The organism is Amantichitinum ursilacus (assembly GCF_001294205.1).
Classification (GTDB): Bacteria; Pseudomonadota; Gammaproteobacteria; order Burkholderiales; family Chitinibacteraceae; genus Amantichitinum; species Amantichitinum ursilacus.
On the sequence record NZ_LAQT01000038.1, the window covers coordinates 1 to 115,343 of the forward strand.

Genomic DNA, 115,343 nt, shown 5'->3' on the forward strand with positions numbered 1-115,343 from the left:
TTGAAAATATTTTTAGAAAATTTTCAAAGCAATTGAGTAGCGCCCAATATAACGGCACGCCACCCACAGCGGAAATCCTGATTATTCGCGCTTCCAGGCCTGCGGATTGACCATGAATTCGGGTAAACGCCCTTCCAACGCATCAATCAGGTTGCTCACCGCCGATGCGGCCATGTCATATCGGGTCTGATGCGTTGCCGATCCCACATGCGGTAACGCCACCACCTGCGGCAGCTTTAATAACGGCGACGCCACATCCAGCGGTTCATTCTCGAATACATCCAGCCCCGCCCCCGCAATCTGCCCGTTCTGCAGCGCCGCAATCAGCGCCGCTTCATCCACCACCCTTCCCCGTCCGGCATTAATAAAGAAAGCGTGCTTTTGCATCAGCGCAAATTCGCGCATGCTGAAGCGCTTTTCGGTCTCGGCACTTAACGGCAACAACACGCAAACAAAATCGCATTCGCGAAGCAGATCATCCAGCGGCAGCCATTTAGCCTGCAGCGCTTCTTCCGCTGCCGGATGCTGGCTGCGATTGTGATAGCGCACATTCATGCCAAAGCCGTGTTTCGCCCGGCGGCCAACAGCCAAACCAATTCGCCCCATCCCGACGATGCCCAGGGTTTTGCCATGCACATCGCTGCTATAACAATCCGGCCCCACCGAGCCCTGCCACTGGCCCGCCTTGACATACTCCGCCAGCTCAGCGCCGCGCCGTGCTGTCATCAGCATCAACATCAATACCGTATCGGCTACCGTCTCGGTCAGTGCCGCGGGCGTATTACTCAACAGGATGCCGCGACGCGTCAGATCGGCCACATCAAACTGATCGAAACCTGCCGACACCGTTGCCACCGTGCGCAGCTTGCTGGCGCGGTCCAACACTGCGGAAGGCAAGCTCAAGCCGCCGCCGATTACGCCATCGGCCTGCGCCATTGCCGCTGCAAACGGACCGTCACTATCCACCGAATCGACTTCGGTGATCTCAAAGCGCGCCTTCAACTGCGCCAGCAAGTCTTCGGGCAAATTCTTGTAAACCACTACACGCTGGGTCACGGCGACGTTCCTGTCGATAAACAATAAGAGATATGAGCTTAGCGCGCCGGTGCGGGTTTCCGCCAAGCAGAAATAAACCCGGCCTTGCTGAATATCGCAAACACCGTCGGCAGAAACCACACATCCCGTTTTATATAACGCGCGCACGCGCGAGAAATCGACTGTTTGATCAGCAGCGATGACATCAGCATTAGCCTTCTCTAGAATGCTTGATCCCGCCCGTGCCTCGACTCAATGCTCAGTCCCGCTACCCTGCTCATCATTACCGCCCTGCTCTGCACCATGATGTTGCTGGTCATGCTTTCGCTGCGCCGTAGCCGGCTGCCCGGGATTCGGGAATGGACGTGGGCAATCATTCTCGAAATCGTCGCGCTCGGTTGCTATCTGTGCCAAAACGCCGCGCCAATGGTCATCGGCTATGTGCTGGCCAATTCGCTGATCGCCCTGGCCATCTGCCTGTTCTATGCAGGCTGCCGCCGCTTCTTCCGGCTTGAGGTGCCGTGGACTGGCATGATTGCCACGGTCGCGCTGGTTGCAGTGGTCATTCCGGTATTGCGCTACCCCGTTGATTACATGAATTTGCGGGTGGCTTTTATGTCGGTGGTGCATGGCATCATCAGCACAATGATCGCGTATACGATTATCAAATATCGTCCCGCCTACCGCGCCACCCATGGCCATATGCTGACCGCGGTACTGGCTCTGGTATTTGCCATCGGCTATGCCATCCGCGGCGTGGTTTACCTGCACCGTCCTGACAATACGCCGCTGCTGGTCGATGGCTCCATCATCAATCTGATCTTCCTGTCGCTGGGCGCGCTCATCATGCCGGGCCTGACGATGGGCGCGGTGGTGATGACGCATGACACCTTGTTAAGCCAGGCCGAAGCCATCGCCAACCGTGATTTTCTGACTGGCGTGTTATCGCGCAAGGCCTTTATCGAGCAAGCCCAGCGCGAGATGGCGCGCGCCAGTCGCTATGGCCGCGCATTGGCGCTGGTAATGGTGGACATCGATCATTTCAAAGCCATCAACGATCGTTACGGCCACCCCACCGGCGACGCCATCCTGCGCGACTTTGCTTTATTGGCCGAGGCCAGCGTGCGTGACGGCGACTATATCGGGCGTCTCGGTGGCGAGGAATTCGGCATTCTGCTGCCCGATAGCGCGGGCCCCGCCGCTGCAGTGATGGCGGAGCGCTTGCGCGAACAAGTGGCAGCACGCCGCTATCGCGCGGGTGAGCAGATTGTGCGCTACACGCTCAGCGCCGGCATGGCCGTGTGGCAACCGGGCGAGACGATCGAAGACTTTGTCGCGCGCTCCGATTACTGGTTGTACCAGGCCAAACAAAGTGGTCGCAATCGCGTGCAAGGCGACCCCGCCACTTAGCGTACGGCGCAAAAAAGCCGGCCCTGATTACAAGGCCGGCTGTTCGATCACTGCGCACTGATCTCAAGACTTGAAGCTGCCATCCGCGCGCGTAGCACTGCCCGAGCTGCACGTGGTGTATTCACGATTGCCGCTGCTGGTGGATTGGCTGCTTTCCCACGTGGCAGTGGTGCCGTCCCATTTCACATATTTATATTGCACCGCCGTGCTGGCAGGCAGGCTCACACTACCCGACCAGGTGGCGTTGGCGCCGCTGCCCTGGATGGTTAGCGCATAGCCGCTCGCGGGCGTCCAGTTGCCCAATACCGTCTGGTTGCCGACCACATAAAGGTTCTGACCGAACGTGGTATTGGCGTTGGCGATGCTGAACGTCACCGTGCAAGTACCGCTACCGGTAGAGCCGCTGCTGCCCAGCTTCTGCCCCGTGTAGATGGCCACCGCGGGCACGGTGCTACCGCCATTGGCCGGCAAGGTGATGGTGGCATTGCCGCTGCTATCCACCGTAACGCTATCGCTGGCGCAACTGCTGCCCGACACCACGCCGTGCACCACGTTGCAATAGGTACCTGCGGGCAAACCGGTCTGGAAGGTTTTGGTCCATGCGCTGGTGTCGTTGTTGATGGCCACAAAGCCCACCGCGCCGCGGCTAAAGGCAATCTGATTGCCCGTACCCGTGGTCCAGTTGCTGACGCCCTGGCCGCTGGTCGCAGTGCGGAACGCCACCATATTGGCGATATCGCCCCAACGATGGATGAAGTCCCAGTTGACGTTGATCAATGCATTGCCGCTGCTGTCATACGGGCTGGTGGTCGGCGCATCCTGGTCGGACGTGCTAAAGCGATAGCCCGAATGCACCATGGCCTCGCCATATGGCCATGCCAGCATGAACACGTTGGCCAGATCGTAACGCTTGGTGCCCGAAGCATCGTTGGTGGCGCCGGTATAGTTGCTGGCGTTCAACGAATCGGTGCCACTGCGTTCGGTATCCCAGTTATTAACAAACACGGTGGCGTATTGCGGCTGCACAAAATTCCACGTGCCGCCCCAGTTGCCGGGCGTGCCCATCACGGTGGGGATCGACGCCAGATTCAGGCCATTGTTATTGCGGAAGGCATCGCGCAGCGCATACGTGTACTGGAATTCGTTCAGCGTGCCGTTCTGGAAATAATCCGAGCGCACCACATTGCCATCCGGAATCACCTCTTGCGTCACCCAGATGCTCTCGCCCGCCAGCGTGGTCGGGTAAGCCGCCTTCACGGTGTTGAGGATGGTGTTCAGCGAGCCCGGCTGTTGATGTTTGGCCGCGTCGATGCGGAAACCATCAATGCCCAGCGACAGCAGTTTTTTCATGTAGGTCGAAATCACGCCCTGCACATAGCTGCTTTCGGTGGCCAGATCGGGCATGCCGTTCAAGCGACACAACATCACATTATTGCGATTACCCGGACTGCCGTAATCGCTGGACTGGATATCGCACGCGCTATGGAAATCATTGCTGCTGAATTGCGGATAAGTCAGCGTGTCCTTGTTCCAGGTCGAGCCATCGGTCGAGCTATAGGTGTTGCTGGAATCCAGGCCCATCTGGTTGACCACCAGATCGGCGTACACACGCACGTGGGCCGCGTGGCAGCTGGCGATCATGGCGCTTAGTTGCGCCTCGTTGCCCATGCGGCTGGTCAGCGAACCAAAGTTGACCGGCTGATAGATGTCCCACCATGCCCCGGCAATCTTGGTGGCTTGCGGCGGCGAAATCTGCACCGCGCCATAGCCTTTAGGGCCGATAAAGTCGGTACATTCCTTGCCGATATCGGCCCAGCGCCAATGAAACAACTGAACCGAGGTGCCGGTGGCGTTAAACGACGACGAGGTCGATGCCGCCTGGCTGGTGGCGATGCTGGTCACGCCCCCATCGCCGCCACCGCATGCGGCCAAAGCCAGAGACAGAATCGAACTGAAGACTGTGAGTCTGAATCGCATTTTTGCTCATTCCTTTTTGTTGCTGGCGTGTTCGCCCTTGCTGTTTGCTGGAATCAAGGCCTCTCCATAAAGCCCCGCAAAAATCCACCGCGTGGTCTGTCGCCAAACCGGTTTGGATTCGCAGCGAAGCCTACGCCATGAAACAACGCGTATTCAACTACACAAATCGGTTGAAAATCCCTACATCCCGCCACCCTCCAGGGCATGGCAGCCCGCGCCGTCATTGGCTCGCAACGCCCAAAAAACGCCATTAATGTGGCTTTCAACGATCTGACTTCAACACGTGTACAGCCGATAGGCGGCTGCACTATTCGTAATCGCAGAAATAAAACTACGCACACGTTCCTCAAACCGGTTTACCTGGCCCGGATCACCATTCACCACGTCGGACAAAAAATCGCCCCGCCAGCAATGCCGGCAGGGCGATTTAGATGGTGCGTGGCGATAGCGGCGCAAACGGCTGTCGCGCCATCGCAACCCGAATGCCGCAATCAGATAATCGATTCCACCACGCCGCCATCCACGCGCAACGCCGCGCCGGTAGTGGCCGAAGCTTGCTGCGAGCATGCATACACCACCATATTGGCCACCTCCTCCGTCGTGGCCGCGCGCTGGATAATCGAGCTGGGCCGTTGCGACTTCACAAAGTCTTTGGCCACGTCTTCCACGCTGCGACCGCTGCGCGACACTTCATCCTGCAGCATGGTGGTCACGCCTTCGGACAAGGTCGGGCCTGGCAGCACCGCGTTGACCGTCACACCGCTACCGCGTGCCAGTTTGGCCAAGCCGCGCGAGACGCCCAGCACCGCGGTTTTGGTAAAGCCGTAATGCAACATGTCGTCCGGGATATTGACGCCCGATTCTGACGACAAAAAGATCACGCGGCCCCAGCCTTGTTGCAGCATTGCCTGCATGTAATGGCGCGACAAGCGCACGCCCGACATCACGTTGACGTCAAAAAAGCGCTGCCATTCCGCGTCCTCAATTTCAAAAAACGGCTTCAGCCCGAAGATGCCCACGTTGTTCACCAGGATGTCCACTTTGGGCACCGCAGCGATCAGGGTCTGGCAGCCTTCCGCCGTGCCCAGATCGGCCGCCACACCCGAAATCGACGCGCCCGCTGGCGCCAGCTCGCGTAGCTTCTGCCCGCTGGCCACCACCCGGCTTTCATCGCGCCCGGTGATGATGACCGCCGCGCCCGCTTGCGCCAGCCCCGCTGCAATCGCATAGCCTATGCCTGTGGTCGAACCCGTCACCAACGCGGTCTTGCCTGTCAGATCAATCTGCATCGTGTACTCCTGAAAAAAAGCGACATCGGAAGAGAAACGCAAACCCTGTGGGCCAGCCGCTGACAGCGCAAACCGGCCATCCTACTTGTGCTCGCGCGGCAGACTTATACGCAATGCCGGCCGCGCCTCGCACAATCAGCTTCAACTCATTATTGATAACTGGAATCGGCCATGATGACCACCCGCTATGTGTTGTTCGATGCCAGCGTCGAACAGATTGATCCGGACGAAGAACAAACGTTCCAGGCCATCGCCGCCAGCATGCATCACATCAGCGCCATCATGTTCGAGCGTTATCAGCACGCCGTACGCAGCGTGCACGCCAAAACGCATGGGGTCGTTAAAGGGGAAATGATCGTCCGTAACGATCTGCCGCGGCATCTGGCACAAGGCGTATTTGCTACGCCGGGTGTGTATTCGGTGCTGGGCCGCTACTCGACCACGCCGGGCGATATTCTGGCCGACAGCATTTCCACACCGCGCGGTTTTGCCATCAAGATTCTCGGCGTGTCCGGGGCCAAGCTTGACGGCCACGAGGGCGCGCTGACGCAGGATTTTGTGATGGTGAACGGCCTGGCGTTCTCGGTGGCGACGGCCGCCGATTTTCTCAAGCAGATGCAGTTACTGGAAAAGCACGCCAACGACCCCGAAACCCTCAAGCAAGCCATCTCGACCACCGCGCGCGGCACCAACGCCTTGCTGCACGCCATTGGCCAGGACAGCAGCACGCTGGCGTCGCTCGGCCACCCCGAAACGCATATTCTGGGCGAAAGTTTTTCCACCATGGCCGCCATCCGCTACGGCGAATACGTGGCCAAATTGCGCCTGACGCCTGCCACGCCCGAGATGCAAGCGCTGCACGGCCAGGCGCTCAATATGCACGATCATCCTTCCGCACTGCGCGAAGCCGTCGCCGCATTCTGTAACGATCACGAACTGGTGTATGACGTGCAGATCCAGCTTTGCAGCGATCTGGCGGTAATGCCGGTGGAAGATGCGTCCGTGGTCTGGCCCGAGGATCAAAGCCCGTGGCACAGCGTGGCCGAATTGCGCTTTGCCCGGCAGAACAGCTTTAACCCGGCGCGCGTGGCGTGGACGCAAGACGTGATCAGCTTTAGTCCGTGGCATGGCCTGCAGGCGCATCGGCCGCTTGGCCAGATCATGCGTGCGCGCAAACGCGCTTATCAGATGTCGGCGCAATACCGCCGCGAAATGAACGGCCGCGCGCCCACCGAACCACGCAGCATCGACGAAATCCCCGACCACTGATCCGACTGCCTGATTTCGCTCGCCCGCAGCAATACGCGACGGCAAAGAAATGCGTCAGCCCCATACGTGCGTCGGCCAATTTTGATAATAGAACGATCGTTCACTATCATGGTTTTCCTTTTGCACACGCTGCAGGCAGCAACATGGATTTCCAGATCAAATTGCAGGTACTGGCGGACGCCGCCAAATACGATGCGTCCTGTTCGTCCAGTGGCAGCGACAAGCGCGATTCCAAAGACGGCCGCGGCGTGGGCTCCACGGAAGGCATGGGTATCTGCCATAGCTATGCGCCCGATGGCCGCTGCATTTCGCTACTCAAAATCCTGCTGACCAATTACTGCATGTACGACTGCTTGTATTGCGTTAATCGCGTCTCCAGCAATGTGCAGCGCGCGCGTTTTAGCGTGGAAGAAGTCGTCAAGCTCACGCTCGATTTCTATAAGCGTAATTACATCGAAGGCTTGTTTCTGAGCTCGGGCATTATCCGCAGCGCCGATTACACGATGGAGCAAGTGGTGCGCGTAGCCAAAGTGCTGCGCGAAGAACATGATTTCCGCGGCTATATCCACCTTAAGACTATCCCCGACGCCAGCGAAGAATTGCTGGCCGAAGCGGGCCGCTATGCCGACCGGCTCAGCATCAATATCGAGCTGCCTACGGAACAAGGCCTGACCGATCTGGCGCCGGAAAAAGACGCGCGCGCCATCCGCCGGTCGATGGGCCGTTTGCGCTGGCGTATCGATGAAAGCCGCGAAAGCCGGGCCAACCCCACTACGCGCAAGCCGTTGCGCTTTGCGCCGGGCGGCCAGAGTACGCAAATGATCGTTGGCGCCGACGCCACCAACGACCAGGCCATCCTGGCCACCAGCGCCAATCTGTACGGCAATTATCGTTTGCGTCGCGTGTATTACTCGGCGTTCAGCCCGATCCCCGACGCCAGCAAAGCGCTACCGCTCAAGCCGCCGCCGTTGGTGCGCGAACATCGCTTGTATCAGGCCGACTGGTTGATGCGGTTTTATGGTTTTAGCGCCGATGAAATCGTCGATCCGAAAGGCGGCATGCTGGATCTGGACATGGACCCCAAGCTGGCGTGGGCATTGCGCCATCGCGAGCGCTTTCCGGTGGATTTGAACAAAGCGCCGCGCGAGATGTTGTTGCGCGTGCCGGGCCTGGGCAGCAAGGCGGTCGATCGCATACTCAGCACGCGCCGTGTCCGCGCGTTACGCAGCGATGATCTGGCGCGGCTGCATGTGCCGCTTAAAAAAATCCTGCCGTTTATTACGCTACCGGGCCATAGCCCGGGCGCGACGCTGGATGCCGCCAGCCTGGCCGCGCAATTGCGCACGCCGCCCGTTCAACCTGATCTGTTTGGATAGGCGCCATGCGTATCGTCACCCTTGCGCATGAAACCGACTTTGCCGGCTGGCGCGCTGCGGCCCGGCAGATGGCCATCGATGGCGTCGCCCCCGAACATGTGGCGTGGTGCATCGGCAGCAATGGCGGCCTGTTTGCCGATGACCCGATGCAGCACGAAATCATCGATCCGCCGCAGTTTTCGGTATCGAAACGGTTTATGCAGCTGTGCCAACGCGCGGCCTTGCATACTGATCCGGATCGTTTTGCCTTTTTGTATCGCCTGTTATGGCGCTTGCGCCAGCAACCGCAGCTGCTGGATATCGCGGTCGACCCCGACGTGGTGCGCGCCACCGGCATGGCCAAAGCCGTGCAACGCGATATGCACAAGATGACGGCGTTTGTCCGTTTTCGCGAAATTGATATCGAAGGCGGCGAGCGCTTTATGGCGTGGTTCGAACCCACCCACCATATCGTAATGGCCACCGCGCCGTTTTTTACGCGCCGCTTTGCCAATATGGTGTGGAGCATTCTCACGCCCGAAACCAGCGTGCATTGGGATGGCCAGAAACTGCATGAACTCCCTGGCGCGCAAAAAAGCGATGTGCCCGCCGAAGACGCCAATGAAGACTTATGGCGCACCTATTACGCCAGCATATTTAATCCGGCGCGTTTGAAAGTAGCGATGATGCAATCCGAGATGCCGCGCAAATACTGGCGCAATCTGCCCGAAGCCACGCTGATCCAGCCGCTGATCAACAGCGCCGCCGCAAGGACGCAAAACATGGTCGACACCGCCGCCACCGACCCACGCAAACATCGCAAAATGGCGCCGGCCGCAGGCCCCGCCGCCGCGCCCGCGGGTTCGCTGCGTCAGTTGCAACAGGCGGCAGCGCAGTGCAAAGAATGTCCGCTGTGGCAACCGGCCACGCAGACGGTATTTGGCGAAGGCAATGCCAAAGCGCGTCTGATGCTGGTGGGCGAACAACCGGGCGATCAGGAAGATCTGGCGGGCCATCCGTTTGTGGGGCCGGCCGGGCAATTGCTCGATCGCGCGCTGGAAGAAGCCGGGCTGGACCGCGCCAGCTTGTATGTGACCAATGCGGTTAAACATTTCAAATTTGAATTGCGCGGCAAACGTCGCATCCATAGCAAACCGGGATTACGCGAAATGGCCGCCTGCCAGCACTGGCTGGATAGCGAGATTGCGGCGGTCAAGCCTGATCTGATTGTGGCGCTGGGCGCGACGGCGGCGCAGTCCTTGCTGGGGCATGGCGCAACGCTCAAGCACTATCGCGGGCAATGGACCGCGCTGGAAGACGGCCGCAAGGTGTGGGTGACGGTGCATCCGTCGTATTTATTGCGTCTGCCCGACCCGGCCGCCAAGGCCGCGGAATACGCGCAGTTTGTGGAAGACCTACGCCAGGCGGCGGCCGCGCTCAAATCCATCAGTTGAGTAACGCGCGGGCCGCCCGTGGCAAGGTCAGACAAGGCCTTGCGCTCACAGCTTGCCCGGCCCCACCCGCTCATGAAACTCGGCAATCGATTCGGTGGAATAGCGCAAAAATTTCTGATCACGCGGCATAAAATCCACCTCCACCCAGTCCGGCTTGAACTCCAGCATCATATGCACATGCTCGGGCGGCTTGGGCAAAGGCGTGTCGATAGCGGAAGCAAACGGGTGCACCAGGTCGGGCCATTCGGCGTCGTACACCCACAGCGCGGTGCCGCACTCGCCGCAAAAATGGCGTTCGCCGCTGCTGATATGCGCTTGCTGGTCCTCGGGGTTCTGCACGCGCGCGTGGTACATCTTGATATGCGCCTTGCCTTCAATCTCCAGTGTTTTATACAGCGCGCCCAGATTGATGGCATAGCCGCCACCGCCCTGGGTTTTGCGACAGATGCTGCAATAGCAACGCTGATACGGGTACGGATGCGGTGATTCCACCTTGAAAGACACGGCGCCACATTGGCAGGAACCTTCCAGCAGCATATAAGCACTCCTTCGGTTGATGGGCAGAATGGGGGCGGTTGGCGACGGCAACCGCAAGCTTCAGTACGAAACGCCCGGCCGCCAAAGGTTTCCGTCCTTCGGCGTACTGGCTATTGCCACTAGTGGTTGTGGCCTGCCTGGCTTAAAATCACACCGTTTCGCCCGGTACAATCAAATAAGCAATCATTAATCTTGATGCGCTTTGCAATTGCCACCGGCGGTTTCTCTTTCTGTTTTATAGCTAGAACCGTCGCACCCGGTGCGCGGTACGGGGTCCGCAATGGGTTCATGGTTGATCAAGGCACTGATACTGGCGCCGGTTTTGATGTCTGTGCTGTATGTGCATTTTCGTGGCCGCGAGCGTCACAAGTTCTTCAAGCAATTGTTTGATCACTCGGCCTTTGTCGCACCGATCAATGTGCTGATGTATCTGTTCTCGCGCGTGCCCACCACGCCCTATATTCCGGTCAGCTACTTTAAGGACCTTGAGATCATCCAGGCCAACTGGGAGATGATCCGCGCCGAGGCCGAAGCGCTGCATAACGCGCAGCAAATCCGCGCCGCGCAACATAACGATGACGCCGGTTTCAATTCGTTTTTCAAATTCGGCTGGAAACGTTTTTATCTGAAATGGTATGGCGACAGCCATCCCAGCGCCGAACAGCTTTGCCCTAAAACCGTGGCATTGGTGCGCGATCTGCCTTCGATCAAAGCGGCCATGTTTGCCTATTTGCCGGTGGATGGAAAATTGAATGCGCACCGTGATCCGTTTGCCGGTTCTTTGCGCTATCACCTGGGCTTGATTACGCCTAATGACGACCGTTGTTTTATCTCGGTGGATGGAGAGCGATATAGCTGGCGCGATGGCGAAGGCGTGGTGTTTGATGAAACCTATATTCATTGGGTGGAAAACAAGAGCGGTAAAGACCGTCTGATTTTCTTTGCGGATCTTGAGCGCCCAATGAATAACCGCATCATGCAGGCGTTTAATGGCTGGATTGGGCGCAATCTGGTTGCGCAAGCGGCTTCGCCCAATCAGGACGGCGACAAGGTCGGTGCAATCAGCAAATTATTCCGCTATGCCGATTTGATGGGGCAACAACGTCGGCGTTTTAAACGCTGGAATCCGCGCGTATATAAATTCACGCGTATTGCGCTGATTGTAGCGGTGATCGCTTTGATTTACTGGCTTTAATCGGCGCGCACAAATATTCATTAGTCATAAAGCGTAGGTTGCGGCCTACGCTTTTTTTATGTCTGGTCTTGCCCCGCATTAGTGCAGAGGACGACTTAGTTAACCGGATGGCCTACGTATAGTTCATCTCACGGACTGGCCAATGCCAGCCACTCTTTTCAATAAAAAAGAAGGTGAACAATATGCGTAAATACGCCATCCAATCGCTGATTGCTGCCGCACTGATCGCTGCTCCGGCTGTGAGCTTTGCCAAGCTGACTCACGAAGAGTACAAGACGCGCAAAGATTCGATCGACCAACGTTATGACGCCGCCAAAGACCAGTGCAAGTCGCTGTCCGGCAACGGCAAAGACGTGTGCCAGGAACAAGCCAAGGCTGATCGCGATATCGCCGTTGCTGACCTCGACGCACAAGACAAGAACACCGACAAGGCGCGCAGCGATGCCGCCAAGCAACGCGCTAAATCGACCTACGCCGTAGCCGACGAAAAGTGTGGCGGCCTGGCGGGCAACAACAAGGACGTCTGCAAGCAAACCGCCAAGGCTGATCGCGATAAGTCGCTGGCCGATATCGATGCCAACAAGGATCGCTACAAGGCAACCGCCAAGGCTGATCAGGAAAAGAACGACGCTGACTACAAAGTGGCCAAGGAAAAATGCGATGCATTTGCTGGCGACAAGAAAGACAGCTGCGTAAAAGAAGCCAAGGCTCAATACAACCAGTAATGGGGTGCGGGCTGCCATAGCGCGGCCATCCACCTGACCCTACAACAGCCCCGAAATGGCAGTGGTTAAAACCCGCTGTTTTTCGGGGCTGTTTTGTTTGCCAGGCTCCGCTGCCATAGGGTGGGACTCGGCGTCCCCGTCTGGACCCACCATTCAAAGCCACGTCCCACGTCGTTGTTCCTGGCATACCACTTTGCGTGGTGGCTCTTGACCCACTATTCAAAGACACGTCCCACGTTGCTGCTCCTGGCGTACCACTTTGCGGGGTGGGTCCAGACGGGGACGCCGAGTCCCACCCTATGCGGTTCATCTGCTGGCCAGGCGGGCGCGGTGATGGCCCAACAGGCGGCTGATGCGGGCGGCCAGGTCTTGCGGCTGGAACGGCTTCTGGATGATCTGGTCGGCGCTGAAGTCGGCCAGCAGCACCTGGTCGGCGTAGCCGGTCACAAACAGCACCGGCAGATCGGGTTGCAGAATGCGCGCCCGGCGCGCCAGTTCGGCGCCGTTCATCACCGGCATGGCAAAGTCGGCCACCAGCACGTCGATATCGTCATTGGTGGCAATCAGCTCCAGCGCCACCGTGCAATCGCCGGTCTGCACCACCGTGTAACCCTGATCCTGCAACACCGCCACGGTGGATTCGCGCACGTCTTCATCATCGTCCACCACCAGCACGCGCTGTTGTCCGGTCAGATTAGCGCCGCTGCCTGGCAAGACATTAATGGCGCGGTCGCCGCTTTCTGCCTGCAGCGTGGCTGGCAAAAACACCGAAACCGTGGTGCCGCGCCCCGGAGAGGTATCGATGGTGACAGTGCCACCCGATTGCCGCGCAAAGCCATACACCTGCGCCAGCCCAAGGCCCGAGCCCTTGCCCACTTCCTTGGTGGTAAAGAACGGCTCGAAGGCGCGCGCCACTACTTCAGGCGGCATGCCGGTGCCGGTATCGCTGACGGCCAGCCGCACATATTCGCCCACCGCCAGCGCCATTTGCGCGCTGAAATCGGTATTGATCGAAACATTGTTGGTGCTGATGCGCAGCGCGCCGCCATTGGGCATGGCATCACGCGCGTTGATGGCCAGGTTCAGCACCACCAGCTCCAGCTGGGTGATATCCACCAAGGCCGGGGCCAGATCGTCGCTAAAGGCCAGCTCCAGCTGGTTCATGCCGCCCAACGTGCTTTGCAGCAAATCGGCCATGCCCGCCAGCGTTTCATTCAGATTGACCACATGCGGTTCCAGCTTTTGCCGGCGCGCAAACGCCAGCAATTGCGCCACCAGCCGGGCGCCGCGTTCGGCGGCGGTGCGGATCATTTCCACCCGGCGTTTGCCTGGATCTTCAGTAATCACGCGGTCCAGCAGCCGCGCATTGGCCAGCACCACGGTCAGCAAATTGTTGAAGTCGTGCGCAAAGCCCGCCGTCAGTTGGCCCACCGCTTCCAGCCGCTGCATCTGGCGCAGCGTGGTTTCGACGCGTTCGCGTTCCTGGATTTGCGTCAACAGCGACCGATACGACGCCGCCAGTTCTTCGGTACGCGCCTGCACGCGCACCTCCAGCGTTTCGTTCAGGCGGCGTTGTGCTTCTTCCGACATGCGCGTGCGCGTCACATCCACGCACGAGCCAATAAAGCCCACAAAGCGATCATCGCCGGTGATATGCGGCACGCCATGATCTTCGATCACGCGATATTCACCGTCCGCGCGCTTCAGGCGGTAATCCATGCGAAACGGCTCGCGCTGTTTGATAGCGCGTGCATACACGGCCAGGCAGCGCGAGACATCGTCCGGATGCACGCCCTCGGCCCAACCGTGGCCCACTTCCTGGATCAGCGTGCGGCCGGTAAACGCCAGCCACGGCCGGTTGCACCATGTACGCAGACCGGCCTCGTCCGACACCCAGATCATCACCGGCGCGGCATCGGCCACTTCGCGAAAGCGCTGTTCGCTCTGGCGCAGCGCTTCGGCCGCGCCATGGCGTGCGTACGCCTGCAGCAGCTTGCCGCGCACCCGGATCAGCAGTTGCTGCGCGCTGAAGGGCTTGACCAGATAATCGTCCGCCCCCTTCAGCAAACCATCGGCGCGCGCTTCTTCGCCGGCCTGTGCCGACAACAACAAAAACGGGGCCAGCGCCAACGCGGGCTCGGCGCGCATGGCGGCCATCAGCGCAAAGCCATCCATATCCGGCATCATCACGTCGCTGAGCACCAGCCGTGGCGGCGTGGCGCGCGCAATGCGCAGGGCTTCCGCGCCATTGCTGGCGGCCATCACGGTATAGCCCGAGCTGGCCAGCAAACGCACCAGCCAGCGACGGAAATCCAGATTGTCGTCCACCACCAGGATCAGATCGGCCCCGGCCGCACCGGTCAGCGTCGGCTCGGGTTCGGCCTCCAGCATGCCCTGGTCCAGCCATTGCGCGGCTTCATCCACATAGGCGCGGCGCGCCTGCACATTGGCCACCTCGGTGCGCGGCGGCGGCGCTTCGCTGGCGGCGCCCCACGGCATATGCACGTTAAAGGTGGTACCCACGCCAGGCTGGCTGACAACGTCGATCTGGCCCTCCAGCAATTGCACCAGTTCGTGCACCATCGACAAACCGATGCCACTGCCTTCAAAACTGCGGCCACCGCGGCCTTCCAGACGCTGGAAACGCTGGAACAACAAGGTCTGCTGGTCTAGCGCAATGCCTACGCCGGTGTCGGCCACCTGCAATTTGATGCCTGCGCCATCAACGTGCAGCCGCACGCTCACCGTGCCCGCCAAGGTAAATTTGAAGGCGTTCGAAAGCAGATTCAGCACGATGGTTTCCCACAGCCCGCGGTCTATCCACACGGGCTGGTCCAACGGCGGGCAATCCACCAGCAGGATCAAACCGCCCTGCTCCATCAGGCTGCGAAAACTCTCGGCCAGTTCGGCAGTAAAGCGGGCCAGATCGACCGCTTCGCGCTGCACATTCAGATGGCCGCCTTCGATGCGCGAAAAATCGAGCAGGTTGTTCACCAGCTTCAGCAACCGCTGCTGATTGCGCACCAGCATGTCCAGCGGCTCGGTCGCCTGTTCGGCTTGCGGCAGCGCGGCCAGCTCGTTCACGGCGGCCTGGATCAGCGTGAGCGGCGTGCGGAATTCGTGGCTGATATTCGAGAAAAACACGGTCTTGGCATGATCCAGCTCGGCCAGGCGGTCAGCGCGTTGTTGCGCTTGTTCGTGGCTTAGCGCGTGGTTCAGCGCGTTGCCAAACTGGCCCGCGATCAGATCAAACCAGGTGCGGTAATCGGCATCCAGCGCGCGACGCGGGCTGACACCGCACACCAGCACGCCCTGCCAGCCTTCCAGCCGCAGCGGCAACACCATCGTTTGTTCAATCGGTGCAAACCAGGGCGCGAGCGCATGTTCACCAAAACGCGCAATCACCTGCTTGAAAGCCAGGCCCGTCACCAGCTGCAGCGCTTCGGCCGCAGGCCACGGCGCGTTGGCGTCCAGCCGAAAGCGCGGCGGCGCCAGCGGGCTATCGGAGTCCAGCCCCGCCAGGCCGACGCGGGTGGCCACCTGATGCTCATCGATCTGGTAGCACGCGGCAAACGGCACATCCAGCGGATGCGCCGCCAGCACTTTCATCGCGACGTCGATTACCGAGGCCGAATCGCGGATATCGGGCAGCGCGCCCAGGTCGCGCAGCGCGCGAAGGCGGCGTTCGGCCAGCACCTTGAAGGTGGTTTCGATGACGGGCACGATAATGCCGGCGATCGCACCGCTGTCATCGCGCACCGGGCTATAAGAAAACGAGAAAAACGTTTCTTCGGCGTAACCAAAGCGCGTCATCACCAATTGCAGATCGCGCCCCTGCACCGCATCGCCGCCCGCCAGCACGTGTTGCGCCATCGGGCCCGTCACCGGCCAGACATCCGACCACACCTGCTCCACAGGGCTACCCAGTGCCCAGGGATGCTTGTCACCCAGAATCTGGGTGAATTCGTCGTTGTACAACATCGTGAGCTGCGGGCCCCACCACAACTGCATGGGAAAACCACACGGCACCAGTATGCCGACCGCCGTCTTCAGACTTTGCGGCCATTGCGCGGCAGGGCCCAATGGCGTGGCCGACCAGTCCAGCGCCCGCATTTGCGCCCCCACCGCCCCGCCCCCTTGCATGAATGCCAGCGGGTGGATGGGAGGCAGGGCGGCGAGATCGCCAGCGCTCAGAGTCGTCATTTGATTACCAGTTACTGATACAACTTTCGGAGTGACTACACGTTCAGGCAAGTGTCGGTTCGATCACGGCGGGACGATAGCGTTGGGCGGCGTCGGCAAATACGTCGAATACCTGCAAAGCGGCAGTACGCAAATCAGGCACGCTGTCCGGCGGCAACTGGTCCAGCTTGTCCACAAAGCGCGGCCACAGCGGCAGCTCGGCGTGGTGGGTTAGATATTGGGTGGCGGCATGCAGGCTGCGGTCTTCGGCGGCCAGCACGTGGCGCGCCAGAAACTTTGCGCCCAGGCGCGAGCCTTCCAGCACATAGGCAGCGCCTGCCAGGCCTTTGATGTCGATGGCAGGTACGGCCAACGGCGCCGGGCGGCTCAAGCCCAGTTGCGCCAGATCAGCGGCCAGCGCGTCGCGGCGGCGGCGCTCGGGCCAGTCGGTCAGCCAGTTGGCGATGCCCAAGGCTTCGAGGCGCTCTTCCAACGGAAACAATGCTGCAGCGTGCGCCAGCAAAAATGCTTCGTAACCGCTGCGGGTGGCCAGCGCAAAGCCAGAGAACGCGCGGTCCACCGCCTCGTGCCGGTCTTCCGTCGCCAGTTTCAGATCCATTCTGATTGACATGATTCTCCTTAAGGGCATTATCTGTTACGAGAAAAATGCGCTAGCCTGAAAGCTAACCGTCATCTGGTTCTACACATCCTTTATTAAACCACCTACCTGTTTACACCACCATGAGCACCGAATTAAGTATTTTGTACGTTGAAGACAACGCCATGTTGCGCGCAACGCTACTCGAGTACCTGGAAGAGACAGGTCATCAGGTTGTTGCCGTCGCCACCGCCGAAGACGCGCTGGTCGAACTGGACCGGCAGCGCTTTCATATTTTGCTGACCGATGTCAGCTTGCCGGGCAAGTCGGGCATCGAACTGGGCCGCGAAACCTACGCCCGTTTTCCCGAAACCCGCATCATTCTGGCCACCGGTTTTGACTTGGCCAATGACCAGAGCAAGATCAATATTCCGGGGGCCACCTTGTTGCCCAAGCCATTTGATCTGGACCGCGTCGATGACGCCTTGGCCGAGATCGCGGCGTCGTTGTCGTAATTACGGACTAGCATTCTGATCGCATCGTGCGGCCGCTGGATAGCGGCCGCGTCGATATGCGGCGTGCGCCGTAGCGGTCAGGCCGCGCCGCGCAACGCCAGCCGTACTTTTTCCGCCAGCAATTCCTGGCCATACGGCTTCTGGATAATGGCCGCGTCGATCGAACCCAGCGCCGCCAGATCGGCATAACCCGTCACAAACACAATGGGCAATTGCGGCCGCCGCTGACGCACGATCTTGGCCAGCTCGGCGCCATTCATGCCCGGCATGGCGAAATCGGCCACCAGCAAGGCAATGTCGGCGTTCTGGTCCAGTTGTTCCAGCGCCGCGCCACCACTGGCCGCTTCGATCACGCGATAGCCCAGGTCTTCCAGCATCAGCGTGGTCACTTCGCGCACGGCCGGATCATCATCCACCACCAGCAAGGTCCGCGCCGTCACCAGCGGCGGCAGATCGCCCGCGACGGCGGGGCTATCCACCACTTCGCTCGGACTGGGCGCGGCGTGCGGCAAATACACCTTCACCGTGGTGCCGGTGCCCGGCGCAGTCTGGATGGCCACGCCACCGCCGGATTGTTTGGCAAAGCCATACACCTGCGCCAGGCCCAAGCCCGAGCCTTTGCCGACTTCCTTGGTGGTAAAAAACGGCTCGAACGCGCGTGCCAGTACTTCTTCGTCCATGCCCGAGCCGTTGTCGGTGACCGACAACACCACATAATCGCCGGGCTCAGGGCCTTCGGGGCGCGGCAGGCGTGCCAGCACCGATTCGTTATGCGTGGACACCGCCAGGCTGCCGCCCACTTCCATCGCATCGCGCGCATTGATGGCCAGGTTAAGGATGATCAGCTCGATTTGCGTGGGGTCGACCAGCGCCGACCACAAGTCGGGCTGCAGGCGATATTCAATGCCGACGCTGCCGCCCATGGTGGATTGCAGCAAATCCTGCATGCCCGCCACGGTTTCGTTCAGATTGGTGGGCTTGGCTTCCAGCCGTTGCCGCCGCGAAAACGCCAGCAACTGGACGGTCAGCCGCGCGCCGCGTTCACCCGCTTCGCGGATATTGGCAATGCGTTTCAGCACGCGCTCAGGCGGCGATTCGCGCACAATGTCGCGCGCCAGAAAACTGGCGTTGGACAACACCACCGTCAGCAGATTGTTAAAGTCGTGCGCCACGCCCGCGGTGAGCTGGCCCACGGCTTCCAGTCGCTGCATTTGCTGCAGCGTGGCTTCCACCTGTTCGCGCTCATGAATCTGTCGCAGCAACTGGCGGTTGGCGGCGGCCAGTTCATCCACCGCCATGCGTTCTTGCGTAATGTCGCGCGCCACGGCGTACATCAGGCCGTCATCGGGCACGGCGGTCCAGGACAGCCAGCGATACGAGCCGTCGGCATGGCGGATGCGGTTTACAAAACGATTGGTGATGCGGCCCGCGCTGATGGCGGCCGCTTCAATTTCGGTGGCGGCGCGGTCGTCCGGGTGCGTCAGATCCCAGATGCGCGTGCCGATCAGGCTGCCTTCGCTCCAGCCCAGCACTTCATGCCATGCCGGGTTGAGCGCGATGGCGGTGGTGTCGTAGCGCGCCACGGTAAACAGGTCGCGGGACAATTTCCACGTGCGGTCACGTTCGCGTGTGCGCGCTTCCACCCGTTCTTCCAGCACGCTGTTCAGGCGCTGCATGGCGTCTTCAGCGCGCTTTTGCTCGGTGACGTCGCTCAGCACGCCGGTAAAGCGGGTACAGACGCCATGTTCAAAAAACGCCGTGCCGCGTGTGGCCACCCAGCGCACCTGGCCATCGGGGGCGACGGTGCGGTATTCGGCGGCGTAATCGCGTGAGCTTTGCGCGCTGATGGCTTCGCGCACCATCTCGTTCATGCGTTCGCGATCCGCCGGATGCACGCCTTTATCAAAGGTCTCCAGCGTGACTTCGGCGTCGGGCCCCAGGCCGAACATCTCGCGGCAGCGCTCATCCCACGTCAGGCGCCCGGTTAAGGGCTCGAAGTTCCAGGTGCCCATGCGCGCGGCTTTCAGCGCCAGCCGCATATGGGTATTGGTTTCGTGCAGCGCGGTTTCAGCGCGTTGGCGCTCGCGCCGTTCGCGCACTTCGGCCAGCGCCCGATGCAATGCCTTGGGCAGCAAACTGAGATTGTGTTTAAGGATGTAGTCGGTGGCGCCCTGGCGCATCACGTTAACCGCATGCGTTTCGCCCAACACGCCCGACACAAAGATAAACGGCATTTGCGGCAGTTTTTCGCGCACCATGCGCAGCGCGTCTTCGCCGGTAAACAAGGGCAGCAGAAAATCAGCCAGCACCACATCAAACTCAGGCGGGCGGCTTAATACGTCCTGCAAAATCTGCGGCGTGTCGACCACGTTCAGTTGGGCGTCAAATCCGGTGCGCTCCAGTTCAAACGACAACAACTCGACGTCGCGAGCGTTATCTTCGATCAGCAGAATGCGTACCTGGGTCAGTACCGACATGGAAACCTTATAAGGTGAACAAAACGCGCCGTCGGGCAGAACCCGGGACGGCGCGGACAACAAATGACACGCAGACGCTCAAGACCGGGGCGAGCGCTGATGATGCAGGCGATAACGCGCCGAGCCCGGTGGCGGCTCGTTCAGCACGGCCCAGAACACACCCAGGTCGGCGATCGCAGCCACAAAATCACGGAACTCCACCGGCTTGACCACATAGGCGTTCACGCCCAGTTCATAGGCGCGCGCCAGATCGGGCTCTTCGCGCGACGAGGTCAGCATCACCACTGGCACGGCGCGCAAATCGGGCGTCTCGCGCACAATCTTCAGCACTTCCAGCCCGTCCACACGCGGCAGTTTCAGGTCCAGCAAAATCACCGCCGGATTACCTTCGGCGCGGTCTGCGTGTTCGCTTCTTCTAAACAGGTAGTCCAGCGCTTCCGCGCCATCACGGACCACCACTACGTCGTTGGCGAGCTGACTGCGCTCAAGGGCAACCAACGTCAGTTCAAGATCTTTAGGGTTGTCTTCAACCAATAAGATCGGTTTTAGCATGGGCATCTCTACGTTTTACGGTTTGGGGGCCAGACCGGGGCAAGGAGAACCAGAAGGTAGCGCCTTTATCCAGCTCACCTTCGGCCCAGGTCCGACCATCGTGGCGCTCGATAATGCGTCGCACATTGGCCAGACCGATCCCGGTTCCTTCAAATTCTTCCATGCGGTGCAGGCGCTGGAACACACCAAACAGCTTGTTGGCGTAATCCATGTGGAAACCCACACCGTTGTCCTTGATGTAAATCACGTGGTCAGGGCCACGTATTTCGGCGCCGATCTCGATCACGGCGGGGTCGCGGCCACGCGTGTATTTCACCGCGTTGCTCAGCAGATTGCGTAGTGCAAGGTGCAAGAATGCGGCGTCGGCAATCACGCGCGGCATCGGGTGCACCTTCCATTCAATATTGCGGTCTTGCAGATCGGGCGTCATTTCCAGCCGCACGGATTCAATCAGCGCGTAGACGTCGACTTCAGTCGGGCGCAAAGCGGAGCGGCCCATCTGCGAAAAGGTCAGCAGGTTATCGACCAGCGTGCCAGCAAAACGTGCCGAATCGCCGATATGGTCCAGAAAACGCGTGCCGCGATCCGACAAACGCGTGCCTTCAAAGTCGCCCAGCAGCTCGGCATACCCCACGATATGGCGCAGCGGCGCGCGCAAGTCGTGCGACACGCTGTACGAGAAGGCTTCCAGCTCTTTGTTGGATTTGCGCAGTTCTTCGGCCAGCGCTGCCATTTCTTCTGCTTTGCGCAGCACGATGCCCAGCGTGGCATTGCGTAGTTCCACCGCGCCTTCGGTTTCGGCGCGATCCCACGGCAACGCCATATCGCGCACGGTTTGTTCCCACGCGGCAAAGCTGGCGCGCGGATTGAGCTTGCCGTTGACTTCGGCCTTGCCCGGTTTGCCCGCCCACGTGACGGTCTGCACGGTTTCGGGACGGAACCACACCAGGTAATGCGAATGCAGCTCGGAAATCGAAACGGCCATGATGCCGGCGCAATACTCAGCCAGCTCGGGCACCGCCGGAATATCGCGGCGCACGCTGTCGCTGGCGTAAACCTCGCGCTCGCTGCCCTCGCCCAGCCAACCCACCAGATTGTGTATCACGTTATTGGGCGGGGTCTGGCCAAAGGTGATGCAACGGTCACCCGCCACCACGGCAGCGCCCGCGGCTGCGCCAAAACTCATAAACACATCCGGCACCGCTTGCAGCCCTTCGGCCACGCCATCGCGGTCGGCCATCAGCGCCAGCATCTGCACGATCATGTGGCGCAATTGCAGGCGGCGATCGGCTTGCGCATGCGCTTCGCGGGCTTCCAGCTGTAACGACAGAATACGGCCCAGCAATTCGCAGGCGCTGCGGGTCTGGAACGACACCGGCAACGGGGCGGTGTTATGGCACGAAATCAAACCCCACAAGCGGCCATCCACCACCAGCGAGATCGACATGCTGGCCAACGTGCCCATATTGCGCATGTATTGCAGATGCACCGGCGACACGCTGCGCAGCAAGGCCAGGCTCATATCCAGCGGCTGCTGCGTGGTCGGGTTCAGCGGCGGCACCAGCGCGGACGGCTGGTAATTGGCATCCGAAATAACGCGCAAACGGTTAAGCCGATACAGCTCGCGCGCTTGCGCCGGGATATCAGAGGCGGGGAAATGCAGATCCAGATAACTGTCGTAGCCGGGGTCAAGCGCTTCGGCCAGCACCTGGCCGTGATAATCGGCATCAAAGCGGTACACCATGACGCGGCCAAAGCCGGTCAGCTTTCTGGCTTGTTGCGCCGCCAGTTCGCACAGCGCGGGCACCGATCCGGCCTCTTGCAACTGGCCGACAAAATGGCGCACCAGCGGGTATAGCGTGGTAAACGAATCGTGTGCGCTGGCCTGCGGTTCGAATTCGGCGATCAGCACGCCATCGTGCCGATGCACCATCATCTCGAACCGGGCTTGCGCGTTGCAGACAAACCCCACCTCGCCAAAGTGCGACGGGTTACTGTCTTGTTCCAGCAGCGCATCGATGCGGCCGGTCAGATCGGTCTGGTCGCGCAGCAAACTGGCCAGCGGCTGGCCCAGCAACTGCTCGGGCGGCGCGCCCAGCAACTGGGCGCAATTGGCGCTGGCCTGCAACACCGTCAACGAGCCCTCGGCCAGCACCAGCATAAAGCCGTGTGGCTGAATACTGCCGGGAATATGAATCGGCTCTGACGCGCAATCGTCCAGGCTTTGATCCGGCAAATTATTGCTCAATTGCTGCTCCTTGCAGGACGTTCATCCTGCTTGTGGCGCCCAGCGGCGGCACCCGAATTGCCAGGCCCGATCATGGCCCGGTTGGATAAGATGGTTCAGTGGCCGATTCCGTCGCAATACCTGCGGATTTAGCAAAACCGCGCAATCGTTGCATGATCCGGAAGTCCTACAGCCATTACCGCGCAACACCGATCAGGAACCGTCGGCGATTTTGCCATACTTGGTTCAAGTCTGGGCAATGCGCAATTGCGCGACGACCCCAACATATTAATTGAGGAGAAGACAATGGCTACTTCCACACCCAACAACAATACCGATTTTTCTCTGGACCGCGATACTCAGCGCGATCTGTCCACCCGCAATAGCGGCTTGGGCGATTGGGCTTCCGAAGAAAACGGCGATACCGCCGAAATCACCGAACGCACTTCGCTGGATGATGCACTCAACCAGCTGGATGTTGAGGCGCTGCCTGACGAAGACGACACCTTGCAGGTAGACGACGCGCCGTTGGGCGACGATCCGGTCAGCCCCGCCATTCGCCGCATGGAAGAAAACAGCGGCGCGGATGAATCGGAAGAAGCCCGCAGCGAGCGCGAAGAATACGAAGTCGAATTTGCCACCGGCGTGCAAAACCCGGATGACGCGACCGATACCAAACTGGCCTGAGCGCCAATTCCGATTTCAATTGCGCGCGTTTGCCGCTTTGCGTACTACCCAGACCGGCTGCAATAGCCGGTTTGGTAGTCTCGCAGCATAAAGAGATGTCGCATTTCTAAAAATCATGCCAGCACTTACATTGATGTAGGATAAATGCCTACATCGATCTGGATTGCTGCATGACAGAATCCCCAGCGATTTACCGTAATGGAATTACCGATTAACTGGAATAGCATTTGCGAATTGCAAATATTGCAAGACTCGCAATCGCAATCACCAGCCAACGCGTAATTCTGAGGCACCGCGGACAGGCGTATTACCCCAACTCCGAAGTGTCGCTTTGCGGTATCAAAAAACACCAAACACTTATAAAGGCCGCCTGTATGCGGCCGCTTTGCCATGCCCGTACGGGCCGGGTGCAGCGGCGCAATACCGGTGGCGATAACCCTTGGTTGCCGCCTGTTGGCGTGGCCTGCCTGATCGCCCTCGCGTTATTTGCGCGCGGGCGATCAGTGCATCTGGCCGCAGGTTGCCACCCGATGAAGAAGCCATGAACCGAAGCGCTCCCGCCGCCATCCCGGAACAAACATTCCGTGCCATCCTGGTACGCAACGTCAGCCTGCCGCTGCTGGTGGCGGGCGTCATGTCGGCCATTTTCATTTCGTTGGTGTTCTATTTGATGAACGTGAACCGCTGGGTGGACCATGCGGATCAGGTCATCGGCAAAACCAACCAGGCCGTCAAACAGTTGATCGATGCCGAGACTGGCCTGCGCGGCTATCTGCTCACCGGACGCGAAGTCTTCCTCGACCCGTATAACAGCGCCGCCACCAACCTGCCCACCAGCATCAGCGAACTGCGTGATTTGCTGGCCGAGTACCCCAACCAGGTGGCATGGCTGGGTCGCGGTGAAACCGGCTACAAAGACTGGCGCAATTACGCCGCACGCATGATTACGCTCAAAGGCTCCGCCGACCCAGAGGCACAAAAGCAGGTGCTGGGCGCGGATGCCGAAGAAGGCAAACGCCGCATGGACGATATGCGCGGCTTCTTTACCCAGATTATTCAGGCGCAAGAAGCGCTGCGCGCGCAACGTAACCGCGAAGCCAGCGACACCATTACCTGGCTGGTGATTGCCACCATCCTGGTGGGTGTCGTGGCAGGCGCGTTGATGGCGTTTAACGGCCGCCGCCAGCTCAAGACCCTGAGCGCGGTGTATGCCACCACGCTGGGTCAGCAGCAACTGCACACCGAACAACTGGAACGCCAGGCCTGGCTGAAAACCGGCCAGGGCGAGCTGGGTCAGCGCATGCTGGGCGAACAGGCGCTGGGCACGCTGTCGGACAATATTCTTAATTTTCTGGTTAATTTTCTCGGCGCCTCGGTGGGTGCAATTTATGTCACCCGCGACAACCGGCATTTTCAGCGTATGGCGCACTACGCCTGGTCGGAAGACGCCGCCCATGCGCGCAACCAGTTTGAGCTGGCGCAGGGCTTGTCCGGCCAGGCCGCGGCTGAAAACCGCATCATGCTGCTGACCGATCTGCCGGAAACCTATATCCGCGTGGCCTCCGCGCTGGGCCAGACCGCGCCGCGCGCCGTGCTGATCATGCCGGCGCAGGGCGAGCGCAAGGTCAACACCGTCATCGAACTGGGCTTTGCCAGCGAAGTGCCGCCGATGCTGGAAGAGTTTGCGCGCCTGGCGTCGTACAACATCGGCACCGCCATCGAATCGGCGATGTACCGCGAGCGGCTGCAAGATGTGCTGGCCGAAACTCAACAGCTGAACGAAGAACTGCAAGCGCAGCAAGAAGAACTGAAAGTCGCCAACGAAGAGCTGGAAGAACAGTCGCGCACGCTCAAAGAATCGCAAGTCCGCCTGGAAAGCCAGCAAGCCGAGCTGGAACAGAACAACGAACAACTGGGCGAACAGACCGAAGCGCTGTTGCAGCAGAAAGCCATGGTGGAAGAGCGCAACAAGGCGCTGCGTGAAGCGCATCTGCAGCTGGAAGCGCGCGCCGAAGAGCTGGGTCGCACCAGCCGCTACAAGAGCGAATTCCTGGCCAATATGTCGCACGAGCTGCGCACGCCGCTTAACAGCGCGCTGATCCTGGCCAAGCTGCTGTCAGACAACCCCAACGGCAATCTGGACGCTGAACAGGTCAAGTTTGCCCAGTCGATCTACTCGGCGGGCAATGATCTGCTGACGCTGATCAACGACATTCTGGATCTGTCCAAGGTTGAGGCCGGCAAGCTGGAATTGTGGCCGCAAAGTATTACGCCGCGTGGCGCGCTGGAGCCGCTGGAACAGCTGTTCCGCCCGCTGGCCGCTTCGCGCAATATCGATTTCGAGATTGTGCTGGAGCCCTCGCTGCCGCCGCAGATGTATACCGACCCGTCGCGACTGCAACAGATTCTGAAAAACCTGCTGTCCAACGCGCTCAAATTTACCGACAAAGGTCGCGTCACGCTGACCGCGCGCGCTGCGCCGGATGGCCATGTGGCGTTTGACGTACGCGACACCGGTATCGGCATTGCCGAGGAATATCTCGAACATATCTTTGGCGCATTCAGCCAGGCCGATGGCGCCACCAACCGCAAATACGGCGGCACGGGCCTGGGCCTGAGCATCTCGCGCGATCTGGCGCACTTGCTGGGCGGCGATATCACCGTGCACAGCAAAGTGGGCGAAGGCAGCGTGTTTACGCTCACCGTGGCGCGTGAGATTTCGGTGGATGACGACGGTCTGGTGCAAACGCAGATTCCGGCGCGCCTGCCCGCGCTGTCGGTGCCCGCCCCTGCTCCGATCGAAACCTACACCCCGGCAGCCGCCGAGGAGCCGGAAAGCCCGGCGGTGCAGGACGACCGCGACGTGCTGCGCCCCGATCGCCGCACCGTGCTGATTATCGAAGATGAGCCCGAGTTTTCGCAGGTGCTGGCCGCATTGGGCCACGAGAAAGGCTTTAACTGCATCGTCGCGCACAGTGCGGGCGAGGGCCTGAAGCTGGCGCAGCGTTACGTGCCCGATGCCGTCTTGCTGGATATGAAACTGCCCGACCATTCCGGCCTGACCGTATTGGAGCGGCTGAAAGAAGAAACCTCCACCCGGCATATTCCGGTGCATATGGTATCGGGCGTGGATAGCTCGCAGGCGGCTCTGCAATTGGGTGCGATCGGTTACGCGCTCAAGCCGGCTGACCGCGAAGCCTTGCTGGATGTATTCCGCAAGATCGAGACCAAGCTGTCGCAAAAGATCAAACACGTGCTGGTGGTGGAAGACGACGCCCGCCAGCGCGAAAGCATGACGCAACTGATCGCCGACGAAGACGTGCGCATCACCGCCGTCGCGCTGGCCGAAGAAGCATTGGCGCAACTGAAAGAGACCGTATTCGATTGCATGGTGGTGGACTTGACGCTGCCGGACATGGCGGGCCACGAGTTGCTGCAACGCATGGCCAGCGATGATCTGTGTTCCTTCCCGCCGGTCATCGTCTACACCGGGCGCGAATTGTCGCGCGCGGAAGAAAACGAACTACGCCGCTATTCGCGCTCCATCATTATCAAAGGCGCGCGCTCGCCCGAGCGCTTGCTGGACGAAGTGACGCTGTTCCTGCATCGCGTGGAAAACACGCTTGCGCCCGAACGCCAGCAAATGCTGAAGGTGGCGCGTAATCGTGAGAAGGCGTTTGAAGGCCGCAAGATCCTGCTGGTGGACGACGATGTGCGCAATATCTTTGCGCTGACCAGCGCGCTGGAACAAAAAGGCGCCAAGGTCGAAATTGGCCGCAACGGCATCGAAGCGCTGGAAAAACTGGACGCCGATCCGGATATCGACCTGGTGCTGATGGACATCATGATGCCGCAGATGGATGGTTTTGAAGCCATGCGCCGCATCCGCGAGCAGGCGCGCTTTAGCCGTCTGCCGATTATTGCCGTCACGGCCAAGGCAATGCGCGATGATCAAGAGAAGTGTCTGCAGGCAGGCGCCAACGATTATCTGGCCAAGCCCATCGATCTGGACAAGCTGGTCAGCCTGATCCGGGTGTGGATGCCCAAGATCGGGAGCCTGTGATGTATCCGGCCGCTGAACTGGATATCGAGCTGAAACTGTTGGTAGACGCCATCTACCTCAAATACAACTACGACTTCCGCAACTATTCGCCCGCCTCGATGAAGCGGCGCGTGTTGCACGCGCTGACGCAACTGGAAGTGGCGACGGTCTCGCAGCTGCAAGACCAGATTCTGCACAAGCCCGACCGTTTTCTGGATTTGCTGCAGTACCTGACGATTCCGGTATCCGAGATGTTTCGCGACCCGTCTTACTTTCGGGCGATCCGCGAGCAGGTGGTGCCGATCTTGCGCACGTGGCCGTCGTTCAAGATCTGGATTGCCGGCTGCAGCACCGGCGAAGAAGTGTATTCGATGGCGATTTTGCTCAAGGAAGAAAACCTGCTTGAGCGCGCCATCATTTACGCGACGGATATCAATCCGCACAGCCTGGAACGGGCCGAAGCCGGCATCTTTGCGCTGGACAGCATGAAATTGTTTACCAGCAATTATCAGAAGGCAGGCGGCAAGTCGTCGTTCTCGGATTACTACACCGCCGGTTACGGCTCGGCGCTGTTCGATAAATCGCTGAAACGCAATATCACGTTTGCCGACCACAGCCTGGCCACCGACAGCGTGTTTTCCGAGATGCACTTTATCTCGTGCCGCAATGTGCTGATCTATTTCAACCGGCCGTTGCAGAACCGCGCCTTTGGCCTGTTTCACAACTCGCTGGTGCATCGCGGTTTTATGGGGCTCGGCTCGAAAGAGACCGTGCAGTTTTCCGATTACGCGCAAAACTTCGAGCCGTTTGAAGCGCGCGAACGTATCTATCGCAAGGTCTGACCATGGCTACGATCCGTTCCGCCCAACCGCAAACGCATGCGCTGCCGTTAACGGTGCTGATCGGCGCATCTGCGGGCGGCGTGGAAGCGCTCAACCGCATCCTGCCGCAATTGCCTGCCGACTATCCGGCCGCGGTGGTGGTGGTTTTGCACCAGCCGTCTGAAGGACCTAGCTTGCTGGTCGAGGTGTTCAGCCCGCGCGTGCGCCTGCTGACCAAAGAAGCCGACGAAAAAGAACCGTTGGTGGCTGGCGTGATCTACTTTGCCCCGCCCGGCTATCACTTGTTGATCGAAACCGATGGCACGCTGGCGTTGTCTGTGGATGATCCGGTGCTGTTTTGCCGCCCCGCCATCGATGTGCTGTTTGATTCGGCCGCGCAAGCGCTGGGCAGCAAAGCCATCGGCGTGGTGCTGACCGGCGCCAATGAAGACGGCGCGGCCGGACTGGCGCGCGTGCAGCAAGCCGGCGGTAGCGCCGTGGTGCAAGACCCGGCCGACGCGCTGGTGGCCACCATGCCCGAAGCGGCCCTGGCCGCAGTCCCCACCGCTCAAATCTTGACCGCCACCGCCATCGGGCAGTGGCTGGCGACGTTGCAACCAGGAGGCCGTCATGGCGCCCAATGAGCAACCCGCGTTGCTGGATATTCAGGAACGCACCAATCTGCTGATCGTCGACGATCTGCAAGAGAATCTGATGGCGCTGGAAGCGCTGATCCGGCGCGACGATGTACAGATCTTCAGCGCGCGCTCGGGCGAGCAGGCCCTCGAACTGGTGCTGCAGCACGACTTCGCGCTGGCGCTGATTGATGTGCAAATGCCCGGCATGAACGGCTTTGAACTGGCCGAACTGATGCGCGGCACCGAAAAATCCAAGCACATCCCGATTGTGTTTGTGACCGCCAACGACAAAGGCATGAACTACGCGTTTAAAGGTTATGAAACCGGCGCGGTCGATTTTCTGCACAAGCCGCTGGATATTCATGCGGTCAAATCCAAGATCAACGTGTTTATCGAATTGCACCAGCAGCGGCTGGCCATGCGCCGCCAGCTGGAAGCCTTGCAGGCCAGCCGCGCGCAGCAGGAAAAACTGCTGTGCCAGCTGCAAGCGGCCCAGGGCGAACTGCAACAAGCGGTACGCATCCGCGATGACTTCATGTCGATTGCCTCGCATGAACTGAAAACGCCGCTGACCTCGCTCAAGTTGCAAAACCAGCTGCGCGCACGCCATCTGCGTCAGGGCAATACCGCCGCGTTTGCCCAAGCCAAGATCGAAAAAATGGTCGAGACCGATGGTCGCATCGTCGAAGGCGTGTTGCGGCTGATTGACGACATGCTGGATATCTCGCGCATACGCGGCGGCAAGTTGTCGTTCAAGCCCGAGAAGTTTGATCTGGCCGAACACGTGCGCGAAATCGTCGACCGCTTTGACGAACAACTGACGCTGGTAAACAAAGGCTACACGCTGGATGCGCCCGAACCGGTGATCGGCGAATGGGACCGCTACCGGCTGGATCAGGTGGTGACCAATCTGATTACCAACGCCATCCGTTACGGCGCCAACCGCCCGATTGCCATTACCGTGCGCGCCGACAATGGCAAAGCCTGGTTCAGCGTTAAAGATCACGGCATTGGTATTGCCGAAGAAAACCAGCAGCGAATTTTCCAGTTGTTTGAACGCGCGGTGGAATTCAACGAAATGGGCGGTCTGGGGCTTGGCCTGTTTATTGTCGGCCAGATTGTGGAAGCCCAAGGCGGCCGCATTACCTTGCAAAGCCGCCTGGGCGAAGGCTCCACCTTTACTGTTGAGCTGCCGTTGCGACCCGGTGATCCCGGCCAGTGTTAAGCAAGCGCCCGCCTGAGATCCATGCGGGCGCTTTTACAGAATCATCATAAAAACCACGGAACTACCAGCCATGCCGACGTCGACCTTGCACCACCCGCTTAAACGACCATTTAACTTGCGTGCGCTGGCGTGCGCACTGGCCTTGATCAGCCTGCCCGCGCTGGCCGAAGTCAACGTATTGCATCCGGCCAGCAGCGTGCAGCCGGGCGCGCCGCTGACCCTGACCTTGCTGATTGATAACCCGACGCAAGCCAATCTTGCCGTTGCCATCCCGCCGCAAATCCAGGCCACCGTCAGCAACGCCGATTTTCCCAATCTGGCGCCGTTTACGCTGACGCGCGTGGGTAACAGCGGCGACAACGTGTCGCTGAAGCCGGGCGAATTCCGCCGCGTGGCGTATTCCACCGCGCTGCCGACCACCTTGCGCGGCGCGGTGCGCGTGCAGGTGATTGGCTTTGATACCGCGCCGGTGCTGATCGCCATTGACCAGGGCGACAAGGCCACGCTGAAAGCCAAGGTGGAGGCCGAGAAAGCCGCGCAAGCGGACGCCGCCAATACCAAGGCCACCGACAACCTGGTGCAATACGGCGCTGCCGCACCCACCACGGCCACGGCCGCCGTCGCCGCCGCGCAAGTGGCCACGCCCGGCGGTCTGGATACCGATACCGCGGCGTTGCTGCGCAGCACCGAAAGCCGGCTGACCGGCTATGAGCCGATGTACTTTGCGGTGGGCAAAAATGGCGACTGGAATGCCAAGTTCCAGATCAGCTTTAAATACCGGCTGATGCTGCCGGCCGACCCGGCGTCGCGTTCGTTCCTCGATAACATTTACTTTGCCTATAGCCAGCGCTCGTTCTGGAACCTGTCGGAAAAATCGCATCCGTTTGATGACAGCAGCTATATGCCCAGCCTGTTCTACTACGTGCCGGACACCGGCATTCAGTCCAGCTGGTATCGCCGCCTGGGTCTGGAAGCAGGCTTGCGCCACGAATCCAACGGCAAGGGTGATCCGGGTTCGCGCAGCTTTAACAGCGTGTACGTGGAGCCCATCCTGCACTTTGGCGATCCGACCAAAAACGAATGGGTGGTGGCGCCCAAGTTGTACTGGTATCCGATCGATAGCGACAACCCGGATATGCGCAATTACCGCGGGTATGTGGATCTGAACGTGAGCTATGGCAATGCCAACGGCTGGCAGTTTGCGACTACGCTGCGTAAGGGCACCAAGTCGGATTACGGCAGCGCGGAATTCCAGGCGACTTACCCGGTGGCGCGGATCTGGCGCGGGTTGGGGGGGTATTTGTTTGCGGATTACTTTACGGGCTATGGCGAGGATCTGGAGGGGTATAACGCGCATACCAATCAGGTTCGGGTTGGGTACAGTATTACGCGGTGGGCTTGGTAAGTAGCCTGCGGCGCGTTTTTGGGGGGTCCTGCTTGGGCGGGGCTCACCTTTAACCGCTTGAGCCTGCGGCGCATGTTTTGATGTTCGGCTGGTGCCGAATAAACCGTTAACCGCTTGTGCCTGCGGCGCATGTTTTGATACCCGGGGGTGCCCGGGAGCACGTTGGTTTTCAGTGAAGACTTATCGTGCAACTTTGCTTCGCCAAAGAAGAAGTAACCAAAAGAAAGGCGACCCCACTCGCGAATCCTTCGCTCGCCAGGGGCCCCGCAGGTCAAAAGCCGAAACGGACCGTCTGTTACTTCCACGCCTCCAGCTGCCGCTCCGCGGACGCGACGCTCAGTCGGAGCCCATAAAGCCGGTCTCCTACCTTCGCGCGCTCAGGAAATGGCGTGGCATAGCCACCATCGCTGGCCTCGTTGCTGCGCAACATCGGGTGGGCGTGGATGCGACGGGTGACGGTGAACGTCCGCACCGCTTGCTTAACGCGCTAATTTCGCATGGCCACGGCTGTCTCGATTTTCAATTGCATTCGCCACTTCCCATAGGGTGGGTCTAGACCCACCACCCAAAGCCGCTGAGAAGAACCACCACCATTCGCGGGCTTGCCAAGCTTGCTGCCTCGTTGCTGCGCAACATCGGGTGGGCGTGGATGCGACGGGTGACGGTGAACATCTGCACCGCCTGCTTAACGCGTTAATTTCGCATGGCCGCCGCTGTCTCGATTTTCAATTTCACTCGCCGCCTCCCATAGGGTGGGTCAAGACCCACCATTCAAAGCCATCGGGCAGAACTTCTGCCATTTGCGGGGTTTCCCGCCTGGCTTGGTGTGCGAGCGTTTCGCAAACTTCAAAGTCCCCGCCGCCCTGCCCTGCTCTGCCTACCGGTCTTAGGCGCATTGATCGCGGCGCACATTTATAACCGGATCGAATGCCCCATGCCGTGGCGACCGGCGTGGCACCCCGCCCCAAACGACAACAGCCCCGAAACCGCAGCATTTAATCGCCGCAATTCCGGGGCTGTTTTTTAGCCAGTGCAGCCGTCAAGCAACGGCATCACGACTTAGAACGCGGGTACAACCGCGCCCTGGTATTTCTGTTCGATAAACTTCTTCACTTCCGGGGTGGTCAGTGCGGCGGCCAGTTTTTTGATGGCGTCGCTGTCTTTGTTATCCGGGCGTGCCACCAGGTAGTTCACGTACGGCGATTGCGCGCCTTCGATCACCAGGGCGTCTTTGGTCGGGTTCAGTTTGGCGGCCAGCGCGTAGTTGGTGTTGATCAGCGCCAGATCCACTTCGTTCAGCACGCGCGGCAGCGTGGCGGCTTCCAGCGGTTTGAACTGCAGGTGTTTCGGGTTGCCTTCCACGTCTTTCGGGGTGGCCAGGATGTTGTTGGCGTCTTTCAGCTTGATGATGCCTGCCTTGTCCAGCAGCAGCAGCGCGCGGCCGCCGTTGGTGGCGTCGTTGGGGATGGCGACGGTGGCGCCATCTTTCAGATCAGCCAGCTTTTTGACTTTGGTGGAATACGCGCCAAACGGCTCCACGTGCACGCCGACCACGGGAACCAGATTGGTGCCCTTGCCTTTGTTGAACTCAGCCAGGTAAGGCTTGTGCTGGAAGAAGTTGGCGTCGATGCGCTTTTCCGCCACCTGGATGTTGGGTTGCACGTAGTCGCTGAACACTTTTACTTCGAGGTCCACGCCTTGCTTGGCCAGGGCCGGCTTCACAAATTCGAGGATTTCGGCGTGCGGCACGGCGGTGGCGGCAACGGTCAGTTTTTCGGCAGCGTGGGCGTTGAGCGCCAACGCGGCGACCAGCAGGGTCAGCACTTTTTTCATGATTTACGGTTTCCTTTTTCAGGGTTGGAGCGCACCACTCGGCGAGATTGCCGGCGGTGCAGTTTTAAACAGGGTGGAGGGCGTCATTCCCGGTTCAACAGTTGAACCAGAGTCGGCGGATACAGGCGCGTGGGCTCATCGTGATTGCGGTCTCAGCGGCGCGAAAAATGGCGGACCAGCTTGTCGCCAATCATCTGCAGCAACTGCACCAGCACAATCAGCACCAGCACGGTCACCACCATCACATCGGTCTGAAAGCGTTGATAGCCGTAGCGGATGGCCAGATCGCCCAAGCCGCCGCCGCCGATCAAGCCCGACATCGCGGTATAAGACACCAGCGTAATGGCGGTGATGGTGGCGCCAGCCAGAATGCCGGGGCGCGCCTCGGGTAACAGGGCACCAAATACAATCTGGCGCGTGCTGGCGCCCATGGCCTGGGTGGCTTCGATAATGCCGCGGTCCACTTCGCGCAAGGCGGTTTCCACCAGCCGGGCAAAGAACGGCGCAGCGCCGATTACCAGCGGCGGAATCGCGCCCAGCACGCCCAGCGACGTGCCCACCAGCCAGGTGGTAAACGGGATCAGCACGATCAGCAAAATCACAAACGGAATCGAACGCAGCACATTGACGATCAACGCGATGACGCGATACGCCGCCGGTTGGTCCAGCAACTGGCGTGGTCCGGTTAAAAACAGCAGCACGCCCAGCGGCAAGCCCAGGATCAGCGTAAACAGCAGCGAGCCGCCCAGCATCAGCAAGGTGTCTTGCGTGGCTTGCCAGATGTCGCTCCAGTCGACGTTAACAAACAGTTCGTTCATGCGCGCAATACCTCAACGGTCAGGCCCGCGGCGGCAAAGCGTTGCAATGCGGCGTCGGGCTGGCCGTCAGTCAGCGACAGGGTCAGCTGGCCGTACGGCGTGTCTTTGATGCGGTCGATGCGACCGGACAGGATGGAGAAATCAACGCCGGTTTCACGCGCCACCTGGCCCAGCACCGGTTGGTAGGTGCTTTCGCCGCGGAAAGTCAGCCGGATAATGCGGCCGGGCACATGTTCAAACGCGGCGTGTTCTTCTTGCTCGTCCACGTTTTCGGCTTCGCGCACAAAGCGTTGCGTGGTCTGGTGTTGGGGGTGCAAAAAAACGTCCGCCACCGGGCCGGTTTCCACCACGCGGCCCGCATCCAGCACCGCCACGCGGTCGCCGATGCGGCGGATCACGTCCATCTCGTGCGTAATCACCACGATGGTCAGATTGAATTCGCGGTTGATCTCGGCCAGCAATTGCAGCACCGATTGCGTGGTTTGTGGGTCGAGCGCGCTGGTCGCCTCGTCGCACAACAAGATGCGCGGGCCGGTGGCCAGGGCGCGCGCAATGCCGACGCGTTGCTTTTGCCCGCCCGACAATTGCGCCGGATATTTGCGCGCGTGTTCTTCCAGGCCCACGCGGGCAATCAGTTCGTTTACGCGCTGATGGATTTTTGCGGTGGGCGTGCCCGCCAGGCGCAGCGGAAACGCAATGTTCTCGGCCACGGTCTTGCTCGACAGCAAATTAAAGTGCTGGAAAATCATGCCGATGCCACGGCGCATTTCGCGCAGGCCGGCGGCATCACGCGCGGTGATGTCTTCGCCGCCGATCAGGATGCGGCCGCGGGTGGGCTTTTCCAGCAGGTTGATATGGCGCACCAGCGTGGATTTGCCCGCGCCGGAATGGCCGATAATGCCAAAGATCTGGCCGGCCTCGATCTTGAGGTCTATGCCGTTAAGGGCGGGAATATCGCGCCCGTCCACCTTGAACGACTTGTGGACATCAATAAATTCAATCACTCGGTAACCTTGTGGGTCTGCTGCAGAGACCGCCACGCACAACGCGGCGGGCCTTGTCACTGTAGTGGAAAAGGCCCGCGTGCGCGGTTGGGGGCATCAGCAACTGCTAGCCAGTTTTTATGCGGACACGACGCGACGGCTGGCCGTTCGGTCAGCACCCGGCATTGTTACCGAGGGGGCTTAGACCCGGCAAATCTTTCTTTTCATAAAATTATGTGAATTGGTTATGTAGCGCGGGCCATAAGGCCTGGCGCGCTGTTTCACGTCCCCATGGCAAAGCGGCGGCAATGTTCCAGATAGCCTTGTTCGTGGCTGCCCACCAGTTGCACCACGCTGGTCCATAACCAGGACGGCGCTTCAAAACTTTTGCTGCGATCTTTCTGCAGCTCGGCGCGCCAGCGCAAACGGGTGGCGGCGTCCATCTGCCGCGCGTGCGCCTGGCCCACCACTTGCGCCAGGTAACCGGCGGCACGCATCGCTTCGCCTTCGTTAAGCTGATCCAGCTCCAGCTTTAAATCTTGCGGCAGCAGTTCGCGCACAAACACGCCCTGATCCAGAAAGCGGGTGGCAAACATGCGGTTGCCCAGCGCGGGCGACAGATTGCGCGCGCCTTCCACTACGCGGCGCGCGTTGTCGCGCGGCATATGCACGCGCGATGCGCGCGGGGCGGCAGCGGCGATGGCTTGTTTGATATCGACCAGGCAAAAGTCCTTGTCCTTGTCGCCGCCCACCGCCAGCAATACGGCGTAGCGCAACAGGCCCAGCGAACTGCAGCCTTTAACCCAATACGCGGCATCCAGCACTTCCACTGAGGCATGATTGGGGCGCGATTTGAGCGCCGTAACCAGTTCATGCAGTTCCGGCGTTTCGCACAGCTTGCGAATGGCGGCTTTTTCGTCGCGCGCCAGCGGCCAGAAGTGACGGCCCAGCGGAATAGTGGGACGGGCATCTTCGATACGTTCTTGCGCCAGATTTTTCCACGTGCGTTGCACCGCATCGCGCAGCCCGGCTTTCACCTGGCGCGGGCGTTCGGGCGTGTCTTCGGCTTCATCGCTAAATGCGTATTCATAGCCGCGCATCATTTCTTCGAGCATGCGCGCGGTGGTGACGCCCGGCAGATCGGAGCTGCGCGCGGCCATCGCCAGAGACAGCGCTAGCCGCACCAGATCGTGCACCGGGTTGCCGATCACGGTTTGATCCAGATCGCGGATATGCATGGCGATGCGGCCATGCTTGTCGCCGGTGGGGCCCAGATTGCCCACGTGGCAGTCGCCGCAAATCCACACGGGCGGGCCCTTGGGCAAGCGGCGGCCGCGTTGGCTGTGCAGCCATTCGTAAAACTGCACGGTATTGCCGCGCACATAGGCGTGGGCGGAGCGCGCCATCTTTTCATTGCGGCGCTGGATCAGCAGCGCGTGGCGTTCGGCGGGGCGAGGGAGTTTCATGACGGCTGTGTGACATCCTGGATTGAATGTCTGCAGCTTACTGCCCTACCCGGCCCGCCACCGCCCGCGCCGTAGCGCGATCTGCCGTAGGTGGTCGATTACGTGTGCAACGATGCGCGGATCTCCCCGGCGCATTACGCGAACGGATTGGGCCCGGTTTCGATATCGGCAACCGCCACTTGCTCGGGCAACGCGTTGTCCGCTTGCAAGGCGGCGACCACGTCATTAAGCAGCGCCTGCAAGTGCAGCGCATGCTGCAACCCCACTTTGTCGCGGGTGAGATCCAGCGAACCAAACAAGGACACCCGGTCCAGCCGGTTTTCGATATTGAATTCGGCCAGTTGCAGCGCATCGGCCTCATTGGCATAGGGGACAAATGCCATGGTTGTGCTCCTGTCGCGCATTACAGCGCTTTGTTGATCTGCTTGAGCATGCGCATCAGCTCGTACTGAAACCAGTCGGTCAGGCTTTGATCGGTGGATTGATCGGGCTGAACCTTGTTGGTTTTGGCGTTCGACACGCTGACATGGTGCGATTCGGTCGGTGCGGGCAAGGCCCATGCTTTGGCTTTGATGGCGGCGCCAAGCGTGGGAAACGGATCAATATGCGCGCGCTGTGACAGCTGCGCGAGCGTGACCACCTTGTAATCCGAGCCCGGTGCGTTGGGCACGATCCATGCGCCCGCCAGTTGGCGCTGCGGCGAATAGATGGCCTTGAACAAAAACGTCGGCACCAGCACGTGGCCTTTCAGCTTTTGCAGCGAACTGCCTTCAAAGATGGGGCCGGTAACTACATAAGCCTCGCCATCCTTGCTGGCAATATCACGCGCGGCGGCTTCGATGCCGGCCCACACGCCCCGATTATTGGGCGGCGATTGCGCCACCATATTGGCCAGCGAAAAACTCTGGAACTGCGCGGTGGTATCGGGCATGTCGCCGTTAGGGCTCATATGGCCGCGATCAAAACCGCTGCGGCTAAAGTCAGCCAGCGTGGCGTGCGGCATGTCTTTCAGCAGTGGCTCTTCATGAAAATGATCAACCCGCGTCAGCGCATGCGCTTTAACCAGATTGGCGCGGGTTAGATGTTCGGCGCTCCACAGCGGCGCCAGCGCGATGCCGGAATACAGCACCGAATAGGACTCAAAGCACAGCGGACGGGTTTTCTGCGCGATATTGGCTTGCAGCACATCAGGCGCAGCGCCTTGTGCAAACATCGCCGGGCATTGCGTGGCGGCCGCCCAGGTCTGCGGTGCGCTCAGGCAGAGTGCGGCCAACAGCGGCGCGGCGATGCGATGGAAAAGTGTTCTCATGGGTCTGGACGATCTTGTGCAGGGTTCTTCAGATGGGTGGGCTTGCGCGCAGCAAGGTTACAAAGTGACATCGCTGCTGTCTATGAAGTTGAGGGGCGTGCCTAGCGATCTGCGTGATCAATTCATTTGCGAATTAGCGCAGGATTACGATGAGCGTTGCAACAAAATCGCAATGTTTACAAATCCGTTTTGTAAAAAACAGCGCGGTTTTATTCAATTGGCATATACCGGCGCACGTCCGCATTTATTGTGAGACACAAAGCGCCGTTTTAAACGGCGAATTCCCACAATCGTGTAGGGACTTTCTTGCGCAGGACTCCGTAACGCACTGGTAGGCCCATATACATTTTGAAATCAATATGGCGACCACTAGCGCAACCGCGCTTTCAGATAAATACCTTGCGTGCACGGAGAATCAACATGGCAAACACTTCCAATCAAAACATTTTTGCGGCCGGTCGTCGCTGGATCAAACCGCTGGTGCTGGCGGCCACGCTGGGTTCGGCACTCGCGCTGAGTGCATGCGGTGGCGATGATGGCGTCGATGACCGCCTGGGCCTCAGCAAGCCGTCGTTGCGCGTCGTTAATGCGTTTCCGAATAGCGCCAAGATCGATACCTTTAAAAACAATGCAATTTTCGCCAGCAATATGGATTACCTGTATGCCGGCGCTTATATCGATATCGATGATTCCGATACCACCGTCACGGCAGCATTGAGCGGCACCAATGCCACCATCGCCAGCAGCTCCACCTTTAAAGCCGCCACCGGCCACAAATATACCTGGGCGTATATTGCGGGCACGGGCGCGACCAATGACGGCGTATTGATTGATGATCCGTATGAGAAAGGCTTGTTCTCGGATAAATCGCGCGTGCGTTCGCTGAATGCTGCGTTTAACGCACCCAATGTTGATGTCTATGTGTTGCAGGCTGGCCAGCAACTGAGCACCTCCACGCCCACCTTCAGCGCCGTGCAGTTCAAATCGGCGGTACCGGCTTCGGGCCAGGATTCGATTGATATCGATGGCGGCCAGGTGACGGTGGTGGTCACGGACGCAGGTTCGAAGACGCCGCTGTTTACCTCCACCCAGACCAGCCTGAGCCACAATGCTGACTGGCTGATTACGGTGCTGCCGCAACAAGGCATTGCCGCCGTGGTGCCGGACCAGGTGAAGGTGCTGGTGGTACAAGCCAACAACGCCAACAACGCCGGGATGGAACTGACTGCAGCGACTTCCGCGCAGTAAATCAGCCCACATGCCGTTACCCAAACCGCGCTTCGGCGCGGTTTTTATTTCCGGCGGCCAAATCGATACGCGGCTTACAGGCCTATCAGACGCCGCCGACAGTCGGTTTGTTGGATTCACGGCAAAGTAGAGCCCTGAATCATTCCAGATTTTCATCAAGCAGCGCTGGGATGTCGCCCCGCTGGCCCGGCTGAATCCGGACCCCGATGCGGCGATAGACCAGCGTTGTTTTGTGAGTCGCTTCACCGGCGTGCAGGGGCGCTGCCATCATGATCAGTACACAAGCTTTACAGACCCGGAGCGAATACCGCGTGCAACCGCAAGTGGATTACGCGCCGCCATCCGTTGCGGTGGCACAGCCAGTATCGATATTGCTGGTGGAAGACTCGCCGGCTTTACAGCAATCCGTACAGGAAAGCTGCGAAGAGCTGGGCGATCGCGTGCTGGTGGCCGTGGTGGCCTCAGCCGAAGAGGCCATCAACGCGCTGGAAGGCGTGCATTTTGACCTCGCCATTATCGATATTGAATTGCGCGAAGGCACCGGCTTTGACGTGCTGGATTATCTGCGCACGCGTAATTCGTCGCTGGCGCCGCCGGTGCGTATCATGCTCACCAACCATGGCGAGGCCGCATATCGCAAAAAAGCGGCGCGTCTGGGCGCAGACTACTATTTTGATAAATCGCTGCAGTTTGAACCGGCGATCGACACCATCACCGAACAGATCCGCCGCCACGCCAACCCCGCCTGACCCCGGAGCTTTTGCCCGATGCGCAAACTGATTGCCCTGCTGCTGGCCACCTTCGCCACACAAGTGACCCCCGCCTGGGCGGAAGACGTGCACAGCGTGCCGCAAGTGGATATCAAACGTTATCTGGGCAAGTGGTACGAAATCGCGCATTACCCGATGTACTGGCAACGCAAATGCGTGGCCGACACCACGGCCACTTATGGCGTGGGCGAAGACGGCAAGATCACGGTCGACAACAAATGTCGTAAAGAAGACGGCAATTTTGATGAATCAAAAGGTACCGCCGTCAGCGTGCCCAATAGCGGCAATGCGCAGCTTAAAGTCACCTTCTTCTGGCCGTTTTCGGGTGATTACTGGGTGATCGGCCTGGAACCGGAATATCGCTGGGCCGTGGTCGGCACGCCCAATCACGAATATCTGTGGATATTGGCGCGTGCACCCAAGCTCAGCGCTGAAGAGCTGAAGGCGGCGCAGGATGCAGCCGTCGCCCAGGGCTTTGCGCTGGACAAGCTGGTCTACACCCCGCAATCGGCCCCGCAGTAAGCCACTGCGGCACGGCCGGGCTGGATTACGCGGCGGCCAATTGTCCAAACGCGTAAATATCCATACCCAGACAGCCTTCAGTAATCGCGGTATACACGCGCTCGGCTTGATCCCCCTCACCCGCCCCCATCGCCACATACAACGGTAGCAAATGGTCTTCCGACGGATGCGCGCGCGCCGCGCCCGGTGCTTGCGCGCGATAGTCGATCAGCGCTGGCACGTCGTTGGCGATGACGTGCTGATGCATCCAGTCCATAAACGCCGGCACATAGTCTGGAATACGCGGGCCGCTGCTGACACCCGGCACAATGTCGCGCAGATTATGCGTAATGCTGCCCGAGCCAATAATCAGCACGCCGGCATCGCGTAATTGCGACAACGCCTGGCCCAGCTGGAAATGCCACTCGGTGCTGCGGCGCAAATCCAGCGCCATCTGGATCACCGGAATATCGCCTTGCGGGTACATCGATTTGAGAGGCACCCATGCGCCATGATCCGCACCACGGCGCGGGTCCAGTGTCACCGGCAAGCCAGCGCCAGCAAAGCCGTCGGCGATCGCGCGCGCCAGTTGTGGCGCGCCCGGCACCGGATATTTGACGTCATACAACGGCGCCGGAAAGCCGTAAAAATCATGAATGGTTTCGAGTTCAGCCGCGCCGGTGACGCCGCTATCGGCTTCGTGCCAATGCGCCGATACCATCACGATGGCGCTCGGGCGTGGAATGCGCGCGGCCAGTTGTTGCCAGGCCTCGCCCGTTGCGCCAGCGCCCAGCGCCAGCATCGGCGAACCATGCGAAACAAAAACGGTGGGCATGCGGGACATGAGCGGGCTCCGATCAACATTGGGGTGAGAATGCTTGCCAGTTTGCCGCGTGCAATCCGCACAATAAAGCGCGATATCGGATATGGTTTATTGCTGATTACGCATCAATTCGCCCTTCGTCGTAGCCAGCCTGCTACAACACAACGCCACGCCGCGCGCCCAGCCTCTCTATAATCGCAAAATCTGCAAGTTGCCTTACGAGCCGCCCTATGTCCGAACCCGATGCCAATTACGACAGCTATTTTCAAGGTTCTTATCTTGATTCGGCCTGGTCGAACAAACGCAATGAGGCGCGCTATCTGGTCAACTGGCGCGTGGCCATCGTGTATCAAGACAAAGACAGCCACCTTTCTTTTCGCGGTCGTGCGTTTGATATCGGCATGGGTGGCTTTAGCCTGCACAGCGATTACAGCCTGCCAGTGTCGGACCGTGTGACCGTGCTGATTAGCGTGCCCGCACCCGCAGCGGGCATGCGCCCGCGCATCGTCGAAGTGAAAAGCCGCGTGGTGTACACCGTGTTATCGAGCGAATTTGATGGCTTTAGAACCGGCGTGTTCTTTACCGAATTCAAAGGTGACGGCGAGGCGTTGCTAAAGAACACGCTGGCGGGCCGCGTGGCCGCGCCGGTGGCAGTGCGGCCGGACTAGCGCGGGCAAGACATCTGGGCGCTTTCAGCCCATCGGTGGCCGTGCGACAATCGCGGGCAAATTTTCTGGAAGATATTTCATGCAGGTAGCCAAGCGCGCCCGCGGCCGGTTTGTGACCGTAGAAGGGGTCGACGGCGCGGGTAAAAGCACGCAATTGCAGTGGATTGCCGGTTGGTTGCGCCAACACGGCGTCGACTTTGTGCAAACGCGCGAACCCGGTGGCACGCCCTTGGGCGAACAACTGCGCGCGCTGGTGCTCAGCCATCCGATGGATATCGAGACCGAAGCGCTGCTGATGTTTGCCGGTCGGCGCGAACATATCGTGCAAGTGATCGAGCCCGCGTTGGCGCGTGGCCTATGGGTGCTGTGCGATCGCTTTACCGACGCCAGCTACGCCTATCAAGGCGGTGGCCGCGGTTTACCGGTGCAACGTCTGGCCACGCTGGAACACTGGGTGCAGGGTGAGCCGGGCCATATGCTGCAGCCCGATTTAACGCTGCTGTTTGACGTGCCGCTGGGCATCAGCCAGGCACGTATGGCCGCCAGCCGCGAACAACTCGATCGCTTTGAGCGCGAAGCCGAATCATTTCATGCCCGGGTGCGCGATGCCTATCTGGCGCGCGCCGCAGCCGATCCGGCACGGATTCAGGTCATCGACGCCGCGCGGCCCATCGAAGCCATCCAGCAAGAACTCGACACGCGCCTGGGCGTGTGGCTGCGAGATCACGCCGCATGCTGAATTACGATCTGTACCCGTGGCAGCACAACGACTGGGCGCAATTGATGCGCGACCCGGCACGACTGCCCCATGCCTTGTTGCTGACCGGCGAACCCGGCATCGGCAAACGCCGCTTTGCCGAACGGCTGGCGGCTTGGTATCTGTGCGAAGACCCGGCCAAAACCGATGCGCCGTGCGGCGTATGCGAAGGCTGTCGCTGGCTGGCGCAGGGCAACCATCCTGATTACCGCGTGCTGGCGCCGGGCGATGAACCGGAAGAAGACGCTGAGGACAGCAAAGCCAAAAAGAAGTCTGCGATTATTGGTGTGGATGACGTGCGTGATCTTGCCGATTTCGTCAATTTGTCGGCGCATCGGCAAGGCGCGCGCGTGACGGTGGTGTACCCGGCCGAGGCGATGAATGTGGCGTCGGCCAATGCGTTTTTGAAGACGCTGGAAGAACCGCCTGCGGGCGCGCAGTTTATTCTGGTGGCGCATGCGGCGCGGCGTTTGCTGCCCACCATCCGCAGCCGCTGCCGCGTATTGCCGTTGGCGACGCCCGATCTGGCCAGCGCCAGCGCGTGGCTGGCGCAACATGGCGTGGTGCAGCCCGAGTTGCATCTGGCCCACACGGGCGGCGCGCCGCTGGCGGCGCTGGACGACGCCAGTGCAGAATGGCTGCCGCTGCGTAACAGTGTGCTGGAACAGATCAGCATGCCGGGCTCGCTCAACCCACTGGCGCTGGCGGCCGAAATTGAAAAAAGCAAGGTCGAACCCGCCCGCGTGATCGACTGGCTGCAAAAATGGACCCATGATCTGGTGGGCCTCGGCTTGACCGGGCGGATTAGATATTATCCCGACCGTAAAGAAATGCTGGCCAAACTGGCAAACCGCGCGCCGCGTATGCTCAAATACGTCGAGCGTCTGCAGCAAGCGCAGCGTCTGGCCCAGCATCCGCTGAATGTGCGGTTGGTTTTTGAAGCATTGCTGTTTGATTACCTTGCGGCCCTGCGCGGCAAGTTGACAGGATAAAACGCTGACATGGCAGAACAACCCGCCCGTACCGGCACCACGCGCCCCGGCGTGCTGTCGCTCAATATCAAAGAGAAAGCGGCGCTGTATGCGTCGTATATGCCCTTTGTAAAAGGCGGCGGGATCTTCATCCCCACCAATAAACCGTACCGGCTGGGCGATGAAGTGTTCATGCTGCTATCGCTGCTGGATGATCCGGCCAAGATTGCCGTGTCGGGCCACGTGATCTGGCTGACCCCGCAGGGCGCGCATAACAATCACCAGCAAGGCATCGGCGTGCAGTTTTCCAGCAACGAAGCCGGCAGCCAGGCGCGCAGCAAGATCGAAGCGCTGTTGGGCGGCTATCTGCAATCGGCGCGCACCACCCACACGATGTAAGACGGCGCAGGCGCATTGCCTGCATCGAACCGCCATCTGTTTGAATTACAATGACAAGGCCGCTGCATGCGGCCTTTGTCTTTTTACTGACCGGACCCGCCTGCCGCCATGTTTGTAGATTCCCACTGCCATCTCAATTTTCCGGAGCTGGTCGAAAACCTGCCGCAACATCTGGCCGCGATGGCCGACAACAAGGTCAGCCATGCGCTCTGCGTGGCGGTTAACCTGCCCGAGCTGCCCAGCGTGCTGGCGTTGGCGCAAAGCCAGCCGCATCTGTTTGCCTCGGTCGGCGTGCATCCCGATTACGAAGACACCGAAGAGCCGACGGTGGAACAGCTGGTGCAACTGGCGGCGCAACCCAAAGTGGTGGCGATAGGCGAAACCGGGCTCGACTATTACCGCCTGACTGGCGATCTGGAATGGCAACGCCAGCGCTTTCGCAACCATATCCGCGCCGCACGGCAAACCGGCCTGCCGTTGATTGTGCATACGCGCTCGGCCGCCGAAGACACCATACGCATCATGAAAGAAGAAGGCGCCGATGAATTTGGTGGCGTGCTGCATTGCTTTACCGAAAGCTGGGACGTCGCGCAGGCGGCGATGGAGCTCAATTTTTATATCTCGTTCAGCGGCATCGTTACGTTCAAAAAGGCGGTGGAGCTGAAAGACGTGGCGCAACGCGTGCCGCTGGATCGCATGCTGATCGAAACCGATTCGCCGTATCTGGCACCGATGCCGTATCGCGGCAAAATGAACCAGCCCGCCTGGGTGCGCCATGTGGCCGAACATATCGCCGACTTGCGCAACGAGCCGGTAGAGAAAATCGCCGCCGCCACCACCGCCAATTTCTTCAAACTGTTTAACAAAGCCGGAGCCATGCAGTGAGTGCGGGCGCGACGATCACGCTGTTGGGCGTGGGCAGCAGCGGCGGTTCGCCCGCGCTGGGTTGCCAGTGCCCCACCTGCACCTCGGACGATCCGCGCAACCGACGCACCCGCGCCAGCGCCGTCATCAAGGTCAATGGCTTGACGCTGCTGATCGACACCGGCCCCGATCTGCGCCAGCAAGTATTGCGTGAGCAACTGCTGCATATCGACGCCGTGCTGTACACGCATCCGCACGCCGACCATCTGCATGGCATCGATGACCTGCGCGCGTTTTGCTGGCTGAACAAACAAGCGATTCCGGTCTACGGCAATACGCTGATGGCCGAACATATCAAAAGCCGCTTTAGCTATACGCTGCTGCCGCCGGGCCAGTACTGGGACAAACCGGTACTGACGCTGCATGAGATTGATGACCAGCCGTTTTGCATCGGCGACACCGAGATCATTCCGCTGCCGATCATGCATGGCAAATGGCCCATCCTGGGTTTTCGCATTGGCAATGTCGCCTATGTGACCGACGTATCGCATATTCCGGACGAGACTTACGCGCGCCTGCACGGGCTGGACGTGTTGTTTCTGGATTGCTTGCGGCCGGTGCCGCACCCCACGCATTTTGGCGTCGATCAGGCGCTGGACGCGGCAGCGCGCATCGGCGCACGTCGTACCATTTTTATTCACATGACCCACGAGCTGGAATATCACGCCTTGTCGGCCCGCATGCCCGCCGGCATCGAGGTTGGCTATGACGGGATGCAGGTCGTGGCGGAGCATTGACCATGCCACATCCCACCGACCTTAACGTGCTGGGGCAACCGCTAATTGCCTGCAGCATGGACCCGCTGACCGGCTTTATGCGCGACGGCTGCTGCAGCCAGCATCCCGAAGACCAGGGCCAGCACACGGTGTGCGCCGAGATGACGGCCGATTTCCTCAAGTTTTCCAGGCAACGCGGCAATGACTTGTCCACGCCACGGCCGGAATGGGGCTTTGCCGGCCTCAAGCCCGGTGACCGCTGGTGCTTGTGTGCGCCGCGCTGGGTGGAAGCGCTGGTGGCGGGCGCTGCGCCCGGCATTGTGCTGGCGTCGACCAATGAATCGATTCTGGACGATGTGTCTCTGGAAACGCTGGTGGCCCACGCGGTCGACAGACCGCGGTAATCAATCAGGCCGGTCGACAGACCGCGATGATCAATCGGGCCGGTCGGCAGGCTGCGGTAATCGATCAGGCCAGTCAGCCGACTGCGCTGCGCCAAAACAGCCCAGGCTGCAGCGGTCGCCGCACTGCGGCATCGTGTTAGCATAACCGTCCGCCAACACTGTCAGATCGACCCCATCATGAGCAAATTCTGGAGCCCCATCGTTAGCGAACTCACCCCGTATGTGCCAGGTGAGCAACCTAAAATCACTAATCTGATCAAGCTGAACACCAACGAAAATCCGTTCGGCCCGTCGCCGAAAGCGTTGGCCGCCATGCAGGCGGAGATTAACGACAATCTGCGTTTGTACCCGGACCCGTCCGGCGACAAGCTCAAGCACGCCGTAGCCACGCGCTATGGCCTGACCCCGGCGCAAGTGTTTGTCGGCAATGGCTCGGACGAAGTGTTGGCGCACGCGTTCCATGCCTTGCTCAAGCACGAACAACCGCTGCTGGTGGCCGACATCACCTACAGTTTTTATCCCACTTATTGCAGCCTGTATCAGGTGCCGCACACGCTGATTCCGCTGGACGCCAATATGGGCATCAATATCGATGACTATGACCAGCCCGGCGGCGCCATTATCATCGCCAACCCCAACGCGCCCACCGGCACGCCGCTGCCGCTCAGCCAGATTGAAACGCTGCTGCAACGCCATCCCGAGCAAGTGGTGCTGGTGGATGAAGCCTATATCGATTTCGGCGGCGAATCGGCCGTCACGCTGATCGACCGCTACCCCAACCTGCTGGTGGTGCACACGCTGTCCAAATCGCGCTCGCTGGCCGGTTTGCGCATTGGTTATGCCATGGGCCATGTCGATCTGATCGAAGGGCTGGAGCGGGTGAAGAACAGTTTTAATTCCTACCCGCTCGACCGCATTGCGCTGGCTGGCGCGGTGGCGGCCATTGAAGATGAAGCGTGGTTCCAGCACACCTGCCAGAGCGTAATCGCCAACCGCGAAACGCTGGTGGCCTCAATGACGGCGCTGGGCTTTGCCGTGTTGCCGTCGGCCGCCAACTTTATCTTTGCGCGCCACCCTGAGCACGATGCGGCCACGCTGGCCCAAGCATTACGAGAACGCGCGATTCTGGTCCGGCATTTTAAAAAGCCACGCATCGACCAGTATTTGCGTATCAGCATCGGCACGGCCGAGGAATGCGCGGCACTGGTCTGCGCCTTGCAAGAACTGGTGCCGCAAGCCGCTTGAGCCGCGCGGTCTGATCATCGGTGGGCGCCCGGCCGCGCCCCACGCCACAACGCCCCCTGTCAGCTTGACGCGGGGCGTTGTCATTTCTTGCCACACTTTTGAGTGCCCGCCTTGCAGCGCAGCCCGTGCAGGACTAATGTCTGCGTCCGGACTTGTCCTAGGGGAAATCATTTATGCCATTTATCATTTTTCTGGCGCTGATCGCGCTGGCGGTGATCTGGTTCGTGATGATGTACAACGGCTTGGTGCAGCTAAAACACAATGTCGCGCGCGCGTGGTCCAACATCGATGTGCTGCTGAAGCAACGCCACGACGAGCTACCCAAGCTGGTGGACACCTGCAAACAACATATGCAGTTTGAGAGCGATACGCTGGAGCGCGTAATGCTGGCGCGCAGCGGCGTGGCGCAAGCGCGCGAGGCGCGCAATCTGCCCGCACTGGGCCGCGCCGAGCAAGAACTGCGCAAGCAGATGGCGCATCTGTACGCCACGGTGGAGGCGTACCCGGAACTGCGCGCCAGCATGCAGTTTCAGCATCTGCTGGGCCGCATTACGCAACTGGAAAACGATATCTCCGACCGGCGCGAGTATTACAACGATTCGGTCAATCTGAATAACGTGCGCGTCGAGCAATTTCCCACCGTCATCCTGGCCAATATGTTTCATTTCGGCCAGGCGCCGTTGCTGGAATTTGATGCGCAGCAAAAACAGGATGTCAGCATCGCTGGCCTGTTTGCGCACTGAACGCCGCACTCTCTAAAACAAAACCATCGCCCGCTCATGAACTGGCTTGACGACCTGCTTGACGTTGATCTGACCACGCCCGGCCAATGGCGCAAATGGTTTGAAGGCCTGCACTTGCTGGTGGTGCAACTGGGCTTGTTGGTGTTCGGGTTGCAAGGCATGAACGTCAAGCGCTTGCAGGGCGTGCTGATGCTGATGGCGGCGCTGGCCGTGCTGGCATGGATCAGCAACCGACGCCGCTATCAGGCGATGGGCAACACGCCGGTGGGCCGCATCGCCTCGGCCGCGCAAGGCCAGATGGCCCTGACCGGCACTGCCCGTGCCGTCGAAAACGGCATGCTGATCTGCCCCGGGCTGGAAATGCGCTGCCTGTGGTATCGCGTGATTGTGGAAGAGCGCAATCGCTACGCCAATGCGGAACAGCAATACCGGCAGACCACCACGCTGCAAAGCGATGGCGGCTTTCTGATCGACGATGGCACCGGCGAGTGCTTTATCGACCCCGACGATGCGGATATCCATGTCGCCGAGAAAGAAGTCGGCGAAGACCAATACCACCGCTACACCGCCTGGATGATTTACGAGGGCGATCCCTTGTATGTGGTGGGCGAATTTGTGTCGGTGCGAGATGCGCATATCGATATCAAAACCGCGCTTGCGCAAAAGCTGAACGAAATGAAACGCGACCAGATCACGCTGCTGGCGCGCTTCGACCGCAATGGCGACGGCCGCATCGACGCCAGCGAATGGGAACACGCGCGTGCTTCTGCCGAACAAGAAGTACTGGCCGAACTGAGCGAAGCCAACGCCGCACTGCCCGCGCACGTAATGCGCAAACCGCGCGATGGCCGCCCGTTTATGGTGGCCATCGGCGCGGCGGACGAAAACACGCGGCGTTATCGCTGGCAGGCGTGGGTGCATCTGGCCGTGGCGGCGTTGTGTCTGCACGGCTTGCTGTTTGTTACGCGCCATCCCGAACGCCTGCCCGCCGGCTGGCACCACCCGGCCGCGCAATACGGCCAGATTGATGCGGCGCGGACCGCCACGCAAATCAGCTAAACGCAGGCGCGCGCGCGTACAATGTCGGCCTCCGTTTAACCCAGACCGCCGGTAGACTTTATGCGTATTGCGCTTGCTCAGTTACAACCCGTGGTGGGTGATATCAGCGGCAATCTGCAGCAGATTCTGGATGCCGCCACCCAGGCGCGCGTTGCCGGCGCCGATGTGCTGGTTACGCCAGAACTAGCGCTCAGCGGCCAGGCGCAAGACCTGCTGCTGCGGCCCGATTTTCTCAGCGCGTGCGGCAAAGCCATCGGCCGTCTGATCGACGAAGTGGACGACATCACGCTGGTCGTGGGCCATCCCCGCAAAGTGGGCGATGAGGTGTTCAACTGCGCCAGCATTATCCGCGACGGCAATGTGCTGGGGCGTTATGAAAAGCTGGTGCTGGCCGGCGGCGGCCCGGTGGACGAACTGCGCTATTTCAGCCCCGGCATGCAGCCGCTGGTATTCGAGCAAAACGGCGTGCAGCTGGGCCTGGCCATCAGCCATGATCTGGACGAAACCGACCCGGTGGCCGCAGCCTGCGACGAAGGCGCGCAACTGTTGCTGGTACTCAGCGCCACGCCCTTCCATAGTGGCGCGGCCGCGCAACGGCAGAAATTGCTGTGCCAACGCCTGGAAGAAAACGATCTCGCCGCTGTTTACGTTAACGCCGTCGGCAGCGCCGACGCGCTGTTATTCGAAGGCCAATCGGGCGCGCTCAGCCCGCAAGGCGAAACGCTGTTGCAACTGCCCGCCTTTAAACCCGCGCTGGCGTATATCGACTGGGTTGATGGCCATTTGCAGCCGGTGCATTGCTCGCCGCCGCTGGAAACGGCCGCCCTGCTGTGGCAGGCGCTGATGCTGGCATTGCGCGACGCTGCGGGCACGCGTGGCGTGGTGGTGCCCTCGTGTGACGGGCTCAACGATGTGCTGTTGCTGGCACTGGCCGCCGATGCGCTGGGCGAGCATCGCGTGTATGTGGCTGACAGCGCCGCGGCGCAAGATCAACTGTGGTTGTGCGATCTGGATAAAAGCGCGTTGGCGCGGCCCTTGTCGCCCGATCGGCGCGGCGGCGACTTTGCGCCGTGGCGCGATGTGACCGCCAGCCATTTGCAGCAACTGGCGCAATGGCGCGCGGTGCAAGGCGGCGATCTGGGGGCGATGCTGGTCGATGTGCTGGCGACGACGCCCTCCACCGCCGCGGACGACCAACTGCTGGAACGCTATCTGCGCGACCGGCTTGGCCACGCCGAACTGATCGCCGCGGGCCATTCCCCCGCCGATATCGAGCGCGTGTTAAGCAACTATCAACGCAGCGCGCGGGATCGCCGCGTTAGCGCGCCAGGCCCGCGCGTCAGCGATAGCGCCGAAGGCATCGATGTGCGCTGGCCATTGGCGCAACGCTTTATCCACGGCTGAGGGCGGCGCGGCTTAGCGCAAACGCCGCTGCACAAAGATCACCACCGCGCTAAACAAGGCCAGTACGGTGAGCGTGCGATACAGATCATTGCAGGCCACCAGCAACACCTGCCGATCCAGCAGCCCGGACACCTGGGCCAGCGCCGCGCGGCTGGCGCTGTCGGCAGCCATGCCGCCCTGCTGAAACGCGCCCTGCAGGGCGTTAACGGTTTCGGTAAAGCGCGCGTTGAACGGGTTGAGCTGGCCGATATAACTGTCGTACACGCTGGCCTGGCGGTTCTGCATCATGATCGCCGCCACCGCTTGCGCCAGCGAGCCCGCCCATTGCCGCAGCAGATTCTTGTTGCGGTAGCCGTGCGCAAAATGCTCGGTCTTCAGTTCGCGAAACGTCAGCCCCGCCACCGGAATCACCAGCAGCACCCCGAACACCCCCTTGGCCACCAACGGCAACACATACGCGGGCAGCGGAATATCGGCCGGCATCAGCGAAAACGCGCTGCAACTGATGGCCAAGGCCAACACGCCCAGCAACATAAACCATTTTTTCTGGGTGACGTATTTGCCCCACGCCAGATAGGCGCCGATCACCAGCAAGCTGATCACCGAGGCAAACGAGCTGAGCATGCCGGTAGTGGCCAGCGGCACGCCGTGTGCGCGCTCGGCGTAAATCGGAAACAAATAATTGCTGAAGTTGGACAGAAAATAATGCAGGAAATAAAGGCACAAGCCGGTGAGATAAACCGGGTTAGCCAGGCCGCGCAACACCAGTACGGGAGACGGATGGCGGTATTGGTGCCAGACAAAATAGCCCAGCAAACCCAACCCCAGCGCCAGCCACGCCACGATATGTGCGCGATAAGCAAAGAAATCGAAACGCGCCTCGGACAAGGCCAGTTGCAAACAAATCACGCCAATGCCAAACAACACCAGCGGAATGGGTGTGAGCGCGCCGCCATGCTGTTGTCGCTGCACGACCGCTGGCAGCCAGAGCCAGCACCCCAGCGCGGCCAAAGTGGCGGGCGGCACCACGCACCAGAACACCCACTGCCAGCCCATGCTTTCGATCATATGGCCCGCCAGCGCGGGCGCAATCGCCGATGCGCCGAAGATGCCGATCATAAAAAAACGGATCGCCTGGGCGCGGTCTTTAACGCCAAACATCAGGTTGATCAGAATGCGCGCGCTGGTAAACAACGCGCCGCCGCCCATGCCTTGCATCGCGCGGCAGACAATCAGCTGTTGCGGCGTCTGGCAAAAGCCGCAGGCCAATGCACCCAGCGCAAACAAGCCCAACGCCAGGCCCAGAAAGTTGCGATAGCCCAGGCGGTGCGCCAGCCAGGCTTGTTTCATGATCACCAGCATGCTGGCGCAGGCGTAGGCGGCAACTGCCAGAACAAATTCTTGCGGCCCGGCATCCACCCCGCCCTGGATGTGGCTGCTGCTGAATACAAACATGCTGTTTTCAAAGAACTCGACGCCGGTGGTCAGCGCCAGCAGGGCCATCAGCCAGCGTCGGTCTTTAACGGCGTAATACGGGGCAAGACGTTTCACTCAGCCACAGCCCTACTTGCCTTGGGCGGTTGCAGGCCTTCGTAAAACTGGCCCAGATGCGCAGCGATCTGATGCTGATCGTCGCCTTCAAACGGCTGCCAGGCCTGGCGATACATTTCATGGACCAACGGCGCGGCGCGTTTAAGCTGGGCGCGGCCGGTTTCGGTGAGGGCCAGTTTCATGCGCCGACGGTCATCGTGGTCCATTTCGCGGCTGATCCAGCCCTGCTGTTCCAGACCGTCCATCAGCCGGGTGACCTGAGTACGGGTCATATCCAGCAACAAACTCACGTCGGAAGGGTTGCTGGGGGCGCCATCGTCGACCAGAAGCATGGTCATCGCCAGATATTGCGCCAGATTCATATCGCAGGGAGCCAGCGCTTCGTTGATGCGCTGTTGCAATAAAGACGCAGCGCGAAACAGCGTGCGCGACAACAGGATTTCAGTCTGCGGGGCGTGCGGATTCAGCGCGCAAAAGCGCCGGATGCGCTCTTGGTAATCGATAACCATGAATAGAGCTCCGTTAATTTCAATGGTAACTGTTACAAATGTAACATATTTGTTTTGCCGGGCGATATAACGCCGGTCTGATTGCTTGCTGCTACACGCGCCTTACAGCCCGTGGGGCCGCGTGGTCACGATCATGCCCACGCGCGCGCGTTGACTTACAGCACCCGATTTCCTGTTGCCGACCACTCTACCCAAGCCGCTGATTTGTGAGCAATTTGCGCACTATGCCGCGTTTGTTGCCGCAACTGATTACAACCGGTGCTGTTTCAAGCTATCGCGTAGATCATCCTTCGGGGGATTTTGTTCGATACGGGGCAGATACACGGCTGTTTTTTTCTGTGACTGAGGCCTTGGCAACGCGTCGGTAACGTTTCCAGGCGGTGGCAAAGCCACTCAGTGCAGCGGCGAAAGCGGCCAGACCACCTAAAGCGGTGCGGCGTATTTCCTACAAATCTTTACAGCGTTGTCAGGTGTAAATTTCTTCCACGCCGTTTAACCGGCTTTTAGCAACGCTAGTCTTTACGCGGCTTTGCCGCTTGTCTGGCGTACCAGGAGTGGTCCTGGTTGTACTGACTATTTGGGTGGTCAGTGTTGGTAAAATGTCAAAAACCTGACCAATCATTACACAACCTACATACGCTATTGCGACGCAAAAGTAAGATCGAATCCATGTGGTCACGGTCATGCGGACGATTCCGTCGCAACCTGCTCGACCTGGAGTGCTTTCGAAATGAATACCTCATTGCGTACCTTGACGATGGGCCTGTCCCTGTTGTGTGCCAGCGCATTCAGCCATGCCAACCTGGTCCATAACGGCAATTTTGATCATTACAATCCGGACACCAACAGCTACGGCGAAGGCTGGAATCTGATCCCCAGCCATGATGGCTCGGTGTTCAGCTTTGAGCGCGAGCACGCCACCTTTGGCGCGCTGCATAACGTGGACGACACCATTCAGCAATGGATCAACACGGTGCCGGGCTCGTTGTATTCGATCAGCTTCGGGCTGGAAGCCACCAATGGCTTTGGCGCAGGCACGCAAAACCACTTTATCGCGCTGTTTGGCGATGCGCCGCTGTATGCCGAAACCAACGTGGTGCATGGCCTGAAGATGTTCAGCTTTGTGGCGCAAGCCACCAGCGACCGCACGCTGCTGACGTTCTCGGGCGGCAATGCGCCGGGCTACGATCAGCTGTCGCTGGTCAACGTCAACCCGGTGCCGGAACCCGAGACCTGGGCGCTGCTGGGCATGGGCATGATCGGGCTGATTGCGCGCGGCAAATACAAAAACAGACAGCCGCGGCTGTCTGTTTGAAGGGATAGCTGACTGGTCTGGCGCGGGTTTAGGGCGTGGGCGGGATCTTGTTCAGATCCCAGCCCAGGCCAAGTTCCTGATTGGCTTGTTCCAGCAGCGGAAACAGGCTGGACATCAGCGCGGGCAAATGTGGCCGCAGCTCGTCCAGCATGCCGCGATGCAACATCACCAGCGCTTCGGCCACCAACGGCGTCGGGGCGCGCGTGCCGCTGGCTTCGGGCACCAGTAAACGGTTTTCACCCGGCTCGGCATACAAGCGACGGTTGGCCGCGCCAAACAAGGCATCGGCATCCGCAGCTTCGTCATGCCAGGAATTGGCAACGGCGATGCTGGCCGTTACGGCAATCTGCTCGCCGCGGAAATTAACGCGGGCATTGGCGATGGCCTGGCGCAGACGGTCGCCCAGAATGCGTGCTTCGGTCAGCGAAGTCGCGGCGGATACCACCGCAAATTGCGGACCGGTTACATGTGCCAGCGTGTCTTCGCGACGCAACTTGGCCGACAACTGCTTGCCCAGCAATTGCAGCATCTGCTCGGCCAGGCGCGGGCCCAGCTTGTCTTGCAGATTCTGGTAATGATCGATTTCGAGCAGCAGAAGCGTCACTTCGCTGCGATGCCGTTGTGCAAACGCCAACGATTGCTCGGCCTGCAGCTTGAGCAGATGCGAGGTGCCCACGCCTTCGGTGACATGCGTGGCCGTGCGCGCTTGCTCTTGCCGCGCGCTGGCCAGTTCTTGCTGGGTACGGCCCAGTTCGATATTGGCGGCAACGCGCGCCAGCATTTCAGCGCGATCGGTGGATTTGGTAACGAAGTCGGTGGCGCCGCTTTCCACGCATCGTTGGCGCGTGGCTTCGTCTTCTTCGCCCGAAATGATAATCACCGGAATATTGCGCACGTGAGCGTCATCGGCGCTGCGCACACGCTTGAGCAGACCCATGCCATCCAGCTCGGGCATGGTCAGATCAGAGATCAGCAAACTGATGTCAGCATCGGCGATCAGACGACGCCAGCCTGCCTCGCCATCGGCTTCTTCGATGACATCGTAGTCACCGGACAAATGCTTTTTGACGGTGGCGCGCACGATGCGTGAGTCATCGACCACCAGAACACGGGGTAATGGAGAAAGTTCGTTCGCTTGCATATCCAGACAGTCTGCGGGTTTTGGCGTGGAGCTAATCTAGCACAATTGGACAGCCTTGCCTTTGCCCGCCCGCGCCGCGCCGCAATCGGCGCGCCCCGCGTGGCGCTTGGGCCGACAAGCGCGTGACGACGGGTCGAAAGTGTTTGGTGTAGGCTAGCCGTCATGACCCCGATCCAACTGCATATCAGCCTGGCCCCTGTGGCCGAAACCGAACTGGCGCGCTGCCAGCATGCGGTGCTGGCCACCGCGCGCCTGGTGCAGGTGGAGCGTCGCGCCCTGGCCGCGGGTGGCTTGTATTTGCTGGGGCTGGATCTGGAAGTGGATAGCGATGGCGAGCAGGCCGCGTGGCATGTCGAGCGCCTGGCGGCGGATCTGTGGCGCGCTTTGGGGCGATATACCCGATTGTCGGTGTGGGTGACGAACGATGGGGCCGCGGGTGGCGATTCGGCAGTCGATGTCGAGCCGGAGTGGTTGTTGCTGGATGAGGTGCGCTATCGCGAGGTGATGCAGGCGTTCCGGTTTGCGTGGCCGGCTTCGCCGCGGGAGTGAGGGTCGGTGGGGTGAGGGTTTGGAGCACGCACAATGCAGTTTGAGCCGCCCCCTCGCCGCCAATCCGTCGCGTTGTTTAGCCGGGGTGATTGCTCACCATTGTTTCGTGAACGCCACGCGTTATTTCTGTCGGCTTATTAGCGCTTTGCTTAAGCTGTGGCATTTGGATGGATGTTTGGCTTGGGTTGGAGAGGCTTTAACTGCTTGTGCCTGCGGCGCCTGGTTTGATGTTCGGCTGGTGCCGGGCAAACATTAACCGCTTGAGCCTGTGGCGCATTTTGGATACCCGGGGGTGCCCGGGAGCACGTTGGTTTTCAGTGAAGACTTATCGTGCAACTTTGCTTCGCCAAAGAAAAGATAACCAAAAGAAAGGCGACCCCACTCGCGAATCCTTCGCTCGCCAGGGGGCCCGGTAGGTCAAAAGCCGAAACGGACCGTCTTGCACTCACATGGCTCAGCTGCCGCTCCGCGGAACTTCGGTCGGACGGAGCCCCAAAAACGGGTCTCCTTCCCCTCCCTCGACAGGAAATGATCGTTGTTGGGACACCGTGCTGCCTCGTTGCTGCGCAACATCGGGTGGGCGTGGATGCGACGGGTAACAATGAACATCCGCACCGCCCGCTTAACGCATCCACCCCGCACGGCCACCGCCGTCTGATTTGTCACCGTCACCTCAACAAGCCACCAACGTCTCATAGGGTGGGTCAAGACCCACCACCCAAAGCCGCCCGCAAGAACGCTCGACTCACCGCATCAGCCAAATCCAATCCCGCTCGCAAGCGCGTAGGGTGCGTTACCCGAAGGGCAACGCACATTTCCCCGATTACGCCATGCCCGTCATTCCTTGCCGCCATCCCGATTTCGCGTCTTTTACAACTTGGGTGGCATAACCAAAATGTGCGTTGCCCCGATGGGGTAACGCACCCTACGTTTCGTGCACGCCTCCGTGGGAAGGCAAGCGTGCGGGCGATTTGGCCCGGTTGTTCTTGCTTGCCACTTTGGGTGGTGGGTCTTGACCCACCCTATGGGACCGCAGCGTAGCAAGCCAAAAGCGTTAAGCAGGCGCACCACTCGTTCACCGTCACGGCTCAGTGACCACGCCCACCCGATGTTGCGCAGCAACGAGGCAGCAAGCCTGGCAAACCAGCGCCATCTCCTGAGCGCGCGAAGGTAGGAGACCAGGTTTATCGGGCTCCGACTGAGCGTCGCGTCCGCGGAGCGGCCGCTGAGGCGCGGAAGTAACAGACGGTCTGTTTCGGCTTTTGACCTACCGGGCCCCCTGGCGAGCGAAGGATTCGCGAGTGGGGTCGCCTTTCTTTTGCTTACTTTTCTTTGGCGAAGCAAAGAAAAGTGAGGCGCAACGGGGCGCCCCCCGGTTTCAAAACATGCGCCGCAGGCTCAAGCGGTTAAAGGTTTATTCGACACCAGCCGACCATCGAAACAAGTCCTGCCGGCTAAGCGGTTAAGGTTCGTTCGGCGCAGACCGAGCCTCAATAAATGTCCCGCAAGCCCATCGGTTGAGCATTAGTCCCCTAAAGCAGAACGTCCCGACACAAGCCCCCGCAGGCTAAGCGTTCTAAACCAGCCAAGCAAAAAACCACCACCCCCTACAAAACCTCATATCCCGCCAACCGCTTCTCCACGGTCGAAAAATGCCACCGCGGATAATCCGGCAAACCATGCTCAAACGGCGGTGGCATTTCGCCCAGAATCAGCGGCGCAAAATACGCGCGCCCGGTGGTCGACAGATGCATCCCGTCGTCGCTTAAATACGTCGCGGGCACCGCGCGTTCCTTGTTGGCGACGCGCTTGAGCGGCACCGCGTCCACGTGCCAGCGATAGGGCTGGTCCGCCTCGCGCACGATGGCGGGCATGATGCTGCGCTGCCCCGCGATGGCGAAGTCGACCGCCGCTTCGCCCACCGCAATCGCCTGCTCCAGATCATTGCCCGACACCAGATGCCGCGCCGAGCGCTGCATATAGTCCGCCACCGCCCAATGGCACTTATGCCCCAGCTCCGACTTGACCAGATTGGCCAGCAGCGGCGCTACCCCGCCCAGTTGCATATGCCCGAACGGATCGGTGCCGCCGGTTTGCGCCAATAACACGCCCGAGGTATCGCGGATGCCTTCCGCCGCCACCACCACGCACGAGCCGTACTGCGCAATCGCTTCGCGCACCGCGCGCAAAAAGCCGCCCGGTTCAAACGGTACTTCGGGCAGCAGGATGACGTGCGGCGCTTCGCCCGGCACGCGCGCGGCCAGGCCAGTGGCGGCCGCCAGCCAGCCGGTGTGGCGGCCCATCACTTCCAGCACAAATACCTTAGTAGATGAGGACGACATCGACGCCAGATCCAGCCCGCATTCGCGCACCGTGGTGGCCAGATATTTGGCGGCCGAGCCAAATCCGGGTGCGCAATCCGTTTGCGGCAGATCGTTATCGATGGTTTTGGGGATGTGCACGGCCACCAGATCAATGCCCTGGTATTGCGCAAATTCGGCCACCTTCAGGCAGGTATCGGCCGAATCGCCACCGCCGTTGTAAAAGAAATAGCCGATGTCCCACGCTGCAAACAGTTCGAACAAACGTTTGAGTTCGCTGCCGTGCTTGAGCTTGTGGCGGCAAGAGCCAAATGCGCCGCCCGGCGTATGCCGCAGCGCCACCAGCTGGCTGTCCGGCACGCTGGCCAGATCGATCAGCTCTTCGCGCAACGCCCCCAGGATGCCGTCTTTGGCCACGTATAGTTTGCCGATCTGCTGCGGATGGCGGCGCGCGGCGGAGATCAGCCCCCATGCGGACGCATTGATCACCGGCGTTACCCCACCCGATTGGGCATACAACGCATTTCTGGGCACGATAAAGCTCCTGCGGCACTGACTGGACGATCAGCCATTCTTGCGCGCCGCAGCATAGGCCTGCATCGGGAGTTTCCGCACGGCGGATGTCCCTGATGGCGGCGTTTGGGCGTTATGCCCTGGCGCGCGCCAAGGCAGCGCAGACGCACCAGGGCAATGTCCAGGGTGGTGCACAGATGCTTCGGCGCGCGCCGTGCAAAGCCGCTATAACAAGGGCTATCGCTGCGGCCAGCACGCTGGCATGAGGATTGCAGGACTACACGGGTCACTAAAACCGGCCGCCGTCTGGGCCCATGATCAATCGCTGCATGACCGAGGCACTGCCCATGCATCAGATCGACCTTCCGCTATCCGCCGGCTACGACGAAATGCTCGATGCCGCCCAATCGGTACGCCCGCATTACCGCGAATTTTTTGACTGGCTGAACGCCCAGACGCCCGCCATGCTGGCGCAGCGGCGTCGCGAAGCCGAATTATTGTTTCACCGCGTCGGCATTACGTTTTCGGTGCACGGCGATGAAAGCGGCAACGAACGGCTGATTCCGTTCGACACCATCCCGCGCATTATCCCCGCGCAAGAGTGGGCGCATCTGGAAGCCGGTCTGCGCCAGCGCACGCAAGCGCTGAACATGTTTCTGCACGATATCTATCACGACCAGAACATCCTCAAGGCCAAAAAGATTCCGGCCGAGCAGGTGTTGGTTAACGCGCAATTCCAGGCCGCCATGTGCGGTATCAATTTGCCGCATCAGATTTACGCGCATATCGCCGGCATCGACGTCATCCGCCATTCCGATGGCGAGTATTACGTGCTGGAAGACAATCTGCGCGTGCCGTCCGGCGTGTCGTACATGCTGGAAAATCGCAAGATGATGATGCGCTTGTTCCCCGAACTGTTTGGTCGCCATGCCGTGGCGCCGGTGGAGCATTACCCGTCCGCGCTGTTATCCACGCTGCGGCAATCGTCGCTGGAGGACAATCCCACCGTGGTGGTCATGACGCCGGGGCACTTTAACAGCGCCTACTTTGAGCACGCGTTTCTGGCGCAGCAAATGGGCGTGGAACTGGTGGAAGGCCGCGATCTGTTCGTCAAGGATTTGCGCGTGTATATGCGCACCACGGCGGGCCCCAAGCAGGTGGATGTGATCTATCGGCGGCTGGACGATGTGTTTCTGGACCCGCTGGTGTTGCGCGCCGATTCAATGCTCGGCGTGCCCGGGCTGCTGGCGGCGTACCGCGCGGGGGGCGTGGTGCTGGCCAATGCCATCGGCACCGGCGTGGCGGACGACAAATCGATCTACCCGTATGTGCCGGACATGATCCGGTTTTATCTGGACGAAGAACCGCTGCTGCGCAATGTGCCCACGTGGCAATGCCGGCATCAGGATGAGCTGGGCCATGTGCTGACGCATCTGGATGAACTGGTGGTGAAGGAAGTGCACGGCGCGGGTGGCTACGGCATGTTGATTGGCCCCAAAGCCAGTCGCGCCGAGATCGAGGAATTCCGCGAGCGGCTTAAAGCTAATCCCGCCAATTACATTGCGCAACCGACGCTGTCGCTGTCCACCTGCCCCACCTTTGTGGACGAAGGCATCGCGCCACGCCATCTGGATTTGCGCCCGTTTGTGCTCAGCGGCAATACCGTGCGCATCGTCCCTGGCGGGCTGGCGCGCGTGGCCTTGCAAAAGGGTTCGCTGGTGGTCAATTCGTCGCAGGGCGGCGGCACCAAGGACGCCTGGATCCTGGAAGCCTGAACGGAGATCACTGCCATGATGTTAAGCCGTACCGCCGATCACCTGTTCTGGATGTCGCGCTATCTGGAACGTGCCGAAAACCTGGCGCGCCTGCTGGACGTGAGTCTGTCGCTGGCGCTGTTGCCCCAAGCCAAAGGCGCGCGCGCCGAGATGCGAGCGCCGCTGGTGATTACCGAAACGCTGGAGCGCTTTAATCAGCGCTATCCGGCCATCACGCCGGAAGCCTTGCTGCAGTTTATGGCGCTGGACCGCGAAAACCCGGCCAGTATTATCTGCTGCCTGCGCCACGCCCGCGAAAACGCCCACGCCGTGCGCGGCAAGATCACCGCCGAGATGTGGGAGAACATCAATGCCACGTGGCTGGAAGCGCGCCAACTGGAGGCCAATGGCATCGGCAACGTCGCCGACTTTTTTGATTGGGTTAAAGCGCGCTCGCACGTGTTTCGCGGCATTGCCTACGGCACGATTTTGCGTGGCGATGCCTACAGCTTTATCCGGCTGGGCACCTTTATCGAACGCGCCGACAACACCGCGCGTTTGCTGGATGTAAAAGCCAGTTTGCTGACCGACGCCACCATCGAAGACAAAGCGCAGGATTATTACGCCTGGGCCGCGTTGCTGCGCGCGTTATCGGCGTATGAAGCCTACCTGGAGGTGTATCGCGAAGGCCCGGCGATTGAATCGGTAGCCGAATTGCTGATTTTGTCGCCGCGTTTGCCACGTTCGTTGTGCGCATGCCTCGACGCCATCTGCAAGATTCTCGATCAGATTGAAGGCGACAACGGCCGGCTGGCGCAACGCGATGCGCACAAATTGCTGAACACGCTTAAGTACACGCGGGCCGAAGAAATCATCGCCAGCGGGCTGCACGAATATCTGAGCCAGTGTCTGGCGCAGATCAACGCGTTGGGCGGCACCATCGACCACGCTTACCTAAGGGTGGCCTGAGCATGCATCTCGAAATCAAGCACGAAACGGTGTACCGCTACGACACGCCGCCTGCCTACAGCGTGCAATTGTTGCGGCTGACCCCGCGCGCCGACCCCGGCCAGGCCGTGGTGCACTGGCATCTGGATGTGCCCGGCCCCACCCAGTCCACCATCGACACCTTTGGCAACCGAGAACACGTGCTGACGCTGGAAGAAGCCACCACCGAAATCCGTATCGTGGCGCACGGCATTATCGAAACGCGGCCGGCCAATCCGCCGCATAACGCGCTGCCGCCGATGGTGTTTCGCAAGGTCACGCCCCTGACCGAGCCCGACGAGGCGATCAAGGCCTTTGCCGGCAAATATCGCAAGCTGGTGGCGCGCCACGGTCGGCACGGGTTGATGGATATGATGGCCGACCTGCTCGACCATATGCCGTATACGCCGGGCGAAACCGATGTCACCACTTCGGCGCGCGATGCCTTCCGGCTAAGCCGCGGCGTGTGTCAGGACCATAGCCATGTATTTTTGGCGCTGTGCCGGTTTCTGGAAATTCCTGCGCGGTATGTCAGCGGCTATCTGTACACCGAAAACGACCATCACGTGGCCAGCCATGCCTGGGTGGATGCGTTTACCGATGAGCTGTGGCACGGCTTTGATACCAGCAACGGCTGCACGCCGGACGAGCGATATGTGCGCCTGGCCATCGGTCTGGATTATCTGGATGCCTGCCCGATCCGCGGTTTGCGCCGGGGCGGGGGTGACGAAATCATGGAAAGCCACACGCGCGTGCGCCACGCCATCGAACGCGATTCGGCGCAACAACAAAACCAGCAATGACACACTGATGACAGCGCTGCAGGCAGGCGTGTCATTCGTTGGTTACAATTCAGGGCATCCAGACCAGTCAGCGGGTGTACCGATCAATGACGTATTGCGTGGCCATGGCCCTGAAAGACGGGCTGATTTTTGCCTCAGACTCGCGCACCAACGCGGGCGTGGACCATATCGCCACGTTTCGCAAAATGCATATTTTCGAGATGCCGGGCGAACGCCTGATCGTGCTGCTGACCGCGGGCAACCTGGCGACCACGCAAAGCGTGATCAGCCTGCTGGAACAACGCGCGCGCACCGAACTGCATAATCTGCTGAACGTGCAAACGATGTATGACGCCGCCTTGTTGGTGAGCGACACGATCCACGAAGTCATTACGCGCGACAGCCGCAACGAAGCCATCACCCAGGGCATTGATCTGACCGGCTCATTTATCATGGGCGGACAAATCCGCGGCGAAAAACCGCGGCTGTTCAATATCTATCCGCAGGCCAACTTTATTGAATCAACGCTGGATACGCCGTATTTCCAGATTGGCGAATCCAAATACGGCAAGCCCATCATCGACCGCGTGGTGCACTTTGAAACGCCGCTGGCCGAAGCGCTTAAATGCACGCTGATTTCGTTTGATTCGACCATCCGCAGTAATTTGTCGGTGGGCTTGCCGATCGACATCCTGCGCTATCAGGCCGACAGTTTTGCGCCAGTGCGGCCGTACCGTATCGAAGAAACCAACGTGTACTTCAACCGCATCCGCGAATCCTGGGGCCAGGGTTTGCGCAATGTGTTCAGCCAGATTGCCAACGCCGATTGGTTCGATAAATTATGAGTTTCTGAGAAACGAAAATTCAGATTCGTCCTGGATGCGGGGCGATGTGCGCGCGGCAGAATCGCGGTCATTGCTCACCCATCAAGGACGCTTGCCGTGAACCGCTACCACAACGAAAAGCTGCGCCGCGCCACCACCCGGCGCCCGCCCTATCACTCCGACCCCGACCGCCAGTACGGCCGTGAAGTGGTCGAACTGCGGCTGGGGCAGCTCGAAAACTCAGTCATCGACATCCGCGCCGATATCTCGTCGATGACGCACGACATCTCTGCGCTGAGGCAGGACGTCTCGGTCCTGCGCACCGAGGTCAGCTTTATCCGCACCGACTACGCCAGCAAGGCCGACCTGCTGGCCGCCACCCACAAAATCCTGATGTGGGTGATCAGCTCGGTGATCCTGGCGCAACTGCTGCCCGCGGCGATTCAGCGACTGGCTGGTTAGTGGCTGGTTAGCCCATCAAACACTGCATCAGCCCCCGCGAAGACCGTCGCGTTAACGCTAGCCAACGGCCGCCACTTACCCACCCAGGATTTCCGCAATGCCGCGCTCATTTTCCGAACAGCACAGACGCAGCGCCACAAGACGCGCACCCCGTAACCCGCACCTCGATTCGCGCATGGATATCGCCGAGTTGCGCCTCGATCATCTGGACTGCAATGTTGACGAACTGAAAGCCAGTGTCGCCGTTCTGCGCAACGATGTCTCCGAGTTAAAAACCGATATGTCGATCCTCAAAGCAGACGTGTCTGGCATACGTGCCGAGATGAAGCAGAACTACGCCACCAAAGCCGATCTGTTATCGCTGAAACACAGCCTGGTGATCTGGCTGGTAAGCACCATGCTGGCGGGGCAAGCCATCCAGCCGGTGATTAAACAGCTGGCCGGATGACTCAAGCCATGCCGCCAACAAAAAAGGGAAAGCCAGTCCGGCCTTCCCTTTCGTTTTATCCATTTGGCAGCGGGTGCCGTCGTGGATTACTGATCGTTCTTTTTCAGCTCTTCCACCAGCGCCACATATTGCGTCATGGCGTCGTCGTTGCTGGTGCCTTTCAGCTTGGCCCATGCATCGTATTTGGCTTGCGCCACAAAGTTGATGGCCGACGGGCGATCACCGCTCACATCACCATCGGACGATTGTTTGTACAGCGCGTACAGCTTCAGCTTGGTTTGCACATCCGGTGCGTCGTTCAGTTGCACCACTTCTTCTTGCGCAGTTTTAAACTGCTCGGCCAGCGTCGACATCGAGAGAGTCTCCATCAAACAGTCGTTTTAATTTGCCCGGCTGAGTATAGCGCCGCCCTGCCAGCCTAACCACTTTCAAACTGACGGGCGTGGGAAAACACTTAGAACCTGCCGCGCGCTTAATACGCGCCATGCCCGCCGGTCACGCTGCGGATGGTTTTGCAGATGATGGCAATGTCGTACCACAAGTTCCAGTTTTTAACGTACCAGGCATCCAGCGCCACGCGTTCATCATAGGTGGTGTCGTTGCGGCCCGAGACCTGCCACAAACCGGTCAGACCCGGGCGCGATTCCAGATAGAAATCAACGCGATCGCCATAGCGTTCCAGTTCCGCCTGGATAATCGGGCGCGGGCCGACCAGGCTCATCTCGCCTTTCAGCACGTTCCATAATTGCGGAATTTCATCCAGGCTGGTGCGACGTAGAAACTGGCCAATCGGCGTAATACGCGGATCGTTTTTGAGTTTGAAATCGCGATCCCATTCCGCACGCGCCTCGGGGTCGCCGGCCAGCAATTGCGCCAATACCTCCTGGCTGTTGTGCACCATGGTGCGGAATTTCCAGCATTTAAACGGCTTGCCATTCATGCCGATGCGCACATGGCCAAAGAACACCGCACCGGGGCCGCCCTGGCGTTTGATCTGCCACATCACATAGATAAACAACGGCGACAGCAGCAACAGTCCCACCGCCGCGCCGCAAAGATCAAACACGCGCTTGATATACATCAGCGAGCGCACGGTCAGATTGTTAGTCACGCGCAGCAATAGCACTTCGTGGCTGAAAAAGTGATACGGCACCACACCAAACAAGGGCAGACCGGCAATCGGCGGAATCACATGGATGTCTTTGTAGCGCAACGACAATTGCTCTACCTGGCGCGACAAGGCCTTCAGCTCTTCTTCATCCACCGCCACCACCACATGCGGTCGCTGGTTGGCGTCCAGCCACGGCACCAGGCCATCGGGCTGTAACGTAATCACCGGCAGGACTTTGTCGTTAACCACGATTTGCGCCGGTGCGGACTGGCTGACGGCCAGAAACGCTTCAATCTGAAAGCCCAGCAAACGCTCGCTTTTCATGGCGCGATATGCGGCCACCGCGTTTTCGCCGGTGCCGACGATCACGGTGGGCATTTGCCATACGCCTATCTTGAGCAGCCACGACTTGGTATACGAACGCGCCCACGGCAGCAGCACCAGCGCCACGCCCCACGACACCGGAAACAGAAAGCGCGACACGGTAAATTTGCCCAACAACACCAGCATGCCGTTGAGCAAACCGGCCAGCAGCAAGGCGCGCAGGATATCGAGCAGCTCATCCCAGAACGGCAGTCGCAAGCTGTAATGACCGCGCCACCAGAAGTTGCTGACCGTAATCAGCGCCAGCAGCAAAAACGCCATGCCCTGCTGCCTGCCTTCCCACGCCCACCACAAGTCAAAGCTGGCGCTGATGCGCTGATAGCGAAATGCCCACAGCAACAGCAAGGCAATGCCAAAGGAGACCGCCAGCGCGGCGAAGTCCGCCAGCGCCAATAACGGCTTGGCGCGTTCGGGACCACGATATTTGAGAATCTGTTCACGCACGCTTATTGCGCTCCAGCGTGAGGAATAACCTTGGGATCATGCACTTTCGGTTCCACGACGACGCCATAAGCGCCATACAGCGATGCCATCATCACATCGAGAGAATAATGCGTCGCCACAAACTGGCGCGCGTGTTCGCCCAGCGCTTTACGCGCATGCACGTCGGCCGCCAGCAAGGCCAGGCGCGCGGTGAAGTCTGCCGCCGTCTGCGCCAGATAACCATTGAGGCCATCCCGCACCAGATCGCGGTTGCCGATCACATCGGTGGCCACCACCGGCAACCCGGCGGCCATGGCTTCCAGCACCGCCACTGGCATGCCTTCCCAGCGCGAGGTCTGGATATAGATATCCAGCCGGGCCATACGCGCCAACGCATCATCGCGCGGTACCCAGCCGCAGACATTGACGCCCGCCGCACGCAACGCCACTTCGCCCTCGGCATCGCCCCCACCAATCCAGACAAATTCGACCTGCCCGGGCTTGCCCAAAGCCGCGGCAATCTGGGCAAACAGTTCCGGATTACGTGCCAGCGTAACGCGTCCGACCGTGCCGATCCGCACCACGCCATCGCTGCTGCCGGTGGCGACCGGGATCGCATTGAAATCCACCGCGTTGTGTACTTCCACCACGTGCGGGCCCAGATTGGCGCGGATTTGTTCGGCTTCTCCGGGCGAGCACGCCACAAACGTCACCGGCGCGCGCGCCAGCAGTTTTTCGATCAGCAGAAATACATTGTTCTTCCAGCGGCCCTCGGCGCGCTGCAGAAACGACAAGCCATGCGGCGAAAAAAACCAGCGCGGCCCGCGATACACCAGACTGGCAATCCGCCCCAGCGCGCCCGCTTTGCTGGAATGCAGATGCACCACGTCCGGCTGCAATTGTTTAAGCGTGTTCACCAGCAAGCGGCCCGCTTTAAAGTCACCCAGCGGCGAAATGGCGCGCGTCATCGGCAACTGCGTCATCTGCACGCGCGCATCAAACAGCTCGCGCCAGTTGGCGGGCGTTTCTTCGCGCACGCTATGGATGACATGCACGGCAAAGCCATCCGCCACCTGCCGGTTGGCCACCGCCAACACCATCGACAGCGTGCCCGCGCCAAACGATTCGACCACATGAACAATACGGGTCATGGCTGTGCCTTGTTGCGTAAGCGTGCTTTGAGTTTAAAGATCAACCGATACGGCAGCAGCAAGATCGCCAGTGTGCGCAGCATGCCGGCATAGGCCGCCAGGCCGCCGCCGGCGCGATGGCGCCATTGCAATTGCAAGCGGCTGCGCAATTGGGTGTCGCGCTTCGAATGCGAAATGCTGCCTGGGTCCAGTTCGTAATCAATCACCACCTCGGGCAAATTGGCGGTCTGAAAGTGCCGCACAAACTGCCAGAACAAGGCGTAGTCTTCGGCCGCGGGCGCATCCAGCGGATACAAACCGGTGGTGGCCAGCGCATCGGCATTAAACATGACTGCGGGGTGGATAAACGCGGAGTTACGTCGCATGGTGCGCACGATGGCGGCATGGTCGGTCGGATGGCGCAGCACGAATTGTTCGGCGCGCGTTTGCGGATCGATCATGCTGGCGGCCCCGCCCACCAGCGCAACGTCGGGATGCTTGTCCAGAAACGCCATTTGCCGCGCGAAGCGATCCGGGCGATTGGTATCACCACAATCCAGCCGCGCCACGCGGGTATAGCCGCGCGCCAGTATCCAGTTAAGGCCGCTGTTAAGCGCATGTTCGATACCGCGGTTTTGCGGCAGATATAAAAAGCGCAGCACGCCTTGGGCGCGGAAGGCGGCGCGGGCAGGCGCTTCGGCAATCGGCGCACGCGCGCTGCCATCGTCCACCACCAGCACATCGCATTGTTCGTCCGGGCCGATGCTGGCCAACGAACGTACCAGCGCGTCGGGATTGTTGTAATGCGGGATCAGGCAGATCAGCCGGTTTTGCGTTTCGCTCATGATGTTCTCAGGCCCAACTGGATTTGCCGAGGAGTTGCTTGACGCGCCGCGCCAGCGAGAAAGGCACAACCAGCCACACCAGCGGTTTGAGCAAGGTCAGCCACGAGCGCGGCGAAGCGTCGAGATAACGCGCCAGCAAGCGAAAGCGCGACCATTGCTGGCGACGGCGCCTGGACAAGGAAATGCCCGCCGTGGTGTATTCGGTGCGCACCAGCACTTCGGGCAGATTGGCGGTCTGGTACCGCGACACAAATTTCCAGAAATAGGCGAAGTCTTCAGCCGCTGGATAATCAGTGGGATACAGGCCCAGCGCACGGATGCCGGCCACGCGAAACATCACCGCCGGATGCGTGAAGGCGTTATCGATATGCATCTGTCGCACAATCTGCGCATGCGTTTGCGGTTGTTGCAGCGTAAAGCGGTCGCCGCTGGCATCAAAAAACACCACGGCGCTGCCGAGCAGATACACGTCCGGATGCGCGTCCAGATAGGCGGCCTGGCGCGCGCAGCGATCAGGCAGGTTCAGGTCCGCCACGTCCAGCCGCGCTACATACTCGTAGCCCGCGTCCAGGATCTGTTGCAGGCCGGTGTTAAGTGCGTGCTCGATACCACGGTTCTGCGGCAGATACACAAAGTGCAACGTGCCGTTGGCGCGCCATGCTGCGCGTGCGGCGGCCTCGTCGATGGCGGCGCGCGTGCTGCCGTCATCCACCACCCAGGCGTCAACGGCTTCGGCCGCGCCGACCGAGCCCAGCGATTCAGCCAGACCCTGCGGATTGTTGTAATGCGGAATTAGTAATGCGATGCGATTCATTGGACTTGAGCATCCAGAACGGGGCGCGTATTCAACAACACGGCCCAACGGTTCAGCAACACCGGCGCATCAAACGCGTGCGAACGCAGCTTGAGCCGAGCCGACAGCGCCGGATGTTTGGGCTCTTGCGCCAGAATCACCTCGGCCAGCGCCGTGCCGGTGGCCTCTGCGGCCACAAAATCGTCGGGCTCGTCTCCAAACAATTCAACGACGCCGCCTGCGTTGGTGGACACCACCGGCAAGCCGGCCTTCATGGCCTCCAGCACCACCAGCGGGCAGCCTTCAAACCATGAGGTCAGCAGCAGAAAATCAGCGCGTTGCATAAATGCGCCGACGTCATCGCGCGCACCGGTAAATTCAATCAGCTGATGCAAACCGCGTCGTTGCGCTTCGCTATCCACCCAGCCGCGCAAAGGCCCGTCGCCCACCACGGTCAGCTTGGCCAGCCGGTTTTTAGCCACCAGAGCAGCCAGCGTATCCAGCCACAGCGCCGGCTGCTTTTCCACATCGATACGGCCGACAAACAACAGGCGCAGCGGATTGGTGGGGTAGTGCGGCGGGCGCAGCGCGGCGTCTTCGACAAAATTGGGGATCACCTGCCAATGCGCGCCTTCGGGCTGGCCTAGCCACGTTGCCATCGAGGCACGTGCATGGTTGGACACAAACACCAGTTCTTGCAGCCGCCGATACAGGCTCTGGCAGGCCAAGCGGTGGATCGGATTCATGCGCGCATTACGGTCCAGATCGCCCAATGGGCCATGCACCCAGCCTATCAGCCGCGTGGGCAAGCCGCGCGTGGCGGCCCAGGCCATATACAGCGGCATCAAAAAGGTGGCGGCAATCAGCACATCGCTTTGCCGCGCCAAGGCGCGGGCGGCGCGCCAGCCGGCCAGCCAGGTCCACGGTTTTTTGGGATGCCAAACGCTGGAAAGATCGACCACCTTGAGCTTGTCGGTACGCGAGGTCCAACGGTTGGTGGCATCGCCCAGCGTAACCAGCGTGACGTTAAAGCCGCGCTCGACCAGGCCCTCGCCCACCACGGCGGCGCAGCGCTCAACGCCACCCAGACCCAGCCCGCGTAAAAAGATCGTGATATTCATGAATGTCCACCGGGGCGGCGCAAGTGGCCGTCCAAGGCATGTTTAAGCCATTGCTTCATAAAAAAAGTACGGCGGCTGGCCGCAAACGGCAAGGTACGGCGCAAGCGCTTGACCACGCTGAGCGTCACCCGCGCGGGCCGCGTGCGCTGCCATGCCTCTATCCACGCTTCGGCCAGCACCGCCGCGCCTTCCGGGTACATCGCCGCCAGGCCCAGCAGCATCCAGGCATACGTCGTGAATTGCTCCGCCGTCAGTTGCGTACCCGGCTCGGCAAACGCCACAAACTGCGCCACATCCAGATTGGGCGGCAGCAAGTCGGCGGCGTAGCGGGTGCGGATGCGTTGCGCGGTACCACGCAGTTGATCGCGTTTGGTCTGCGTGATTTGCGCGGCGTGGCAGCGATAGCGCAGCAGCGGCCGCGGCACATTGATAAAGCGTGCGCCGCGTTGGGCCAGTGCGCACCACAAGGCGTAATCCTCGGCATGCACGGCGCTGGCGTCATACGGCGTTTCGCGCAGCAGGCTGGCGCGCACCATGACGCTGGGGTGCGCCAGCGGCACATTGAACAGCAATTGCAGTTTGATCGAGGCATCGTCCAGCGGCATTTGCCACAGGCCCGAGCGCTCGCCAAAAAAACGCACCCACGTGCCGCAGACGTCAGCCTCGTGCTGCGACAGCGCCAGCAGCTGTACCGCCAGACGTTCGGGCTCAGCCAGATCGTCCGCGTCCATGCGCGCAATCCACGGCGCCTTGGCCAGCAGTATCGCTTCGTTCAGCGTGGCAATCAGGCCGCGATTGGGGCGCGAGATCACGCTAAACCGCGGGTCACGTGCGGCATGGGCACGCAGGATGGTGGCGGTGGCGTCGCTGGAGCCATCGTCGATCGCGATGCATTCCCACTCACGCAAGGTCTGCTCGCTAAGACTATCCAGCGTTTCCTGCAAAAACGCCGCGCTGTTAAAGCACGGCAGAATGATCGAGACCGCCGGGGAGCTCATGCTGCACGCGCCTCCGCCCACACCGTGCGTGCGCGCCACCAGTACGCCAGCACCAGAAAGCTCTCCACCGTCAGCACCACCTGGGCGGCGCGGATAGCGCCCTCGCCCGTCGGTGCGCCCGGCAGCAGAACCAACAGCGCAAGCACATTGCCCGCGCCGGCAATCATCAATATGCGGCTGAAATAACGGTCATGCCCAAACGGCAGCAGCGATTGCATGCCAAACACATAGCTGAGCGCGCCCAGCAAAATAATCGGGGACATCCAGCGCATCACCGGCGCGGAGGCGGCCAGATCATGCCCTGTAAGCAACGGCATCATCCACGGCGCACCGATCAGCAAAATCAGCGTCAGCACCAGGCCCGCACCGCCTTGCAGATACATCGCTTTGCGGATCAACGCCACTGCGGCCGGTTTGTTTTGCTGGGCCAGCTGCGAGATGCGCGGATAGGTGGCCTGCACCAACAGGCCGATCAGGCCCTGAATGTTGTAGAGCAATTTGTTGGCGGCCGAAAAATAGCCGACCTCTTGCACGCCGCAATACATGCCCACCAATGTGGTGGTGGCCGAGGTGTAGAGCGTGCCGGACAAGGCGGACAGAAAAAACGGCCAGCTCATGCGCAGCGACGCCAGCACATCGGGGCGCGTGGGCTTGCGCCAGGGCGGACGCGGCAGCCCCCATTGCGTGGTCCACCAGAACGCGCCAGCGATGATCAGCGGCATGGCCTGCAACACCACGGCGATGCCGACATCAGCCGGGCTGCGCACCAGCCAGAACAGAAAACCCAGCATCAATGCACGCCCCGCCACGCCCAACAAAGAGGCCAGCCGCAACTCTTCCATCCCCTGGAAGAACCACAACGGAAACACCACCGACGCCACAATATTGAGCATCGAAAAAGCAAATACCGGCGCCAGCACGCGCCACTGCGGCACCACGGCTACCGACAGGGTCAGCAACACCACCGATATCAGCGCCAGCATGGTTTTGGCCAGCGTGGTACGCCAGAAAATCCGGGCGACTGCGGCGTCATTGCCGCGCGCCACGGCGATCTCGCGCGTGGCCGACAGATCAAAACCAAAATCAGTCAGCAGCAGACCATATTGAATGACCGAGGCGGCATAGTTCATCGCGCCGAAGCCTTGGGCTTGCAGCGTATGCGTCAGGAAAGGATAAGTGGCAAACGACATCAGGTATTGCATGCCCTTGACGGCATACAGCGCCACGATATTGCTGGCCATACGGCGATCGATCATAAGGTGCCGGGCGGTCTGTGCTAAAAAAACAACCCGTGCGACAAGCACGGGTTGGCTGTAAACAGGGTGGATTGTATTTAATCAATACAATCAGCGTGTAACGGAAGGCACATCCCCGCGCCACGCCGCACCGGTCTTGCGCGGGCGCGGCTCAGGCAAAGCCGTTGGGATTGCTGCTTTGCCAGCGCCAGCTGTCCGCGCACATGTCGTCCAGCGTTTTCTCGGCGGACCAGCCCAGTTGCTCGCGCGCCAGGGCCGGGTCGGCGTAGCAGGCGGCGATGTCGCCAGGGCGGCGATCCACCAGTTGATACGGCACCGGCTTGCCGCTGGCGCGCTCGAAAGCCTTGACCATATCCAGCACCGAATAACCGACGCCGGTTCCCAGATTAACCGTCACCGTGCCCGGGCCCTGCGCCAGCTTTTGCAGCGCCTTGACGTGACCGCGGGCCAGATCCACCACATGGATGTAATCGCGCACGCCGGTGCCATCGGGTGTGGGGTAATCGCTGCCAAAGATCGACAGTTTTTCGCGTTTGCCCACCGCCACTTGCGCCACATAGGGCATCAGGTTGTTGGGGATACCCTTCGGATCTTCGCCAATCAGACCGGATTCGTGCGCGCCCACCGGGTTGAAATAACGCAGCAAGGCAATGCTCCAGGCCGGATCGGCACGGAATAGATCGCGCAGCATGTCTTCGATCATCAGTTTGGAGCGGCCGTACGGATTGGTGGCCGACAGCGGAAAGTGTTCCATGATCGGCACCGCGTGCGGGTCACCGTATACGGTGGCCGAGGACGAGAACACGATCTGTTTGACGTTGGCGGCGGTCATCGCCTCCAGCAGGCGCACCGTGCCGACGAAATTGTTGTCGTAATAGTCGAGTGGCTTTTCGACCGACTCACCCACGGCTTTCAGGCCGGCAAAGTGGATCACCGCGCCAAACGGCCACTGGGCAAATGCTTCGTCCAGCGCCTGGCGATCACGGATATCGGCCTTCACCCACGGCACCGGCTGGCCAGTGATGGTTTCCAGCCGCTGCAATACCGCCTGATTGGCGTTGCTGAAGTTATCCAGAATGATCGGGGTGAAACCCGCTTTGAGCAGTTCGATATACGTGTGGGAGCCGATATAACCGGCGCCGCCAGTGAGCAATACATGCATGGTGCGGTTTCCAGACGAGAGACGGATCAGACATTCTAACCGTCGATGTTTACGGATGGCGATAGGCTGGCGTCATTAAAAGCGCGCCAGCCCCCGCCATGCCCAGCAAAAAGCCCGATAACACATTGCAGATGCGGCGCTTAGCGGCGCTCTTGTCGCCACAGCAAAATACATGCGATCAGCATAAAGAACAGCGTGGGGATGGACACCACCAAGGGGGGCGGCCAGGCATGCAAGTCGCCCAGATAAACCACGATGCGGTTCAGAAAGTTAAAGGCGAGGCCCGCCACAATGCCGGCAAACAGCCGCGCGCCCACGCCACCGCTGCGGCGCTGCGTTTGCGCAAACGGCAGCGCAATCACAATCATCGACAGACAGGCCAGCGGATAAAACAGCTTGCCCCACAGCGCCAGTTCGTAGCGCGAGGTTTTCTGATTATTGCGTCGCAAGTGGTCGATATAGCTGTGCAATGCCCGGCCCGACATTTGCGAGGGTTCCACCAGCAGCACAGCCAGCATTTCCGGGGTAATCGAGGTGTTCCATTGCCCGGTGGGCTGATGGATCAGCTTGACGCCCGCATCGTCGGGTTCGAACTCGGTGCGCGTGGCTTTATCCAGACGCCACACGCCGTTGCCCAGATACTTGCCCTGCTCGCCTTCCTGGATATGCGCCAGCTGCATCTTGTCGCTGAACTCATAAATGCGGATGCCGAGGATGGTCAGGTCAGGCAGCATTTCGGCGATGTTGACGATCTGATGACCGTCTTTAACCCAGACCCCCGAGCGGAACTCGCCCACCAGCATGGCTTTGGTGGCGGACAAGCGCTGCTGGTTGGCCGCCTGCTTGGCCACCGGCGCCACGTATTCGCCCAGCAACACGGTCACCACGCCATATAACGCGCCGATCACCACCAGCCAGCCCAACAGACGTTTCACCGATACGCCTGCTGCGCGCATCACGGTCAGCTCGGCATTGCCAGCCAGATTGGACAAGGCAAAGATGCCGCCAATCAGCACCGCAATCGGCATCAGCGTGTACGCATTGGACGGCGTTTGCAGAAACACATAGATCAGCGCATCGGACAGCCGATAGCCGCCCTTGCCCAGATCGGACAGCTCGCCGATCAAATCGAAAAAGTTATACAGCCCCAGCAAGCCCACCAGCGTATAGACGATATACACCGTGAGTTCACGGAATAAATAGCGCGCCAGGATGTTCATGACATGCTCCGGCTGCGGCTACGCCACACGTACAGATAGATCACGATGCCGGCCACCAGCAAATGCAGCGGCCACATATTGATCCAGACACTGACGCGGCCATCGGCAATCCAGGCTTGCGAGATATTGACCATGCTGTAGTACAAAAAGTACAGAAAGACCGCGACGATCAGGTTAAGCGCACGGCCGCCGCGCGGATTAAAGAACGCCAACGGCACCGCGCCCAGTGTCAGGATCATGGCCGAGATCGGCAGCGCTAACCGCCAGGCCATCTCCGCGGCTTTTTCGGGCACTTTGCTGCCCAGCAATTGCAGTGTGGGCGTGGCTTGCGTGGACGGGCTGGAGGTGGGACGGTCGCTGGCTTCAACGCGCAACTGGGCGTGGTCAAACGCCACCGCGTCATAGCTGGCTTTGCCCGGCTCGCCCTGATACGAATGGCCTTTGCCCAGCCACAACCAACGCTCGCCCATCGGGTCGATGAACATGCCGCCCTTGTCGGCCACAATCACGGTCAGGCGTTTGTCTTTGCGCATCTGCACAAACACGTTGTTGCCCTGACCGGTGTCGCCGGTAAAGTTTTCGATAAAGTAGACGCGATCGGCCTGGGGCGATTCGCGGAATACACCCGGCGCGACCTGAGTCACTTCCTGGCGCGACAAGGTTTTTTCGCGGAACTCGTTGCCCTTTTGCAGCGCCCACGGCGAAACCACCAGCGCAAGGATGGCGATCAGGATCACCACGGGCACCGAGAACTCCAGCACCGGGCGAATAAACGATTTGATGCTCTGCCCGCTGGCAAACCAGATCACCATTTCGTTGTCGCGCCACAGACGCGTCATGGTGGCCAGCACAGAGATAAACAGCATCAGCGACATCAGGATGGGCAGGTAGCGCACTGCGGCAAAGCCCATCAGTGCCCATACCGCGGACGAGGCCAACGCGCCGACGGCGGCCTGGCCGAGCAGGCGGACCACCTGAGTGGTCATCACCAGCAACAGCAGCACGGCAAACACCGCCAGGGCAACCCACGTCATTTCCTGAATCAGGGACTTGCGGAAAAGCATGCGTTTTGACTTATATGGGGGGAAAAGAAATAATCAACCGTTTATCGCACTTATGCGAAACCGCCGCCGCGCCGAACCCCGGCCAAATGCGACGAAGAGCCCGGTCTTGATTGCAAAAACCACTCACAGCCTGTAGCTGGACTGTCTGCTGCTTGAGTGCCGTTATAGCAACAGTTCATTGCAGGTCTTGCCCCACAAGGGCTAAAAACCACACATTCAGGTTGCGCATACAGCAGCAACGGAGGTCTTGCGCCATGGAATTTAACATAAATATCACCCTGCCCGAAAATGACGCCGCTGACAGCCTGGTGCTGCCGGTGGCAGGCAAAAAGCTGCCCGGGTCCCTCTCAAAAATCGACGCAGCCACTGGCGGCAGCCTGACAGCGCTGCTGGCAAGCGGCGAACTGGCTGACAAAACCGGCGCCACGCTGGTGAGCCACGTGACGGTTAACGGCAAGCTGCGCCGGGCTATTCTGGTGCAACTGGGCGAGACCACCGACATCGTCGCGCTGCGTACTGCTGCAGCAGCGGCAGCTCGCGCCGCCATCGCGGGCAAAAGCGCCACGGTGGGCGTGCATCTGCTGGGCGCGCTGGCTAAAGAATTTGATCTGCAACTGGCCGCCGCCACTGTCACGCACGCGTTTCTGTTCGAAGGCTATCGCTTTGATCAGTTCAAATCGAAAGCCGATGCACCGGCCGCACTGACCACCGTTAACGTGGCCATCAGCAAAAAAGACCAGTCCGCCGCCGCCGAAACCGGCGTGGCCTATGGTCTGGCGCTGGGCCATGGCGTTAACTTCACCCGCGATCTGGGCAACACGCCGCCGAACATCTGCACCCCAACTTATCTGGCCGAACAAGCGATCGAACTGGGCCAGACCGGCAAGAATCTGCAGGTCGAAGTGCTGGACGAGCCGCAGATTGCCGCGCTGGGCATGAACTCCTTCCTCGCCGTGGCCAAGGGTTCGGTCGAGCCGCCCAAGCTGATCACCATGAATTACAAGGGTGGCAAGGGCAAGCCCGTGGTGCTGGTGGGCAAAGGCATTACCTTCGATACCGGCGGTATTTCGCTGAAGCCGGGCGAAGGCATGGACGAAATGAAATACGACATGCTGGGCGCCGGTGCGGTGCTGGGCGTGATGAAGGCCGTGGTTGAGCTGCAACTGCCAATCAACGTGGTGGGCGTAATCGCCACCTGCGAAAACATGCCAGCTGGCAATGCGCTGAAGCCGGGCGATATCGTCACCAGCATGTCGGGCCAGACCATCGAAGTGCTGAACACCGACGCCGAAGGCCGTCTGATTCTGTGCGACGCGCTGACTTTCGCCGGCAAGTTCGAGCCCGAAACCGTAATCGATCTGGCCACACTGACTGGCGCTTGCGTGATTGCGCTGGGCCATATCGCCAGCGGCCTGTACGCCAACGACGAAGCACTGGCTGCCGAATTGCTGCGCGCCGCCGATGTCACCGGTGACAAAACCTGGCGCATGCCGCTGTGGGACGACTACCAGGATCTGCTGAAATCCAATTTTGCCGATATGGCCAATATTGGTGGCCGCCCGGGTGGTTCCATCACTGCCGCATGCTTCCTGGCGCGTTACACCAAGGAATACAGCTGGGCGCATTTCGACATCGCCGGCACCGCGTGGAAATCCGGCGCGGCCAAGGGTGCGACGGGCCGTCCGGTGTCGTTGCTGGTGGAATTTTTGAGCCAGCGTGCGGCCCTGTCCGGCAACAAGCCTGCGGTGAAAGCTGCGGCTAAACCGGCAGTAAAAGCGCCGGCCAAGCCAGCTGCGAAAGCGGTAGCCGTTGCCGTTGCCGCCGCCAAGCCTGCCAAGAAAAAGTAAACCGAAACCGCCATGGCTGAAGTCACGTTCTATTTTAATGTGCGCCACCGCGAGCAGGCCTTGGCCCAGCTTGCGGGCAAGGCCATGGCGCAACGGTTACGCATCAATGTGCTGGCCGCCGATGAGGCTGGCGCATTGCGGCTTGATCGGGTGCTGTGGGATACCCCGCAGATCGGCTTTCTGCCGCATTGCCGCGCTGACGAAGACATCGCCAGCGCCACCCCGATCGTGGTCGATTTCCGCGCGGAACAACTGGGCGCACGCGACGTGCTGTTCAATTTTTCAGGCGTGGTGCCGCCTGTTTCTGCGCAGCAACACACGCGCATTATCGAAATCGTGTCGCAAGACGAAGACGAACGCCTGGCCGCGCGCGAACTGTGGCGCGCCTGGCAAGCCAGCGGCATTACGCCGGTGGCCGTCGATATGCTCAAGCTGGCGCCATCCCCGGAACGTATGCAGAGCGAAGCCCCATGAGCGACCACGACGAAAGCGTCAGCCCGCTGTTTAACAAGATGGATGCGCTGATGGCGCGCCATCGCGGCGGCAGCGTCCGGCCCGACGACGACGTGTTGCCGGTGCTGACCGAAGTGGCCGACGCCGACGCGGATGCGCTGGAACTCGATCCGCTGGATATTCCGGTGCTGACGGTGGAAGCCGCGCCCGTGCCGTCCGCGCTGATGTTCGATCCCAAAGAATTTCTTACTCACCAGCCCGCGGTGGCGCGCCCGGTGGAAGTGGTGCCGGAGCCCGCGGCCAGCAAAGCGCAACCGGAATTTCTGGATTTGCCGCTGCTGGATCTGGATTCGTTGCTGGAAGTGCCCGCTCCGTTTGGCGAAGCGGCGCATAGCGCGGCGCGCGCCAACGCACCGGTGCAGGAAGACCTGCCAGTCGATACGCCGACCGAAGCGCTCGCCCCCAGCGCCGAAACGCTGCAATGGGAAACGACGGTTACGCCGCCCGCTGCCATTGTCGATGAAGCAGCGTTTAGCGCAGCCACCGACATCAAGGTGATCGAGCCGACCGCGCTGCAGTGGGAAGACGCACCGAGCGCCGCACTGACTGCCTCGGTGGAATATCAATCCGAAGCGGCCGCCATCGAAACCTTGCAAGCCGTGACGGTGGATGAGGTGCATTTTGCTGATGCGCACGGCGATGACGATATTCCGGTGCTGACCGCTGAAGCCGTCATTGAAGAGGGCACGGACTGGGAGCCGGTATCGCCGTGGTGGGACGACGCCGCCACGACCGAGACCGTGACCGTCGAGGCTTGGGCAGAATCAGCGGGTCAGGGCTTTGTGGCCGATGCCAGCGTGGCCGCGCCGAGCGCTGCGGCCGACACGGACGCGGTAGCTGAAACTGTGGTTGAAGCAGAAAGCCAGAGCGAACCGGTATTTACCGTTGAATTTACCCACGTCGGCGAAAGCCGGCTTGAAGTCGATCTGGATGAGCTCAGCCTGGCGGCGCAGGAAGTGCCTGTAATCGAGACCGAGGCGTTTAATCCGGACGTTCTGAATACCCATGGCGCCGCGCCTGCGGTGCAAACTGCTGAAGCGCTGCTGCCTTCACCCGAAGCTGTGGAGCCGCGGCCTGAGCCAATCTGGCATGTTGAGGTAGTTAGCGCGCCGGCGCCGCTCGAATCGCCCGTCGATACGCCGGTGGAACTGGCCAGCACAGTGCCGGAGGAGGCCATCGCGGCAGTGCCGGCCGAAGCGCCGGCAGCCCTCGTTTCCGAGCCGGTGCTTGAGCCGCATATCGAGACCGTGGCCGTACCTTTCGCCGAACCCGCTTTGCAGACTAGCAGTGCGCCGGAACCGGCGCCTGAGCCCGAACCCATTGCCCCGGCCGCGCTGCCGCCCGTCGAATTCGCACCCGTCGCAGACATCGCCGCAGCCCCACCCGAAGCCGCCACAGCCCAAATGGACGCCAGCGCCATCGCCGAAGTCACGGCAGGCGTGGCCGCGCATCTGGCCGTGGATATTTCCACCGAGGTGGAACGCCTGACGCGCCAGCACTTCCAGCAAATGATGCAAAGTCTTTACGGCGAAGCGGTGATTGCGCTGGTCGAAAAAGTCAGCCTGGAACTCGAAGCGCGGCTGGCCCCGCGTATCGACGAGCTGGTACGCGCCGAACTGCGCAATCGCGGTTTGCTCGACTAACCCGCGCCCTGCCCGCCCCCGCCACGCAACCGCACGGCAGCCCACCAAAGATCACGGCGCGTTCCTTTGCAGGAAACGCGCCGTGTCAGTTTTTGCGAGGGTGTGGCGCGCTATTTGCGCATCCACTGCCGCGCCAGCTTGGCGATACGCCATCCGGTCAGCGCCAGCGGCAACACCTTGGCAATCCAGGTAAACCGGCCACGCGCCAGCAGCACGGTGGCGACATCGACAAAACCGGCCGGGCCGGAAAATGCCTTCAGTATGCCGCGCGCCGCTTTGCCTTTCTGGAACGGCGCGCTCAGCGTGTTCCAGTCTTGCGCCAGTTGCAGTCGGTAAGCTTCGGATTGCAGCAACAACGTTTTTTTGCGCATTTCACGCAGTTCGCGCTGGGTAAGTTTGCTCATGGCAGAAATTGCTCCCTATCCTTGCGCAGTTCATCCAGCGTGTGCGCAAACGGGTGCGCGGCCTGCACCACTGTCTGCCAGGCGGTGTAAAGGCTGAACGCCCCACCCGCCAGGTAGACAATTGCGACGCCCAGCAACGCAGCCCAGCGCCATTCTTCGGCCACCCACCACACCAGCGCCACCGACAAAACGGCCAGCCCCAGCCACACGACAAACGCCCCGACCAGCACCAGGATCAGTACTTTAACAAGGCGTTCTTTTTCGTCCTGCAACTCCAGGCCAAACAAAGACAGGTGGTTATGCGCCAGGCCCGCCAGATTGGAGGCCAGGCGCTGCGCAATACCGCGGTGATGTTCGCGGGCGGATTGTTGGTCGCTCATGATCGCGCCGGATTAACGACGCGAAACGAGCAGGCCCAACAGAAAGCCAACGGCCGCGCCCACGCCCACCGATTGCCACGGGTGGTCATGCACGTATTCGTCGGTCACTTTGGCGGCGTACTTGGTTTTTTCGGCCACCAGCTTTTCGGTTTCCAGCAGCTTGGCCTTGGCGGTTTGCAGATTGGCGATTACTTTCTCGCGCAGCACTTGCGCTTTTTCGCCGGTCTGGTCGGCCGCGTCTTTCAGGTAGCCCTCGGTTTCGGTGAGCACGCCTTGCAGATCATTGATCAGGGTTTCTTCGGTGTTATTTGCCATTTTTTGATTCTCCGTGAGGGTGCTTGGGGACGCATCGTCGATGCGTTGCAACATGGAACCATTTTGGGCCATACAGCGGCACAGCCAAGTTAAGTATCACTGAACCGGTTGTAGTCCAGTTTACGACACGCTTGCAGATTGACAAGGCTCAGCGTTCAGCATCGATCCGCCCCGCAGCCTCTGCACTCCACGTATAATTGCCCGTTTTGCATCGTTTTCCGGGCCTCTGCACACATGAGCACTGCACTCGAACAACTCGCCAAGAGTTATGAACCGGCGGCCATTGAAGCCAACTGGTATCCGCGCTGGGAATCGGCGCACTATTTCAGCCCCAGCATGGACATGGACGCGCCATCGTTCTGCATCCAGCTGCCGCCGCCCAATGTGACGGGCACGCTGCATATGGGCCACGCGTTCAACCAGACCATCATGGATGGCCTGACGCGTTATCACCGGATGAAGGGCGACAACACGCTGTGGCTGCCCGGCACCGATCACGCCGGCATCGCCACGCAGATTGTGGTGGAGCGCCAGCTCGATGCCCAGGGTGTTTCGCGCCATGATCTGGGCCGCGGTCCGTTCATTGAAAAAGTGTGGGAATGGAAACAACAGTCCGGCGACACCATTACCGGCCAGATGCGCCGCATGGGCGCGTCGGTGGACTGGAGCCGCGAATACTTCACCATGGACGACCGCATGTCCGGCGTGGTGTCCGAAGTGTTTGTGCGCCTGTTTGAGCAAGGCCTGATCTATCGCGGCAAGCGCCTTGTTAACTGGGATCCGGTGCTGGGGACCGCCGTCTCCAACCTCGAAGTGATCAGCGAAGAAGAAGATGGCCATCTGTGGCACATCCGCTATCCGCTGGTTGAAGCCGACGCGCAAGGCGGCCTGACGCACCTGACCGTTGCCACCACGCGCCCGGAAACCATGCTCGGCGATTCGGCCGTGATGGTGCACCCGGACGACGAACGCTACGCGCATCTGATCGGCAAAAAAGTGCGCCTGCCGCTGTGCGACCGCGACCTGACCATCATTGCCGATGATTACGTCGACAAGGAATTTGGCACCGGCGTGGTCAAGGTGACGCCTGCGCATGATTTCAACGATTACGCCGTCGGCCAACGCCATGATCTGGCGCAGATTTCGATTCTGACGCTGGACGCGAAGATCAACGAAAATGCACCGGCCGCCTATCAAGGCATGGAACGCTTTGCCGCGCGCAAACAGCTGGTGGCTGATCTGGACGCGCAAGGCTTCCTGGTTGAAGTGAAGAAACACAAGCTGATGGTGCCGCGTGGTGATCGCACCGGCACCGTCATCGAGCCGATGCTGACTGACCAGTGGTTTGTGGCGATGAGCAAGCCGGACGAGACCGGCAAGAGCATCACGCAAAAAGCGCTGGATGTGGTCGACCGCGGCGAAGTGCAGTTTGTGCCGGGCGACTGGGTGAACACCTATCAAGCGTGGCTGAAGAATATCGAAGACTGGTGTATCAGCCGCCAGCTGTGGTGGGGGCATCAGATTCCGGCGTGGTATGACGAAGACGGCAAGGTGTACGTGGCGCGCACCGAGGCCGAGGCGCAAGCTCAGGCCGTCGGCAAAACGCTGACGCGCGATAATGATGTGCTGGATACCTGGTTCAGTTCGGGTCTGGTGCCGTTCTCGTCGCTGGGGTGGCCCAACCAGACCAACGAACTGAAGGCGTTTTTGCCGTCGTCGGTGCTGGTGACCGGCTATGACATCATCTTCTTCTGGGTGGCGCGCATGATCATGTTCAGCACGCACCTCACCGGCCAGGTGCCGTTCAAGCAGGTGTATGTACATGGTCTGGTGCGCGACGGCGAAGGCAAGAAGATGTCGAAGTCCGAAGGCAACGTGCTTGATCCGGTGGATTTGATCGACGGCATCGCGCTGGAACCGCTGCTGGAAAAACGTACCACCGGTCTGCGTCGCCCCGAAAAAGCCCCGCAAGTGGCCGCCAAAACGCAGAAAGAGTTTCCGGAAGGCATTCCCGCTTATGGCGTGGATGCGCTGCGCTTTACCTTTGCCAGCCTGGCCAGCCTGGGCCGCTCAATCAACTTTGATCAAAAGCGCTGCGAAGGCTATCGCAACTTCTGCAACAAGCTGTGGAACGCCACGCGCTTCGTGCTGATGAATGTGGAAGGCAAGGATTGCGGCTTTGATCTGGTCGATGGCAAAGAAGCCGAACTGGACTACGGCTTTGCCGATCGCTGGATTATCGGCCGTCTGCAAGAGGCCGAAAAAGCCGTGACGCTGGCGCTGGATACGCTGCGCTTTGACCTCGCCGCACAAGCCATCTATGAGTTTGTCTGGAACGAATACTGTGACTGGTATATCGAGCTGGCCAAGGTCTCCACGCAAACCGGCACCCCGGCGCAACAACGCGCCACGCGCCGGACGCTGATCCGCGTGCTGGAAGTGATCCTGCGCCTGACGCATCCGATCATGCCGTTTATTACCGAAGAACTGTGGCAGACCGTCGCGCCGTTGGCGCATGCCAAAAACACCGACTCGATCATGATTGCCCAGTGGCCGGTGGCGGACGAAAGCAAGATTGATGCGGCCGCGAATGCCGATGTCGAAATCCTGCAGGCACTGGCCTTTGCCGCACGTAACTTGCGGGGCGAAATGGGGTTGAGCCCGGCGCAGAAAGTGCCGCTGTTCCTCGAAGGCGATGCCAGCCTGGTGCGCTTTGCCGATTACCTGAAGCCGCTGGCCAAGCTGTCGGAAGTGCACGTTGTCGCCGCGCTGCCCGCTGATGACGCTCCGGTGGCCGTTGCACCGAATGCACGTCTGATGCTGAAGGTGGAAGTGGACAAAGCCGCAGAAAGCGCGCGCTTGACCAAGGAAATCGCCAAGACGCAAGAGGGTCTCGACAAGGTGCAAGCCAAGCTGGACAAACCCGGCTACACCGACAAGGCGCCGGCGCATCTGGTGGAAAAAGACCGTGCGCAGATCGCCGAGCTGCAAGACAAGCTGGGCAAGCTGAACGAGCAGCTGGCCAAGCTCAAGTAAGCGGGTTGCACGACGCCATGCAAAAAGCCACGCATCACTGCGTGGCTTTTTTTCGTCCGTACGATCGGGCCCGACGCGAGCCTGACCCTGCACTCAGTTGAGCGGAATGCGCGCCGAAATATCCAGCCATGCACCCGGTTGCGCCACCGGCACCACCTGGACGGCGGCGGCGACGGGCACGCGCGCTTCATAGGCGTGGCCCTGATACCAGACCCATTGGCCCGGCTGATAAACATAGCCCGGACGCCAGTCAACAAAGCGGTGCGCGTGCGCTTCACGCCAGCCATCCCAACGGGCGCGCTCGTGCCAGCGCGGATCATCGCGATAATGCGGCGGCGGGGGCGGTGGGCCGCCGTGCCAGCCGTCGTGGCGACCGCGGTCGTCGTGATGATCATGATGACCGTGCCAGCCGCGATCCGGGCCGCGATCATCGTCGTGGTCATGCGCCATGGCGCCGCTTGCCGCGCCGATCAGCGCCAGCGCCATCAGTGCCTGTAGAAGACGATGCTTTGTCGTCATGATGTTTCTCCTTGTGTGTTCTGCTTGCCGCTTATGAGGCGGGGGATGGCGCTGATACTGCCGGGGATGTGGCGGCCCGACTGTTAGCTTGTTAACAATTCGTACAGCTGGTTACGCGACAAGACAGGACGGAAACACGCGCGGGCTGCGGCTTATGCGCATCAGCAAACCCTGCAAGCCCCATGTTGTTTGACGCTGAACCGCTTTGTGGTTAGTTTTGATACGGCTTACATATGCGCCGTTGCACACCACTCCCCATGTCACATCCGCTCCGTCTGGACTTTGCCCGCTTGCTGCTCAACAGCCACGCCTTGTTGTTGGGAGAGCCGTTGGCCGACGCGTCATTGTCACTGCCCGAAGCGACTCGCTGGCTGTATGAAGACGCGCCGTTCTGCCTGCTGGCGCACAGTGCCGAGCTGGACCCGCGCTTTATCTACGCCAACATGGCGGCACAACGGTGCTTTGCCTATGACTGGAATGCCTTCTTTGGCATGCCGTCGCGTCTATCAGCCCAAGCGCCGGAACAAACCGAACGCCAGCAAATGCTCGACCAGGTGGCGCGCGACGGGTTTATCACCGGCTATCGCGGTCTACGTATCGACGGCAAGGGCCAGCGCTTCTGGATTGAAGACGGCCGGTTATGGAATCTGCTGGACGATGCGGGTACGGTGGTTGGACAAGCCGTCGCCTTCAGTGACTGGCGCCCTGCCCCCACGGCCTGAGCCGGGTCACCTCTCACACTCACAATGGCTCCGCTCATCGCCACTGGTGATATTCGTTACATGCCGACTGCGACTTTATACCGGGCTTATCGCTGTATTGGCGGATTACGCTGACACCGCTTTAAACCGAAGTGCCGATACTCAGGGCCCGACGGTTATGAGACGCTGTTCACGCTATGACTCATGCACGCGGCGTAACCCGCAAGCTAAGTGGATACGTTCACAGCATGGCCGGATTGCGCGGAGATAGAATTTTCTCCAGCAAAAAAGAACGAGACCAACCAGGTCCGAACGCTACAGGAGAAACACCATGTCAGATCAAAAGCTTCATCCCGTTATCTGGGTCACCGCAGGCGCCGTTATTCTGGCGTGCGCGGCGGCAGTCGCTCACTTTGCGGGCTGGATGGGCGGCCCCAAAGCAGAAGATACCAACGCAGCGCTGGTCGCCAGCCAACCCGCGGTGGCCGTCGCCACGCCGTTGCCGGAACTGGCGGTGGCTTCCGCGCCGGTAACGCCGACCGCACAACCGGTCGCAGCCGCCACGGCTGCCCCGGCCCCGGTTAAAACAGCCAGCACGAAGCATCACAGCCAACGCGCGACGGGCCGTAACGAAGGCACCGAATACGCCAATAACAACGCGCCGGCCCAAAACGCGCCGGTTTGCGCCAATTGCGGCCGTGTCACCAGCGTCGAAGCCATTCAGCATGAAGGCAGCGGCTCTGGCGTTGGTGCTGTCGGCGGCGGTGTGGTGGGTGGCCTGGTCGGCAACCAGATCGGTAACGGTCGTGGCCGTACCCTGGCGACCGTAGCCGGCGCACTGGGTGGCGCGCTGGCGGGCAATACTGTCGAAAAACACGTGCGCACTTCCACCGAATACGTGGTGCACGTGGCGTTTGACGATGGCTCCAGCCGTAACTTTACCTACAAAGACAAGCCGGGCTTCTCGTCGGGCGAACGCGTCCGCGCTAATGGCGACACGCTGTCGGCCGACTAAATCCAACTGGATAGAACCTGCCCCGCCACTTAGGGTCGGCTTCCACAAAAAGGCGCACTACGGTGCGCCTTTTTTATTGGGCCGCCGCGACCGTTCAAGCCCGCGCAAAGCTCCGCCCGACGGCACTTGCAGGCCAACGATCCCCACCCCGTTTGCGGCGCTGGCCGCATGTTGTAAGCTTGCGTCCTCATTCATTTTTGCGGAGCAAACTGCCATGCCTGTGCGCCTGAAAGCGGCCTTGATCCATCTGCTATCAAGCGTTTTGATCTTTGCAATCGTCATCGGCACCATGACCACGCTGTGGTATCCATGGCCGTATTACGAAATCAATGGTTTGTGGCAGGGTTTGCGCATTACCGCAGGCGTCGATGTGGTGATGGGCCCGGCGATGATGCTGTTGCTGTTCAATCTGAAAAAGACCCGCCGTGCGCTCGCTGTTGATATGACGTTGATCGCCGTGCTGCAACTCAGCGCGCTGAGCTATGGCGTGTACACCATCTACCAACAACGGCCCTATCTGGCGGTGGTGCTGGACGGGCGCATCAGTTCACTGCATGAAGAGGATCTGGCGCCGGGTGCGCCGCGCGCCAGGGTGGCGCAATTGATCAGCAAGTCGGAACTGCGTCCGCCGATGTTGGCCGTACGCCCACCGCAAGATGGCGGCGAATTTGCCGACATGCTGGTCACCGAACTGACGTCCACCGGCTTTCCACCGCAATTTACCCAGCGGCTGGAACCGGTGCAGGCCCACTGGTCGCAGGTGCGGGACAACGCCGTGTCTTTGCCGCTACACCTGGAAGAATCGGCCAAAGCCACGCTGGAGGCGTTCTACCGCAAGCACAACGTCAAAGCGGCAGACGTCACCTTGCTTGAAGTTTCCGGGCCGTTTGGTGGATGTACTGCGGGTTTCAACAGTGCGACGGGCCAGTTTATTGGCTACATCGACATTGATTCCAGCCGCTTTGGCCATGGCCGCAAGCCCGGCAAGAAAGCGGCATCGGCCGTAGCCGGCAAAGCCTCTGCGGCATCGGCCGTGGCGGCCAGTAGCGCAGCGATCAGCAAATAAGCGGCTGGCGCGCCGGATTGGCACCCGGTGCGCGTTTGCCTCACAAGCTGGAAAAACACAGAAGCGTATTGCGGACCCGCGTGAGCCTAGTGATGGTCCTGCCGCACCAGATCGCGCGCGCGGCGGATCAGCACATCCATCAGCAAGGTAATGCTTTGCCGGGTTTCTGGATCGTCGACCCGCGCATAGATGTCGCCCAGCGCCTCGTGCACTTCACAGGCCAGATGAAACAGCAGGACTTTCTCGCGCTCGTTGGCGCGCAGCAGATAACTGTTGATCTCGTCGACGACCTGATCGGCCAGCTCGCCGGGATAAAGCGCGGGCGAAGTAAGAATACGCTCGTAAATGCGCACCCCGACCACGCCCAGCGACAACAATTGGGTTGCCATGCCCGGCTCCAGAATTTGGTGTTATCTCAATGTAGACTGTGACCTGCCAGCCGCTCGCGCCGCCTGTCTGATCAATCGCAAAACTGGCCCGTAACCCGCGCCCGTACAAGCTTTAAGCGAACACTGATTGATGCCGCCCAGCGGGAACGGCAACGTTTCCCGGTATTTCCGGGCACGAAAAAAAACGCCCAGCGGGGCGTTTTTTGTTGCAGCGGACCAGGCCATGCTGCGCGATAACCGACGGCTGCAATACGCCAGCCTTACGCTTAGCGTCCTTGTGCCGATACCGCGTATTGCACGCGTTCGAAGTCCACGCCGCGTTCGACCACGGATTCCAGGCGGATTTTGCGGGTGCCTTGGCCATCCCACCATTCCACAAGGCGGCCCGGGCGAAACCAACCCACCGGCAACAGCAAGCTCGGATTGGCCTTCAGACTGGGGGCTGCGGGCAACCACAGGCATTCAGTCCAGCTACGACGGCCTGCATTCACCATATCCACCGGCCGCACCGTCGCGGCTTGGGGCGAACCGGGCAGCAATTTAACGCCGATCACCACCTGGCTTTCTTCTTGCTGCAGCCAACGGATCACGCCCACGAAATAGCGGCCACCCAGATTGACAGCCAGCAACTGTTGCAGCGATATCCGCGCGCCCTCGGTCAGCACACGGCTTAACTGCATGCCGTTGGCGGATTCGTTACGCACCTGCCAGTTTTCGCCCAGCGCGGCTGGTGCTTCGGCGGTGGCTGTGGCGGAGGACGCGCTTTGGCCAAACAGATGCAAGCGCATTAAATCCTGCGAATCCAGTGAGCTTTGCTCTTCCGGCAATTCAAAGCCCACGGCGCTGCCGGTGGCCTGATGCTGGCGGCTGAGGCCAAACACCACCTCGATCTGACGCGAAGACACATGCCGCGGCAGCGAGCGATCGGTGGGCTGTTCGCACCAGGTGCGGTACAAGTCCACCAGCAAGCCTTCTACCACCGTGCCGGCAAACTGCTCGCCCAGGCCCAGTTTGTCGGGGCTTTCGCCGTTACGCAGCAATTTGATGCGACGCGACAGCGCTTGCGCCAGCTGATAGGTATCGATTTCGTAAATGCTCTCGCCCACCATGCGTGGCTCGGTGCGACGCGGCGGAGCGGGATCGTTAAAGTCGATCTGCAGCGCGCCACGGCCCGGCAACGAACGCGCCTCTTTTTCCAGCGGCGCACGCGGCGCCAATGCGGGCAGACGTTCGTCCAGCCACTGGATCTGGCGCGCAGTAAAGTGGTACGGGCTGGCGCCGGCCAGCAGCAAGGCATGGATAAACACGCCTTGCGGGGTAGCGACACCGGCCGCCTTCAGCAGGCTGTCTTTGGCGGGTTTCTCGGCCACGCCGCGCGACTCGGCAATCTGGTAATAGCTAAACAGCGTCTGCCACAGTTCGCGCGATACCGGTCGATACGCCAGCAGATGTTCGCGCACCAGCAGGCACTGATAGCGCATGCTGCGTTCGGTCAGCAGCACCAGGTGTTCTTCGACTTCGGCCACGCTCTCCAGCGCGGCGCGCCAGCAGCGGGCATAGCCTTCGGCCATCGTGCTCCACAAACCCAGCGCGGCAGTCCAGGCGGCCATCTCGTCTTTGCCAAACGGCAAGGCGCGCCCCAGATAGCGGTCGGCTAGCGTGTGGTGCACCAGATGCACGGCTTCGCGAAACAGCTCGAGGATCTTGAGGGATTCGTACGGGGCGATGGCGCTGCGGTTTAACTGGCCGATGGCTTCAACCAGTTCGGCTTGCGCTACCGGGGCATTGATCAGAGGCAGCAGCTGCAACCATGCCTTGGCCGACCGGGCATCGCTGAACGGCGGTTGTTCCGTGCCCTGAAAGGGAGGTAACTGGTCAGTCTGGATCATGGGGCAAGTTGGCTCAGGCGTTGTTTCAGGCTTTCCAGCATGTCCGGGCTAACCTTGACCATCGATTCGGCATGGCGCGGCGCAGCCCAGATTGGATTTGGAAAATGTCTATCTGTCAGCCAGCGCGGAATCACGTGCCAATGTACGTGCGGCACCATATTGCCCAGGCTGGCCAGGTTTATTTTGTCGGGATTCAGGGTTTCCCGCAGGACACCCTCTACAGCAAACACCACGTGCATGATGCGGTCACGCTCGGCGACGGACAGATCGGTCATTTCGGCTGCATGGCGGTTGAGGATAACCCGACAAAAGCCCGGATAGCCCGGTTCGTCCACCATGATTACGCGACAAAGATCTTCACGCCATACAACCAGGTCGCCCTGATCATTGCACAAAGCACACCCTACATCCATCACGGTTCCCTTATGTTTGCGGCAGATTATAAACAAGCACGCGACATAAACAATCGGGGCATGATAACTGTCATGCCCCGAAAGGGATTGTAACTGACCGGAGGTCGAAAAGGTAGCAGGAACGGTAGCCAGAAAGGCTGTTCCGCCTAGCCTTTCACGGCGTCGGTGCGCGATGACGAATGCTTACAACAGCACGCGTTCGATCCCGCCATGGCGCGCCTTTTCCACGTACTCCGGCATCCAGTTTTCACCCAGAATGTGTTTGGCCATCTCTACAACGATATAGTCCGCGTCGGTGCCAGCGTCATCATCATACCGGTGTAAACCTTGCAAACATGAGGGGCACGAGGTGAGCACCTTGACCGGAACGTCAGAACCTGACTCTTCGCGTAATTTTTCCGCACCCTTTTCCATCTCTTCCTGTTTGCGAAAGCGCACCTGCGTCGAGATTTGCGGCTTGGAAATCCCGAATGAACCGGACTCCCCGCAGCAGCGATCATTCAGATCCACCTTGCTGCCCATCAACTGGTTAGCCACCTCGATGCCCTTGTATTGCTTCATCGGGGTGTGGCACGGCTCGTGGTACATGTAACGCGTGCCGGTTACGCCTTCCAGCTTGAGGCCTTTTTCCAACAGGTATTCGTGGATATCCAGCAAACGGCAGCCCGGGAAAATCTGCTCAAACTGATATTTGAGCAGCTGATCCATACATGTGCCGCACGACACGATCACCGTTTTGATATCGAGATAATTCAGCGTATTGGCCACGCGATGGAACAATACGCGGTTCTCGGTGGTGATCTTGTTGCCCTTGTCGACATCGCCCACCGAGCTCTGCGGATAGCCGCAGCACAGATAACCCGGCGGCAGCACCGTGGTGGTGCCCACGTGCCACAGCATGGCTTGCGTGGCCAGACCCACCTGGCTAAACAAGCGCTCCGAACCGCAACCGGGAAAATAAAACACCGCTTCTTTTTCTTCGGCCGCAGGCAATTGCGGATTGCGGATCACCGGCACGATGCTGGCGTCTTCCACATCCAGCAACGCACGCGCGGTTTTCTTGGGCAACTTGCCCGGCATCGGCTTGTTAAAGAAGTGGATGGTCTGCGTGACCACATTCTTCGGGCCGGTGGTGGCGGGTGGCGCCTTCAGGCCCGGCTGGATCAGCCCGAGCGACTTCATCACTTTGTGTCCGAAGCGCTGACCTTTCATGCCCCATTCGATGGTGGCCTTGCGCATCAATTTGATGGTGGCCGGGTCCTTGACGGTCAGGAAACCCATCGTCATGGCGGTCATCGGGTTGAATTTCTTCTGGCCTTCTTTCCGCAAGAAGTTGCGCATGGCCACCGACACATCACCAAAATCGATTTTCACCGGGCACGGATTGACGCAGCGATGGCAAACCGTGCAATGGTCGGCCACATCGCCCAGCTCTTCAAAATGGCGTAGCGAAACACCGCGGCGCGTCTGTTCTTCGTACAAAAACGCTTCGGTCAGCAAACCCGTGGCCAGAATCTTGTTGCGCGGGCTGTACAGCAAGTTGGCGCGCGGCACGTGCGTGGTGCACACCGGCTTGCATTTACCGCAACGCAAGCAGTCTTTGACCATGTTGGAGATTTCGCCGATGCCCGATTGCTCCAGGATCAACGATTCCGCGCCCAGCAAGCTGAACGACGGCGTATAGGCATTGGTCAGATCCGCGCCCGGCAGCAATTTGCCTTTGTTGAAGTGGCCATTCGGATCGACTTTCAGCTTGTAGTCTTCAAACGGCTGCAGTTCGTCTTTGGTCAGGAATTCGTACTTGGTAATGCCAATGCCGTGCTCGCCCGAGATCACGCCGTTCAGATCGCGCGCCACTTGCATGATGCGCGCCACGGCGCCGTGCGCCCGTTGCAGCATCTCGTAATTGTCGGAGTTAACCGGCAAGTTGGTGTGCACATTGCCATCGCCCGCGTGCATATGCAGCGCCACCCACGTGCGCCCTTTCAACACCGTGGCATGCATGCGCTGCACGGCCTCCAGAATCGGGCGATCGGTGGTGCCGCTAAACAAGGCCGCCAGCGGCGCTTCCACTTCGCGCTTGTACGACACCCGCAGCACATAGTCGCGCAGGCCGTGATACACGCTTTGCGGTGCGTCTTCAGGCTTGATCACTTTTTCCAGCGGCGCGCCGGGCCAGCTATCGATATAGCTCTCGAACGGCGCATCCAGCCCGGTCAGCAGCCACTGCCAGCGCGCTTGCACCGCTTCGATCTGCGCGATGGCGGTAGCGCGACGGTCACCAATCAGTTCTTCGTGGCTGATATTGGTATCGCCCACATCCACCGGCAGGCGGCCATGCTTGAAGAACGCGCGCAGCGTTTCCAGCAGCTCCAGCTTGTTGTGGATCGACAACTCGATATTGATGCGTTCGATTGCATCCGAGTACTCGCCCAACCGTGGCAACGGAATCACCACGTCTTCGTTAATCTTGAACGCATTGGTGTGTTTGGCGATGGCGGCCGTGCGTGCGCGATCCAGCCAGAACTTCTTGCGCTGCTCGCTGGTGACCGCGATAAAGCCTTCGCCATCACGACGGTTAGCCAGCACCACCACATGCGAGGCGGCCTCGCCCACGGCGTTTTCGTCATCCGACACAATGTCGGCAATCAGCACCATCTTCGGCCGACCGCGGCTCTTGGCCTTGGTGGCGTAGCCGACGGCACGCACATAGCGCCAGTCCAGATGCTCCAGGCCCGCCAGTTGCACGCCCGGCAGACCGTCGATGTAGTCCTTGATCTCAACGATGGCGGGCACGGCGTTGCTGACTTCGCCAAAGAACTCCAGGCACACCGTGCGCGTATGCGCGGGCAACCGATGCAGCACAAAGCGCGCCGACGTAATGATGCCGTCGCAACCTTCTTTCTGGATGCCCGGCAAACCTGCCAGGAATTTATCGGTGACGTCCTTACCCAGACCCACCTTGCGGAAACCCGCGCCGGGGATGCGCAGCGTTTCTTCGTTGATCAGCGTCTTGCCATCGGGCTTGAAGCGTGACACGCGGAAATTGGCTTCCTCGGCGTCGTGAATCTTGCTCAGGTTGTGGTCCAGCCGCTCGATAAACAACCAGTTGCCATCCGGATCCACCATCTTCCAGCTAACGAGGTTATCCAGCGCGGTGCCCCACAACACGGCCTTCTTGCCGCCCGCGTTCATGGCGACGTTGCCGCCGATACAGGATGCATCGGCCGAAGTCGGGTCCACCGCAAACACCAGACCCTTGGCCTCGGCAGCTTCCATCACGCGCCGGGTCACCACACCCGCGCCGCAATGGATGGTGGCGACTTCATGCTCCACACCCGGAATCCGCATCATTTCAACGCCATGATGCAGATCCAGTTTTTCGGTATTGATGACGGCCGACATCGGCGTCAGCGGCACAGCGCCGCCGGTATAGCCGGTGCCACCGCCGCGCGGGATGATGGTCAGGCCCAGTTCGATACACGCGGCCACCAACGGCGCCATCTCGTCTTCGGTATCGGGGTTGAGCACCACAAACGGATATTCGACGCGCCAGTCGGTGGCATCGGTCACGTGCGAGACGCGCGCCAGGCCGTCGAACTGGATATTGTCGCGCCGGGTGAGGCCATGAAAACGCTTCAGCGCACGCTTGCGCAGCGCGCCGGTATCGCGAAAGCCCTGCTTGAACGCATCCACGGCGGTACGCGCCCGCACCACCAGAATGCCCACGCGCTCGTTGCCGGCGCGGCGCTTTTCCACCTCGTTGACGCGATGCTCCATCGCATCCACCAGCATGCCCAGGCGCTTGGGGTTATCCAGCAGATCGTCTTCCAGATACGGATTGCGCTTCACCGCCCAGATATCGCCCAGCACCTCGAACAACATGCGCGCAGATCGCCCCGTGACCCGCTCCCGGCGCAATTCTTCCAGCGTTTGCCACGCATCTTCGCCTAACAGGCGAATCACGATTTCGCGGTCAGAAAACGAGGTGTAGTTGTAGGGAATTTCGCGGAGACGTTCTTCGGGTTGGTGCGGAGTGGCAGTGGCCATATCAGGCATATCGGGCATCTCGCTTGAGTACGCTGGTTCTGCTAAAGCGAAGATTTTATAGGAACAATGGTGCGCGCCAAAGTCCCATTTTTATTAGGGTTTTTAAAATGCTGCACTGCAGTGGGGCAACACCGCACCAAACGGTCAAGTCAATAAGAAAACCAGAAGGACTCCGCACCCGCGCCACCCGGCTTTTGCCCTAGCCCCAGCAACAGCGAAGCGCATCGCCGCAGCAGCACAACAACGCACCAAACGGCCCAGCCAATAAGACCCCAAAGGTTAAAGCCCCCGCGCCAGCCCAGGTTTTGCCCTGGCCCTGGCCCTGGCCCTGGCCCCGGCAACAGCGAAGCGCATTGCAAGCATCAACAACCCCATATCGAGGGCGCTGCAGTGCGGCCAGTTCGCATACCGCCGGAACGGAAGAACCGGAGTGGCCAAGTGGGCCATGAGGATTCTGAGTACCGCCGGGATGCGAAATGGCCGTGCTGCAGCGCCCTCCTCAAGCCGCGACGCGGTTGCGGCCTTCGGTTTTGGCTCTATACAACATCCTGTCCGCCCGCTCCAGCAACGCCTGAAAATCCATATGCGGCTCCACCGCCGCCACGCCCACGCTCACGGTAATCGTCATCCCGTCCTGCACCCGCGACCAGCGCCAGCCTTCAATCAGACGGCGCAAACGCTCGCCCACTTCCGACGCGCCATTGGCGTCGCGCCCCGGCAGCACAATGGTGAATTCCTCGCCGCCATAACGCGCCACGATATCGTCCTGGCGGCAGCCGGATTTAAGCAGCGTGGCAATCTGGCGCAGTACTTTGTCGCCCACCGGATGGCCGTAGTCATCGTTAACGCGCTTGAAATGATCCACGTCGATCATCAGCGCCGACAGCGGCTGGCCTTGCTCGCGTGCGCGCTTGAACAGATGCATGCCCGCCACTTCCAGCCCGCGCCGGTTATGCACTGCGGTCAGGTTATCCTGGCTGGCCATGCGCTCGGCTCGCCGCAGCGCCTGGCGTTGCGTGGCCTGGGCTTTGCGCAGATCGGCGTTTTCGATGCGCGCCTTTTCAATCTGCAGCCGCATCTCAATCGCTTGTAATTTGTGCGGCGAAGCCTGCTTGAGGATTTCGACGCGCATCAGCGCAAATTTCTTGTAATGCTCCAGCGCCTCGCGATAGCCGCCCAGCGACTCGTACGCCATCGACAGCGCTTCTTCAATCTGGAACGACAACTGCGGCGCGCTGATGGTCTGCGCCTGCAGCAGCGCGTCTTTTAGATGCGCCACCGCCACGCCCGACTGGTTGTGTTTGATTTTCAGTTTGCCCAGCGCCAGCAAGTTGGACGATTCGCCCCACAGATTGCCGTGTTTGCGATTGATCTCAATGGCCGCCAGCAAGGCGGCTTCGGCTTCTTCCAGCCGCTCGATTTCCAGCAACACCACGCCCATCGCGCCAGCGGCCTCGGCCTCATATTCGCGATTGCCCACATTGCGCGCGTGCACCAGCCCGGCTTGCAGATCGCTCAGCGCGTCGTCGTAGCGCGCCAACTGGCATAAATCCAGCCCGGTATTGATCAGGATCGCCGCTTTCAGATTCTCGTCGGTCACGCGCTCCAGATGTTCACGCGCTTTTTGGTGATGCAGATACGCGGCATTGAATTCGTCATGCACGTAATGCACCTGGCCAATGCCAATCTGCGCGCGCACATACGATTCGTAGTCGTCGGTCACCACCGCCACGTCCAGGCAACTGGCCCAATACATCAACGCGGTGTCGTAATCGGCCAGCGTGTAATACGCGCGGGCAATTTCCTGCTGGCAGTCGGCAATATGCAGACGGAAACCATATTCTTCGCCCAGAAACAGGCTGTGGCGCATCAGGGCAATTGCCTCTTGATAGCCACCCAGCAAAGTTAGCGCGCGCGCGTGATTAAGCAGGCCTTCGACAAAGCCGTAGCGATAATCGATGGACACGGCTTTGCGGCAAGCCTCTTCGGCCAGCGGCAAGGCGTCGGCACTCATGGCCCGATACATGGCGCGCGCGCTCTGGTTCAGCGTATCGACTTCGGTAGGCGTGGGTGTGGACGTCGTCTGATCCATTCGTGCTGAAACTCGCGTTAAGCTTTCAATTTGCATCAGCTGTGATATGGATGCACTCGCGCGAATTACAACACTTATGTAAGCAATATGACAATAAGACGTAGGCCGTTACAGTATGAACGGCCGCTGGGCGGGGTGCGAACGGCGTTAATGCTCGTTCAGGCGTAATTCCATCGTGGCCAGTTGCGGCGATGCATAGGCCTGTTGCAGTAATTGGTTACGCAGCGTCTGGAATTCGGTTTCATGGCGCACGGCGGCGTCGTGATCCTCGCAGCGTGCATACAACTCGGCCAGCGCGCGATGCGCTTGCGCCATCAAATGCTGCGAACCCATGGCTTCGGCCAGCGCCAGCGCGCGGCGCAATTCGTCTTGCGCACTCTCGTAATAGCCGCTGCCCATGCTGCTACGGCCCAGCCACAACAAACTACTGGCCTCGCCCCAGGTATTGATATGCAGCCGGTTGATCTTCAGCGCCACCATCAGGCTCATGCGCGCACGGTCCAGCTCGCCGCGTGCCAGATGAATCTGGCCCACTACGCTATAGATTTCGGCTTCGTATTCCAGATTCTGCCCCGCCCGCACCAGCGGCAAGGCTTGTTTAAGCGTGGCGTGCGATTCTTCAAAGCGGTTTAGCCGCATCAAATCCACCGCAATATTGATCAGGCAGATGCTCACCAGATGCGGATCATCCTGTTCTTCGGCCAGGTCGGCGGCACGGCGATGGTGCGCCAGCGCGGTCTCGTATTGCTCATGCGCAAACAGCAACTGGCCCAGCCCCACATGCGCACGCGTGCGGAATTCCGGCGCAACCGCGCTATCGGGCAGTTCCAGACAGGCCAGCCAGCAATCACTGGCGCGTTCGTACTGGCCTTGCGTGTAATACACGCGTGCGATCATCTGCAACGCCGCGCCGCGGGTGCAGCCTATCTCGTTTTTCTCGCCGATTTCGAGCGCGCTGGTCAGATCATTCAACGCTTCGTTGCCACGACCAAACATATACAGCGCCGAGGCATGCACCACCAACGCGGCCGCTTCGCCCTGCTTGTAGGCAAGCGCGCGCGACGCTTCGCGGGCCTGGTCAGCCAGCGCCAGCGCTTGCGCACTTTGCGAAGACGTAATGCGACGCGCCTGCGCCAGCAGGTCGTCGATTTCAGTTTGATTCAACGTGTGCCTTTCGGAATACCAGGAGAAGCGCCGTTGCGGAACGCAAGGCGCTGACGATCAGAATTATCGTAATGCTGCCTTGCCCAGCGCGGCCACGCAAGCCACCGCCGGGCGGCTTAGGCACCCCGAAAGTCTCAGGCAGCGGCCACAATCCGCGCGCAATCGGCGGGCGAAAGCTTGCCATGCTCACCCAGCTTGTCGCGACCATGGCGCGTCAGTTGCTCCGCCACCTTCTGCGCGGCATCAGCCGGGTCTACGCCATAAGCGTCCAGCCGCGTCGCCACGCCCATACGCTCAAAGAAATCCTGCGTGGCCACAATGGCTTGTTCGGCCACGCTGGCGTCATCGCCTTGCAGATTCCACACGCGCCGACCGTATTGCGCCAGCTTGGCTTGCTTGTCCGCCAGCGTGGCGCGCAGCAACGGCGGCAGCGTCACCGCCAGCGTTTGCGCATGGTCCATGCCGTACAAGGCGGTTAATTCGTGGCCGATAGCATGCGTGGCCCAGTCTTGCGGCTGCCCCAGCCCCACCAGACCAAACAGCGCCTGGTTGGCGGCCCACATCACGTTGGCGCGCGCGGTCTCATCTTCCGGTTTAGCCAGCGCCGTCGGGCCCACTTCGATCAGCGTCTGCAGAATGCCTTCAGCCAACCGATCCTGAATCAACGCGCCAGCAGGCCAGGTCAGATATTGCTCGGTGGTATGGATAAACGCATCGACCACGCCATTGCCGATCTGGCGCGCGGGCAACGTGGCGCTAAAGCTGGGGTCGAGCACGGCAAAGCGCGGAAACACCAGCGGATTCTTGAACGACATTTTGTCTTGCGTGGCGCGCCGCGTAACCACTGAGGCCTGGTTGCTTTCCGAGCCGGTGGCGGGCAAGGTCAACACCGCGCCCAGCGGCAAGGCGCGTTCCAGTTTGATTTTATTGCCGACGATCAACCACGGGTCCAGCGCGGGGTCCAGCGCAATGGCGGCGGCGATAAATTTGCCGCCGTCGATGACCGAGCCGCCCCCTGCCGCAATAATCCAGTCAATCTGTTGTTCGCGGCCCAGCGTGACCGCTTTCATCAGCGTTTCAAATTCGGGATTGGGTTCGATGCCGGCAAATTCAGTTACGCTGCAGTCGCTCAGCGCGGCGCAAATCTGGTCATACGCGCCGTTGCGCTTGATGCTGCCGCCGCCATACACCAGCAGCACTTTGCTGCCTGCGGGCACTTCGTCACGCAAGCGCGCAATCTGGTCGGCGCCAAAGTGAATACGGGTGGGGTTGTGGAAAGTAAACGGTTTCATGCGCGGCTCCAGAGCGGGACAGCCGCAATTGTACGCCGCGCACCGCCAGCACCGCTGTCAGTGGCGCAGTAAAAACGCGCGCCGGATTACGCGACCAGACGTTTTTCCAGCGCTTGCAGTCGCGCAAAGGTACCGGGCCGCACGATGCTGTTAAAGATTTCCTGATAACGCCGATGATGTTGTTCGGCCTGCGCCAGGTCGCCCATGCGCGTCCAGGTTTGCGCTAACAAGTGATGCGCCTGAAACGCCATATGCGCCACGCCCAGGTCCGAGGCCAGTTCCAGCGCCAGCTGCAGTTCGTGTAACGCGGCCGGCAAATTGCCCGACATCAGATGCCAGCGCCCGCGCGCCAGCGTGCGCAGGTTCTGGCCCCAGCGCCAGACAATATCGATCTGGTCCGCCACGTCCAGCCAGCGGCCCGCGGTGGCCAGGTCTTCGCATTCCAGCGCGGTGGTGGCCAGATACACCGAAATTTCCACCTGATATTCGGAATGGCCCATTTGCTGCGCCAGCGGCAGCGCCTTTTCCAGCGCCTCCACGGCCTCCACCAGGCGCATCAAACGCAGACCATCAATCGCCACATTAATCAGCACACGGCAGCGCAATTCGGTCGGCACGTCGGCCTGCCACGCCAGCTTTTCGGCGCGGCGATGATGGCTCAGCGCGGTCTCGAAATCTTCGTGGGCAAAATAGATCTGGCCGACGCCGATATGCGCCAGGATGCGCGTGCTGGCGCTAAAGCCGGTATTGCGCGGGTCCAGGCAATCGGCCCAGTTATCAATGGCGTCGTCGTATTCGCCGATCGTGTAATAGATGCTGGCCATGGCGTTCATGATTTCGCCACGGTTGACTTCAAGGTCGGACGTTTCGGCGATGGTCAGTGCGCGTAGCAGCACCATCTGGGCATCGTGCAACTGGCCAAATGCCAGTTCCATATGCGAAAGCCGCAGCAACGCGCGCACCGCAACCGTCGGATCGGTCTCAGCATCGATCAGCCCGACGGCTTGCCCGGCCAGCTTGAGCGCCTGGGCAGCGTCGGGATAAGTGAGACGTTCGCTTTCATCGATCAGAGCGTCGATGTGCGCGATCCCGGTCTGTTGCATGATTTTACTGCGCGCGTTTGAAATCAAAGGCGTCAGCCTGGCATGAAAGTGTCTGTCCTACAAGATTGGATGACGTGTAGCTGACCGCTACATCCCCAACTTGACAAGCCCGGCGGCGGGCAGGCCGCGAAAATACTGTCATGTCTGTACCCCGCAGCGCCTGCATCGGCGGCAGAAAAGCCACAGCGGCGCCATGGGTGCTGGGGGGCACGACCGCTGGTCATCTGGCAGGCGCCGCAGGCGGTTTTGCCGTTCGTCTCCGGTGATCGGTTGTCCTACTTCGCCGCGCGTTTGCGTCTTACAACGGCGGCCATGGGATTGGCCATGATGTAAGTCAGCGTGCGCGCATTTCGATAGCTGTCATCCTCGCCGCCCACGCCATCACTGACTGATAACAAGCCATGCTTTTTGAGGAGAACCGCCATGAAACGGGCGTTGTATGTTGCGGCCGCCGCAGCCGCATTGGGGAGCACGGGCGTGCAAGCGGCCGAAAATGCCGTGTACGGCGGTTTTGGCACCACCGGTTTCGTGCTGGGCTATAGCCGCGCGTTTTCGGACCAGTTTGGCGGGCGCATTGAAGCTGATGCATTCCATTACAGCCGCAGCTTTGATACGGATAACGCCAATTACGACGGCAAGCTCGATTTCAAAGCCGCTGGCGCATTTGCCGATTACTACCCTTGGCGCAATAACTGGCGGCTTAGCGCCGGGTTGTTTGCGGGTGATAACAATGCCGAAGGCCACGGTACGCCCAAGAACACCACGTATACCTCGAATGGCGTCAGCTATACGCTGGATGGCCAGCGCCTGGATTTCAAAGCCGAGCTGCCCAGCGTGCGGCCGTATCTGGGCTTTGGTTATGGCAGCCCGCATCGGCCCAATGGCGGTTTGGGTTTCTTTGCCGATGTAGGTGTCACCTATGGCCGCCCCGACGTCACGCTAACCTCCACCGTGCCGTTACCGACACCCGATGCGCAAGCGCGGCTGGACGACGAACGCAAAGAGCTGCAGGACAAAGCAGACAAGCTAACCTGGTTCCCGGTGGTGCGGCTGGGGCTGAGCTACGGCTTTTGATTGCGTTTAGTCGCTCGATGAGCGCGCTGGCCGCCGCAGCGCAGAGGCCAAGGCAAAGCTTGCCCGCCACGCACGCACGGGCGCAAAATTGCGGCTGACTCGGGGTGCCCGTTACAGGGCTGAGACATACCCGCATCACCTGATCCGGATCATGCCGGCGTAGGGAAGTCCATTGGTCTTCTTATGCTGCGCGCGTTTTCGCGCTGATCCCCTGGTCGGGTCCGCACGCAATCCGCACCCGAAAGGAGCCCTGCCTTGCCTACACCGCTCACACTCGATCTCGTTGCCCATCAACTCGCGCGCCTGCGCAGCCAGCCACCGCTGGTGCATCTACTGACTAACGAAGTGGTGCAGGAAATTTCGGCCAATGTGCTGCTGGCTGTGGGCGCCGCCCCCGCCATGATCGTCGCCGAAGAAGAAGCCGCTGGCTTTGCCGCCATCGCGGGCGCAGTACTGATTAATGTCGGCACGCTGCATCCGCGCCAGTTGCGCGTAATGCACCAGGCAGTAGCCGCCGCCCATGCCGCAGGCGTGCCGTGGACGCTGGACCCGGTGGCTGCTGGCGTACTGGCCTATCGCACCGAGGCGTGCCGCGAACTGATCCGGCTGCAACCGGCCGCCATCCGCGGCAATGCCTCCGAAATCATGGCGCTGGCTGGTTTTGGTGGCCAGGGCCGCGGCGTCGATAGCACTGCGGGTTCATCCGACGCCGTGACCGCAGCCGAACAACTGGCGCGCGACACCGGCGCCATCGTGGCCGTTACCGGCGAAACCGATTACATCACCGATGGCGAGCGCACGCTGGCTGCGCCGTGGGGCAATCCGCTGATGACGCGCGTGGTGGGCACTGGCTGCGCCTTGTCCGCGCTGGTGGCTGCGTTTACCGCTGGTACGCGCGCGGGCAGCACGGAGCGTCTGCACGCCGTGGCCGCCGCTTGCGCCGTGGCCGGTCTGGCTGGCGCCAGCGCCAGCGCCGCCAGCACTGGCCCCGGTTCTTTCAAACCCGCCTTCCTCGATGCCTTGTACAACCTCGACCCGGCACGCCTGCAGGACCTGACCGCATGAACCCGCTGGATTTATCGCTGTATCTGGTGCTCGATCCGGACTTGTGCGGCGGCCATAACGGCATGCTCGATACCGCTCGCCTGGCCGCACGTCATGGCGTGACGGTGGTGCAATTGCGCGCGCCCAAGTGGAAGAAGCGGCAATGGCTGCAAACCGCCACCGCGCTCAAGGCCTTGCTGGACCAAGAAGGCGTGCCGCTGATCATCAACGATCAGGTTGATATCGCGCTGGCCGTCGATGCGGCGGGCGTGCATCTGGGCCAGGCAGATTTGCCGCCCGAGACCGCGCGCCGTTTGCTGGGGCCCAACAAAATCATCGGGCTCTCCACCTCCAATGTGGCGCATCTGGGCGGCGCGCCGCTGGATTTGATTGATTACATTGGCGTGGGCCCGGTGTATGCCACCACCACCAAACTGGATGCCGAACCGGTCATTGGCCTGGAACAATTTGGCGTGCTGATGGGCGCAAAGCGTTTGCCCGCCGTGGCGATTGGCGGCATCAAGGCCGGCATGATCGCGCCGCTGATCAAGGCGGGCGCAGACGGCGTGGCGGTGGTGTCCGCCATTTGCGGCCAGACCGATATCCCGCTGGTGACGCGTGCCTTGTCCGATGAAATTGCGGGAGCGCGCGCATGAACGTCAATGCATTGACCATTGCGGGTTCGGATTCGGGTGGTGGCGCGGGCATCCAGGCCGATCTTAAAACGTTCTCGGCGCTGGGCGCGTATGGCATGAGCGCGATCACCGCGCTGACTGCGCAAAACACGCGTGGCGTGCAAAGCGTGCATGCCATCCCGGCCGCGTTTGTGGCGGCGCAAATTGACGCGGTGTTTAGCGACATCCGCGTTGATAGCGTCAAGCTGGGCATGCTGGCCAACCGCGAAATCATCGACGCCGTGGCGGAGCGGCTGGAGGATGCGCGGCAAAACCACACGTTTTATCTGGTGCTGGACACGGTGATGATCGCCAAAGGGGGCCACGCCTTGTTGCAGGCCGATGCCGTGACGGCCTTGCGCGAACGGCTATTGCCGCAAGCCAGTCTGATCACGCCCAATCTGCCCGAGGCCGCAGCGTTGCTGGGCTGCGCAGTGGCACTTACCGAAGCCGAGATGCGCGAGCAAGGACAAGCATTACTGGAAGCCGGCGCGCAGGCCGTGTTGATGAAGGGAGGCCATCTGCCCTCCGATGACAGCCCGGACTGGCTGATTACGCCCGCAGGGCAGTTACGCATCGCCCTGCCCCGCATTGCCACGCGCAATACGCATGGCACCGGCTGCACGCTGTCGGCGGCGCTGGCGGCGTTGCGACCCCGGCACGCGGATTGGGCCAGCACGCTGCAAGCGGCGCGCGCCTGGTTGCAAGACGCGCTGGCGGCGGCCGATCGACTGGATGTCGGCCACGGCATCGGCCCGGTGCATCACTTTCATGCGTGGTGGTGACGTGGCCGCCGCTGCGCCACATGCGGACGAGCAAGCCGGCATCGAGGCCGGCATCTGCCCGTTGTGCGGCGGCAGCAATCAGTGTGCGATGGCGGCGCAGCAAGCGGCCAGCGGCTGTTGGTGCATGCAGGCCGACATCGCGCCTGCCGCGCTCGCCGCCATCCCCAGCGCCGCGCTTGACCGCGCCTGCCTGTGCCCGCGCTGTGCCGCGATGACCGCCCCAACAACCCCGCCGGCGGCCTAGAGCGCCTTCAGCATAAACAGACTTAACGGATCGGGTTGATAGCCACTAAACGCCGCGCAGGCCTCGTAGCCCGCGCGCCGATACAGATCGATGGCCTCGGGTTGATAGATGCCGGTTTCCAGATATACGCGGCGTAAACCGTGCGCGCGCGCCTGTTGTTCCAGAAAGCGCAGTATTGCGCTGCCGATGCCGTTACCGCGCCACGCCGGTTGCACATACATGCGCTTGAGTTCGCCATGTGCAGCGGTCAGCAATACGCCGCCACAACCAATCGCTTCACCATACGCTGTACGCGCCACGGCAAACGCCACGTCGGCATACGTTAGCCGGCTGATGTCGGTGGTGTAATTGCTTTCCACCGGGTAAAGCGGCGTCTGGTGGGTATCCAGCGCGCTAATCAAGCGCACTACATCAGGCTGGGCCGGGGTCTCGAGCCGGATCGAGAAATTGACGGCAATTTCAGGCAGCAAAATACAGCACCGGATCAATCAGGGCGATTTCGACACGGATCTGCCCATCCTCCGCGCTCAAGCCCGGGCGCAGCCGCTCCACCAGCAGGGCCTTCAGCGTCTCGCCCACCAACTGGCGGTTTTCCGGCGCATGTGTGGCCATCACTGCCACCACCAGATGCACAAAGCCGTACTGCGAATGGCCATCGCCCACGCGATATTCCGTATACATTTGCGCGCGGCTTTTGATGTCTTGCGTCTTGAACATCCCCAGACCAATCAGCGCATCGTGGATCTCTTTAAGCAGCAGTGGCACTTTAAGATGGGTGCCGACGTTTTCGGTGTAATGCAGCGTGACATTGGGCATTGCGAACAGACTCCGTGTTTTATTTTCGGAAAAGCAGATTACATAAGCTCAGGGCGTGGCGATCACCACGCGATCGCGCCCGCCGCTCTTGGCCGCATACAGCGCATGGTCGGCGGCAGCGATCAGCAATTGCGCGGTGTGGCCATGTTGTGGATAGAACGACAAACCGATCGACACGCTGACTTTGCCCAACGGCTGTTGCTGGAACACCGGGCGCAGCAGACCCATTTCGCTGCGGATGGCTTCGGCGCGTTGTTCGGCAATCGGCTGGTCAATTTCGGGCATCAGGATCATGAATTCCTCACCGCCCCAGCGCGACACCACGTCGCCTTCGCGTACCGTGGCCAACAGCGTGCGCGCCACGTTCTGCAGCAGATAATCGCCGGCGTCGTGGCCAAAGTTGTCGTTAAAGCGTTTGAAGTGGTCCAGATCCATCATCAGCACAGCAAAACGCCCACCACCGCGCCGCGCACGCGCCAGTTCCAACTCAAATTGTTCATCCAGATAACGCCGGTTAAACAAGCCGGTCAGCGGATCGCGCAGCGACAGATTTTGCAGCCGCTGGCGCAGATTGATGTTGGCCAGCGCCAGTGCCACTTGTTCCGAGAACGACAGCATGATCTGCTGCGCGCGCGCCAGATTACCGTCGCCATCAATAAACGGCTCGGAACGGCGCAAATTGAGCAAGCCCACGTTCTGGCCCTGCGCATACAGCGGAATACACAGGCTGTAGCGTTGCTCTTCCAGATGCAGATGTTTACAGATCAGATTGGCCTGCAAGTCGGCCAGCGGATGCAGGCGGCCTTGGCGCATGGCCCAGCAATCTTCGTGGCGCAGCGCCACTTCGCTTTCTTCGTCGCGGCCGCCCCACGAACCAATGCGTTGCAACAGCCCGCCATTACGTTCGGCCAGATACAGGCAACCGGCATCCGCGCCGATAAAGCGACCCGAGAACGTAGCCAGCACGCCCATCGCTTCAGTCAGTTCCATGCAGCTTTGCAGCAGTTCGCTCATTTCGTTGAGCAGACCAATTTCTTCGGTCTGGCGTTTAAGCGAGCCCACCAGCGTTTGCAGCTGGGTGTTGACCACCTGCAACTGGCCTTCGGCGGATTGCCGTTCGGTTACTTGCAGCTCCAGGTTGCTGTTGACCTTGATCAGCTCGCGGTTCAGCAGGCGAATGCTTTCTTCGTTTTCCTGGCGTTCGGTGATGTCGCGCAACATGCCGACAAACTGGCGGTCGCCGGACAAGCGCAGTTCGCTGATGGCAATTTCAACCGGGATTTGCGCGCCGTCATGACGCACGCCGTTGACCACCTTGCCATGGTCGATCGGAAACACCGCGCCCGGGCGGTGATCATCGACGTCTTCTTTAAACAGATCGGGCATCAGGGTGTGGATGCTGCGGCCGAGCATTTCCACGCCAGGATAGCCAAAGATATGCGTCGCGGCCGGGTTGGCGCTAAGGATTTCGCCCTGGCTATTGAGCGTGATAATGCCGTCGACCGTGCTGTCGAGAATCGCGCGCAGCCAGGTTTCCTGTTCTTGCAGCGCCATTGCGGTTTGTTGCTGTTCGGCGATGCTGTTTTCCAGCTCGCGATTAGCATGCGCCAGTTCGGCCGTGCGCTCTTGCACGCGATATTCCAGGCCTGCGGTCAGCTCGGCCAGTTCGTTGGCGATGCGCTCACGGTCGGTGATATCGGTGATCACGCCCAGCATGCCGACCACTTCACCGTGTTCGTCATGAATAGGGCCGCTGGAAACGATGGCGTACAGCGGTGTGTTATCGGTGCGGCGAAAACGGAAATCGTGGCGTTCCACCACGCCGGACAAGCGCCGCGCCATATTGCGCTGCGCCAGGGTTTGCTCGCTGGCATCCATAAAGTCGAACAGATGGCGGCCCAACATGGCTTCTTCGGTAGTGCCCAGCATCTCGGCCATCGTGCGGTTTACAAAGGTGGTGTAGCCCTCGTTATCGAGCGTCCAGATGCCTTCCACCGCGGTTTCGACCAGTTGGCGGTAGCGGCGCTCGCTGATTTCCAGCGTTTCGGCGGTGGCTTTGGTCAGCGCAATCTGGCGTTGCAACTCGGCGTTGGTTTCGGCCAGTTCATCGCGGCTGGGCAGCGCCAGCAGGCGCGGAATCATTGGCCACAACATGACCGCGGTGGCGGCCGAAATGAGGGCGGTAATCAGCTTGGCATAGCCTTCCAGCCAGTAGCTGAAATTCCAGATATCCCAGATCGACAGCGCGTGGGTAATGCCGCAAGCGCAGATAAACGCGCCGAACATGGCGGCCAGCGCCTTGTAGCCAAAATCGTGGCGGCGGCGGATGTAGTACCACAGCCCGAAGGCAATGGCGAAGTACGACACGGCAATCACGCCATCGGCGGCGACCATCATCCACAGCAATGTGGGCGTCCACAGAAAGCAGTGTCCATGCGGCATAAAGCCAGGTGTGTTCAGCCACTCCCTGAGCATGTCCAGCATGGGAGTCTCCTTGCGCCGTGTGCAGGTTCTCGTACGTTAAATCAGCAAAGGCTGATCTGTTCTTGGGAAATTATTGCCATTCTCAATATAAAAACAATCGTTTGCAACAGCCTGATTGTGGTCGTAAGAGTTTATGTCGCTTTAAAGGCTATGCGGGCTGTGGCGCGCCGCGTTTGTATCTAATGGCGTACAAGATAAACGGCGTAAAAAAGCCGCCGGACTGAGCCGGCGGCTTTAGATGCTTGCCGCAGCAATGGCTTGCTGCGGCGCCAGTGACATCGACGTTTAACCGCCGAAGAAATCCTTGACCTTGTCCATAAACGACTTGGCGCGCGGATTGTGCTTGTCGGGCGCGCCCTGGCTGATTTCTTCAAATTCGCGCAGCAGTTCTTTCTGGCGGCCGGTGAGGTTCACCGGTGTTTCCAGCGCCACATGACACATCAGATCGCCATGCACCGAGCTGCGTACGCCTTTGATGCCCTTGCCGCGCAGCCGGAACACCTGGCCCGATTGCGTGCCCGCCGGAATGGTGATGCGCGCTTTTCCATCCAGCGTGGGGATTTCGATTTCGCCACCCAATGCGGCGGCAGTAATGCTGATCGGCATTTCGCAATGCAGATCATTGCCTTCACGCTCAAACACATTGTGTTGACGGATGTGGATAACCACATACAGATCGCCGTGCGGACCACCGTTAACGCCGGCTTCGCCTTCGCCCGACAAGCGAATGCGATCACCTTCGTCCACGCCAGCCGGAATCTTGACGGCCAGCGTCTTGTTGGTTTGCACGCGGCCGCTGCCGTGGCAGGTGCGGCACGGGTCCGGAATGTATTTGCCGCTGCCGTGGCAGGTGGGGCAAGTTTGCTGGATCGAGAAAAAGCCTTGCGATACGCGTACCTGGCCCTGGCCGCCACACGTGTGGCAAGTCTTGGCTTCCGTCCCCGGCTTGGCGCCGCTGCCATGGCAAGTGCCGCACTCGTCATGCGACGGAATCTTGATCTGACGCTCAACGCCGCGCGCGGCTTCTTCGAGCGTGATTTCCATGTTGTAGCGCAGATCGGCGCCACGATAGACGTTGCTACGCCCACCGCGTCCGCCGCCGCCTTGTTGGCCACCGAAGATATCGCCAAAGATGTCGGAGAAGGCATCGGCAAAACCGCCAAAGCCCGCACCACCCGCGCCCATACCGGCTTGCGGATCGACACCGGCGTGGCCGTACTGGTCATACGCCTGGCGCTTTTGCGGGTCCGACAGAATCTCGTAGGCTTCTTTGACTTCCTTGAACTTCTCTTCGGATTCTTTGTTATCCGGATTGCGATCGGGGTGGTACTTCATCGCCAGCTTGCGGAAAGCCTTCTTGATGTCGTCTTCCGAAGCGTCCCGATTTACGCCCAGCGCTTCGTAGAAATCTTTCTTTGCCATTCTTGGGTCTCGCTTAAACGAAAGGCACGGCCGCCATTAACCGGCGCCGTGCCTTGCTACAGGGCCAGAACGCCCGCTTACTTGTTGTCTTTGACTTCAGTGAATTCGGCGTCGACTACATTGCCGTCTTCTTTGGCGCCACCGGCTTGCGCACCGGCCGCACCTGCACCCGCAGCGCCTGCCGCCGCACCGGCGTCACCGCCTTGTGCCGCGTACATTTGCTCGGCCAGTTTGTGGCTGGCTTGCATCAGCGCGTTGGACTTGGCTTCAATCGCGTCCTTGTCGTCGCTGCCCAGTACTGCTTCCAGTTCTTTCAGGGCGGCTTCGATGCTGGTTTTTTCTTCAGCCGAAACCTTGTCGCCATAGTCGGTCAGCGATTTCTTGACCTGATGCACCAGCGCTTCGGCGCTGTTCCGTGCGTCGATCAGTTCGCGCGCCTTCTTGTCTTCCTCGGCGTGTGCTTCAGCATCTTTAACCATGCGCTGGATTTCGTCTTCCGACAGACCCGAGTTCGCCTTGATGGTGATCTTGTTTTCCTTGCCGGTGGCCTTGTCCTTGGCGCTCACATGCAGAATACCGTTGGCGTCGATATCGAACACCACTTCAATCTGCGGCGTGCCACGCGGTGCGGACGGAATGCCTTCCAGGTTGAACTGACCCAGGCTCTTGTTGGCGCTGGCCAGCTCGCGCTCACCTTGCAGCACGTGAATCGTAACCGCACTCTGGTTGTCGTCAGCGGTCGAGAACACTTGCGATGCCTTGGTCGGAATCGTGGTGTTCTTCTGGATCAGCTTGGTCATCACGCTACCCAGGGTTTCGATACCCAGGCTCAGCGGCGACACATCCAGCAGCAACACGTCTTTACGATCGCCCGACAGCACGGCGCCCTGAATGGCAGCACCCACGGCCACGGCTTCATCCGGGTTTACGTCACGACGCGGATCTTTGCCAAAGAACTCTTTAACGCGTTCCAGCACCTTCGGCATACGGGTCTGGCCGCCGACCATGATCACGTCGTCGATGTCGGTGACTTTCAGGCCGGCATCTTTCAGTGCCACGCGGCACGGCTCAATCGAGCGCTCGATCAGCTCGTCAACCAGGCTTTCGAACTTGGCGCGGGTGATTTTCAGCGTCAAGTGTTTCGGACCGGTCGCATCCATCGTGACATACGGCAGGTTCACTTCGGTCTGCGCGCTGCTCGACAGTTCGATCTTGGCTTTTTCGGCAGCTTCTTTCAGACGCTGCAGCGCCATCACGTCTTGCTTCAGGTTGATGCCGGTGTCCTTCTGGAACTCGGCAATGATGTAATCGATGATGCGTTGGTCGAAATCTTCACCGCCCAGGAACGTATCGCCGTTGGTGGCCAGCACTTCAAACTGCTTGTCGCCATCCACATCGGCAATTTCGATAATCGAAATATCGAACGTACCGCCGCCCAGGTCATACACGGCAATCTTGCGATCGCCCTTTTCGTTCTTGTCCAGACCAAACGCCAGCGCGGCGGCGGTCGGCTCGTTGATAATGCGCTTGACGTCAAGACCGGCGATGCGGCCTGCATCTTTGGTGGCCTGGCGTTGGCTGTCGTTAAAGTAGGCCGGTACCGTAATCACGGCTTCGGTCACTTCTTCGCCCAGATAATCTTCGGCGGTCTGCTTCATCTTGCGCAGCACGTCGGCCGAGATTTGCGGCGGGGCCATTTTGCGGCCGTGCACTTCCACCCATGCGTCGCCATTGTCGGCTTTAACGATGGAGTAAGGCATCAGGTCGATGTCTTTCTGCACTTCTTTTTCTTCAAACTTGCGGCCAATCAGACGCTTTACCGCGTACAGCGTGTTGCGCGGGTTGGTGACCGCCTGACGCTTGGCCGGTGCGCCGACCAACGTGTCGTCATTGTCCAGGTACGCAATGATCGACGGGGTGGTGCGAGCGCCTTCCGAGTTTTCGATAACCTTGGGTTGGCCGTTTTCAATCACAGCCACGCACGAGTTGGTCGTGCCCAGGTCGATACCAATCATTTTTGCCATAGTAATCAATCCTCTAACTATTGTTGCGCGGCAGAGCGTCCAACGGTCTGCACACTACTTGTTCATTAACCCTGGTGAGCAAGTGGGGATGTCATAGGGCTTTTCAAGAGAAACGATAGCGACGGACTATTTCCTGCTGTTTCCCCGCGCCCACGTCCCCACGGACGGGCTCAATGCGACTGCTTATTTGGGCGCAGCCACCACGACCATTGCCGGGCGGATCACGCGGCCGGACAACTCGTAGCCCTTCTGCATCACTTGCACCACGGTGTTGGCGTCCTGCTCGGACGGCACCACCGAGATGGCTTGATGCTTGTTCGGATCCAGCTTTTCACCCACCGGGTTGATTTCAGCCAGATCGAACTTTTCAAACGCAGCAATCAACTGCTTTTGCGTCAGATCGACGCCCAGCTTCAGATTTTCAACATTGCCCGATTGGTCCAGCAGGGCCATTTCGAGCGAATCCTTGACGGCGAGCAGTTCACGCGCAAAACGCTCGATTGCGAATTTGCGGGTCTTCTCATTGTCTTCGGCCGCACGGCGGCGAATGTTTTCTGCCTCGGCGCGGACATACAGTACGTCCGCACGGGCTTTTTCCAGCTCTGCCAGCAAGGCTTCCAGGTTGGCCTCAAGCTGTTGTTCGCCTTCGGCGGCAGCTTGCGGTTGTTGTTCTTCAGCGCCTTGCTCTTGCTGCAGATCTTCCTGGGGTTGGTTTTGATTCTCGGCCGACATTACTTACCTCCATTGCGATGCAAGCGAAGTGGGGATTCCCACACCCTTTTCAAGGGTATTGGGTGAGAACCACGCTGGCATGGACATCTCGCAGCCCGGCGGTGCTCGTCATGCTCATGGACATTGAGCCCACTCCGGTGACTGCGCTCCGGCGGTCTGCATGCTGCCCACACCCTCGTGGTTCCTGCACATTGCGGAAAAACCCCACTGCTTGCTCCAGGTCTGCGGCATTACGCAGCCCTTCATTGGAAAAAAATCGTCGCGCATTTTAGCGAGAAGCAGCATTGCGTTGCACCTGTGCGACACGCGGTGATTTCTCGAAATGCGGGCTAAACCGTGTTAGCCATCCCGTAAGCCCACCACGCATTTATTTGAAACCGCGCTGTAAGTGATTTCCCCGATATGTAGCATTTTTATTCCGACTACATTGTTTGCTGCAGCGCAATATCACTGCGCTCAACTTGCCCTGGAGAAATCCAGATCGGGCTTAAACGCCCATCTAGCCCATATTTAACGCGGGAGTACGCCATGACCACACGTGAACAACGCATTGCACAACTGGAACAGGAATGGCGGGAAAACCCGCGCTGGAAAGGCATTCAGCGCCCCTACACGGCCGCAGATGTTGAAAGACTGCGTGGCTCACTACAAGTGCAGCACACGTTCGCCCACACCGGCGCGACCAAGCTATGGAAACTGCTCCACGAAACACCGTATATCAATGCGCTGGGCGCATTGACCGGCAACCAGGCCATGCAACAAGTCAAAGCAGGCCTGAAAGCCATCTATCTATCCGGTTGGCAAGTCGCCGCAGACGCCAACCTGGGCAGCGAAATGTATCCGGACCAATCGCTGTACCCAGCGAATTCGGTGCCGCAAGTGGTGCGTCGCACCAACAACACGTTGCAACGCGCTGACCAGATTTCGCATTCCGAAGGCGACGACAGCCTGGACTGGTTTGCCCCGATCGTAGCCGATGCCGAAGCGGGCTTCGGCGGCGTGCTGAATGCTTTTGAACTGATGAAGGGCATGATCGAAGCCGGCGCGTCCGGCGTGCACTTTGAAGACCAGTTGGCCAGCGTTAAAAAATGCGGCCATATGGGCGGCAAAGTGCTGGTGCCGACGCGTGAAGCGGTCGAAAAACTGGTGGCTGCACGTCTGGCTGCCGATGTGATGGGCGTCCCCACCGTGCTGATCGCACGTACCGACGCGGAAGCCGCCGACTTGCTGACCAGCGACGTCGATGCCAACGATCAACCGTTCTGCACCGGCGAACGCACTCCGGAAGGCTTCTTCAAAACCAAAGCCGGCCTCGAACAAGCCATCAGCCGTGGCCTGGCCTACGCGCCGTACTGCGATCTGATCTGGTGCGAAACCGGCAAGCCGGATCTGGAATACGCGCGCAAGTTTGCTGAAGCCATCCACGCTAAATTTCCTGGCAAACTGCTGGCGTATAACTGCTCGCCGTCGTTTAACTGGAAGAAGAACCTGGACGACGCCACCATCGCCACCTTCCAGGCCGAGTTGGGCAAACTGGGTTATGCCTTCCAGTTCATCACCCTGGCGGGCTTCCATTCACTCAATTACGGCATGTTCAACCTGGCGCATGGCTACGCCCGCAGCGGGATGAGTGCGTTTGTTGAATTGCAGCAAGCCGAATTTGCCGCCGCCGACCGGGGCTTTACCGCGGTCAAGCATCAACGCGAAGTGGGTACCGGCTATTTTGACGCGGTCACCCAGACCATCCAGCAAGGTCAGTCCTCAACCACGGCGCTGAAGGGTTCGACTGAGGAAGAGCAGTTCCACTAAACAACAAGGCACGACCTGCGCAGTACCCGGAGCCCCGCAGCCGATATGCGGGGCTTTGTTTTTTGCGCTGCATCAAATCGCCGCGAAACCAGGAGGTATCTGATCTCGACCTGATCATTGTCATCGGAGAGCCAGTCATGGCCGACGTCAACATGGGGTATATGAAAGTCTACGACGCCTTCGCCACACGCGACGCCCGCTCGATGCTGCTGAAAGCGCGCCTGGTTGTGCATCTCACCCAGATTATCGAAAACCAGGGCCTCTCGCGTCGGCGCGCGGCCGAGTTGTTGGGCTTTAGTGAAGCACGCCTGAACAACATCCTGAAAGGGCAGTTTCGCAGCCTGAGCGAAATGCGCCTGCTCGATTGCCTGACCCAGTTGGGTTACGACGCCCAGATCGTGATCGAACCCGCGCCGCGCGATGTGGCGATCGGCAAGATTGACCTGGTGCTGCCTTAACCCCGCAACTCATCAAACGGCAGCGCCACATGTTCCGCGTAGCCGGGGCGTTGCAGCAGGCGTTGATACCAGGCATGGACATGTGGCAGTTCGGGCCGGGCGAAATCCAGATGCAGATAGCGATGTAACGAGGCGCCTGCGCCAAATTCGGCCAGCGACAGCTGCTGCCCGACCAGGTAAGGGCGCTCGGCCAGTTGTTGGTCGACAAACTGATAGATCTGATTAAGCCGTTCGATGGCCTTGGCCACGGCGGCTTCGTTACGTTGCGCGGCGGGCGTGCGATAAAAGCCGCCAAAGACCTCGACAAAGGCCGGTTGCAATGTGCTGAGCGACCAGTCCAGCCAGCTATCCGCCGCAGCCCGTTGTGCGGGCGCGGCGGGCCAGAAATCCGGTTGGCCAAAGGTAGCTGCCAGATAACGCAAGATGCTGTGGGATTCCCAGACGGCTACGTCGCCGTGCTGCAAGGCCGGTATACGGCCGTAGGGATTAAGCGCGCGATAGGCCGGGGTATCCAGCCCGCCAAATGGACCACCGACGTCAACGCGTTGGTAATCCACGCCCAGTTCTGCCAGCAACCACAACACGCGTTGCACATTGGACGAATTCTTGCGGCCCCACAGTTTGACTTGATCCGACATCCATTACCTCCGGCTGCGCTTTGTAGTGATTGCAATACCTTGAAACGGACTTGCGCAGTGTGGCCAATGCCCTGCGCGATTGATATATACAGATCGACCCAACGCGATCGGCACAGATCGCGCCAGCCGCATCAGACCACCGCGGCGTAACCGTGGGGACGCAGATGCAGCAGGGTCCAGCCCAGGATGCTGGAGATCAGCGCACACAGGCCGAAGGCTGTGGCGATGGCCATGCTGGTTTGCAGATGCAACACCTGATCCGTGACCAGGCGGCTGACGATGGCCAGCCCCAGATAAAAGTTGAACACCATGCCGACAAAAACGGGGCGGAACATCATGCCCCAGGTTAATAACGCATGCCGCCATGCCTCGCGCCAGAAATACACCAGACACAGCAACGACAAGGTACTGAATGTCGCCACATCGGCCAGCGCGCTACTGCTGCCCGCGCTGATGCCCAGCCGCATCAATTGCACTTTGATTACCACCGACACCACGCAGAACAGCAACACCGCTGGCACGATCACCGCTGCCAGCGTGGCCACGTAATGCGTATACGCCGGAACCCGCGTAACAACCTCACTCATTTGGCTTGCCTCGGAAAAGACAGCTCCCTGACTGACCCTCTGTGACCGGGGGTTAGTGGCGTGCAGCTTAATCCGCGTATTTGACGTTGATGTTGCCGTCTGGCTGTCTGACGGGGGCGGTGGCCACGGCAGGCGACGTGCGGCGCAACGACAGCGCTTTCATGCCCCGAAGTGGCGCAAATGAACGTTTGTTTCAGCCCCAGTAACCGGGGGCGGCGTAAGCGGCTTTCAGAAATTCGATAAAGTGGCGCACGCGTTGCGGCATGAACTTGCGTTGCGGCATTACCGCGTACACCGGGTATTCGGGCGAGGACCAGGCGTCCAGCACCGTCACCAGGCGGCCCTCGGTCAGATCGTCTTTCACCTCCCACAGCGAGCGCCACGCCAGGCCGTAGCCTTGCAGCGCCCATTCGTGCAACACCGCACCGTCATTGCATGCCAGCGTGCCGTTGACCTTCCAGTTAACCAGCGCGCCATTCACCTTGAACGTCCAGCCGCGCGCCTGGCTGGCGCCCAACGACAAACACTGAAAACGCGCCAGATCTTCGGGTGATTTGGGGATGCCGTGTTGCGCCAGGTAAGCGGGTGCCGCCACCACCACCCGCCGATTGTTGGCCAGCCGCACTGCCACCAGGGACGAATCCGCCAGATCGCTAATGCGAATAGCGCAATCGACGCGTTCGCTGCTGAGGTCGACCAGCCGGTCCGAGAGATCAAGCGTGACCGTCAGTTCGGGATGCTGCTGCTGGAAGTGCGCCAGATGGGGCGCGACGTGTTTGCGGCCAAAGCCCGCAGGCGCGCTGATCCGCAAATGCCCGCGCACGCGGCTGGCGCCCGAGGCGACGGCGGATTCGGCGTCTTCGAGTTCCGCCATGATGCGTTGCGCGTCTTCAAAAAACGCGCTGCCTTCTTGCGTGAGCGTCAGGCTGCGCGTGGTGCGCAACAACAGCCGCGTGCCCAGGCGCTCTTCCAGCGCGTCCAGCCGTCGCCCGATCACGGCGGGCACCAGATTCTGCTGGCGCGCCGCAGCGGACAGCGATCCGGCTTGCACGACGGCGACAAAGGTTTCCAATTGCTTGAGCACATCCACGCGGCATTACCTACCAAAAAGTAAAAGATGAAATGGCAATCCGGCGATATTTAGCCACTGCCGACGATATTAAACTGGCTCTCAATCGCCGTCGCGCCAAGCAGTTGCGCGATGACATTCCCACCACACCGCCAGGAACGCCAGCATGACCACCCTGCCCCAAGGCATTGCACTGCACGCCCCGCTGTCCGCTGAATTCGCCGAGATTTTGACGCCCGAAGCGCTGGCCTTGGTGGCCAGGCTGCATCGCGCTTTTGAAGGCCGTCGCCAGGAACTGCTGGCGCGCCGCGTGTTGCGCCAGCAAGAACTGGA

103 protein-coding genes and 1 riboswitch (1 of these 104 running past the window's edge) are annotated in these 115,343 nt (G+C 60.3%); of the genes, 51 read left to right on the plus strand and 52 right to left on the minus strand.

Annotation, left to right across the window (positions count from 1 at the left end; all coding sequences use genetic code 11):
• Nucleotides 1-81: 81 nt before the first annotated feature.
• Nucleotides 82-1,056, minus strand: a complete 975-nt coding sequence (locus tag WG78_RS20980) for an NAD(P)-dependent oxidoreductase (protein WP_053939981.1) — start codon at nucleotides 1,054-1,056, stop codon at nucleotides 82-84.
• 234 nt (nucleotides 1,057-1,290) lie between these two features.
• Here WG78_RS20980 and WG78_RS20985 point away from each other — a divergent pair, with 234 nt between their 5' ends.
• On the plus strand, nucleotides 1,291-2,445 hold the full coding sequence (locus WG78_RS20985) for a GGDEF domain-containing protein (RefSeq protein WP_053939809.1): 1,155 nt from the start codon (nucleotides 1,291-1,293) through the stop codon (nucleotides 2,443-2,445).
• A gap of 63 nt (nucleotides 2,446-2,508) precedes the next feature.
• Here WG78_RS20985 and WG78_RS20990 read toward each other — a convergent pair whose 3' ends face one another.
• Nucleotides 2,509-4,422: a carbohydrate-binding module family 20 domain-containing protein gene (locus WG78_RS20990; protein WP_083459507.1), complete on the minus strand. Its 1,914-nt coding sequence runs from the start codon at nucleotides 4,420-4,422 to the stop codon at nucleotides 2,509-2,511.
• A gap of 491 nt (nucleotides 4,423-4,913) precedes the next feature.
• Nucleotides 4,914-5,711: an SDR family NAD(P)-dependent oxidoreductase gene (locus WG78_RS20995; protein WP_053939810.1), complete on the minus strand. Its 798-nt coding sequence runs from the start codon at nucleotides 5,709-5,711 to the stop codon at nucleotides 4,914-4,916.
• Between the two features lie 171 nt (nucleotides 5,712-5,882).
• Between WG78_RS20995 and WG78_RS21000 the strand changes: the two genes are divergently transcribed.
• The 3 genes from WG78_RS21000 (at nucleotide 5,883) to WG78_RS21010 (ending at nucleotide 9,789) form a co-directional block, all read left to right on the plus strand.
• Nucleotides 5,883-6,980, plus strand: coding sequence for a catalase family protein (locus WG78_RS21000; protein WP_053939811.1), 1,098 nt, complete (start codon nucleotides 5,883-5,885; stop codon nucleotides 6,978-6,980).
• A 143-nt stretch (nucleotides 6,981-7,123) separates the two neighbouring features.
• Nucleotides 7,124-8,356, plus strand: coding sequence for a putative DNA modification/repair radical SAM protein (locus tag WG78_RS21005; protein WP_053939812.1), 1,233 nt, complete (start codon nucleotides 7,124-7,126; stop codon nucleotides 8,354-8,356).
• Nucleotides 8,357-8,361: 5 nt separating this feature from the next.
• Nucleotides 8,362-9,789 carry a UdgX family uracil-DNA binding protein gene (locus tag WG78_RS21010; RefSeq protein WP_053939813.1) on the plus strand — a complete coding sequence of 476 codons (1,428 nt, stop codon included), beginning with the start codon at nucleotides 8,362-8,364 and terminating at the stop codon, nucleotides 9,787-9,789.
• Between the two features lie 45 nt (nucleotides 9,790-9,834).
• Here the strand turns inward: WG78_RS21010 and WG78_RS21015 are convergent, their stop codons facing one another.
• Nucleotides 9,835-10,326, minus strand: coding sequence for a GFA family protein (locus tag WG78_RS21015; protein ID WP_053939814.1), 492 nt, complete (start codon nucleotides 10,324-10,326; stop codon nucleotides 9,835-9,837).
• Nucleotides 10,327-10,606: 280 nt separating this feature from the next.
• Here WG78_RS21015 and WG78_RS21020 point away from each other — a divergent pair, with 280 nt between their 5' ends.
• Together WG78_RS21020 and WG78_RS21025 are read left to right on the plus strand one after the other, a co-directional pair.
• A complete protein-coding gene (locus tag WG78_RS21020; RefSeq protein ID WP_169788475.1) occupies nucleotides 10,607-11,521 on the plus strand; it encodes an aspartyl/asparaginyl beta-hydroxylase domain-containing protein in 915 nt (304 codons plus the stop codon).
• Nucleotides 11,522-11,703: 182 nt separating this feature from the next.
• Nucleotides 11,704-12,246, plus strand: a complete 543-nt coding sequence (locus WG78_RS21025) for a hypothetical protein (RefSeq protein ID WP_053939815.1) — start codon at nucleotides 11,704-11,706, stop codon at nucleotides 12,244-12,246.
• 306 nt (nucleotides 12,247-12,552) lie between these two features.
• Here the strand turns inward: WG78_RS21025 and WG78_RS21030 are convergent, their stop codons facing one another.
• Together WG78_RS21030 and WG78_RS21035 are read right to left on the minus strand one after the other, a co-directional pair.
• On the minus strand, nucleotides 12,553-16,449 hold the full coding sequence (locus tag WG78_RS21030; RefSeq protein WP_083459509.1) for an ATP-binding protein: 3,897 nt from the start codon (nucleotides 16,447-16,449) through the stop codon (nucleotides 12,553-12,555).
• Between the two features lie 43 nt (nucleotides 16,450-16,492).
• Nucleotides 16,493-17,059 (minus strand): biliverdin-producing heme oxygenase, encoded by a 567-nt coding sequence (locus WG78_RS21035; protein ID WP_152969342.1) that lies wholly within the window; start codon nucleotides 17,057-17,059, stop codon nucleotides 16,493-16,495.
• Between the two features lie 110 nt (nucleotides 17,060-17,169).
• Between WG78_RS21035 and WG78_RS21040 the strand changes: the two genes are divergently transcribed.
• Nucleotides 17,170-17,541: a response regulator gene (locus tag WG78_RS21040; RefSeq protein ID WP_053939818.1), complete on the plus strand. Its 372-nt coding sequence runs from the start codon at nucleotides 17,170-17,172 to the stop codon at nucleotides 17,539-17,541.
• 77 nt (nucleotides 17,542-17,618) lie between these two features.
• Here WG78_RS21040 and WG78_RS21045 read toward each other — a convergent pair whose 3' ends face one another.
• The 3 genes from WG78_RS21045 to WG78_RS21055 form a co-directional block, all read right to left on the minus strand.
• Nucleotides 17,619-20,018, minus strand: coding sequence for a response regulator (locus tag WG78_RS21045; RefSeq protein WP_053939819.1), 2,400 nt, complete (start codon nucleotides 20,016-20,018; stop codon nucleotides 17,619-17,621).
• 78 nt (nucleotides 20,019-20,096) lie between these two features.
• Complete coding sequence (locus WG78_RS21050) at nucleotides 20,097-20,570, minus strand: response regulator (protein ID WP_053939984.1); 474 nt, start codon at nucleotides 20,568-20,570, stop codon at nucleotides 20,097-20,099.
• Nucleotides 20,545-22,818: an ATP-binding protein gene (locus tag WG78_RS21055; RefSeq protein ID WP_053939820.1), complete on the minus strand. Its 2,274-nt coding sequence runs from the start codon at nucleotides 22,816-22,818 to the stop codon at nucleotides 20,545-20,547. Before WG78_RS21055 ends, WG78_RS21050 begins: the two co-directional genes overlap by 26 nt.
• Before the next feature lie 285 nt (nucleotides 22,819-23,103).
• Here WG78_RS21055 and WG78_RS21060 point away from each other — a divergent pair, with 285 nt between their 5' ends.
• The 6 genes from WG78_RS21060 (at nucleotide 23,104) to WG78_RS21085 (ending at nucleotide 31,615) form a co-directional block, all read left to right on the plus strand.
• Nucleotides 23,104-23,484: a hypothetical protein gene (locus tag WG78_RS21060; protein WP_053939821.1), complete on the plus strand. Its 381-nt coding sequence runs from the start codon at nucleotides 23,104-23,106 to the stop codon at nucleotides 23,482-23,484.
• Nucleotides 23,485-24,025: 541 nt separating this feature from the next.
• Nucleotides 24,026-27,547, plus strand: a complete 3,522-nt coding sequence (locus WG78_RS21065) for a response regulator (protein ID WP_053939822.1) — start codon at nucleotides 24,026-24,028, stop codon at nucleotides 27,545-27,547.
• Nucleotides 27,547-28,368 carry a CheR family methyltransferase gene (locus WG78_RS21070; protein WP_053939823.1) on the plus strand — a complete coding sequence of 274 codons (822 nt, stop codon included), beginning with the start codon at nucleotides 27,547-27,549 and terminating at the stop codon, nucleotides 28,366-28,368. The genes WG78_RS21065 and WG78_RS21070 overlap by 1 nt, the downstream gene beginning before the upstream one ends.
• Before the next feature lie 2 nt (nucleotides 28,369-28,370).
• Entirely contained in the window at nucleotides 28,371-28,991 is a 621-nt protein-coding gene (locus tag WG78_RS21075) for a chemotaxis protein CheB (protein ID WP_053939824.1), read from the plus strand.
• Nucleotides 28,978-30,210, plus strand: a complete 1,233-nt coding sequence (locus WG78_RS21080) for a hybrid sensor histidine kinase/response regulator (RefSeq protein ID WP_053939825.1) — start codon at nucleotides 28,978-28,980, stop codon at nucleotides 30,208-30,210. Before WG78_RS21075 ends, WG78_RS21080 begins: the two co-directional genes overlap by 14 nt.
• Nucleotides 30,211-30,280: 70 nt before the next feature.
• Nucleotides 30,281-31,615, plus strand: coding sequence for a phospholipase A (locus tag WG78_RS21085; RefSeq protein WP_152969343.1), 1,335 nt, complete (start codon nucleotides 30,281-30,283; stop codon nucleotides 31,613-31,615).
• Nucleotides 31,616-32,674: 1,059 nt separating this feature from the next.
• Here the strand turns inward: WG78_RS21085 and WG78_RS21090 are convergent.
• From WG78_RS21090 to WG78_RS21115, 6 genes are all read right to left on the minus strand, one after another.
• Nucleotides 32,675-33,448 carry a MetQ/NlpA family ABC transporter substrate-binding protein gene (locus WG78_RS21090; RefSeq protein ID WP_053939827.1) on the minus strand — a complete coding sequence of 258 codons (774 nt, stop codon included), beginning with the start codon at nucleotides 33,446-33,448 and terminating at the stop codon, nucleotides 32,675-32,677.
• A 152-nt stretch (nucleotides 33,449-33,600) separates the two neighbouring features.
• Entirely contained in the window at nucleotides 33,601-34,266 is a 666-nt protein-coding gene (locus WG78_RS21095) for a methionine ABC transporter permease (RefSeq protein WP_053939828.1), read from the minus strand.
• The gene (locus WG78_RS23440) at nucleotides 34,263-35,270 is read right to left on the minus strand and encodes a methionine ABC transporter ATP-binding protein (RefSeq protein ID WP_053939829.1); all 1,008 of its coding nucleotides are present in this window, start codon (nucleotides 35,268-35,270) and stop codon (nucleotides 34,263-34,265) included. The genes WG78_RS21095 and WG78_RS23440 overlap by 4 nt, the downstream gene beginning before the upstream one ends.
• 260 nt (nucleotides 35,271-35,530) lie before the next feature.
• Entirely contained in the window at nucleotides 35,531-36,715 is a 1,185-nt protein-coding gene (locus WG78_RS21105; RefSeq protein WP_053939830.1) for a DUF2252 family protein, read from the minus strand.
• Between the two features lie 134 nt (nucleotides 36,716-36,849).
• Entirely contained in the window at nucleotides 36,850-37,098 is a 249-nt protein-coding gene (locus WG78_RS21110; protein WP_053939831.1) for a hypothetical protein, read from the minus strand.
• Nucleotides 37,099-37,118: 20 nt separating this feature from the next.
• Nucleotides 37,119-38,024, minus strand: a complete 906-nt coding sequence (locus WG78_RS21115) for a DNA/RNA non-specific endonuclease (protein WP_053939832.1) — start codon at nucleotides 38,022-38,024, stop codon at nucleotides 37,119-37,121.
• Here WG78_RS21115 and WG78_RS21120 point away from each other — a divergent pair.
• From WG78_RS21120 to WG78_RS21135, 4 genes are all read left to right on the plus strand, one after another.
• Nucleotides 38,023-38,277 carry a hypothetical protein gene (locus WG78_RS21120; protein WP_053939833.1) on the plus strand — a complete coding sequence of 85 codons (255 nt, stop codon included), beginning with the start codon at nucleotides 38,023-38,025 and terminating at the stop codon, nucleotides 38,275-38,277. The two genes, WG78_RS21115 and WG78_RS21120, sit on opposite strands and share 2 nt — an antisense overlap.
• Nucleotides 38,278-38,444: 167 nt before the next feature.
• Nucleotides 38,445-39,272: a DUF4397 domain-containing protein gene (locus tag WG78_RS21125; RefSeq protein ID WP_053939834.1), complete on the plus strand. Its 828-nt coding sequence runs from the start codon at nucleotides 38,445-38,447 to the stop codon at nucleotides 39,270-39,272.
• A 269-nt stretch (nucleotides 39,273-39,541) separates the two neighbouring features.
• The gene (locus WG78_RS21130; RefSeq protein ID WP_053939835.1) at nucleotides 39,542-40,021 is read left to right on the plus strand and encodes a response regulator; all 480 of its coding nucleotides are present in this window, start codon (nucleotides 39,542-39,544) and stop codon (nucleotides 40,019-40,021) included.
• A gap of 18 nt (nucleotides 40,022-40,039) precedes the next feature.
• On the plus strand, nucleotides 40,040-40,564 hold the full coding sequence (locus tag WG78_RS21135) for a lipocalin family protein (RefSeq protein ID WP_053939836.1): 525 nt from the start codon (nucleotides 40,040-40,042) through the stop codon (nucleotides 40,562-40,564).
• A 25-nt stretch (nucleotides 40,565-40,589) separates the two neighbouring features.
• Here WG78_RS21135 and WG78_RS21140 read toward each other — a convergent pair whose 3' ends face one another.
• Nucleotides 40,590-41,387, minus strand: a complete 798-nt coding sequence (locus WG78_RS21140) for a DODA-type extradiol aromatic ring-opening family dioxygenase (protein ID WP_053939837.1) — start codon at nucleotides 41,385-41,387, stop codon at nucleotides 40,590-40,592.
• A 209-nt stretch (nucleotides 41,388-41,596) separates the two neighbouring features.
• Between WG78_RS21140 and WG78_RS21145 the strand changes: the two genes are divergently transcribed.
• The 11 genes from WG78_RS21145 to WG78_RS21195 all read left to right on the plus strand — a co-directional run bounded on the left by WG78_RS21145 (nucleotide 41,597) and on the right by WG78_RS21195 (nucleotide 50,656).
• A complete protein-coding gene (locus WG78_RS21145; RefSeq protein WP_053939838.1) occupies nucleotides 41,597-42,034 on the plus strand; it encodes a PilZ domain-containing protein in 438 nt (145 codons plus the stop codon).
• A 79-nt stretch (nucleotides 42,035-42,113) separates the two neighbouring features.
• On the plus strand, nucleotides 42,114-42,773 hold the full coding sequence (tmk, locus tag WG78_RS21150) for a dTMP kinase (RefSeq protein WP_053939839.1): 660 nt from the start codon (nucleotides 42,114-42,116) through the stop codon (nucleotides 42,771-42,773).
• Nucleotides 42,767-43,783 carry a DNA polymerase III subunit delta' gene (gene holB, locus WG78_RS21155; RefSeq protein WP_053939840.1) on the plus strand — a complete coding sequence of 339 codons (1,017 nt, stop codon included), beginning with the start codon at nucleotides 42,767-42,769 and terminating at the stop codon, nucleotides 43,781-43,783. Before tmk ends, holB begins: the two co-directional genes overlap by 7 nt.
• 9 nt (nucleotides 43,784-43,792) lie before the next feature.
• Entirely contained in the window at nucleotides 43,793-44,161 is a 369-nt protein-coding gene (locus WG78_RS21160) for a PilZ domain-containing protein (RefSeq protein WP_053939841.1), read from the plus strand.
• Between the two features lie 108 nt (nucleotides 44,162-44,269).
• The gene (locus WG78_RS21165; RefSeq protein WP_053939842.1) at nucleotides 44,270-45,046 is read left to right on the plus strand and encodes a TatD family hydrolase; all 777 of its coding nucleotides are present in this window, start codon (nucleotides 44,270-44,272) and stop codon (nucleotides 45,044-45,046) included.
• The gene (locus tag WG78_RS21170; protein WP_201782515.1) at nucleotides 45,043-45,822 is read left to right on the plus strand and encodes an MBL fold metallo-hydrolase; all 780 of its coding nucleotides are present in this window, start codon (nucleotides 45,043-45,045) and stop codon (nucleotides 45,820-45,822) included. Before WG78_RS21165 ends, WG78_RS21170 begins: the two co-directional genes overlap by 4 nt.
• A 2-nt stretch (nucleotides 45,823-45,824) precedes the next feature.
• A complete protein-coding gene (locus WG78_RS21175; RefSeq protein WP_053939843.1) occupies nucleotides 45,825-46,205 on the plus strand; it encodes a DUF2237 family protein in 381 nt (126 codons plus the stop codon).
• Between the two features lie 177 nt (nucleotides 46,206-46,382).
• Complete coding sequence (gene hisC / locus WG78_RS21180; protein WP_053939844.1) at nucleotides 46,383-47,450, plus strand: histidinol-phosphate transaminase; 1,068 nt, start codon at nucleotides 46,383-46,385, stop codon at nucleotides 47,448-47,450.
• 173 nt (nucleotides 47,451-47,623) lie between these two features.
• Entirely contained in the window at nucleotides 47,624-48,193 is a 570-nt protein-coding gene (locus tag WG78_RS21185; RefSeq protein WP_053939845.1) for a LemA family protein, read from the plus strand.
• Between the two features lie 36 nt (nucleotides 48,194-48,229).
• Nucleotides 48,230-49,252: a hypothetical protein gene (locus WG78_RS21190; RefSeq protein ID WP_053939846.1), complete on the plus strand. Its 1,023-nt coding sequence runs from the start codon at nucleotides 48,230-48,232 to the stop codon at nucleotides 49,250-49,252.
• Nucleotides 49,253-49,312: 60 nt separating this feature from the next.
• Nucleotides 49,313-50,656 carry a nitrilase-related carbon-nitrogen hydrolase gene (locus tag WG78_RS21195; RefSeq protein WP_053939847.1) on the plus strand — a complete coding sequence of 448 codons (1,344 nt, stop codon included), beginning with the start codon at nucleotides 49,313-49,315 and terminating at the stop codon, nucleotides 50,654-50,656.
• A gap of 12 nt (nucleotides 50,657-50,668) precedes the next feature.
• Here the strand turns inward: WG78_RS21195 and WG78_RS21200 are convergent, their stop codons facing one another.
• Together WG78_RS21200 and WG78_RS21205 are read right to left on the minus strand one after the other, a co-directional pair.
• Nucleotides 50,669-52,207, minus strand: a complete 1,539-nt coding sequence (locus WG78_RS21200) for an MFS transporter (RefSeq protein ID WP_236692097.1) — start codon at nucleotides 52,205-52,207, stop codon at nucleotides 50,669-50,671.
• Nucleotides 52,204-52,716, minus strand: coding sequence for a MarR family winged helix-turn-helix transcriptional regulator (locus WG78_RS21205; protein ID WP_053939848.1), 513 nt, complete (start codon nucleotides 52,714-52,716; stop codon nucleotides 52,204-52,206). The genes WG78_RS21200 and WG78_RS21205 overlap by 4 nt, the downstream gene beginning before the upstream one ends.
• Before the next feature lie 730 nt (nucleotides 52,717-53,446).
• On the opposite strand from WG78_RS21205, the gene WG78_RS21210 reads away from it, so the two are divergent.
• Entirely contained in the window at nucleotides 53,447-54,031 is a 585-nt protein-coding gene (locus tag WG78_RS21210) for a PEP-CTERM sorting domain-containing protein (protein WP_053939849.1), read from the plus strand.
• A 28-nt stretch (nucleotides 54,032-54,059) separates the two neighbouring features.
• On the opposite strand, the gene WG78_RS21215 is transcribed toward WG78_RS21210, so the two are convergent.
• A complete protein-coding gene (locus WG78_RS21215; RefSeq protein ID WP_083459511.1) occupies nucleotides 54,060-55,172 on the minus strand; it encodes a GGDEF domain-containing response regulator in 1,113 nt (370 codons plus the stop codon).
• 162 nt (nucleotides 55,173-55,334) lie between these two features.
• On the opposite strand from WG78_RS21215, the gene WG78_RS21220 reads away from it, so the two are divergent.
• Nucleotides 55,335-55,721 carry a hypothetical protein gene (locus WG78_RS21220; protein ID WP_053939851.1) on the plus strand — a complete coding sequence of 129 codons (387 nt, stop codon included), beginning with the start codon at nucleotides 55,335-55,337 and terminating at the stop codon, nucleotides 55,719-55,721.
• Between the two features lie 1,607 nt (nucleotides 55,722-57,328).
• Here WG78_RS21220 and WG78_RS21230 read toward each other — a convergent pair.
• Nucleotides 57,329-58,576, minus strand: coding sequence for a 6-phosphofructokinase (locus WG78_RS21230; protein WP_083459513.1), 1,248 nt, complete (start codon nucleotides 58,574-58,576; stop codon nucleotides 57,329-57,331).
• Between the two features lie 308 nt (nucleotides 58,577-58,884).
• Here WG78_RS21230 and WG78_RS21235 point away from each other — a divergent pair, with 308 nt between their 5' ends.
• The 6 genes from WG78_RS21235 to WG78_RS21260 all read left to right on the plus strand — a co-directional run bounded on the left by WG78_RS21235 (nucleotide 58,885) and on the right by WG78_RS21260 (nucleotide 63,812).
• Nucleotides 58,885-60,330 (plus strand): circularly permuted type 2 ATP-grasp protein, encoded by a 1,446-nt coding sequence (locus WG78_RS21235; RefSeq protein ID WP_236692098.1) that lies wholly within the window; start codon nucleotides 58,885-58,887, stop codon nucleotides 60,328-60,330.
• A gap of 15 nt (nucleotides 60,331-60,345) precedes the next feature.
• Nucleotides 60,346-61,278, plus strand: a complete 933-nt coding sequence (locus WG78_RS21240) for an alpha-E domain-containing protein (protein WP_201782516.1) — start codon at nucleotides 60,346-60,348, stop codon at nucleotides 61,276-61,278.
• A 2-nt stretch (nucleotides 61,279-61,280) separates the two neighbouring features.
• On the plus strand, nucleotides 61,281-62,099 hold the full coding sequence (locus WG78_RS21245; RefSeq protein ID WP_053939854.1) for a transglutaminase family protein: 819 nt from the start codon (nucleotides 61,281-61,283) through the stop codon (nucleotides 62,097-62,099).
• Between the two features lie 38 nt (nucleotides 62,100-62,137).
• Complete coding sequence (locus WG78_RS21250) at nucleotides 62,138-62,923, plus strand: proteasome-type protease (protein ID WP_236692099.1); 786 nt, start codon at nucleotides 62,138-62,140, stop codon at nucleotides 62,921-62,923.
• Between the two features lie 96 nt (nucleotides 62,924-63,019).
• Entirely contained in the window at nucleotides 63,020-63,364 is a 345-nt protein-coding gene (locus WG78_RS21255) for a hypothetical protein (RefSeq protein WP_053939856.1), read from the plus strand.
• 175 nt (nucleotides 63,365-63,539) lie between these two features.
• Nucleotides 63,540-63,812: a hypothetical protein gene (locus WG78_RS21260; RefSeq protein ID WP_053939857.1), complete on the plus strand. Its 273-nt coding sequence runs from the start codon at nucleotides 63,540-63,542 to the stop codon at nucleotides 63,810-63,812.
• A gap of 86 nt (nucleotides 63,813-63,898) precedes the next feature.
• Here the strand turns inward: WG78_RS21260 and WG78_RS21265 are convergent, their stop codons facing one another.
• The 11 genes from WG78_RS21265 to lptF form a co-directional block, all read right to left on the minus strand.
• Nucleotides 63,899-64,180, minus strand: coding sequence for an acyl-CoA-binding protein (locus WG78_RS21265; RefSeq protein ID WP_236692100.1), 282 nt, complete (start codon nucleotides 64,178-64,180; stop codon nucleotides 63,899-63,901).
• 104 nt (nucleotides 64,181-64,284) lie between these two features.
• Nucleotides 64,285-65,751: an undecaprenyl-phosphate galactose phosphotransferase WbaP gene (gene wbaP / locus WG78_RS21270; protein ID WP_053939859.1), complete on the minus strand. Its 1,467-nt coding sequence runs from the start codon at nucleotides 65,749-65,751 to the stop codon at nucleotides 64,285-64,287.
• 2 nt (nucleotides 65,752-65,753) lie between these two features.
• Nucleotides 65,754-66,881, minus strand: a complete 1,128-nt coding sequence (locus tag WG78_RS21275; protein ID WP_053939860.1) for a glycosyltransferase — start codon at nucleotides 66,879-66,881, stop codon at nucleotides 65,754-65,756.
• Nucleotides 66,878-67,705: a glycosyltransferase gene (locus tag WG78_RS21280; protein WP_053939861.1), complete on the minus strand. Its 828-nt coding sequence runs from the start codon at nucleotides 67,703-67,705 to the stop codon at nucleotides 66,878-66,880. The genes WG78_RS21275 and WG78_RS21280 overlap by 4 nt, the downstream gene beginning before the upstream one ends.
• Before the next feature lie 7 nt (nucleotides 67,706-67,712).
• Nucleotides 67,713-68,519 carry a glycosyltransferase family 2 protein gene (locus WG78_RS21285; RefSeq protein WP_053939862.1) on the minus strand — a complete coding sequence of 269 codons (807 nt, stop codon included), beginning with the start codon at nucleotides 68,517-68,519 and terminating at the stop codon, nucleotides 67,713-67,715.
• A complete protein-coding gene (locus WG78_RS21290) occupies nucleotides 68,516-69,619 on the minus strand; it encodes a glycosyltransferase (protein WP_053939863.1) in 1,104 nt (367 codons plus the stop codon). Before WG78_RS21290 ends, WG78_RS21285 begins: the two co-directional genes overlap by 4 nt.
• Nucleotides 69,616-70,617, minus strand: coding sequence for a glycosyltransferase family 2 protein (locus WG78_RS21295; protein WP_152969344.1), 1,002 nt, complete (start codon nucleotides 70,615-70,617; stop codon nucleotides 69,616-69,618). The genes WG78_RS21290 and WG78_RS21295 overlap by 4 nt, the downstream gene beginning before the upstream one ends.
• A complete protein-coding gene (locus WG78_RS21300) occupies nucleotides 70,614-71,873 on the minus strand; it encodes an oligosaccharide flippase family protein (RefSeq protein WP_053939865.1) in 1,260 nt (419 codons plus the stop codon). Before WG78_RS21300 ends, WG78_RS21295 begins: the two co-directional genes overlap by 4 nt.
• A gap of 151 nt (nucleotides 71,874-72,024) precedes the next feature.
• The gene (gene galE / locus WG78_RS21305) at nucleotides 72,025-73,035 is read right to left on the minus strand and encodes a UDP-glucose 4-epimerase GalE (RefSeq protein WP_053939866.1); all 1,011 of its coding nucleotides are present in this window, start codon (nucleotides 73,033-73,035) and stop codon (nucleotides 72,025-72,027) included.
• Nucleotides 73,036-73,175: 140 nt separating this feature from the next.
• Entirely contained in the window at nucleotides 73,176-74,255 is a 1,080-nt protein-coding gene (lptG, locus tag WG78_RS21310) for an LPS export ABC transporter permease LptG (RefSeq protein WP_053939867.1), read from the minus strand.
• Nucleotides 74,252-75,319, minus strand: a complete 1,068-nt coding sequence (lptF, locus tag WG78_RS21315) for an LPS export ABC transporter permease LptF (RefSeq protein WP_053939868.1) — start codon at nucleotides 75,317-75,319, stop codon at nucleotides 74,252-74,254. Before lptF ends, lptG begins: the two co-directional genes overlap by 4 nt.
• A 254-nt stretch (nucleotides 75,320-75,573) precedes the next feature.
• Between lptF and WG78_RS21320 the strand changes: the two genes are divergently transcribed.
• Genes WG78_RS21320 through WG78_RS21330 form a run of 3 tightly spaced genes read left to right on the plus strand, consistent with a single transcriptional unit; the run spans nucleotide 75,574 to nucleotide 79,322 of the window.
• Complete coding sequence (locus WG78_RS21320) at nucleotides 75,574-77,166, plus strand: leucyl aminopeptidase (protein WP_083459517.1); 1,593 nt, start codon at nucleotides 75,574-75,576, stop codon at nucleotides 77,164-77,166.
• 12 nt (nucleotides 77,167-77,178) lie between these two features.
• The gene (locus WG78_RS21325; protein WP_053939869.1) at nucleotides 77,179-77,640 is read left to right on the plus strand and encodes a DNA polymerase III subunit chi; all 462 of its coding nucleotides are present in this window, start codon (nucleotides 77,179-77,181) and stop codon (nucleotides 77,638-77,640) included.
• Nucleotides 77,637-79,322, plus strand: coding sequence for a hypothetical protein (locus WG78_RS21330; RefSeq protein WP_053939870.1), 1,686 nt, complete (start codon nucleotides 77,637-77,639; stop codon nucleotides 79,320-79,322). Before WG78_RS21325 ends, WG78_RS21330 begins: the two co-directional genes overlap by 4 nt.
• A 110-nt stretch (nucleotides 79,323-79,432) precedes the next feature.
• Here the strand turns inward: WG78_RS21330 and WG78_RS21335 are convergent, their stop codons facing one another.
• Genes WG78_RS21335 through WG78_RS21345 form a run of 3 tightly spaced genes read right to left on the minus strand, consistent with a single transcriptional unit; the run spans nucleotide 79,433 to nucleotide 80,421 of the window.
• Entirely contained in the window at nucleotides 79,433-79,726 is a 294-nt protein-coding gene (locus tag WG78_RS21335; RefSeq protein ID WP_053939871.1) for a hypothetical protein, read from the minus strand.
• Nucleotides 79,723-80,106 carry a phage holin family protein gene (locus WG78_RS21340; protein ID WP_053939872.1) on the minus strand — a complete coding sequence of 128 codons (384 nt, stop codon included), beginning with the start codon at nucleotides 80,104-80,106 and terminating at the stop codon, nucleotides 79,723-79,725. The genes WG78_RS21335 and WG78_RS21340 overlap by 4 nt, the downstream gene beginning before the upstream one ends.
• A 12-nt stretch (nucleotides 80,107-80,118) precedes the next feature.
• On the minus strand, nucleotides 80,119-80,421 hold the full coding sequence (locus WG78_RS21345; protein WP_053939988.1) for an ElaB/YgaM/YqjD family protein: 303 nt from the start codon (nucleotides 80,419-80,421) through the stop codon (nucleotides 80,119-80,121).
• 234 nt (nucleotides 80,422-80,655) lie between these two features.
• Here WG78_RS21345 and WG78_RS21350 point away from each other — a divergent pair, with 234 nt between their 5' ends.
• Entirely contained in the window at nucleotides 80,656-83,457 is a 2,802-nt protein-coding gene (locus WG78_RS21350) for a valine--tRNA ligase (protein WP_053939873.1), read from the plus strand.
• 93 nt (nucleotides 83,458-83,550) lie between these two features.
• Here the strand turns inward: WG78_RS21350 and WG78_RS21355 are convergent, their stop codons facing one another.
• Nucleotides 83,551-83,976 (minus strand): hypothetical protein, encoded by a 426-nt coding sequence (locus WG78_RS21355; protein ID WP_152969345.1) that lies wholly within the window; start codon nucleotides 83,974-83,976, stop codon nucleotides 83,551-83,553.
• Nucleotides 83,977-84,233: 257 nt separating this feature from the next.
• Here WG78_RS21355 and WG78_RS21360 point away from each other — a divergent pair, with 257 nt between their 5' ends.
• The 3 genes from WG78_RS21360 (at nucleotide 84,234) to WG78_RS21370 (ending at nucleotide 86,758) form a co-directional block, all read left to right on the plus strand.
• Nucleotides 84,234-84,698, plus strand: coding sequence for an MEKHLA domain-containing protein (locus WG78_RS21360; protein WP_053939875.1), 465 nt, complete (start codon nucleotides 84,234-84,236; stop codon nucleotides 84,696-84,698).
• A gap of 310 nt (nucleotides 84,699-85,008) precedes the next feature.
• On the plus strand, nucleotides 85,009-85,692 hold the full coding sequence (locus tag WG78_RS21365; protein WP_083459519.1) for a glycine zipper 2TM domain-containing protein: 684 nt from the start codon (nucleotides 85,009-85,011) through the stop codon (nucleotides 85,690-85,692).
• A 214-nt stretch (nucleotides 85,693-85,906) separates the two neighbouring features.
• A complete protein-coding gene (locus WG78_RS21370; RefSeq protein ID WP_053939877.1) occupies nucleotides 85,907-86,758 on the plus strand; it encodes a hypothetical protein in 852 nt (283 codons plus the stop codon).
• A gap of 86 nt (nucleotides 86,759-86,844) precedes the next feature.
• Here the strand turns inward: WG78_RS21370 and WG78_RS21375 are convergent, their stop codons facing one another.
• The 8 genes from WG78_RS21375 to WG78_RS21410 all read right to left on the minus strand — a co-directional run bounded on the left by WG78_RS21375 (nucleotide 86,845) and on the right by WG78_RS21410 (nucleotide 99,150).
• Nucleotides 86,845-87,147, minus strand: a complete 303-nt coding sequence (locus tag WG78_RS21375; protein ID WP_053939878.1) for a hypothetical protein — start codon at nucleotides 87,145-87,147, stop codon at nucleotides 86,845-86,847.
• A gap of 266 nt (nucleotides 87,148-87,413) precedes the next feature.
• Nucleotides 87,414-89,036, minus strand: coding sequence for a cyclic-di-GMP receptor FimW-related protein (locus WG78_RS21380; protein ID WP_053939879.1), 1,623 nt, complete (start codon nucleotides 89,034-89,036; stop codon nucleotides 87,414-87,416).
• A complete protein-coding gene (locus WG78_RS21385) occupies nucleotides 89,033-89,485 on the minus strand; it encodes an HIT family protein (RefSeq protein WP_236692101.1) in 453 nt (150 codons plus the stop codon). Before WG78_RS21385 ends, WG78_RS21380 begins: the two co-directional genes overlap by 4 nt.
• Nucleotides 89,486-89,632: 147 nt before the next feature.
• Nucleotides 89,633-93,499 (minus strand): DUF3683 domain-containing protein, encoded by a 3,867-nt coding sequence (locus tag WG78_RS21390; RefSeq protein ID WP_053939989.1) that lies wholly within the window; start codon nucleotides 93,497-93,499, stop codon nucleotides 89,633-89,635.
• Nucleotides 93,500-93,998: 499 nt separating this feature from the next.
• Entirely contained in the window at nucleotides 93,999-95,591 is a 1,593-nt protein-coding gene (locus tag WG78_RS21395) for a tetratricopeptide repeat-containing diguanylate cyclase (protein ID WP_053939881.1), read from the minus strand.
• A gap of 147 nt (nucleotides 95,592-95,738) precedes the next feature.
• Nucleotides 95,739-96,755, minus strand: coding sequence for a tetratricopeptide repeat protein (locus tag WG78_RS21400; protein ID WP_053939882.1), 1,017 nt, complete (start codon nucleotides 96,753-96,755; stop codon nucleotides 95,739-95,741).
• A 134-nt stretch (nucleotides 96,756-96,889) separates the two neighbouring features.
• On the minus strand, nucleotides 96,890-98,047 hold the full coding sequence (locus tag WG78_RS21405) for an iron-containing alcohol dehydrogenase (RefSeq protein ID WP_053939883.1): 1,158 nt from the start codon (nucleotides 98,045-98,047) through the stop codon (nucleotides 96,890-96,892).
• Nucleotides 98,048-98,133: 86 nt separating this feature from the next.
• A complete protein-coding gene (locus WG78_RS21410; protein WP_053939884.1) occupies nucleotides 98,134-99,150 on the minus strand; it encodes a tetratricopeptide repeat protein in 1,017 nt (338 codons plus the stop codon).
• Nucleotides 99,151-99,573: 423 nt separating this feature from the next.
• Between WG78_RS21410 and WG78_RS21415 the strand changes: the two genes are divergently transcribed.
• From WG78_RS21415 to WG78_RS21435, 5 genes are all read left to right on the plus strand, one after another.
• The gene (locus WG78_RS21415) at nucleotides 99,574-100,224 is read left to right on the plus strand and encodes a hypothetical protein (RefSeq protein ID WP_053939885.1); all 651 of its coding nucleotides are present in this window, start codon (nucleotides 99,574-99,576) and stop codon (nucleotides 100,222-100,224) included.
• Between the two features lie 90 nt (nucleotides 100,225-100,314).
• Nucleotides 100,315-100,407: riboswitch (TPP riboswitch) on the plus strand.
• 72 nt (nucleotides 100,408-100,479) lie between these two features.
• Nucleotides 100,480-101,289 (plus strand): hydroxyethylthiazole kinase, encoded by an 810-nt coding sequence (gene thiM / locus WG78_RS21420; RefSeq protein WP_053939886.1) that lies wholly within the window; start codon nucleotides 100,480-100,482, stop codon nucleotides 101,287-101,289.
• Complete coding sequence (thiE, locus tag WG78_RS21425) at nucleotides 101,286-101,924, plus strand: thiamine phosphate synthase (RefSeq protein ID WP_053939887.1); 639 nt, start codon at nucleotides 101,286-101,288, stop codon at nucleotides 101,922-101,924. The genes thiM and thiE overlap by 4 nt, the downstream gene beginning before the upstream one ends.
• Nucleotides 101,921-102,727: a bifunctional hydroxymethylpyrimidine kinase/phosphomethylpyrimidine kinase gene (gene thiD, locus WG78_RS21430; protein ID WP_053939888.1), complete on the plus strand. Its 807-nt coding sequence runs from the start codon at nucleotides 101,921-101,923 to the stop codon at nucleotides 102,725-102,727. Before thiE ends, thiD begins: the two co-directional genes overlap by 4 nt.
• Complete coding sequence (locus WG78_RS21435) at nucleotides 102,714-102,971, plus strand: cysteine-rich CWC family protein (RefSeq protein ID WP_053939889.1); 258 nt, start codon at nucleotides 102,714-102,716, stop codon at nucleotides 102,969-102,971. The genes thiD and WG78_RS21435 overlap by 14 nt, the downstream gene beginning before the upstream one ends.
• Here the strand turns inward: WG78_RS21435 and WG78_RS21440 are convergent.
• From WG78_RS21440 to grpE, 6 genes are all read right to left on the minus strand, one after another.
• Nucleotides 102,968-103,441, minus strand: a complete 474-nt coding sequence (locus WG78_RS21440) for a GNAT family N-acetyltransferase (RefSeq protein ID WP_236692102.1) — start codon at nucleotides 103,439-103,441, stop codon at nucleotides 102,968-102,970. The two genes, WG78_RS21435 and WG78_RS21440, sit on opposite strands and share 4 nt — an antisense overlap.
• A complete protein-coding gene (locus tag WG78_RS21445) occupies nucleotides 103,431-103,787 on the minus strand; it encodes a 5-carboxymethyl-2-hydroxymuconate Delta-isomerase (RefSeq protein WP_053939890.1) in 357 nt (118 codons plus the stop codon). The genes WG78_RS21440 and WG78_RS21445 overlap by 11 nt, the downstream gene beginning before the upstream one ends.
• 48 nt (nucleotides 103,788-103,835) lie before the next feature.
• Nucleotides 103,836-106,271 carry a sensor domain-containing diguanylate cyclase gene (locus tag WG78_RS21450; protein ID WP_083459523.1) on the minus strand — a complete coding sequence of 812 codons (2,436 nt, stop codon included), beginning with the start codon at nucleotides 106,269-106,271 and terminating at the stop codon, nucleotides 103,836-103,838.
• 285 nt (nucleotides 106,272-106,556) lie between these two features.
• Nucleotides 106,557-107,693, minus strand: a complete 1,137-nt coding sequence (gene dnaJ, locus WG78_RS21455) for a molecular chaperone DnaJ (RefSeq protein ID WP_053939892.1) — start codon at nucleotides 107,691-107,693, stop codon at nucleotides 106,557-106,559.
• Between the two features lie 77 nt (nucleotides 107,694-107,770).
• Nucleotides 107,771-109,717 (minus strand): molecular chaperone DnaK, encoded by a 1,947-nt coding sequence (gene dnaK / locus WG78_RS21460; protein WP_053939893.1) that lies wholly within the window; start codon nucleotides 109,715-109,717, stop codon nucleotides 107,771-107,773.
• Between the two features lie 183 nt (nucleotides 109,718-109,900).
• Nucleotides 109,901-110,449 (minus strand): nucleotide exchange factor GrpE, encoded by a 549-nt coding sequence (gene grpE / locus WG78_RS21465; RefSeq protein ID WP_053939894.1) that lies wholly within the window; start codon nucleotides 110,447-110,449, stop codon nucleotides 109,901-109,903.
• 528 nt (nucleotides 110,450-110,977) lie between these two features.
• On the opposite strand from grpE, the gene aceA reads away from it, so the two are divergent.
• Complete coding sequence (gene aceA / locus WG78_RS21470) at nucleotides 110,978-112,258, plus strand: isocitrate lyase (protein ID WP_053939895.1); 1,281 nt, start codon at nucleotides 110,978-110,980, stop codon at nucleotides 112,256-112,258.
• A 137-nt stretch (nucleotides 112,259-112,395) separates the two neighbouring features.
• Entirely contained in the window at nucleotides 112,396-112,716 is a 321-nt protein-coding gene (locus tag WG78_RS21475; RefSeq protein ID WP_053939896.1) for a helix-turn-helix domain-containing protein, read from the plus strand.
• Here WG78_RS21475 and WG78_RS21480 read toward each other — a convergent pair.
• The 3 genes from WG78_RS21480 to WG78_RS21490 all read right to left on the minus strand — a co-directional run bounded on the left by WG78_RS21480 (nucleotide 112,713) and on the right by WG78_RS21490 (nucleotide 115,025).
• Entirely contained in the window at nucleotides 112,713-113,354 is a 642-nt protein-coding gene (locus WG78_RS21480) for a glutathione S-transferase family protein (RefSeq protein ID WP_053939897.1), read from the minus strand. The genes WG78_RS21475 and WG78_RS21480 overlap by 4 nt on opposite strands.
• A 131-nt stretch (nucleotides 113,355-113,485) precedes the next feature.
• The gene (locus WG78_RS21485) at nucleotides 113,486-113,941 is read right to left on the minus strand and encodes a hypothetical protein (RefSeq protein ID WP_053939898.1); all 456 of its coding nucleotides are present in this window, start codon (nucleotides 113,939-113,941) and stop codon (nucleotides 113,486-113,488) included.
• Between the two features lie 193 nt (nucleotides 113,942-114,134).
• Nucleotides 114,135-115,025 (minus strand): LysR family transcriptional regulator, encoded by an 891-nt coding sequence (locus WG78_RS21490; protein WP_373278998.1) that lies wholly within the window; start codon nucleotides 115,023-115,025, stop codon nucleotides 114,135-114,137.
• 151 nt (nucleotides 115,026-115,176) lie between these two features.
• Between WG78_RS21490 and aceB the strand changes: the two genes are divergently transcribed.
• Nucleotides 115,177-115,343, plus strand: partial view of a malate synthase A gene (aceB, locus tag WG78_RS21495; protein ID WP_053939900.1) — the start only. It continues 1,429 nt past the right edge of the window; 167 of the gene's 1,596 nt are visible here — the first part of the coding sequence; its start codon is at nucleotides 115,177-115,179; the stop codon falls past the right edge of the window.

Excerpts from the sequence above, each read along its gene's own strand:
- WG78_RS20985 (WP_053939809.1), top strand. The coding sequence starts at position 1,291 with ATGCTCAGTCCCGCTACCCTGCTCATCATTACCGCCCTGCTCTGCACC.
- WG78_RS20990 (WP_083459507.1), bottom strand. The coding sequence starts at position 4,422 with ATGCGATTCAGACTCACAGTCTTCAGTTCGATTCTGTCTCTGGCTTTG.
- WG78_RS20995 (WP_053939810.1), bottom strand. The coding sequence starts at position 5,711 with ATGCAGATTGATCTGACAGGCAAGACCGCGTTGGTGACGGGTTCGACC.
- WG78_RS21000 (WP_053939811.1), top strand. The coding sequence starts at position 5,883 with ATGATGACCACCCGCTATGTGTTGTTCGATGCCAGCGTCGAACAGATT.
- WG78_RS21005 (WP_053939812.1), top strand. The coding sequence starts at position 7,124 with ATGGATTTCCAGATCAAATTGCAGGTACTGGCGGACGCCGCCAAATAC.
- WG78_RS21010 (WP_053939813.1), top strand. The coding sequence starts at position 8,362 with ATGCGTATCGTCACCCTTGCGCATGAAACCGACTTTGCCGGCTGGCGC.
- WG78_RS21015 (WP_053939814.1), bottom strand. The coding sequence starts at position 10,326 with ATGCTGCTGGAAGGTTCCTGCCAATGTGGCGCCGTGTCTTTCAAGGTG.
- WG78_RS21020 (WP_169788475.1), top strand. The coding sequence starts at position 10,607 with ATGGGTTCATGGTTGATCAAGGCACTGATACTGGCGCCGGTTTTGATG.
- WG78_RS21025 (WP_053939815.1), top strand. The coding sequence starts at position 11,704 with ATGCGTAAATACGCCATCCAATCGCTGATTGCTGCCGCACTGATCGCT.
- WG78_RS21030 (WP_083459509.1), bottom strand. The coding sequence starts at position 16,449 with ATGACGACTCTGAGCGCTGGCGATCTCGCCGCCCTGCCTCCCATCCAC.
- WG78_RS21035 (WP_152969342.1), bottom strand. The coding sequence starts at position 17,059 with ATGTCAATCAGAATGGATCTGAAACTGGCGACGGAAGACCGGCACGAG.
- WG78_RS21040 (WP_053939818.1), top strand. The coding sequence starts at position 17,170 with ATGAGCACCGAATTAAGTATTTTGTACGTTGAAGACAACGCCATGTTG.
- WG78_RS21045 (WP_053939819.1), bottom strand. The coding sequence starts at position 20,018 with ATGTCGGTACTGACCCAGGTACGCATTCTGCTGATCGAAGATAACGCT.
- WG78_RS21050 (WP_053939984.1), bottom strand. The coding sequence starts at position 20,570 with ATGCTAAAACCGATCTTATTGGTTGAAGACAACCCTAAAGATCTTGAA.
- WG78_RS21060 (WP_053939821.1), top strand. The coding sequence starts at position 23,104 with ATGGCTACTTCCACACCCAACAACAATACCGATTTTTCTCTGGACCGC.
- WG78_RS21065 (WP_053939822.1), top strand. The coding sequence starts at position 24,026 with ATGAACCGAAGCGCTCCCGCCGCCATCCCGGAACAAACATTCCGTGCC.
- WG78_RS21070 (WP_053939823.1), top strand. The coding sequence starts at position 27,547 with ATGTATCCGGCCGCTGAACTGGATATCGAGCTGAAACTGTTGGTAGAC.
- WG78_RS21075 (WP_053939824.1), top strand. The coding sequence starts at position 28,371 with ATGGCTACGATCCGTTCCGCCCAACCGCAAACGCATGCGCTGCCGTTA.
- WG78_RS21080 (WP_053939825.1), top strand. The coding sequence starts at position 28,978 with ATGGCGCCCAATGAGCAACCCGCGTTGCTGGATATTCAGGAACGCACC.
- WG78_RS21085 (WP_152969343.1), top strand. The coding sequence starts at position 30,281 with ATGCCGACGTCGACCTTGCACCACCCGCTTAAACGACCATTTAACTTG.
- WG78_RS21090 (WP_053939827.1), bottom strand. The coding sequence starts at position 33,448 with ATGAAAAAAGTGCTGACCCTGCTGGTCGCCGCGTTGGCGCTCAACGCC.
- WG78_RS21095 (WP_053939828.1), bottom strand. The coding sequence starts at position 34,266 with ATGAACGAACTGTTTGTTAACGTCGACTGGAGCGACATCTGGCAAGCC.
- WG78_RS21105 (WP_053939830.1), bottom strand. The coding sequence starts at position 36,715 with ATGAAACTCCCTCGCCCCGCCGAACGCCACGCGCTGCTGATCCAGCGC.
- WG78_RS21110 (WP_053939831.1), bottom strand. The coding sequence starts at position 37,098 with ATGGCATTTGTCCCCTATGCCAATGAGGCCGATGCGCTGCAACTGGCC.
- WG78_RS21120 (WP_053939833.1), top strand. The coding sequence starts at position 38,023 with ATGGGTCTGGACGATCTTGTGCAGGGTTCTTCAGATGGGTGGGCTTGC.
- WG78_RS21115 (WP_053939832.1), bottom strand. The coding sequence starts at position 38,024 with ATGAGAACACTTTTCCATCGCATCGCCGCGCCGCTGTTGGCCGCACTC.
- WG78_RS21125 (WP_053939834.1), top strand. The coding sequence starts at position 38,445 with ATGGCAAACACTTCCAATCAAAACATTTTTGCGGCCGGTCGTCGCTGG.
- WG78_RS21130 (WP_053939835.1), top strand. The coding sequence starts at position 39,542 with ATGATCAGTACACAAGCTTTACAGACCCGGAGCGAATACCGCGTGCAA.
- WG78_RS21135 (WP_053939836.1), top strand. The coding sequence starts at position 40,040 with ATGCGCAAACTGATTGCCCTGCTGCTGGCCACCTTCGCCACACAAGTG.
- WG78_RS21140 (WP_053939837.1), bottom strand. The coding sequence starts at position 41,387 with ATGTCCCGCATGCCCACCGTTTTTGTTTCGCATGGTTCGCCGATGCTG.
- WG78_RS21145 (WP_053939838.1), top strand. The coding sequence starts at position 41,597 with ATGTCCGAACCCGATGCCAATTACGACAGCTATTTTCAAGGTTCTTAT.
- tmk (WP_053939839.1), top strand. The coding sequence starts at position 42,114 with ATGCAGGTAGCCAAGCGCGCCCGCGGCCGGTTTGTGACCGTAGAAGGG.
- holB (WP_053939840.1), top strand. The coding sequence starts at position 42,767 with ATGCTGAATTACGATCTGTACCCGTGGCAGCACAACGACTGGGCGCAA.
- WG78_RS21160 (WP_053939841.1), top strand. The coding sequence starts at position 43,793 with ATGGCAGAACAACCCGCCCGTACCGGCACCACGCGCCCCGGCGTGCTG.
- WG78_RS21165 (WP_053939842.1), top strand. The coding sequence starts at position 44,270 with ATGTTTGTAGATTCCCACTGCCATCTCAATTTTCCGGAGCTGGTCGAA.
- WG78_RS21175 (WP_053939843.1), top strand. The coding sequence starts at position 45,825 with ATGCCACATCCCACCGACCTTAACGTGCTGGGGCAACCGCTAATTGCC.
- hisC (WP_053939844.1), top strand. The coding sequence starts at position 46,383 with ATGAGCAAATTCTGGAGCCCCATCGTTAGCGAACTCACCCCGTATGTG.
- WG78_RS21185 (WP_053939845.1), top strand. The coding sequence starts at position 47,624 with ATGCCATTTATCATTTTTCTGGCGCTGATCGCGCTGGCGGTGATCTGG.
- WG78_RS21190 (WP_053939846.1), top strand. The coding sequence starts at position 48,230 with ATGAACTGGCTTGACGACCTGCTTGACGTTGATCTGACCACGCCCGGC.
- WG78_RS21195 (WP_053939847.1), top strand. The coding sequence starts at position 49,313 with ATGCGTATTGCGCTTGCTCAGTTACAACCCGTGGTGGGTGATATCAGC.
- WG78_RS21205 (WP_053939848.1), bottom strand. The coding sequence starts at position 52,716 with ATGGTTATCGATTACCAAGAGCGCATCCGGCGCTTTTGCGCGCTGAAT.
- WG78_RS21210 (WP_053939849.1), top strand. The coding sequence starts at position 53,447 with ATGAATACCTCATTGCGTACCTTGACGATGGGCCTGTCCCTGTTGTGT.
- WG78_RS21215 (WP_083459511.1), bottom strand. The coding sequence starts at position 55,172 with ATGCAAGCGAACGAACTTTCTCCATTACCCCGTGTTCTGGTGGTCGAT.
- WG78_RS21220 (WP_053939851.1), top strand. The coding sequence starts at position 55,335 with ATGACCCCGATCCAACTGCATATCAGCCTGGCCCCTGTGGCCGAAACC.
- WG78_RS21235 (WP_236692098.1), top strand. The coding sequence starts at position 58,885 with ATGACCGAGGCACTGCCCATGCATCAGATCGACCTTCCGCTATCCGCC.
- WG78_RS21240 (WP_201782516.1), top strand. The coding sequence starts at position 60,346 with ATGATGTTAAGCCGTACCGCCGATCACCTGTTCTGGATGTCGCGCTAT.
- WG78_RS21245 (WP_053939854.1), top strand. The coding sequence starts at position 61,281 with ATGCATCTCGAAATCAAGCACGAAACGGTGTACCGCTACGACACGCCG.
- WG78_RS21260 (WP_053939857.1), top strand. The coding sequence starts at position 63,540 with ATGGATATCGCCGAGTTGCGCCTCGATCATCTGGACTGCAATGTTGAC.
- WG78_RS21265 (WP_236692100.1), bottom strand. The coding sequence starts at position 64,180 with ATGGAGACTCTCTCGATGTCGACGCTGGCCGAGCAGTTTAAAACTGCG.
- WG78_RS21275 (WP_053939860.1), bottom strand. The coding sequence starts at position 66,881 with ATGACCCGTATTGTTCATGTGGTCGAATCGTTTGGCGCGGGCACGCTG.
- WG78_RS21280 (WP_053939861.1), bottom strand. The coding sequence starts at position 67,705 with ATGAGCGAAACGCAAAACCGGCTGATCTGCCTGATCCCGCATTACAAC.
- WG78_RS21285 (WP_053939862.1), bottom strand. The coding sequence starts at position 68,519 with ATGAATCGCATCGCATTACTAATTCCGCATTACAACAATCCGCAGGGT.
- WG78_RS21290 (WP_053939863.1), bottom strand. The coding sequence starts at position 69,619 with ATGAATATCACGATCTTTTTACGCGGGCTGGGTCTGGGTGGCGTTGAG.
- WG78_RS21295 (WP_152969344.1), bottom strand. The coding sequence starts at position 70,617 with ATGAGCTCCCCGGCGGTCTCGATCATTCTGCCGTGCTTTAACAGCGCG.
- WG78_RS21300 (WP_053939865.1), bottom strand. The coding sequence starts at position 71,873 with ATGATCGATCGCCGTATGGCCAGCAATATCGTGGCGCTGTATGCCGTC.
- galE (WP_053939866.1), bottom strand. The coding sequence starts at position 73,035 with ATGCATGTATTGCTCACTGGCGGCGCCGGTTATATCGGCTCCCACACG.
- lptG (WP_053939867.1), bottom strand. The coding sequence starts at position 74,255 with ATGAACATCCTGGCGCGCTATTTATTCCGTGAACTCACGGTGTATATC.
- lptF (WP_053939868.1), bottom strand. The coding sequence starts at position 75,319 with ATGCTTTTCCGCAAGTCCCTGATTCAGGAAATGACGTGGGTTGCCCTG.
- WG78_RS21320 (WP_083459517.1), top strand. The coding sequence starts at position 75,574 with ATGGAATTTAACATAAATATCACCCTGCCCGAAAATGACGCCGCTGAC.
- WG78_RS21325 (WP_053939869.1), top strand. The coding sequence starts at position 77,179 with ATGGCTGAAGTCACGTTCTATTTTAATGTGCGCCACCGCGAGCAGGCC.
- WG78_RS21330 (WP_053939870.1), top strand. The coding sequence starts at position 77,637 with ATGAGCGACCACGACGAAAGCGTCAGCCCGCTGTTTAACAAGATGGAT.
- WG78_RS21335 (WP_053939871.1), bottom strand. The coding sequence starts at position 79,726 with ATGAGCAAACTTACCCAGCGCGAACTGCGTGAAATGCGCAAAAAAACG.
- WG78_RS21340 (WP_053939872.1), bottom strand. The coding sequence starts at position 80,106 with ATGAGCGACCAACAATCCGCCCGCGAACATCACCGCGGTATTGCGCAG.
- WG78_RS21345 (WP_053939988.1), bottom strand. The coding sequence starts at position 80,421 with ATGGCAAATAACACCGAAGAAACCCTGATCAATGATCTGCAAGGCGTG.
- WG78_RS21350 (WP_053939873.1), top strand. The coding sequence starts at position 80,656 with ATGAGCACTGCACTCGAACAACTCGCCAAGAGTTATGAACCGGCGGCC.
- WG78_RS21355 (WP_152969345.1), bottom strand. The coding sequence starts at position 83,976 with ATGACGACAAAGCATCGTCTTCTACAGGCACTGATGGCGCTGGCGCTG.
- WG78_RS21360 (WP_053939875.1), top strand. The coding sequence starts at position 84,234 with ATGTCACATCCGCTCCGTCTGGACTTTGCCCGCTTGCTGCTCAACAGC.
- WG78_RS21365 (WP_083459519.1), top strand. The coding sequence starts at position 85,009 with ATGTCAGATCAAAAGCTTCATCCCGTTATCTGGGTCACCGCAGGCGCC.
- WG78_RS21370 (WP_053939877.1), top strand. The coding sequence starts at position 85,907 with ATGCCTGTGCGCCTGAAAGCGGCCTTGATCCATCTGCTATCAAGCGTT.
- WG78_RS21375 (WP_053939878.1), bottom strand. The coding sequence starts at position 87,147 with ATGGCAACCCAATTGTTGTCGCTGGGCGTGGTCGGGGTGCGCATTTAC.
- WG78_RS21380 (WP_053939879.1), bottom strand. The coding sequence starts at position 89,036 with ATGATCCAGACTGACCAGTTACCTCCCTTTCAGGGCACGGAACAACCG.
- WG78_RS21390 (WP_053939989.1), bottom strand. The coding sequence starts at position 93,499 with ATGGCCACTGCCACTCCGCACCAACCCGAAGAACGTCTCCGCGAAATT.
- WG78_RS21395 (WP_053939881.1), bottom strand. The coding sequence starts at position 95,591 with ATGGATCAGACGACGTCCACACCCACGCCTACCGAAGTCGATACGCTG.
- WG78_RS21405 (WP_053939883.1), bottom strand. The coding sequence starts at position 98,047 with ATGAAACCGTTTACTTTCCACAACCCCACCCGTATTCACTTTGGCGCC.
- WG78_RS21410 (WP_053939884.1), bottom strand. The coding sequence starts at position 99,150 with ATGCAACAGACCGGGATCGCGCACATCGACGCTCTGATCGATGAAAGC.
- WG78_RS21415 (WP_053939885.1), top strand. The coding sequence starts at position 99,574 with ATGAAACGGGCGTTGTATGTTGCGGCCGCCGCAGCCGCATTGGGGAGC.
- thiE (WP_053939887.1), top strand. The coding sequence starts at position 101,286 with ATGAACCCGCTGGATTTATCGCTGTATCTGGTGCTCGATCCGGACTTG.
- thiD (WP_053939888.1), top strand. The coding sequence starts at position 101,921 with ATGAACGTCAATGCATTGACCATTGCGGGTTCGGATTCGGGTGGTGGC.
- WG78_RS21435 (WP_053939889.1), top strand. The coding sequence starts at position 102,714 with ATGCGTGGTGGTGACGTGGCCGCCGCTGCGCCACATGCGGACGAGCAA.
- WG78_RS21445 (WP_053939890.1), bottom strand. The coding sequence starts at position 103,787 with ATGCCCAATGTCACGCTGCATTACACCGAAAACGTCGGCACCCATCTT.
- WG78_RS21450 (WP_083459523.1), bottom strand. The coding sequence starts at position 106,271 with ATGCTGGACATGCTCAGGGAGTGGCTGAACACACCTGGCTTTATGCCG.
- dnaJ (WP_053939892.1), bottom strand. The coding sequence starts at position 107,693 with ATGGCAAAGAAAGATTTCTACGAAGCGCTGGGCGTAAATCGGGACGCT.
- dnaK (WP_053939893.1), bottom strand. The coding sequence starts at position 109,717 with ATGGCAAAAATGATTGGTATCGACCTGGGCACGACCAACTCGTGCGTG.
- grpE (WP_053939894.1), bottom strand. The coding sequence starts at position 110,449 with ATGTCGGCCGAGAATCAAAACCAACCCCAGGAAGATCTGCAGCAAGAG.
- aceA (WP_053939895.1), top strand. The coding sequence starts at position 110,978 with ATGACCACACGTGAACAACGCATTGCACAACTGGAACAGGAATGGCGG.
- WG78_RS21475 (WP_053939896.1), top strand. The coding sequence starts at position 112,396 with ATGGCCGACGTCAACATGGGGTATATGAAAGTCTACGACGCCTTCGCC.
- WG78_RS21480 (WP_053939897.1), bottom strand. The coding sequence starts at position 113,354 with ATGTCGGATCAAGTCAAACTGTGGGGCCGCAAGAATTCGTCCAATGTG.
- WG78_RS21485 (WP_053939898.1), bottom strand. The coding sequence starts at position 113,941 with ATGAGTGAGGTTGTTACGCGGGTTCCGGCGTATACGCATTACGTGGCC.